Raw genomic sequence first — 115,343 nt, forward strand, 5'->3', positions numbered from 1 at the left:
CGCAGGAGTACCACGTGCACCACTACCGGTACGTGGCGCGCCTGTTGGGCATGGAGGCGGTGGAGCTGTACTCGCCCTTCCTCGTGGCCACGCGCGAGCGCATGGCGAAGCGCTCCAACGAGCCCGCGCCCGAGCCGCTCGTCAACGTGGAGCTGCTCCAGACGCATCCGCCGTGTGTCCGCGTGGGCGGCAAGTACTTCGCGGAGCAGGGCCAGAAGGAGGTGTACTACCTCCTGGGCCGCGCGCTGGCGCTGGCGCGTCCGGAGCTGGCCTTCGCGCAGTACGTGCCGGCGGAGCGACTGGAGGCCATCCTCCAGGCGGCGCTGAACCTCGTGGTGGGAAATGTGCGCGTCGCCGAGTCGCTCCACGGCGTGGAGATGGAGCGGCGGGCCCTGGAGAAGGTCCTCACGGACGTGGACCGCGCGGCGCTCGCCAAGGCGGCCCGGGCCTGGCTCCCCACGGCGACGCCGCAGTCGGTGCGTCAGTTCCTGGAGGGCGCGGAGCTGACGGCCGCGCGCGCGGGCCTCTTCGTCGCCGGGGAGATGGAGCCGGTGCGCCGGCTGGTCCAGGGCGAGACGGGCTCCACCTTCCGCGTCGCTCCTCGCAACAAGCTCAAGGAGTTGCTCGTGTTCGCGACGTCCGAGGAGCTGCACCACCTGCGTGTGGCTGTTGGCACACACGTGGAGGTGCAGGTGCGCAGATAGCGCGGTAGAACCCGGGCAAGGGTTCACGCGTTGATGAGCAGCCGGGCGGTCGAGGTACTGATCCTTGACCGCCTCGGGTGGCCACTTCTACGATTCCGACGGGATTTCTCCCGTCATTTCCGAGGCTTGCGGAAAAGATGCGTTTCGTCTGTGACAGCTGCCGCGCGCAGTACATGATCAGCGACGACAAGGTTGGCCCGAAGGGGGTCAAGGTTCGTTGCAAGAAGTGCGGCCACACCATCACCGTGCGCCCGGCGGGCGCCGCGGCGGGGAAGGATTCCCCGTCCGAGCCCGCGTCCACCTCTTCTCCCGCTCCCGAGAGCGCGAGCACCCAGGGCAAGGAGGCCGATTCGTCCTCCTCCGCCTCGCTGCCCGCGACGCTCGGGACCCCGCCCGAGGGAGGCCTCTTCACCGACGTGGAAGAGGACGAAATCGGCGCGGTCTTCGACCAGGTCCTCAGCTCCGGCACGCACAAGATTCCGGCGGGTGAAGCCGCCGGAGAGGCCGCCGCGCGCGATGCCACCACGGAGTCGGTGCGCAAGCTGGCCGAGGCCGAGGACGAGCCCGACAAGGAGGAGCCGAAGCCCGCGGCCACCTCTCACGAGTGGTACGTGGCCATCGACGAGAAGCAGGTCGGGCCGCTCACCGTGGAGAAGGTGAAGGACGCGTGGGACCGTGGCGAGGTGGGGCCCGACAGCCTGTGCTGGCGTTCGGGTTTCAGCGATTGGATTCCGTTGTCGGAGACGGCGGAGCTGGCGTCGGTGCTGGCGCCGCGTCCGTCGAAGCCGACCATCGTCGCGCCCGAGCCCGTGTCGGGCTCGACGCCCACGGTGCAGCCGGGGCCCGTGCAGTCCGCGTTCAGCGCGGGCAAGCCGAAGGGCGACTCGGTGGTGCTGGCGTCCTCCTCCGAGGAGCCGGTGGGGTGGAAGCCGTCGGCCGCCAGCGTGCTCGCCTCGCTCGTGAAGGAGGAGAACGACGCGCTGTCCAAGCCGCCTCCGACGCCCGCGCCCTCGCTGGGGCGTGAGCCGGTGTCGCAGTCTCGCCTGCTCGACGTGCCGATGCCGCCTCCGGAGCCGGTGTCGTCCCCGTCGCTGATGGGCGCGGGGCCGGCGATGGCCGCTCAGATGGCGCCTCCGCAGGCATCGCATGCCTATCCGCAGCAGCCCTATGGCCAGCCGGCGCAGATGCCGTATGGGCAGCCGCAGGGGCACTACGCGCAGCCTGTCCCGGCGCCGTATGCGCCTCCCGCGGGCTACCCTCCGGCCTATGCACAGGGCGGGGGGGCGCCTTCTGGCGGAGGCAAGGGCCGGGTGGGGTTGATCGTCGGCATCGTCGTGGGCGTGCTGGGGCTCGGTGGTGGAGCCTGGGCGCTGGCGTCGAAGGGCGGCACTCCCGAGGCTCCGCCCACCCAGCAGCCTGTCGCCGCGGCCACGCCGCCGGCGGCTGCTCCGCCCGTGGTGACGCCTCCTCCCGTCGCGGCGGCACCTGTCGCCGCACCGCCGCAGACGCCGCCCGTCGTGGCCACGGCGCCCGGAGCGCCGACGCAGCCTCCTGCTCCTGAGACAGCGGCCGCGGCGAACCCCGCCGTGGCCGCCGCGGGAGCGCCCACGACGCCTCCCACGACCGCGCCCGTGGCGACGCCGCCTCCCGTGGCCGCGCAGCCCGTGGCGGGGCAGGTGCCCGCGACGCCGCCGGCGGATGCGGTGAAGCAGCCGCTGGACAACGCGGTGGCGAAGGTCGAGCGGACGACGACGCCTCGGCGTGCCTCCGGCTCCTCGTCTTCTTCGTCTTCTCGGCGGGAGGACACCGAGGAGCGTCCCGTGGCGCGCGCGGAGAAGCCGTCCTCGAGCGATGGTGATGACGACTTCGACGAGCTGTTCGGCACGAAGAAGTCGAAGCCCGAGCCGAAGGCGTCGGAGAACCGCCCCACGGCCTACATCCCTCCCGAGCCGGGCGGGGGCGGGGTGCGAGACACCCTTCAGCGTTCCGACATCATGGAGGTGGTGCTGAACAACAAGCCCGCCATCGTGAAGTGCGTGAACGAGCAGAAGAAGAAGGACCCGATGCTCAGCGGCAAGCTGGTGATGCGGTGGACCATCCAGACGAGCGGCAAGACGTCGAACGTCACCTGCAAGTCGGATGAGTACCGCAGCACGTACATGGCGACCTGCATCACCGGGCTCATCAAGAGCTGGGCGTTCCCGAAGCACAAGAAGCAGGGCGAGCCCATCGACTTCCCGTTCACCTTCTGAGCGGGAGAGGAAGAATCTGGGTCCTTGGCGACATGTGTGTCACGCCAGGGTCCCATGTGAGTGTTCGCTTTCGTGAGGGCTGAATTTCCGCGGGAGCGACGCGTCCGTGGGCGTGTCGACACTCGTTGACACGTCACGACGGGCGGGACTAAAGCCGAACCGCTTGTATGGACGTCGGGGCCTGACTTCAGTGGCCGGAGGCCCCCCAGCAGACGATTCCAAGCAGATCCACGGAGGGATTCCCAACATGCAGCTTCGTAAGATGATGCTCGTGCTCTCGGCACTCGGCGCGATGAGCGGTTTGATGGCGGGTTGTGGCGACGACGACCCGAGTGGCACGACGTGCTCCGGCAACGACGACTGCGCTGAGAATGAAATCTGTCACCCGGACGCGAGCGTCTGTGTTCTGACGTGTACGACGAGCAACGACTGTCCCGCTTCCGCGAAGACCTGCGCGGAGCTGGGTGGGACGAGCTCCCAGTCCGACACGCTGATCTGCCAGTGCTCCACCGACGCGCTGTGCAATGGCGGCTCGGACGGCACGTCGAGCGACCTGGTCTGCTCGAACCTGGACAACGTCTGCGTCCCGGCGTGCGACTCGAACGATGACTGCGGCTCCGGCCGCGTGTGTGACACGGCCTCCGGTCAGTGCGAGGAGGACGACACGGGTCCGACCACCTGCTCGGGTGAGGGACAGTCCACGTGTCTCTACGGTGATTACTGCTCCAGCAGCACCTGCACCGCAGTTCCGGCGCCTACGTGCGCGAACTTCGACCCTGCGCAGGGTGGCAAGCAGCCCGTGTGGACGATTTCGAGCTCGGGGCCGATCATCTTCAGCATCGCCAAGCAGTCCTGGGCGCCGGACACCAACTCCATGCCCTGGTGTGGCGCTGCGGACACCGTCAAGGTCCAGGTGAAGGCCTACCAGCCGGCCAACAGCAACAACAAGTTCCCGGATCAGCGGTCCGGTCTTCAGAACCTGCTCTACGTCAAGGTCAACGGCACCGAGGAAAATGGCGTCAACCTGATCCGCCCCTCGGAGTACGCCACCAGCCAGAACGGGAAGGTCGCGACCTTCACGATGAACTTCTGCCCGGGCGCCATCAACACGCTGTCCATCGGTCTCTACTTCCGGGACGGCAACGAGATCTGCGGCGTCATCCAGAAGTAGCTCGCAGCCTCGTTGCAGTCAGCTGAAAGCTGTTTGTAGCGCAAGAGCCCCATCCCATGACCCGGGGTGGGGCTCGTTGTTTTGGGCCGGAACGCAGTTGGTGGCGAATGCCGCCATGAATAAGAGAAGATTTCCTGCGTTGAGATAGGTGGTGGCGCTGCTCGTCCGGCGTCCTTCCGCGAAGGAGAGATGAGATGGCTTATCGTCACGTGGTCCTGGCTATTGCAGTGGTTTCCGCGCCTGCCCTTGCGGGAGACGCCTCGGCGGGTCAGGGGGTTCGTCTCGAATGCCCGGCCGGGACCACTCAGAAAGGAAGCAAGCCCACGAAGGACCTGGGGGTTTTCTGCATCAAGACCGGAGGAAGTTCGGACCTGGACAAGGTCGTCCGTCATGGTCCCTACGTCGACTTCTGGGCCAATGGGCAGAAGCAGTCCGAAGGGCAGTTCAAGGACAACCTGCGGACTGGGCGCTGGACGTTCTACGACGCGAATGGTGTCAAGACCGGCGAGACCGAGTTCGAGCGCAATGACTACCATGGCAAGCGCGTCGAATACTTCGCCAACGGCACGAAGAAGCTGGAGCAGGCGTGGGTGAAGGGCCTTCAGGACGGTCTTGAGGTCGTCTACGCGGAGGATGGCCGGACGGTTTCGCAGGCCCGATTCGCGGCCGGCAAGCCGGTTTCCGACCGGTAGTCCCGGAACATCAATCTCCGTCTTGCCCCCTCCCTGTTGGTTGGGGAGGGGGAGGGCCAGCTCCCCTCAGGGCTTTCCCGCGTCGAACGACTCGGATAGGAAGCTCAGTCGTGAAGGCCCCCTTGCTCTCCCTCGTCCTTCCAGAGATCCCCGTCCGCACAGTGGCGGAGATGGGCTTGCGCGAGCTTGAGCGCATTCGTCTCATCCTGCGGGGTGGCTCGGTCATCGATTGGCGTCGGATGCACTTCCAGACGCGAGACGAGGTCGACCGCTTCTTGCGACTTTGCCAACTGGATTTGTCCCAACCTCACGACGAGGCCTGGGCGCGAAGCGTGCTGGCCGAGTCGGTGGTCTATTTGCGGAAGACGTTCAACTACCGTGTTGCCGACGCGGTAGCCCAACCGACAGAAATCCATGACCTGTTCCTTCTGGCCTCAGGGGCCAAAGGTGAGGTTCGGCATCGGCGGATCGCCTGTGTCGTACTCAAGGTGATGCATGTCATTCAGCACATCGAGGGGAGAGATCTGCTGTTCCGGCTCGCCATCTCCGAGGCTGAACTGGCGGAGTTGGTGACTGAGAGAGTCCAGGGGGTCGCACGTGAGATGCAGGCGAAAGGGTTGCCTGTTGTCGAATTCGCGCACTCCATCAAGACCCAAGACTCCTTGGTGACGAAGCTGCTGGCCAAGAAGGAGACGGTTGCGGCACAGGTCTATGATCGGACCCGCTTCCGGATTGTGACCCGTGCACGAGAAGACTTGTTACCGGTCCTCTACTATCTGACGCAGTGGTTGTTCCCGTTTCATCTCGTTGTTCCCGGGCAGACTGAAAACACACTGCTCCCCTTTCGCAGTGTCCTGGAGGAGAATCCTCACTTCGAGCAAGTCACCCATCGACTCCACCTCGATAAAGACTACGAAGCTCGTGAGGACAAGAGTGGCAACTCCTTCTCCGGAAACACCTATCGGGCGCTGAACTTCGTGGTGGACTTGCCAGTGCGTATGGACGCCCATCTCCCTGCTCCACACGAAGATACGCGTTCACGGAAGGGCCGGGTCATCATCTCCTTGGTCGAGTTCCAGATCGTCGACCAAGAGACCGCCCGATTGAATGAGCAGGGAGAGAATGCGCATGATGCCTACAAGCGCCGTCAGAAGAAGCGTGTGCTGAAGCGACTCAGCCAGGGGCTGGTTGTCCCAAAGCGCGACAACAGCTGAGTCGACGGAGGGCTGGGCGCGTTGAACGCCCAGCCCCACTGGCTCATTGGTTCTGCTGCGCGACGTAGACGTGCGTCCCAGTAGCTGTCGTTTCCAGCCAGGCAACCAGCGGACGGTTCTCTTTTCCGAGAGCCAGCACGGGTCGGCTACCCGGAGTGCTTGCGCCTGACTCCGCACTCAGTGCCGGGCCGAGCTGTGTCCAAGAGGACGTGCTTCGCTTGGCGACGAAAATCACTTGCTCCGGCTCGGCGAATCCACTCCAAGCCAGCAGCGGAGAGCCATCATCACCCATCGTGAGCGATGGAGCTTTGTTGTTGGTCGAGTGTGGGGTCACGAGCTCTGGAGATTGCCACGCACTGCCCTGCCACCGCGCGAAGAAGATGTTGGAGGATGCCCCAGCGCCCTTGAATTCGTCCCAGGCTACCAACGGTTCGCCAGCGCCATTGGTGGCAAGTGCTGCTTGGTCAGTGTAGGCGTCGGTAGGACTGGAGATGAGTGCGGTTCCAAATGGCTGTGAGTGGTTTTGGGTGACGGTGATAGCGCGAGTCCCGAGCGAGTCGACATAGCTGCTGTGGGCTGCGAAAATGGTGTTTCCCGCGCTGGTTATTGCCTTGAGATAGTTGTTGAGCCAGTCAGGGCCAAGAAACAGCTGTGCCTGCGTCCAGGTCTGCTGATTGGCTGTGAGGATGTAGGCTTTGGACTCGTAATATGCGGTGACGTAATAGACCTGGGCATAGACAGTGATCGCTCCCGATGCGTCCACCGCGAGCTTGGGGATGGTCGTTTCGGTGCCGGAATCATTCGGGAAGGGAGGAGGCGTGAGGGATTGCCACAACGTTCCCGACCAGGCCATGACTTGAATGGGCGGGACACCTGCTTTCCCAACAGCTTCATCCCAAGCGATGATGATCCTCCCTGAGTTGTCGATCGCAAGGTCCGGACGCTCTGCGTGGGCACCTGGTGCGGAGTGCACTCGAAGAGGTCCTCCGAGTCGTTGCCATTCTTGTCCGGTCCATCGCATCACATGGATGTTCTTGCTCGTCCCATCCGACTCCGACCAGGCAATGACGGGCAGCCCATCCGTTCCCACCTTCATCACCACGTTCTCCGCGGGCGTGTTCCCAGGAGACGCGCTGATGGCGCCTCCCATGGGCAGCCAGAAGGGGACCGCGAAGGACCACGAACCACCCGTGGTGAGGATGTTGCCCGCCTCGTCGGTGATGGGCTGCTCCGCCGTCCCAAGTCGCACGCTCACCGCCGTGGACGCGGCGAGTGACGCAGCCGGGGTCAACGTCAGGGTCCGTCCATCCGCCGACAGCTCCAGGGCGACAGGAATGGGCACGCCGCCATCCCCGATGAGCCCCACGTTCGAAGTGCTCACGGTCGCCGCCTTCACGGCCTCGCTGAACCCCACCTCGACGCGGGTCCGGGCGCTCACCTGGGTCGCCCCGTGCGCCGGCTGCCTGCTCGCGATGCTCGGCGCCGTCCGGTCCACCACCACGGTCCTCGCGACACTCGCGAACGTCGAGCCCGTTCTCGTGGCCTTGGCCACCAGCGTGTACTCCCCCTCGGCCTCGCTCGTCGTATCCCAGGAGTACGTGTAGGGCGGCGCGGTCCACGTGGTCAGCACCGTGTCTCCCTTTACCAGCTCGACCTTCTCGGCTTGTCCCCCCTGCACCGCGACTTCGACCGACAGTCCTCCATTCGTGGCGCTGTACGACGCTGAAGGCGCAACCCAGGAGACCGCCAGGTCCCCCAGGGGAACGATGGTGAGCGAGACGCTCCGGTCTCGATGGAGCGCTCCTGAGATTCCACGCACCGTGAGCGTCACGGGGCCGGGCGCAACCTGCTCGGAAACACTGATGCTCAAGCTCGAGAGCGTGCTCGCGCCGGGAATCGTGACCGAGGGCGCGGTGATGCCTCCCGGTGGACTCACCAACATCACCGAGACACTCCCATTGAAGCCATTCTTGCGGACGAGCGAGACCTGGAAGCTCCTCGTGGCCCCCTGGAGAATCGAGTCCTCCGTGGGCATGACACTGAGCTCGAAGTCCCCAGCGGGCTGCTCGCCTCCGTCCGGGAGACTTCCTGCGTCAGGAGGAGGCTGCCCCGCATCAGGGATGTCCTCCGGCCCCGCGACGTCCGGGACATCGATACAGGCGGACAGCAGGAAGACGGCGAAGAGGGGGACGGACAGGCGAAGTCGGTTCGTCATGAAGGTCTGCTGTGCAGGGAGTGTTCCAGTCCAGACACCTACCATGACACGCCCTCGGCCCGGCCGAGGCCCGCGGTGCCCCGTCCCGCCCCCGGGCTTCCGTCCCAGACCCTGGACCCCAGACAAGCGAAAGCCCGCGCCCCCGGACGTCTGCGGGTGACACGGGCTTCGTGCTCACGGGCCAGCGAGGGCCTGACCGCCTACCGCTTCTTGCGGTTCTTCTTCTTGTTCTCCTTCTCCCGCTTGCGGCGCTCCTTGATGGCATCCCGGTCCTCGCCCTTGGCTCCGGCGGCGGACGGCGGGGCGTAGCCCATCAACCGGGCCTTCGCCATGGCGGCCTGGCCCATGGGGGGCGTGTAGCCCGGAGCCACCTGCGGCAGCTGCATGGGCAACCCCATGCCCGGCATCCCGCCGCTCATCATCTTCTCCATCATCTTCGGGTCCCCACCGAACATGCTGGAGAGGTCCATGTTCCGCATCTGCGACAGCTGACCCAGCTGCTTGAAGCCGGGGATGCGACCCAGGAGCCCCGGGTTCTGGCCAATCGTCCCCATCACCTGCTGCATCATCCCGAACTTCTGCAGCAGCTCCCGCACGTCCTCGGGCTTGCGACCACTGCCCTTCGCGATGCGGTTCACCCGGCTGGCGTTGATGAGGTCCGGACGCAGGCGCTCCTTCACCGTCATCGAGTCGTACATCGACTCGATCTTGGTGAGCTCCTTCTCGTCCGGGTTCAGGTGCTCCGTCATCTCGCCGAAGAGCGGGAACTTCTCCAGCAGGTCCTTGAGCGGACCCATCTTCCGCACCATGCGGATCTGCTCGACGAAGTCCTTCATCGAGAACTGGCCGGACAACAGCTTGCGCGCGTCCTCCTCGGCCTTCTTCTCGTCGACGACCTTCTCGAAGTCCTTCATCAGGCCGACGATGTCGCCGAACCCGAGGATGCGGCCGGCGAGGCCCTCCGGACGGAACTCCTCCAGCTTGTCCATCGACTCGCCCATGCCGAGGAACTTGATGGGCTTGCCGGTGACTTCCTTGATGGACAGCGCCGCGCCACCACGCGCGTCACCGTCCAGCTTGGTCAGGATGAAGCCATCCAAGGTCAGACGCCGGTCGAACTCGGCCGCCGTGCGCACGGCGTCCTGACCAATCATCGCGTCGCACACCAGCAGGATGTTGTCCGGGTGCACGTTCGACTTGATGGACTCCAGCTCCGACATCAGCGCCTCGTCGATGGCGAGACGACCGGCGGTGTCGATGAGCACCACGTCGCACTTCTGCTCGCGGGCGGCGGCATAGCCCCGCTTCGCCAGCTCGGGCGGCTGCACCCCGGGCTCGTGGTAGACGGGCACCTTGAGCCGCTCGCCCAGGACCTTGAGCTGGTCCACGGCGGCCGGACGGTAGATGTCCGCGGCCACGAGCAGCGGCTTGCGGCCCTGCTGGAGCAGCCGGTTGGCGAGCTTGCCCGTGGTCGTCGTCTTACCCGAGCCCTGCAGACCCACCATCATGATGCCGGACAGCTGACCCTTGGGCTTGAGGTTCAGCCCCGTGTCCACCGGCCCCATCAGCGCCTCGAGCTCGTCGTGGCAGATCTTGATGAAGTGGTCCATCGGGCTGACCTTGCGCTTCTGGCCCGAGGCATCGGTGATGGTGGTCTGGACGAGCTCTCCCACGGCCTTCTCGCGGACGCGGGCGACGAACTTCTTCACCACGTCGAAGGCCACGTCGGCCTCGAGGAGCGAGACGCGGATGTCGCGGAGCGACTCGTCGACCAGCTCCGGGGTGAGCTCGCTCTTGCCGGCGAGGCGGTTCTTGGCGGCGCGGAAGCCCTTGGTGACGGTCTCAAGCATGGGGGGCGCTTTATAACAGGGGGGAGGTGGGATGCGACCTTGGAGCGCATCCCAGGCGTCGAAGAGTGAAGAGCCGACCCCCAGGCCCGTCTGGCCCGGGCCGAGGCCCTGGATTCATCAACGCTCCCAAGGGGTTGGCGCATCCCCCAGGGCCCGGAGGGTGGCTTTCGGGCCAACGACCCAGCCTGCCCGGGCTCCGGTCGAGCGGAGGCCCCGGGGCTGTCCTCCGCTCAACGGACCTGTTCGAGGTCCTCGAGGGTCCTTCCCCTGTGCGCGGCATCGGCCATGCCCAGGGCCGCGAGCACGTCCTCGGCGGCGAGGGGCGCACCGCGAGGTCCTCGCCGCGCGGGCGCCGGAAGGTCATCCCCGCGTGGGCCGAGCCTGAAGTCGTTCGCGGACGGCCGGGGACTCGGCTCCACGGGCGACAGGGTGGGCGCGGGCCCCCCTCGGCGGTACGCGGCATACAGCTCCGCGAGCTCCCACAGCAGCACCTCCAGGGGCCGGATGTCGATGAGGCTGGGGTGGAATTCGAGCCGGAGCACGTGCTCGCTCACGTCCAGGACGAACAGCGTCGCCCGGACGAGGGGCGCGCCCTGGCGGTCGACCGGACGCCGGGCCTCGTGGCGCAAGGCCTCGGCCAATTGGGCCTCTCGCACCGCCGAATAGGGCGTTCCATCGAGCAGGCTGATGGTGGGGAGGACGAAGACGCCGGGCACGGGGGGCGTGGACCACGGAGCGCCGTGGCGATGCTGCAGGGTCTCGAGCGCCAGACGCAGCGCGCGCCAGTCGAGCAGACCGGACAGACGGAAGACGCGGGGCAGGTGGCGTGTGCTCGCCGCGTCCAGGTGTCCCGGTCGCTCGAAGTCCCGCCAGAGGTCCACGTGCATCGGGCGGGCTCCCGTCCGTCCCCGAGGCTCGGATGCCGAGTGTCCCACGCTCCCGTTCATGGCGACTCACTCCGATGTCCAACTGGGCGAGGCCACGGGGCCAGGCCCGACGCGGTGGGACGAGACAGCTCAGGCGCGTTGGCGGGCGTCCTCCTGGATTCGGACGCGGTCCTTCTTCCCGGCGGTCGTCTTCGGCAGGGATTCGCAGGTGTCGATGCGAGTGGGGACCATGTAGGGCGGCAGGTAGTCCGCGCAGTGCTGTCGCAGGTCCTGGAGGCTGGCGCTCGCGTTGTCCTTGAGCACCACGAAGGCGCGCAGCTCCCCGCCCGCGAGCTCGTCCGGGAGCGTCAGCACGGCGCTCTCCTCGACCTCCGGGTGGCGCAGCAGCACCTCCTCCACGGCGGTCAGCTCGATGTGGCGGCCCCGGACCTTGACCCGGTCATCGCGGCGGCCCAGGAAGCGCAGCACGCCTCCACCCTCCCGGGTGACCCGATCCCCCGTCCGATAGGCCTTGGGGTGGCCTGGAATGGGGCCGAGCACCTTCCGGGTGTGCTCCTCCTGTCCCCAGTAACCGCTCATCAGCGTGGGGCCCGCCACGCACAGCTCGCCCTCCTCTCCGTCCGCCGCCCGCGCGCCGTCATCCCGGATGACGAAGACCTCGTCTCCGCAGCAGACCTTGCCGATGGGCAGGGGTTCGGGGCTCGCGAGGTCCGCGGGCGTGACGACGTGGTACGTGCAGACGTTCGTCTCGGTGGTGCCGTAGAGGTTGAGGTACCGCGGCCTGGGCAGGGTCAGCACGAGCTTGCGCAGGTACTTGTGTGGGAAGACCTCGCGGGTGAAGAGCACGGTGCGCAGGTGCGGGAAGGCATGCCGTGACAGCTCGCCTCGGACCTCGAGCTGGGTGAGCACCGAGGGCACGGAGTGCCAGATGGCGATCTCCCTCTTCGCGATGAAGTCCGCCAGCTCCCGCGGAATCGCGGACAGCTCGATGGGCACCAGCACCAGCGTGGCGGCACCCTTGGCCGTGGCGAAGAGGTCGAAGACGGACGGGTCGAAGTGGAAGGGCGAGAGGCTGGAGACGCGGTCCGAGGAGCGCACGTTCGCAGTCTGGAAGGCCCACTCGACGAAGGCCTGCGCGGCGCGGTGGCTGTGCATGACCCCCTTGGGGTGTCCGGTGGCGCCGGAGGTGTAGAGGACATACGCCAGGTCCTCTGCCGTGGCGCGCGAGTCCTTCTCCAGGCGCGAGGTGGAGCGGGTGCGCACCTGCTCCCAGGTCAGGGTCGTCGGGCGGTTCTCCCCGGGAGGTGCTGATGTGGTGTTCGGCTGTCGCGTTCCCACCAGGATGATTCCGCGCAGGGTCTGCACCTGCTGGAGCGAGGCCTGCCAGGAAGGGGTGGTGAGGATGGCCGCGAGCGCGCAGTCCCTCGCGATGAACTTCAGGCGCCACTCCGGCGCGGAGGGGTCGATGGGGACGTAGGCCGCGCCGGCCTTGAGGATGCCGAAAAGGCCCACCACGGCCTCGAGCGACTTGGTCAGGTGGAGCCCCACGCGCGCGCCCCGGCCGATGCCGAGCTCCTGGAGCGTGCGGGCCACCTGGTTCGCGTCCGCGTCGAGCTCCTCGTAGGAGATGGCTCGCTCGCCGTCGATGACCGCTGTCCGTCGAGGGGCCGCTCGCGCGCTGTCTTCAAGGTACTGAAACAACATGGATGTGATTCTCCTCAGGGGCCCAAGGCGTGGGTCACGAGTTCTCGGTGGAGCACGGAGCGCGAGTCGGGGGGCTCACGAAAGGCATACACGCCGGGCGCGGGGGCCTGGACGGCGTCCGCTCGGAGGCGCGAACGGGGCGACGTGCTCATGGGCGGCGTTCTCCCCTGTCGTTCCAATGGGACCCGCGCAGAATGCGCGGTGACACCGGAGATGTCGTTCGTCCCGGGGTCGTGCCCGTGAGGCGCCTTCAGGACAGTGAAAGCCGGGCGCCCTCGGAGTCCGAGAGGCGGGCGCGCTGGGGCAGACGAGGCAGGGGGAGGCCCGGGCGTGGGGCCTCGGAATGGTGTTGAGCAGTGGGCAGGGGGATTGGTAGGACAGGGGGCCTGCACGAATGGCGGAACTGGCAGACGCAGCGGACTTAAAATCCGCTGACTCGCAAGGGTCGTCCGGGTTCGATTCCCGGTTCGTGCAATATCGTGAGTCCGTCAGGGAGGATGCTCGCCTCCCTGACGGCGCGCTGCTGCCACGGCGGCACGAGACGGGTTCCGCTCAGTGCCCTGATCATCCCGAGGGTTTACGGATTCGGCGTCCAGCAGCGGAAGCTCTGTTCAACGAAGTTCGAGACGTAGGTGTTGGCGTCGAGGACGCGGAAGCGGATGTACTTGTAGTAATACCGTCCGCCCGGGTAGAGGCCGAACTTGCAAGGCTCGCTGAAGGTGGTGGTGCCATTGCGCCAGGGCCAGTTGCCTGGAGCGGGATCGACGTCGAGGTTGTGCGCCCTTTGCCATTGGTAGGTATAGGGCGGCACTCCGCCGCTCGCGCTCGCTGTGCACTCGATTCGCTCGGTCTCGTCCATCCATTCGCAATTCATGGTCGCCGTGGGAGGAGGAATCTCGAGCGTGGTGTCCGTCCCATCCGCCCGGGCTTCCGGCGCAATGCCAGGACACTCCCCACCGTCAGTTTCGATGAAGTACGGGCTCCTTTGCCCCGTGCGCACGGGTGTCCTTCCACAGATGCACCGCTCCGTGCCGACCGATGTGGTGAGGGTTGCATCGCTGTAATACCTGATGAAGTACTCCGACAGGCAGATGAGGAGCGGGGCCTCCTGTGAAGCCATATCGGGTTGCGCTTCCGTGTCGGCATCATCCACACCACAGCCGAACTGGAAGCCAAGGACTGCAAGGCCCAGGGTCAACAGGGTACGCATGGTTCCTCCCAACGCGATTGACGCTTCGTGTGCTGCCTGTCGATGATGCCACGGCCGTTGCGTGTGCATTCATGGTGGAGAGGCTTTTTCGCGCAGGCCGGTGGAAATGTTCACCGTCACCCGCGTGGCACACGCAATGGGGTTGTCGGAGGCGCTGCTCCTGGTGAAGGCTGCGCCTTCATGGAGAAACTCATCCCGGGACTGCATCACTTCCAGACCGAGGTCTTCCGCTCCAAGCAAGACCTCTATTCGAAGCTCGCGGAGGCGCAGAACCCCGAGGTCCTCTTCATCACCTGCTCCGACTCCCGCGTCCTCCCCAACGAGGTGACGGGCGCCGGGCCCGGCGAGCTGTTCATCATCCGCAACGCCGGCAACATCGTCCCGCCCTACAGCACCGCCAACAACGGCACCGCGGCCACCATCGAGTACGCCGTCGCCGCCCTCAAGGTCCGCCACATCATCGTCTGCGGACACACCCGCTGCGGCGCCATGCACGGTCTGCTCAAGCCCCAGCTCCTCGACAAGCTCCCCCAGATGGCCCAGTGGCTGCGCCACGCGGAGTCCACCCGGCGCATCGTCGAGGCCAGCTACGCCCACCTGAGCGGAGATGCCCTCCTCGATGCGGCCGTCGGTGAGAACGTCCTCGTGCAGCTCGAGAACCTGCGCTCCCATCCCACGGTCGCCGAGGCCCTCGCGAACCGCGCGCTCAACCTCTACGCCTGGGTCTACCAGCTCGAGGACGGCTGCGTGCACGCCTACGAGCCGAGCCAGGGGCAGTTCACCCCCGTCGTCGCCACGGACGGAGACTCCCTCCGCGCCCGGGGCCGCTTCGGCCTTCGTCAGGTGCTCTGACTCGGTCGCGCCCGGCTCAGCCCGTGAGGGGCGCCGCGCGCCTTTGGTGATGCAGCGCCACCACCACCATCCCGGCGAACGTCACCACCAGCACGGCGACCTCCTCCAGGCTGTCCAGCGGCGCCTCGCTCTCGTTGATGAGCGCGAGGCTCAACAGACACAACACCAGATGGGCGCTGAAGACGGGCAGGGACGCGCTGCCCAACAGCTCCAGCACCCTCGGCCGCAGCCAGCGATACACGAGCGGCGCACCCCGGTCCGCGAGCAGCGCCAGCGCCAGGAAGTTCACCAGCCGCAGCGGCGCCAGCGTCCACTTGTCGAGCAGCACGGGCCAGCTCGTGAACAGCTGGAACCCCGGCACCTCGTACCGCGCGAGCAGGAACACGACGACCACTCCCCACGCCAACACCCACTGGAGGCGCGGCGGCGCGGGGCTCCCGGCGGCCCGCGCCCTGAGGCTCCCCCGCCACACGCCGAGCACCCAGAGGAACTGCCAGGCGAACAAGTCGAACGCCCCGGAGTGGTCCACCTTCATCGGCAGCCAGGACACGGACCCCAACGTGCCGTACAGCTCCCGTTTGAGCCCCAGCTGCGCCCACAGCCACACCAGCGCGCTGAGGCACACCACCTTCCCCCAGCCCGCATGGCGCGCCGCGGTCAGCACGAAGGGCGACAGGAACAGCAGCACGACGTAGAGCGGGAGGATGTCCAGCAGCGGCGGGCAGTACAGCAACACCAGGCTGCTCAGCAGCGCCGTGAGCGGCTCCTGGTGGAAGAAGTCGAGCAGGTTGAGCACCGCGGGGCGGTGCGTGAGCCAGCCCACCGCGCCGATGAAGGTGAAGGCGAAGCAGAGCAGCCCGACGTGGTGCGCGTAGACCTTGAGGGCTCTGCGCCGCAGCCCGCGCCACAGCTTCCCCGGCGCGTCCCACGCCTTCACATGCGTGCCCCCCACCAGGAACGCCGACAGGAACACGAACCCCTCGGCCGCGGAGACGAAGCCGAACGGCTGGCTGGTGTACGCGTTGAGCCGCGTGGGCAGGTGCGTCAGCGTCATCAGGACGAGCAGCAACCCCCGCAGGGCATCCAGGTCGGGTCGACGCGGCATGAGGAAGACGGGCTCAGGGCGCGCCCAGCTCCTCCCGCAGATGACGCTGGAGCGCCTCGGGCCGACGACGCGCGCACTCGCGCATCCACTCCACCTCCGCTTGCCACGACTCCACCGAGGCCGGGTAACCCCACCGCGCGACGTGCTCGGCCATCTCGGGTGCGAGTCGCGCCGCGGCCTCGTCGAGCAGGGCCAGCACCCGCTCCGGCGCGAAGGTGTTCTCCAGGTGCCACTGGAAGCGCGAGACGAACAGACCCTTGAAGTCCGGCGACTTCATCAAGCTCCGGAACAGCACGACGAAGGACTCGCCGAGCCGCTCGTCGCGCAGCAGCCGGCCGAGTGAGTTGGCCTCGGGACCTCCGATGAAGGCCGCGTCCAAGTCGTGGAGCAGCCAGCGCCACCGCCCATCCCCGGGCCCCGTGTCGCCGGAGGTCTCCCCACCGCGCAGGCGCCAGAACTTCACGTTGTTGTCCGGCCAGTCCTCGTTGCCGAAGTAGACCTCCGCGATGTGGTAGTCGATGAAGTCCTCCACATCGATGCGCGCCGCGACGTACGCGGAGTGCTCGGGGACGGAGAGGTCGTGCTCGCGCACGTAGGCGAGCAACTCCTGGTAGGGCAGCACGTCCGCGTCCTCGCCCGTGTCGAGGATGCCGTCGGCCTCCAGGATGACGATGTCCTTGCGCTTCAGCCCGTGGTGCGTGGCCAGGTAGTACTCGTCATACCGCTCGCGCAGCTCGTGCAGTCCCCAGTACTCGCCATCCAGGAACACCAGCGTGGGCTGACAGGCCTGCAGCGCCAGGGACGTCTCGCGCAGCAAGCCCTGGAGCGCGCAGTCGCGCAGCTTGGAGCCCACCTGGTCCTGCCCCGACGTGCGCACGATGAGCCGCTTGAACTCGCGCAGCGGATGGTCCGGGAACACGTCCGCCTGGAACAGCTCCGGGCCGTACTCCTCCTTCGCGTACAGCCGGAGGCTCTTCTGCGGCATCGCCGCGCTGCCCGAGCCGTGGATGCGCACGCCCGCGTTCTGCGCGAACACCGTCGCGCCCACGGCGTCGAACCACTCGACGTGGACCGGGCGCTCCCAGTCCTTGCCGTCCTGCATGTAGTTGCCCGTGCCCCAGCCCTCCATGGGCCCCGGCGTCTCGGCGTAGACGCGGCCCGGCACGTAGATGCCCTGCTCGTCACCGAAGAAGTTCGCCGCGTCCGTCGCCAACGACAACACCGGCAACGTGTACGCGCGCGGCTGCCCGATGAGGTACGTGCGCGCCTGTCCCGAGTCCACCGGCGTCTCGCCCGCGAACCGCCGCACGCGCACCACCGTCGCGAGCGTGGAGGGCGCGGTGGGCGGCTTCCAGCGCCAGGGCTCCGGTGACTCGGCGGGATTCGTCGGGATGAGGCTGAGCGGCGCGGGCTGCCCGCGTCGGTTGAGCAGCACCAACGGCGCCGTGTAGACGGGAGACGTCGGGCCCGGCGTGGAGCCGTCCAGCGTGTAGCGCGTCGTCGTGTCCGGGGACGTGGGGAGCGTCAGGAGCGCCTCGGCCGCGTACAGGCTGTCCTGCGTGCCGAAGCCCAGCCGCTGGAACTCCAGGCGCGTGCGCACCTCCGTCCCGCTGTCGTGATAGGCGACGACCTCCAGCGACTCGCTCTCGTGCCCCGGCTGCCACGGGATGCTCCACCGTCCGTCCTCGAGCACCGCCAGCCCGAGCAGGATGGAGCCCTCGTAGACCTCCACGCGCACGACGCCCGCGTCCATCTGGAAGCCGCCACGCAGCACGTGCTGCTCGTTGTCCATGGCGTCGATGGTGACGACCGGTGACGCCGTCTCCTCCTCCACCACGGGCCCGGAGCCCTTGTCGGACGGGGTGCTCTCGCAGGCCGTGAGCGCGATGAACAGCGCGGCGAGTGCCCCGGAGCGCCTCGGCTTCGGGAAGACGAACGGGGCTCGCTCGGAGGCCACGACAGAGCCCCCCGCGACTTCGGGACGAGACGGGTGATTCATGGATGAGACACGAAGGGGAGGACCCTGGGGGACGTGGGCCCCGGGGTCGTCAGCAATCCTCGTGCCTCAAACTATCTCCCTGAATTCAGGGAAGCAGTGTCGGGAGAGCGTGGCAGTGTGCCACGCTGGGGGTTGCGGAATGCCATGGCTGTTGCGCACCCGAGCGAGGGAGCCCACCTGCGATGACCGGACCCCGACTTCGGCACTGCGCGACGTGTGGGCGCGCCCTGAACCCACGCGAGGTGTACTACCGCTTCAAGCTGGTCCTGGAGGGCGAGCAGGACGTGCTGGAGTCCGCCGAGGCGTCGGAGGACGGTGAGCAGGACGCGCTCGCGGCGCTGGTGCGGCGACTGGAAGAGGGGCCCGAGGATGCTCGCGAGCTCGAGGACCAGGTGCACTGGGAGCGGGCGGGCGTGGTGTGCGGCGGATGCCGCGCGGTGGCGGTGCGGATGCTCGACGAGAGCACGGACTCGACGCGCCCCCATTGAGAGACCGCGGCGCGCCGCCGGGTGACGGCGCGCCGGGTCGTGCCCTGCTTCAGCGACGCGAGGGCGCCACGGGGAAGACGAGGTCGTCGTGGTCCGTCCACTCGCTCGCGACGCAGCTTGCCCCGGTGGCGTTGTCACCGATGACGCCGCGAATCGCCTGGAGCCCACCCTCCGGCAGCGTGAAGGTGACGGACAGTTTGTTCTCTCCCGTTACCTCGACCGGGAGCGTGGCCACGTGGGTCCACTGGGGATGGCGTGCGTCGGGCGCGTGGAAGAGGTTCACGCGCTCGAAGAAGGGGAGGAAGCCGATGACGTTCGCGGTGAGCGTCACGGGCCTGCCGGCGGTGAGCGGGCCTCCATCCTGGCTGGCGACGCGCAGGCCCTCCAGCGACGGAGTGACGCCGTAGGTGCCGCCGTTGCCATCGGCGCAGCTCCCGCCGAGCGTGTTGGGGGCATGGAGTTCGGGCCCCACGCTCCCCATGCCGCGAACGAGCACGCCCGTGTCGCACGCGGACGCGAGGGTGGTGCAGCGGGGCGCCAGGAGCGTCGCATCGAAGTCCGCGACGTCCGGGTTGCGCACCGTCACCTTCACCGGCGTGGCGCGCCAGGCTCCGAGCGCGGTGTCGTAGGCGCGGACCTCCAGCGTGGTGGGGCCGTTCAGCTCCTCGCGCGTGTCCCAGTCCAGCTCGAAGGGGAGGGTGGTGTCGCTGGCGCGCAGGAGGCCGTTGACCCAGAGGTCCACGCGGCGCACCGCCACGTCATCCCAGGCGAGCACGCGCACGCGCGAGGTGCCTCGCACGGTGCTCGAGGGGAACGGCGTCATCACCTGCGCCCAGGGACGGTGATGGTCTCCCGTCACGTGTCGGAAGCCCGCCTGGAGCAGCAGGTTGGGGGAGCCTGGGCCGGCCTCATTCACACGCCCCGCCACGGCGGCGCCCGCGAGCGCGTCCATCACCTGCGTCGCCGTGGCGCGGGGATGGGTCTCCAGGTAGAGCGCGGCGGCGCCGGCGACGTGAGGTGTGGCCATGGAGGTGCCGGAGCGGACCTCGGTCGCCGTGTCGTCCGGGAGGTCGGCGGAGAGGATGTCCTCGCCCGGCGCGAACAGGTCGATGCAGCGGCCGTAGTTCGAGAACGACGCCCGCGTGTCCGTCAGCCGGGTGGCGCCCACCGTGAGGGCTTCCGCCGCGCGGCCCGGAGAGTAGTCGCACGCATCGACGCTGCGGTTGCCCGCGGCCACGACGACGGTGACTCCGGCGGCCACGGCGTTGCGGACCGCCTGGTCCAGGGCCTCGGAGACCTCCAGGCTGAGACTCAGGTTGGCGACCGCGGGGGCCTGGTGATGGGCGGTGACCCAGTCGATGCCGGCGATGATGCCCGACACCGTGCCCTCGCCTTCGCAGTCGATGATGCGCACGGAGTGCAGCGTCGCGGCGCGCGCCACGCCCCAGGTGGAGCCTCCGAGGGTTGCCGCCACGTGCGTACCGTGACCGTGGCAGTCCTCCGCACCACCCTCAGGGTCCAGCACGTCGAAGCCCTCGCCCAGGCGTCCCTCGAACTCGGCGTGCGTGGAGCGGATGCCGGTGTCGAGGACATACGCGTGGACGCCCGCGCCGCTCAGCGCGGGACGGTAGTGGCCGTCGAGCGGCAGGTCCTCCTGGTCCACGCGGTCCAGTCCCCACGCCGCCGTCTGCGACGTGGCGAGCGGGCGCACCCGGGCGTCCTGTTCGATGAAGGCCACACGCTCATCGGCGCGCAGCGATTCGAGGCGTGTCGGGTCGAGCTCCGTGGTGAAGCCCTGGAGCGCGTGCTCATAGGCGCGCAGCACCGTCGCACCGTGCGCCTTGGCGAGGTTCGCGACGTACTCGCGAGGCTTCTGTTGCCCGTGGGCCTTCGTGTGGGCCTGGGGGCGGAGGACGACGATGTATCGGTTCGGGATGGGCTGCTGGCGCGAGGCCTCGCGTGAGGTGGGCTCGGTGCAACCGGTGAGGGTGAGGAGACAGAGCAGCGGGATGAAGCGGAGTTTCCACATGGGGTGTGTGGCCTGCGATGTGCCGCCTCTTTCGAGGACAGCGTCTGGGTGAGCCCGCTTGGACGCCGGGGGCTCGGAGGTTGATCAATTCGAGACACCGCGCCCCTCAGGTTTCTGAGTGCGCTCGCGGAAAACACCGGAGACGCTTCGGATTGTCACCGCGGCTTCTCGAATGAGACGCTGCTGGCACCGCCATTGCTGTCGGCAGTGAGGTCGTATCCAGAGAGGAGTGTTGCTTGAACTCGAATCAACTGCGCCGGCTCTTCGCCCGTGCGCTGAGTGCATCCCTGGCGTCGCCCCTGGTGCTCACCGGTTGTGGCGACGGGGGGATTTCCCTGGAGGGGTTTTCGGCGCCCCCCTGTGACAACGGTCGCGTGTCGCTCCAGGGGCTGGCCCCCGCGACCCCGACGGACTTCATCGAGCTGCGAATCGTGACGGACCTGGAGAGCTCGCCGCGGCAGCAGCGTCTGGCGTCCGTCGGGACGGCGTGCGAGGCCGCCACGCAGCCCGCGGTGTGCAACGCGGAGCTGGACGCGCTGGCCTCCGAGGACGGGTTCCGCTCCCGCTGCGAGGTGGGCTGCTATGCGTACTATCTGGTGACGACGCGAGGAGATTCGGTCGAGGCGCACACGTCCCGCAACGCGCTCGCGGCCCTGCTGGGCAGCATCGACACCCCGACGGAGGCGCTGCTCCAGGTCTTCGCGGAGGACTACAACGTGAGCTGCACCGAGCTGAAGCATGGCGCGGTGAAGACGAACGCCGATGGGACCTTCAGCGTCATCGCCACCAAGGGGTTCGCGTGTGGCGAGGGGACGGAGCTGACGCAGTACCTGCTGGTGGTCAAGTCCTCCGGCGAGGTGGTCGAGAAGCGCACGCACGTCCTGGAGCGCGGCGACAAGGGGTGCTCGGTGGGTCGCAGGCCCGCGGGGCTTCGCTCGGATGGAACCGTGGACTGCGTGGATGAGCTGGGACAGCACTTCGCGCTCATCACCCACCTGGAGGAGGCCTCCATCACCGCATTCCTGCGGCTGCGCGAGGAGCTGGCGCTGCATGGCGCGGCCGTCGAGCTGCAACAGGCGGCGCTGCGCAGCGCGCTGGATGAGGTGGCGCACACGCAGGTGTGCGGCAGGCTGGCGCGGCGACATGGGGTGACGCCGGAGCGCGCGGTGGTGGCGCCGCTGGCTCCTCGGCCGCTGTTCGAGGTGGCGCTGGACAACGCGGTGGAGGGCTGCGTGCGCGAGACGTATGGCGCGCTGCTGGCGCATCACCAGGCGCTGCACGCGGAGGACGCGGAGGTGCGCGAGGCGATGGTGCGCATCGCGCAGGACGAGACGCGGCATGCGGACCTGTCGTGGGCCGTGGACCGCTGGGCGGAGGAGAAGCTCTCGCCCGAGGAGCGAGAGACGGTGCGCGCGGCACGTCAGCGGGCCGTGGAGGCGCTGCGCGCCGAGGTCTCCGCGCCGACCGACGACGCGGTCCTGCGCGCGCTGGGATTGCCTCCGCCGGAGGTCGCTCTCGCGATGGTGGAGGTGCTCTCCCGCGAGCTGTGGAACTGAGGCGCGGGGTTGTGCAGGCCCGGACGCCTGGGTTGACGTAAGCATCTCGGTGCTTCGACGGGAGGCGCGGCTCGGGGCCGGCGTGCCTTCCGGCAGAGCCAATGCGTATCGCGCCGCGTAGAACCTCGCTCCGCGGTAATGGCACCTCGGTCGCGCATCCCGCCTGCGGAGGATTCTTGATAGGCTGCCGCGCCCAAGGGTGCGTAGTGGCTGGCGCGGCGGGTCGTTACCCTGCGCCAGTAACGCCCTGAAGACCATCAGTTTGCTGTCGCTCTCCACTTGCGGACAGAAGGGATGCGTCGTGGACATCAACTTGAACGGCAGAATCTACTTCAAGCACGTCTATGCGACGAACATGGAAGACTGGGGCGTCCTCGCCTTCCCACTCTCTCAAAATGCCACGGATGCAGGTCGTCACTATCAGCGTGGCGCTCCGGTCTTGCTAGCCATTCCTCTGAAACCGAAGGCTGTCGCGGGGCCGGTCACCGCGGAAGTCTGCGGCCGGATATTCGCGGTTTGTACTCTCGCGGTGCTTGCTGGCGCCGCCACGCGCGAGATTGCAAATCCGGACATGGTCCGTCAGTACCCAGACGTGGTCGAGCAGTGGAATACGGCGCTCCCCATCGTGAAGCTCTGGCGGCTGCCCGAGCCTCGACCGTACAGCGAGTTCAGTCAGGATCTCGTTGAAATGGCTCGGATACGAAGAGGTCAGTTGATTCAGTTGGGAGAGCCTGCGGCAGAGGTCCGAAACTGGCTCGCGTCGCTCCGGTGCGAAGAAGCAAAGTTGACCCATTCGAGCAGGGTCAAAGCGCTCCTGGACTTCATGGGTCGGTAGGTCCGTCGACTTGGAAGGGCACTGGCAGCTGTTCAGGTCGAGGGCGTGTCCGCGAGCACCTCCCGTAGTCGCTCCTCGAGGAAGCGGCGCTCTGGCTCCGTGCGCACCAGGGCGAGCGCGCGACGGTAGGCCGCCACGGCTTCGTCCCTGCGCCCCAGCCTGCGCAGCAGCTCCGCGCGAGCCGCGGGCAGCAGGTGGTGCTCGGTGAGTCGTCCGGACGACTCCAGGTCGTCGACCAACACCAGCCCCTGTGCCGGGCCCTTCGCCATCGCCACCGCCGCCGCGCGGTTGAGCTCCACCACCGGACCCGGTGTCAGCTTCGCCAGCCGCTCATAGAGCGCGGCGATCTGCTCCCAATCCGTGTCCTCCGGCCGCTTCGCCTGTGCATGCAGCGCCGCGATGGCCGCCTGCACCGTGTACGGACCGAAGGCTCGCAGGGACAACGCGGTGTCGAGCAGGGACAGCCCCTCCGCGATGTTCGCCGCGTCCCATCGCCCGCGGTCCTGCCGGTCCAACAGGACCAGTCCACCATCCTCGGCCACCCGCACGTGGCGCCGGGAATGGTGGAGCAGCATCATCGCCAGCAGCGAGGTGGCCTCGGGATGGCGGGGCAACAGGTCGCACGTCAGCCGGGCCAGCCGCAGCGCCTCCTCGCACAGGTCCACGCGCACCAGCTCCGTGCCCTGCGTCGCGGAGTGCCCCTCCGAGAAGAGCAGGTAGATGGCATGCAGGACGCCCCGGGTGCGCTCCCCCAACGCGTCAGGCTCCGGGATGACATACGGAATGCGCGCGTCTCGAATCTTGCGCTGCGCGCGCACCAGCCGCTGCGCCATCGTCGCTGGAGGCACGAGGAACGCTCTTGCCACCTCCTCCGTCGTCAGCCCACACAACGTGCGCAGGGCCAGCGCGACCTGCACGTCCACGGAGAGGGCAGGGTGGCAGCATGTGAAGAGCAGTCGCAGCGAGTCGTCCGGATGCGCCTCCCAGTCCTCACCACTCGGCGTGGCGGCCAGCTCCTGCTCCAGCCTCGCCACCACCTCCAACGCATCCACCCGGGCGCCGAGGCGCACGCCCCGGCGCATCCGGTCCACCGCCTTGTTGCGCGCGGCCCGCAGGAGCCACGCGCGAGGCTCCCGCGGAATCCCCTCGCGCGGCCACTGCTGGAGCGCCGCCTCGAAGGACTCCTGCACCACCTCCTCCGCCGAGGCGAAGTCTCCCCCCATCGCGCCGATGAGCATGGCCACGATGCGGCCATGCTCGGCGCGATAGGTCTGCTCGACGATGGACCGCACCTCCTCCATGGACGACCCGCTCCGACTCCGGGCCTCAGCCCATGACGTCGGAGTAGTCCATCACCGGGCGTATCTCCACGCAGCCCGACCTCGCGGCGGGGATGCGTGAGGCCAGGGCAATCGCCTCGTCCAAATCCTTCGCCTCCACCAGGAAGAAGCCGCCCAGCTGCTCGCGAGTCTCCGCGAACGGCCCGTCCGTCGTCAGCCGCTTGCCGTCCCGCACACGCACCGTGGTGGCCGTGGACGTCGGCTGAAGCGCCTCGCCCGCGATGTTGTTCCCGCTCTTCTCGATGGACTCACTGAAGGCCGCGTACTCCTCCAGCACCTTCTGGGCCTCCTCCTGCGGCAGCGCGTCCCAGGCCTTCTCGTTCTCGAACAGCATCAGCAGGTACTTCATGGGTCCATCCTCACGATGACGAAGGGGAGTGAAGTCTCCCGCCCCAGGGTCGAACAGGCCGGCGGGAAATCGACCGCCCATTTCCCACGGGATTTTCCGCCCCATTTCCACCCGGCCCCTCAGGAGGGCTCGAGCGGGGAGAAGTGGCTGAAGGGACCATGCCCCTGCCCCAGGGGGAGCGGGTGCTCCAGGGCCGAGGTGACGAAGGTCTTGGCGCGACGGGTGGCCTCGAAGGGCGCCTGCCCCAGCGCCATCCACGCGGCGATGGCCGCGGACAGGGTGCATCCCGTGCCGTGCGTGTTGTGCGTCTTCACCGAGCGCAGGAACAACGTCTCCATCCGCTCCCCGTCGAACCAGACGTCCAGGCCGCGCAGCTCGCCCGACATGCCGCCGCCCTTGACCAGCACCGCCCGCGGGCCGAGCTGGTGGATGCGCCGGGCCGCCTCCTTCATGTCCTCGAGCGTCTGCAGGTCCATCCCGGAGAGCAGCTGCGCCTCGTGCCGGTTGGGCGTGACGACGTCCGCGAGCGGGAGCAGGTGCTCCTTGAGCGCACCGACGGCCGAGTCGTCGATGAGGCGCGCGCCGGCTCGGGACACCATGACGGGGTCCACCACGAGCGGGCCTGGCTTGAGCGCCTTCAGCCGCCACGCGACGACGGAGATGATCTCCGCGTTGACGAGCATGCCCGTCTTCACCGCGCCCACGCCCAGGTCGTCGATGACGGCGTCCACCTGCGCGGCCACGGCGGCGGCGGGGAGCACGTCGACCCTGGTGACGCCCCGGGTGTTCTGCGCGGTGACGGCCGTGAGCGCGGTGGTGCCGTGCACCCGGTGATACGAGAAGGTGTTCAGGTCCGCCTGGATGCCTGCGCCACCGCCACTGTCGGAGCCGGCGATGGTGAGCGCCGTCGGCACTCGCTTGGGAGTCTCCATGGGGCGCATGCTGCGCCGGCCCGCTCCAGGGAGCCACCCCTTTTGGCGGGCGCGGGCCCGCGGAGGTCCGCGAGCCCGCACCCGGAGTCAAGACGATTAGATGGTGATGCCGGCCGTCATGAAGACGACCTCGGCGGCGCGCACATCGCCCAGGCCCGTGAAGCTGGCCGTGTCGATGAGCAGCGTCCACTCGCCCAACAGGCTCCGGTCATAGAAGGAGTTGTTGGCCGGCGTGGAGCCGCCCGGCGCCACGCTGCACGCGTCCGTGAAGGCCGCGCCCTGGAACGGGGTGGAGCACGCCGGGTCGGCGACGTCGCACGCGGGCGGGCCGGAGACGCAGGCGGTGAAGGGCACGTAGTGGAGCACCTGCCGCGTCCCGCCGGAGGTGTACTCGTCCCGGTCCACCAGCTCGAACTCGGCGAAGTAGTTGCCGAGCTTGAACCCGTCCATGGTGTCGCGCACCAGCACCGCCGGCACCGACACGGAGGCGCCCGTGGCCGTGACGACGTTGACGCGCACGTTGCGCACGCGGTGGCCCTTGCGCAGCGACAGCACGGTGGAGGCACTCACGTCCGTGGGCGTCACCTGGAAGCGCGCCGCCCGGTACGTCGTCCCGGCGGTGACCAGATCTCCCAGCGCCTTCATGCGCTCGGACTCGTTGACGGTGAGCGGGTGGAAGTCGGTGGCGGCCAGGCGGCGATAGTACGGCGTCAGGCTCATCACCGTGTGCGTGGGCAGGCTGTCCAGGTGCTGCACCAGTCGCGTCTTCATGTCCGGGTAGTTGGCCAGGTTGAAGTCGTAGTTCTCGCGGAACGTCACGGGGATGGCGCTGTCGCCGGTGGACGCGTCGAAGGGCAGGTACTGGTACTCGGCCACGCGGATGAGCTCCCAGTAGCGGATGGAGAGCTGGTCCAGCGTGCGCAGCGCGCGGGCGTACACCTGCTGACCGATGAGCAGCTGGTCGAACTTGCGCAGCTCCGTGCCGTTGCCGAAGGCCAGGATGTCGTTGAGCGCGTCACGCGCGGCCACCGAGTTGCGCTGGCGCAGCGTCACCAGGTCCCGCTCCATCAGCGCCAGCCGGTACTCCGCCTGGGCCTTGGTGACCTGGGCCTGGAGGTCCATCAGGTCCAGCGTCATCTCCACCTGCGACTGGGAGAGGATCTCCTTCTTCACCTCGTCGGAGATGATGCTGCGCGCGGGCTTCTTCTGGTTGCCGGAGACGATGTCCCACAGCTCGGTGCCGCCGCTCTTGAGCTTGTCCTTGAAGGGCTTGCTCGCGGCGGCGTTGGCGGCGCTCGTCTTGATGGCGTCCCACAGCAGGGTCTGGATGGAGCCGCTCTCGCTGCTGGGCGCGCCCGCGCCGGCCACGGGCGTGCCGCTGGACTCCGACTGGAAGCTCTTCTTCACCTCGCTCCACAGGGACTCGGCCGCCTTGCCCGCCAGGTCCGCCAGGAACTCGCCGCCGTAGGCCGCGGCCACCGTGCCGACCAGGTCCAGCAGGAACTCACCGAAGCCCTTGCTGGTGTTGTAGTGGTCCGTGATTCGCTGGTCCGTGGCCTGGATGTTCTCGGTCATCAGCTGAATCGCCGCCTTGCGGTTGTTCATGGACTGCTGGAGCGCGGACATGGAGGCGTTCGCCACGGTGATGCGCTGGTCGGCCACCACCTTCTCCGCCTCCAGCACGCCGACGTCCGCGTTGAGCGCGGCCTGGTTCTGGGACATCCACGCGGACAGCTGCGTGCCGTTGGCCAGCGTGAGCCACTGGTTCACGGAGCTGTCGAGCACGTCGTAGAGCGAGTCGAACTCCGCGCGCAGCTGCTCGTAGCGCAGGTGGGGGTTGAAGGGCGTGTCCTTGGCCAGGCCGTAGAAGTTGCGCTGGCTCTGCAGGAAGCTCAGGCGCGTGACGTCGTGGGCCATCAGCGGGCACAGCGAGCCGTAGAGGTACAGGTCCGCGAAGGGACGGCCCGCCGCGGGCGTCTCGTCACACACCAGGCCCGCCTGGGCGAGGATGCCGCCCATCTCCATGATGTTCTGCAGGTAGTGGAAGCCCGCGCGCTGCAGCTCGCCCCGCTTGAAGAGGGCGTTGGCGTGGGACTGCGACACGCGCCAGGACTGGGGCGCGAGCAGGGCGCGCAGCATGTCCACGTCGCGGCGCATCGAGCGCAGCACCTTCTGCGTGCCCGCCGTGCCCGCGGCGCCCGCCACGCCGTCATTGGCCTTGGTGCCGACGTAGCAGGTGCGCGTCTCGTCGCGAGGCACGCAGAGGTAGTCGTCGTAGAACTCGCAGCTGCCCGGAGGCGCCTCCTGCACCACCACCTGCACCGTCCGGGACAGGCGCTTGCCGGCGATGCCCTTCTTGCCGGACAGCGGCGCGGTGGTGACGATCTCCGCGCGGGTGTCGACGTAGCGGCCGTTGTAGGAGTCCCCCAGCGTCACGTCGTGCCAGGTCTGGATTTGATTCCGGCACGCCAGGTCCCCGAAGAAGGGGCTGTTGCGGCAGGTGGAGTCGGAGCAGTCCTTGTAGCCGTCGTTGTCGTTGTCCAGGCCGTCCGTGCACTGGGCGAAGGTGTTCTCCTGCGCGCCGCACACGTTGCCGGCCAGCGGGCTGTTGTTGCACTGGAAGTCGGAGCAGTCCGAGTAGTAGTCGCCGTCGTTGTCGATGCCGTCCGAGCAGGTGGCGGCGGTGGCCTCCTGGAGGAACGGGTAGGTGTCCGGCTCGCAGACCTTCACGTAGGGGTTGCCGGCGCAGCCGGGGTCCTGGCAGTCCACCTTGCCGTCACCGTCGTTGTCGAGGCCGTCCGAGCAGTTGAGCACCGTGCGCTCGCTGCCGCAGGCGTTCAGCACGCGGGGGTTGTAGCGGCACTCCTTGTCCGCGCAGTCCACGTCACCGTCGACGTCGTTGTCCGTGCCGTCCGAGCAGGCCGCGTCGTTGGTCTCCTCCAGGCCCGTGGTGAGCAGGAGCACCGGGCCCAGGCCGCAGTACGCGTTGCCGTGGCAGCCCGGGTCCGCGCAGTCACCCAGCCCGTCGCCGTCGTTGTCGATGAGGTCCGTGCACTCCTCGTCGCCGCCCTCGCCCGCGGTGCCGCAGGTGGTCGCGAAGTTCTTGCAGCCGAAGTCGGCGCAGTCGACGAAGCCGTCGCCGTCGTTGTCGTGGCCGTCCTGGCACGTCTCCTCGGAGAACTCGCTGTTGGCCGCGCGGCTCTGCTGACAGAAGCCGCGCTGGCTGCACTCCGGGTCCAGACAGTCCGTCTTGCCGTCGTTGTCGTTGTCCTTGCCGTCGCTGCAGGACTCGGCGGAGGCCTCGCGCTGGATGGGGCCCCAGGACGCGTCCGCGCACACGGTGACGTGCGGGTTCTTGGAGCAGGCGTAGTCCTCGCAGTCGGTGTAGCCGTTGAGGTCGTTGTCCTTGCCGTCGCTGCACTGGGTGTTGTCCGCCTCCGTGCGCGAATCACACAGCGCGATGGCGGGGTTCCAGCGGCACTTCAGGCTGTGGCAGGGGCCGTCCTCGTCCTGGAAGCACTGCTCGGGTGTGATGGGGGAGGCCTTGTGGGGCTCGTTGACGACGCCGGGACCGATGAGCGAGGTGTAGCGGATGACGACGTCGCCGGAGTGGCCGCCCTTGCCGCCGTTGCTGCCGTGGCCGGCTTGCGCGGTGGGGGTGCCGCTGCAGCTCACCTTCGGGTCCGGGCCGTAGTTGCCGGTGATGGTGGTGGTGGGCGGGGAGCCCGTGGCGTCGACGCCCGTCCAGCCATCCTCGCCCTTCTGGCCGGAGGTGGTGACGCGCACGCCGTTGAGGACGTTGGTGTAGAGCACGAAGCTGCCGCCGTTGAGGCCGTCGCGGCCCGGGGGCACGACGCGGTCCATCGGGTCCGCGTCCTGCTGCGGCGTGCGCGCGCCCGGCGTGGTGCGCACGGAGAAGCCGCGCGAGGTGAAGCCGCCGGAGGCGACGACGAGGGTGGCGCCGCCCGTCTGCACCGGGGCGGCCAGCTCCACGAGGGGCGCGACGATGACGATGACCTTGTGGTCCAGGGTGCCCGTGTCCTGCTGCGTGGGCTCGAACAGGTTGGCGCACGCGTGGGTGGAGGAGCAGGCGTTGGAGGCCAGCGTCTGCCAGGTGACGACGGGGCTCTGGGCGGAGATGACGCCATCGGCCTGGGGCAGCAGGGCTTGGTGGCCCTTGAGGAAGACGGGGTAGTCGCGCGCGTAGGACGTCAGCAGGCGCACCTTGTCGGTGGGCTGGTGGCGCGTCTGGAGCACGCCGCGCAGGTCGGCGAAGCGCGGGTCGGGCAGCACCGCGAGCAGCTCGCTCACCGTGGTGTCCATGGAGGCGGGCGCCGCGGGCAGCCCACGCAGCTCCGAGAAGTCCATGGGCGAGGAGAACGCCAGCGGCTGCGCCGTCGTCGCGGTCTCCAACTGCTCGTCTCCGGCCGGACGGGCGGTCTCCGGCAGGCCGTTGTCGCCACAGGCGCCCAGCACCAGCGCGGCCGCCAGACCCCAGACTCTCCGCCGGTCCCGGCGGATGTTTCGCAAGAAGTTCATTGTGATTGGTCCTTTGCTGGGGTGCTGAACGGACCCGGGTGGATTTCTTCCCGCGATTTGTCTGGCGTTATCCTCCGCGCCCATGGTGCGTCCTGAAGGACGAGAAAGAGGAGCACGTCCATGCTCCACCAGACCTGCGGGTGAGAGTCCCGTCCGGGTAGACACCGGAGTGCCCGGTAGCAGGCCCCAGCCGGTCGCCGAGAGGCGGCAGGCCACAGCGGGGCGTCAAAAGCCTCCGACAGGGAGGGAGCAAGAGCACGGGCCGCAACATGAAGTGAAGCCTGCCGCCTCGACAGAGACACAATGGGAGAGCCGAGCCGAGCATGTCACGGTGAAGGCCAGGTCCGCTGCGGACGAGTCCGGGTGTGAAGCAGCGGAACTCCCCGGGGTATGGGGCGCGGCACGTGTTCAAGGAGTGGTGGGGAACAGGAGAGACCCGACTGCGCAGCCGTCGTCGCGGCAGGGCCCCGCGTATAAGCCGAAGGCGAAAGCGAGGGGAGTGCAGCGGGAGTCCGAGGGGGCCGTAGTACCGATGAGGGGCGTGCAGGACAACGCGCCCGGAGGGAAGGGCCCCTGCTTGAGTGGTGCTTGGGTGGGAGGTAAGCGCGAGGGCATGAGCCGCCACGGCGGCTCCAATCTCCCCGGTGGACCAGAGTCCACCGACAAAGTTCGACGACTCCAGCGCAAGCTCTTCGTGGCAGCCAAGCGGTGCAAGGAGCGCCGTTTCCATGCGCTGTATGACCGAGTCCACCGGAGTGACGTCCTGTGGGAAGCGTGGGAGCGGGTTCGACGCAACAAGGGCGCGGCTGGCGTGGATGGAGTCACGCTGGCGGCGGTGGAGCGGTACGGCGCGCAGCGGCTGGTAGAGGAGCTGGGCGAGGTGCTGCGAGCAGGAGCGTACAGGCCGCCCGCGGTACTGAGGCGGTACATCCCCAAGGCGGACGGGAAGCGAAGGCCGCTGGGCATTCCGGCGGTGAAGGACCGCATCGTGCAGATGGCGGTGAAGTTGGTGCTGGAGCCGGTATTCGAGGCGGACTTCCTGCCGTCCTCGTATGGCTTCCGGCCTCGCCGAAGCGCGTTGCAGGCCCTGGAGCGCATCCGGGAGGTAGTCAATGCCGGATGTCGCCACGTGCTCGACGCGGATATCCGCGATTACTTCGGCAGCATCGAGCATGAGCTGCTGATGGAGCGGGTGGAGCGACGGGTGTCGGACCGCAGGGTGCTCAAGCTGCTGAGGCAGTGGCTGAGTGCGGGAGTGGTAGAAGAGGGCCGGTACTCCGAGACGGTCTCGGGGACGCCGCAGGGCGGAGTGGTTTCTCCGTTGCTCTCCAACATCTACCTGCACTTCTTCGACAGCGTGTGGCAGCGGCAGTGCGCGCGGGTAGGCGAGCTGGTGCGCTACGCGGATGACTTCGTGGTGCTGTGCAAAAGCCGCGAAGCTGTCGAGGAGGCTGAACGAAGAGTGCGAATCATCTTCGAGAGGCTGAAGCTACGACTGCATCCGGAGAAGACGCGGCGAGTGGAACTCACCGAGGGCAAGGAAGGCTTCGACTTCCTGGGCTGTCACCTGCATCAACGCATGTCGGGCAAGCTGCTGGAGGAGCGTGGCCTCAAGCGCTACTACCTGCACAGATGGCCGTCAGCGCGGAGCATGAAGCGGGTGAGGGCCCGGGTGAAGGAGCTGACGAGTCGTCAGCGGTACGGGGTGAAGGACGTGCGAGTCATCATCGCCGACCTGAATCCGGTGCTGCGAGGGTGGGGCAACTACTTCCGCAGCGGGAATGCAGCCCGGAAGTTCAATCAGCTCGACTCCTACGTGTGCAGGCGGCTGCACCAGTTCATGGTGAAGCGCAGGGGAAGGAACCTGCGAGCCGGACAGGCTCACGAGTGGAATCGGGAATGGTTCTGGGGACAGGGGCTCCACCGATTGCGTGGGACGATTCGTTACCCGAAACCGTGCATGCTGCACGACAACACTCTCGTTAAGCCGTATGCGGGAAAACCGCACGTACGGTTTGAAAGGAGGCGGGTGGAAACGGGCCGCTGACCGGTACCGCGCCACCCATCTACCAATGGCCCCTACGCTTCGCTGTCCTGGCGTCGTCCTGGTGTGGCTGTTCGCGGTGGTGCTGTCCGTAGGTCCGGTGGCGGAGGCCCGGACCACCCTGGTGAAGGGGGAGGGCGGCTGGAGCTTGCAGGTGGATGGCCGCCCCCATGTCGCCAAGGGGGTGACGTTCAGCGGCAGCGCGGGCTCGGCCGCGTACGAGCAGGACTGCGCGCGGCTCGCGGCGCTCGGCGTCAATACCTTGAGGACCTGGGGAGTGGGGCCGCAGACGCAGCCGCTGCTGGACGCGGCGCACAAGCACGGGCTCAAGGTGCTCGTCGGGCTGTGGATGCGGCATGGCCAGCCCGGCGCGGAGGACGACGACTCGTTCGACTATCTCACCGACACGGCGGGCATGAAGAAGCAGCGCGAGGACACGCTGGAGAGCGTGCGGCGCTACAAGGACCACCCGGCGGTGCTCGCGTGGGGCGTGGGCAACGAGGTCATCCTCAACAGCCCCAACGACGCGGCGAAGGAGGCCTACGCCCGCTTCCTGGAGGGCGTGGTCCGGGACATCAAGAAGGTGGACGACGCGCACCCCGTCATCTCGGTGGATGCGTGGGTGCTCGCGGTGAAGTGGTGGGAGAAGCTCGTCCCGTCGCTGGATGCCTACGGCCTCAATGTCTATGGACGGGGGCTCCAGGCGCTGCCGGAGGCGCTGCGCAAGGAGGGCGCCACCAAGCCCTGGCTCATCACCGAGTTCGGCGCGCAGGGCGAGTGGGACGCGCCCAAGGATGAGCGGGGCGTCCCGCGCGAGCCCGATGACCGGGAGAAGTACGCCGTCATCGTCGACGCGTGGAACACGCTGCTCGCGCCGCACGTGCGCGCCGGTGACTGTCTGGGGCTCTTCGTCTTCAACTTCAGCTCCACGTTCGACCACACCAGCCTGTGGCTCGGCATGCTGTCGGGCAAGTCGACGCGGCCCGCGTGGCACGCCGTGCGAGAGGCGTACACCGGGCAGAAGCCCCAGCCGCCCCTGCCGGAGGTGGGCGCGCTCGTCGTCCAGGGCGTGAAGAAGGAGACCTCGGGCTCCTGGGCGGACGTGGCCTTCGAGGTGAAGGACCCGCAGGGCCGGCCGCTGGACATCTCCTTCGCGTACAACTTTCGGGGCGCGGCCACCCGCTTCGAGCGCGGTGAGGTCATCCGCCTGCGCGCCACGCCGGGTGCCACACCGAACTCATGGCGCGTGAAGCTCCCCTCGGTGAAGGGCCCCATCAAGCTGTACGGGCTGGCGAAGGACGCCTCTGGCAACCTGATGACGGCCACCACCTCCGTGCTCATTTCCTCTGCGCCATGAGCCGTTCCGCCGTGTCGTGGAAAGGCAGAGCGAATTGTATCTTCGAAGGAATACTGTAATTATCTGATTTCTGAGATTTTAAGGTCTGGGTGATTGGAGCACGTAGTAGGGTCGGCGCGGCATGCGTCCCGAATCGTCTTCGCGCTCCACCTCCTCGGGCCGGCTGTCGCGCCATCGCGTGGTCGCCGTGCTCGTGGGTGGGCTGTTGCTGGTGTTGGTCGTGGGGGTGGTGGCCTCCTGGCGTGGGAACTCCGCGCCCTCGACTCCGGTGCCGGCTGTTGGCGTCACGCCCGACGGAGGGGCCCCGCATCGGGGCGCTCGCGCGGGTGGGCGGGCCTTGGCCGCGGCCCAAGAGGAGGAGGCCGTCGAGGCTGCGCCCCGGTACGACGCCACCACCTGCTGGCGGGAGCTGGAGCGCTTCAACGACGGCGTGAGCGTGGAGACGTTCCGCGAGTGGGCGGCGCCGCTGCTCGCGTCGAGAGACCCGCTGGTCCGGATGTACCTCAAGGAGCGGCTGACGGAGCTCATCGGCGGAGACGCGAGCAAGGCGCGCGAGGTGTTGGAGTGGACGCGCGAGGCGGGGCCGAAGGAGTTCAAGGTCTTCGCGATGGCGCTGAAGGACTCGGACGCGGTGCACCTGCCGGAGGTGTCCCGACGCATCCTGGAGCTGGGGCTGGACGTGGAGCTGTCGCCCGAGCGGCGCGCGGGGGTGTTGTCCGCGTTGGACACGCAGAAGCAGCTCTCCCCCGACGCGCTGTCGAAGCTCTCGGACTTCGCCAAGGACCCGGCCTCGGGTGAGGCGGGGTGGGCGGCGGCGCGGACCATCGCCCGGGTGATGAAGAACGACTACGGGCGCACGGCGAACGCGGCGCCCTACCTGGACTCGCTGTTGACCATCGGCACGCAGTCGCTCGACGAGCACGTGCGCTACATGGCGCTCTCCACTCCGATGGAGACGGCGCCGGTGCTGGATGCGCGCGCCACGGACGGCTACGCGAAGGTGCTCACCACCGAGGGCAGCCCCGACGCGCGCGGCGCCGCGGCGCACAACCTGGCCCTGTCCGAGGACCGGACGAAGGTGCTGGACACCTTCACGCGCGCCTTCGAGCCGGAGCAGGACGTGTGCGTGAGATGGGCGCTGTTCCGCTTCTCCGCGCGCGCCGCGGGACAGGAGGCGCTGCCCGTCATGGCGAAGATGGCGCTCATCGACCCGCGCTTCCAGCCGCTGTACCAGGACTTTGAGCGCATCTACGCCAGCGGCGTCGTGGACTTCGAGCGCGTGTGGAACGCGCTGGCGGACCAGGACCCCCTCGGCTGTCTCCACCACGACTGAGCCCTCCATGACGCGCACCTCGTCTTTTCTCCGAGCCCTTCGCCTGCTGGCCCTGTCGTCGCTCCTGCTGTCCGTCCCTTCCTGGTCCGCGCCGCCTCCCGAGCTCCAGCCGGAGACGTGCTCGGTGGAGGGGCTGATGGACTCCATCCGTCGAGGGCTCCAGTCGAAGTCGCCCGCGTACCGGCGCTACCTGCGCGAGCTGTTGAAGGAGTCCGCCGTCACGCTGCCCGAGGCGCAGCTGCGCGCGGCCTTCGAGCGCGAGACGGAGCCCGTCATGGTGGAGCACCTGGCGGCGGCCCTGGCGGCGAAGACGGACCGGGGCGAGAGCCCGGGCACGCTCCAGCTCGTGGCGAAGCGCGCGCTCGGGGACGCGGACCCGGCGGTGCGAGCGGCCGCCACGCGCGCGCTGCGGCGCACGAGCGCGGAGGAGCACACCGGGGACATGTACTCGCGGCTGGTGCGGGACGCCTCGCCCCAGGTCCGCGAGGAGGCCGCGACGAACCTCATCGAGGACAACCAGTTCGTCTACGCGGGCATGCACGGGCCGTCGTCGGACCTGGCGGTGGCGGCCGCCGCGGCGTCCCATGACGCGAAGGTGACGGCGAGAATCCTGGGCAACATCTCCACCGCGGCCATCGGCGCGGGTTCCGCCGGGGCGCTGCACACGCTGCTGGGCAGCGATGACGCGCAGGTGCGCGCGTCGGCGGCGACGGCGCTGGGCGGGGTGCCCGCGTCGGAGATGGCGCGCGCGCGTCAGACGCTCGGCGCGCTGTATCGCGCCGAACAGGACGTGGGTGTGCGGACGGCCATCCTCCAGAGCCTCGCGCGGCTGGGGTTCCAGGGCGCGGTGCCGGAGCTTCGGGCGCTGCGGAGTGTCGACCCCAGGCTGGTGGCCGAGGTCGACGCCTGGATTGGCGCGTTGAGTACCGGTCTTCAGGAGTGGAGCCTGCTCCTGAGGGAGAAGCAGCGGTTGCGTCAGGCTCGCTGAGCAGCAGTCCTTCTGGGGGCCGCACAGTCGGCCCGAAAGGAACAACGATGCGTAGCTCCAAGTCGCGCCTGATGGCGCTGGCGGCCCTGGTCTCCCTTCCCACGGCCGCGCTCGCGTACACCGCCGTGGCGCCGTATCCGAGCACCGTGACGGCCACCACGTACTACTCGAGCGGCACGTACCACGGCGCCGTGGACGTGGCGAACTCGCGCTGCAACTACTGGGGGGCCCAGACGGGCGTGTCCGCCACCGTCTACTGGAACGTGACGGTGCGCACCTCGGGCGTGGTGTGCAACGGCAACGGCAGCGGCAACCAGAACGAGGCGAAGCTCAACCTCGGCAGCGGTTGGTCCTTCCGTCAGTGGCATTGGATCAAGACCAGTGACTCGTATGACCGCACGTGCAACCGCTGCCAGGTCGGAAACCTGGGCGGCACGGGCAACGCCACCGGTCCCCACTCCCACTTCCAGAAGGACCAGTACGGCACCAAGAACACGTCCTGGTACTCCTCGTACACGTCGAAGGGCGAGGCCTTGGACCGTGGTGAGCTGATGGGCTACATCTAACCGAAGCCCCGCACCGGCCAGGGAAGCGGGGCGTCGTGTTCCTCCTCCCTGGCCCGGTGCCCCTGCGTCAACTTGACGCGCTCGCGGACCGGGGGCTTACGGGTTACAAGGAGGCGTGTTCCGCCCGCCCTCCGACTCGCAGGCGGCCCCGCGTGGCTCGCCGGCGTCGAGACAACCTCCGCCTCGCTCCGCGTTCCACCGCTCCGCGCAGGACATGGTGGACCTGCTGTCGTCCAGCGCGATTGCGCTGCGGTGGCTCGCGCGCCTGCGCTGGCACGCGGTGGCGGGCACGGGGCTCACCATCATCGTGGCCGTGCGGGTGCTGATGCTCGACCTGCCGGTGGTACCGCTGCTCGCGCTGGTGGCGACGACGGGTGTGTCCAACCTGCTCTTGACGCTGTGGCTGCGCCGGGGGCCGGTGGTGAAGACGCACCACCTGGGTGGCGTGCTCGCGTTCGACACGATGCTGCTGACGGCGATGCTCGCGCTCTCCGGGGGGCCGGACAACCCGTTCGCCATGCTGTACCTGGTGCACGTGTCGCTGGCGGCGCTCGTGCTGGGGCGGCGCTGGATTGTCTGCCTGTGCATGCTGTCCGTGCTGGGGCCCATGGCGCTGATGCAGTGGCACGTGCCGCTGGTCGAGGTGGCGCATGTGGCCAGTCCCATGCCGCCGCACTCTCGCCATGTGCTGGGGCTGTGGGTCGCCTTCGCGCTGACGGTGATGCTCATCGCGCTGATGGTGGCGCGGGTGTCGGCGGCGCTCCGGGACAGACAGGAGGCGCTGGTGCGCGCCCAGTTGCTCGCGGCGCGGGCGGAGAAGCTGGCCTCGCTGAGCACCCTGGCGGCGGGCGCCGCGCACGAGCTGGGCTCCCCGTTGGGCACCATCGCCATCGCGGCCAACGAGTTGGAGGCGCTCATCCAGGAGGAGCCGAACGAGGCGCTCGAGGACGCCAGGCTCATCCGCGACCAGGTGGAGCGCTGCCGGGACATCCTGGAGCGCATGAGCGCGCGCGCGGGGCAGACCTACGGCGAGGTGCCCGAGCGCACCACGACGGGCGCGGTGCTCGGGCTGCTGCGCGAGCAGCTGTCGGCCGGGGAGCTCTCGCGGCTGCGCTTCACGCAAGGGCCCGACGTGTCGCTGTTCTTCCCCACGCGCGGGCTGGTGCAGGTGCTGGCCAACCTGGTGCGCAACGCGCTGCACGCGAGCGAGGCGTCGCAGGCGCCCGTCACGTTGAGCGTGCACGGCGACGCGGAGGGCACCGCCTTTGTGGTGGAGGACCAGGGCACGGGCATCCCCCGCGAGGTGCTGGAGCGCGTGGGCGAGCCGTTCTTCACCACCAAGCCAGCGGGGCAGGGCATGGGGCTGGGGCTGTTCCTGGGTCAGACGTTCGCGGAGCTGTGCGGCGGACGACTGGAGCTGGATACGGAAGAGGGCCGGGGCACGCGCGCCACGCTCGTGCTGCCGTGCCGGAGGGAGGCTGTCCATGCAGCGGCCTGAGACCTCCGCGGTGGTGCTCGTCATCGACGACGACGAGCCCTATCGCGAGCGATTGGTGCGCGCCTTCGGGCGCAAGGGCTTTACCGCGCACGGCGTGGGCAGCGCGAAGGAGGCGCTCGAGCTGGCGCCGTCGGTGCGCCCCGGCTACGCCGTCATCGACCTGAAGCTGCCGGATGGCTCGGGGCTCGACCTGGTGCGCGAGCTCAAGGCGCTGGATGCGCGCACGACGATGGTGGTCCTCACCGGCTACGGGAGCATCGCCACGGCGGTGGAGGCCGTGCGCCGTGGGGCCACGCACTACCTCTCCAAGCCCGTGGACGTGGACGACATCCTGCTGGCCTTCGCGGGCGCCACGCTGCCCGCCGGAGAGGCCGCGGCCCTGGAGCACCAGGTGCCCTCGCTGGCGCGCGCGGAGTGGGAGCACATCCAGCGGGTGCTCGCGGACTGTGGCGGCAACATCTCCCAGGCCGCCCGTCTGCTGCGCATCCAGCGCCGCAGCCTCCAGCGCAAGCTGTCCAAGCACCCCGTGCGGCAGTGAGACGGAGTGACGCGGGGTGCGTCACCAAGACGCACGATGCGGCCCGCGCCCTTCGTTAGTGTGGCGGCGTGCGAATCGTCTGCCTCGTTGTCCTCGTCCTCCTCGCTCCGGGCTGTGAGCGTCGCTCCTCGCGCGGGGGCGCCGGCTGGAAGGCCGTGGACGGCGGCATCGTCTGCGAGGGCGGAGGGCTGCAGCACGTGGCCTGTACGGGCCTGTACGGCGAGGGTGGCAAGGGCTGGGAGAAGCGCGCGGTGGCCGCCGGGATTCGCGCCTTCGAGCCCGGCCTGCAGCTCTGGAGCGACGGGCTGGAGAAGTCGCGCTTCATCCAGCTGCCACCCGGGACGCGCATCGACACCTCGCGCCCGGACGAGTGGCGTTTTCCTCCCGGCACGAAGCTCTGGAAGGAGTTCCGCTGGAAGGGAAGGCCCATCGAGACGCGGCTCTTGTGGAAGAAGTCCGAGGGCAAGTGGCTGCGGACGACGTACCGCTGGAGCGACGACGGCCAGCAGGCCACCGAGCTCACCGACGGCGAGAAGAACGTGCCGGGGACCCCGGGCCATGAAATCCCGAGCCAGGTGGACTGCCTGACGTGCCACGGAGGGCGCGAGGACGAGGTGCTCGGCTTCGAGGCCGTGGCGCTCGGGCACGAGGCGGCGCGGGGACTGACGCTGGCGAAGCTGGTGGAGGAGGGCCTGCTCACCCATCCCCCCGAGCCTCCGCCGCGAATCCCGGGGAGCGAGGTGGACCGCGCGGCGCTGGGCTACCTGCACATGAACTGCGGCGTGTCCTGTCACAACACCAACCCGCTGGCGTTGGGCGGAAGCGGCGGGCTGCTGTTGCGCCTGGAGGCCGCGGAGCTGGGCTCGGTGCACCTGACGGATGCGTGGAAGACGGCGGTGGGCGTGCGCTCCATCTTCCGCACCACGGGGCTGTTCGGAGATGCCGTGCCTCGCATCGCTCCGGGGGACGTGAAGCGCAGCACCTTGTTCCACCGCATGAGCGCTCGCGGACTTCCCGTCCAGATGCCTCCCCTCGGCACCCACGTGGTGGATGAGCAGGGGCGCGGAGTGGTCCAGCGCTGGATTGAGTCCATGCCCGCCACGGCGGAGAGGTGAGCGTGAGCGCGTACCCGGTGGTGCTCTTCCTTCATTCGTGGGTGCGCTGGGCGGTGGTGCTGCTGGGCGTGCTCGCGCTGGGAAGGGCGCTTCGGGGCTGGAGCGGGGGGCGTGAGTGGACGCGCGGGGACCGGCGGCTCCAGGTGTTCTGCGTGTCCGCCTTCGACACGCAGATGCTGTTGGGGATGGTGCTCTATTCGGGCCTGAGCCCGTTCACGCCCTTCTCGCTGCAAGGCGGTCTGCGCGAGAGCCTGGCCCACCCGACGCTGCGCTTCTTCGGCATCGAACACCCGACGCTGATGCTGCTGGCGTTGGTTGCCGCGCACATGGGGTCCGCGTTGAGCCAGCGCGCGGACGTGCCGGTGACGCGGCACCGCGCCTGGGCCCTGGGGCTGCTCGTCGCGATGGGGCTGGTCGCGTGCGCCATCCCGTGGGCCGGGTTGTCCCAGGGGCGTCCCCTGTTTCGAGGTTTCTGAGGTCCTCGCCCATGTATGACTTCCTCTGGATGATGTTCGTGGTGGCTCCCTCGGTGCCCCGGGCGCCGAGCCTCAAGCGAGCGCCGAGGGCCGCGCTGTCGGAGCGCACCCGGAAGGGGCCTGGCGAGGCGCCTCCCACGCCCCCGGCGAGGCGCGCGCGACGCCCGGTGGGCAAGACGCGTCGTCCTCGCGACCCCTCCGCAAGGTGAAGTGGGAAAGGGGCGTGTGACTCCCACCTCCACGTTCAGTGGCGGGAGTCCGTGGAACATTCGGCTTGAGCAGGGGGGCGACATGCCAGAACCTTGTCGCGATGAAGCTCGCCCTTCCGGTCATGGCCTCCGTGTTCTTCCTCGCGGGCGCCGGAGGATGTCGGCGTCAGCCCGATACCGAGGCTGCGCAGTGGGAGCCGCTTCCGCGGGTCGACGCCCGCGAGCTGCGCTCCCTGGACATGTTCCAGCGCATCGAGGACCCGAAGCAGCGCTCCCGGGCGCTGTTCCTCGAAGCCAGTCGCGTGCTGCTGCATCCGCGCTGCGCGAACTGCCATCCGGATGGGGACAGCCCCTTCCAGGAGATGGGCTTCAAGCCGCATGACCCGCCCGTGACGCGAGGCCCCGAGGGCTTCGGCGTCGTGGGCATGGAGTGCGCGGGCTGTCACCAGGACCGCAACCAGGCGCTGACGCGCGTGCCGGGGGCGCCGAACTGGCACCTGGCGCCGCTGTCCATGGCCTGGGTGGGCAAGAGCCCCCGGCAGGTGTGCGAGCAGCTCAAGGACCCCGCGAGGAACGGAGGCAAGACGTTGGCGCAAATCGTCGAGCACAACGCGCATGACGAGCTGGTGGCGTGGGGTTGGACGCCGGGCTCCGGGCGGGAGCCCGCGCCGGGCACCCAGGAACAGTTCGGCGCGCTGGTGGGCGCGTGGGTGGAGACGGGCGCGGAGTGCCCCAGCGAGGAGGCGCGGCCATGAGCATTCGCGTGAAGGTCAACGGCGTGGACCAGGTGCTGGACGTGGACCCGGAGATGCCGCTGTTGTGGGCGCTGCGCGACGTGCTCGGGCTGACCGGGACGAAGTACGGCTGCGGTGAGGCGCTGTGCGGCGCGTGCAGCGTGCACCTGGACGGGCAGGTGGTGCGCGCGTGCGTGACGCCCATCCGCCGCGCGGACGGGCACAGCGTCACCACCATCGAAGGCCTGTCGCCGGACGGCAGCCATCCGCTCCAGCGCGCGTGGGTGGAGATGGGCGTGCCGCAGTGCGGGTTCTGCCAGTCGGGACAGCTGATGTGCGCGGCGGCGCTGCTGGTGAAGAAGCCGCGGCCGACGGACCAGGACATCGACCAGTCGCTCGCGGGCAACCTCTGCCGCTGTGGGACGTACACGCGCATCCGCGCGGCCGTGAAGAAGGCCGCGGGCACGCCCGACGCGAAGTGACGAGGACGCGATGAGCCAACAGCCTGAGTTGATTTCCCGGCGCTCCTTCCTCGAAGGGCTCAACCTCTCGGTGGGAGGGCTGGCGCTGGGCGTGGTGCCCACCGTGACGCTGGCGGGCGCGGCCCAGGGCGCGAAGGGCAAGCCCGCGGAGCTCAAGCCCAACGTCTTCGTGCACATCGCCTCGGATGGGCAGGTCACCATTGTCTGCCACCGCTCGGAGATGGGGCAGGGCGTCCGCAGCTCGGTGCCGGTGGTGGTGGCGGACGAGTTGGGCGCGGACATGGCGCGGGTGAAGGTGGTGCAGGCCGTGGGTGACGCCGTGTATGGCGACCAGAACACGGATGGCTCCAGCAGCATCCGGGGCGTGTACCAGTCGCTGCGCCGCACGGGCGCCACGGCGCGGGAGATGCTGGTGGCCGCGGCGGCGCGTCGCTGGAAGGTGCCGGCCTCGGACTGCGAGGCGAGGGAGCACGCGGTGTTCCACAAGCGGAGCTCCCGCTCGCTGGGCTTCGGAGAGCTGGTGGCGGACGCGGCGAAGCTGCCGGTGCCGAAGGCGGAGTCCGTGGCGCTGCGGCCCTCGTCGGAGCTGCGCTACGTGGGCAAGGAGCTGCCGCTCTTGGACGGGCCGGCCTATGTCATGGGCACGGCCGTCTTCGGCGCGGACGTGAAGCTACCGGGCATGCTCATCGCGGTGGTGGCTCGGCCTCCCGTCGTCGGTGGGAAGGTGGTGCGCTTCGACGCCGCGAAGGCGCTCGCGATTCCGGGCGTGAAGCAGGTGCTGGAGCTGCCCGTGCCCAAGCGGCCCTATGTCTTCCAGGGCTGGGGTGGGGTGGCGGTGCTGGCGGAGAACACGTGGGCGGCGATGCGGGGCCGCGCGGCGCTGGACATCACCTGGGAGGACGGTCCCAACGCCGAGTACGACTCGGTGAAGTACCGCGAGGCGCTGCTGGAGTCGGTGCGGGTGCCGGGCAAGCCGGCGCGCACGGTGGGGGACGTGGACAAGGCGCTCGCGAGCGCCGCGCGGGTGGTGGAGGCGGAGTACTACGCGCCGCACCTGTCGCACGCGCCCATGGAGCCGCCGGTGGCGCTGGCGCGGGTGGCGAATGGGGTCTGCGAGGTGTGGGCGCCTTCGCAGCATCCGCAGGCGGCGCGCACCGAGGCGGCGCAGGCGTCGGGGCTGCCCGAGGACAAGGTGACGGTGAACGTCACGCTGCTGGGCGGTGGCTTCGGGCGCAAGTCGAAGGCGGACTTCGTCGCGGAGGCGGTGCACCTGGCGAAGATGGCGGGCGTGCCGGTGCGCGTGCAGTGGACGCGCGAGGACGACATCCGTCATGACTACTACCACTCGGCCAGCGCGCAGCGGCTGAGCTGCGGATTGGACGCGGCGGGCAAGCCGACGGCGTGGCTGCACCGCACGTCCTTCCCGGCCATCCGCTCCACGTTCTCCGAGGACGTGACGGGGCCGGTGGCGAGGGATTTGAACCAGGGCGTGCTGGACCTGGCGCTGGCGATTCCGAACGTGCGCGCGGAGATGGGCGAGGCGCTGGCGAAGGTGCGCATCGGCTGGCTGCGCTCGGTGAACAACATCTTCCACGGCTTCGCGGTGGGCTCGTTCATGGACGAGCTGGCGCATGCGCGGGGGATGGACCCGCGGGAGAACCTGCTGGAGGTGATCGGGCCTCCGCGCCTCGTGTCCGTGGCGGAGCTGGGTGTGAGCGCGCTGCCGAACTATGGCGCGCCGGTGGAGGCACATCCGGTGAACGCGGCGCGGCTGCGCGGGGTCATCGAGCGCGTCACGGCGATGTCGGGCTGGAGCGAGCGCGAGAAGAATGGCCGCACGCTGGGGCTCGCCGCGCACCGCAGCTTCCTGAGCTACGTGGGCGTGGTGGTGTCGATGAAGAAGGACGCGGCGGGACGGGCGCGCGTGGACGAGGCGTGGGTGGCGGTGGACGCGGGGCTGGTGGTGAACCCGGACCGCGTCCGCTCGCAGATGGAGGGCTCCGTCATCTTCGGCATGAGCCTGGCGTTCTACGGCGCCATCACGATGAAGGGCGGCGCGACGGAGCAGTCGAACTTCCGCGACTACAAGCTGGTGCGCATGGCCGACGCGCCCCGGGCCATCCACGTGGACATCATCCAGAGTGACGCGCCCCCGGGTGGCGTGGGCGAGCCGGGCGTGCCCCCGGTAGCCCCCGCCATCGCCAATGCGCTCTTCGCCCTGACGGGGACACGCGTGAGGGACTTGCCCATCGTTCGGACGGTTCCCGTCTGACTCCAGGAGGCTCCCGTTCAGCGGGAGCAGGTGCCGTACGTCGCACCCGCGACCTTGCGACAGTAGAGCGAGCAGCAAGAGCTGTTCGCCGTGCAGAGTTTCGAGCCCAAGGGAAGGCAGACCGCGGCCTCGACGGCCGGGTCACCGGCCTCCACCTTGGCGGGCTCGGCGAGGGCGTCCTCCCCTCCACAGCCGAGCAGCGTCAGGGTGACGAGCAGCGACAGTCCTCCGAGAAGTCCTCGCATGCTTCCTCCGATCCGCGTGAAGCCCTCGGTGTAGTTTGTGGAGGCGGGTGAAGGCAGACACTCCCTGATGAAGTGTCGGGTAGTCGATGGTTGCGATGGGACGTTCAGATTGCTCGTCAGGGATTCGCTTGTGCGGGATAGGTTTGGGGGATTGGCGGATGCGTGTTCCCTGGAGGCGGCATGAAGATGTCTGTCATTCGTGGCTTGCTGGCTGTGTCGATGCTCGCGGGGTGTGGCGGTGGCATGGAGCCGGTTGACGAGACCGAGGCGTCGTCGCGTTCCCTGGACCCGCTGCCCGCGTGCGAGGAGGTTCAGGGATTGTCCTGTCGTCTCAACGTGCTGGAGTGTGTGTGGCAGTCGACGGGCCAGTTGGGCATCTGCGCCTGTCGGCAGACCCCCGCAGGCCCCCGGCTCAACTGTCGTTGAAGCGCAAGGCTCGCGCCGTTCAGTGAATCGACGGCGGCGAGGTGGGCTCGGGCCCGGTGAGCGGCAGCTCGACGATGAGCGTGGCGCCGTGGCCCCGCCGGCTCTCCGCGCGGATGGTGCCCTGGTGTGCCTCCACAATCCGGCGGCTGATGAAGAGGCCCAATCCCAGTCCCCCGTAGTTGCGCGCGGGGACTGCGCGGCCGAACTTCTCGAAGATGCGCTCCAGGTCCTCGGACGCGATGCCGATGCCCTCGTCGCTCACCAGGATTCGTCCCCGCCCCGCGCGCTCCTCCACCCGGATGCGCACGGGTCTCCCCGGCCCGTACTTGATGGCGTTGGACACCAGCCCCCGCACCACCTGCTCCAATCTGCGCGCATCCCACCGGCCCACCACCGCCAAGGGCGCCTCGACCTCGAGCACGCTGTCCGCCTGCGCCGCCTGCGCCCGGAGCTGCTCCGCCACCTCGCGCGCCACCGCGGACAGGTCCACCCTCCCCAGCTCCAACGGCAGCGGTGAGCCCGCCAACTGCGTCACGTCCAGCAAATCATTGATGAGCGCGGCCAGCTTGCGCACCTGCAGCGACGTGCTCTCCGCCGCCCGCATCACGCTGTGACGCAGGTGCTCCTCGGACGTGGACGAGCCGGCTTCTCGCGCGAGCCCCTGGAGCTTGATTTGAAGCGGTGTCAGCGGCGTCTTGAGCTCGTGCGAGGCCACCGTGAGGAACTCGTCGCGCAGGCGCACCGCCTCCTGGAGCCGCACCTCCGTGTCCTTCAGTCGCGTCACGTCCTGGAGCGCCAGCACCACCGTCGCCGGATGTCCGTGCATCGCGGGCAACAGCTCGGAGTCCACCAGGATGTCGAGCACCTGTCCGGACGCGACCCGCCAGCGCATCGGCTCCCGCCGCAGTGTCTCACCCCGCGCCGCGCGGGCTCCCGGCATGCGCTCGTTGGGCAGCGCGGCGTCGTGCTCGTCGATGACGTTGTAGACGGTTCCGTAGCGCTCCACCGGCACGCCGAGCGCGAGCTCGCCGCCCGCGAGCTGATGGGCCGCCTGGTTGGCGAAGAGCACCTTCCCCGTCCCCGGCTCCATCATGAGCAAGGCAATCGGAGTCATGTGCAGCAGCGACTCCAGCCACTTCTGCTGGCTCGCCTGGTGCGCGGCCAGCTCCTCGGCCTGATAGCGCGCCCGGACCTGGTCCGTCACGTCCAGCGAGAACGACAGCACCGAGTCCACCTCGCCCCGCGCGTCCCGCAGCGGCTGGTAGACGATGTTGAAGTAGTGCTGCTCCAGCCCCTTGTCGTTCAGGTTCAACAGCTGCGGCATCTCCGTGAGCTTCATCGGACGCCCCGACGCGAAGACCTCGTCGATGGCCTGCGAGTACGCCTGTCCCTGCTCGCTCTCCCGGGCGAGGTCCCTCAGGGACGTGCCCACCAGCTCCGCGTTCTGTGCCTGCCGCTGGAAGTTCGGGTTGACCAGCGTGAAGGTCTGCTCCGGACCGGAGAGGATGGCGATGGACGCGGGCGCGTTCATCAGCACGTCGTAGAGCCGCGCGCGCTGGGCCTCCACCTCGGCCTCCGTGCGCTTGCGGTCCGTGATGTCGTGGAAGAGCACCACGCAGCCCTGGATGCGGCCCCGCGCGTCCTGACTGGGCACGAAGGTGGCCTGGACGTGGAGCTGCCGGCCGTCGCGCAGGCTGAGCGCCGTCTCGTGGGCCACGTGCTCTCCCGACAAGGCGCGGCGCACCCAGGCCTTGAAGAGCGGATAGAGCAGCTCCCCGCCCACCTCGCGCAGCGTCCTGCCCACCACGCTGCTGGGCTTCACGCCGAACCAGGTCTCGAAGGCGCGGTTGCAGAACAGGTAGCGCTCCTCCGGGTCCAGGTAGGCCACCAGCGCGGGCAGCGCATCGGTGATGGTGCGCAGCTGGTGCTCCCGCTGGCGCGCCTGCATCCGGCTCTGCTCCAGCGCCCGCTGCGCCTGGGCCTGCTCCGTCACGTCCCGCTGCGTCCCCCACACCCGCACGAGCCAGCCGTCCTCCACCACACCCACGAAGTTGGACAGCCGCACCCGCTCCAGGCCCTTCCTGTCCCGCTGGCGCGTCTCCAGGTCCTGCACCCGGAAGCCGCGTTGGACGAAGGCTCGGATGGCCTCGGCCGAGCCCCCCGTTCGCTGGATGAGCTCGCGCAGCGACACGCCCTCCAGCTCGCGAGCGGAGTCGAAGCCGCTCATCCGCGCCATCACCTCGTTGCTCTCCGCGATGTGGCCCGTGCGGATGATGGCGTCGACCAGCGCGTCCTCCGGCTGTCGCGTGTCCAGCGGCGCGTCGAACTCCATGCGCCAGATGCCCTCCGTGCTCTGGGCCAGGAAGGTCCGGTAGCGCTCGTCACTCGCCGCGAGCGCGCGCGTCGTCTGCCGCAGCTCCTGCTCCGCCTGCTTGCGCTCGCTGACGTCCTCGGCCGTGGACATCCACTCGCGCACCAGGCCGTCGTCGTCGAACACCGGCACGCCCCGGAGGATGACGTCCCGCCACGTCCCGTCGCGGTGCTGCAGGCGCACCTCCCCGCGGTACGGCTCGCTTGTCTTCAAGGCGGAGCGCCACTCCGCCACGAAGCGCCCGCGGTCCCCGGGGTGGATGGCGTCGAGCCAGCCGAGCCCCAGGTGGGCACCCCGCGACTGTCCGGTGAAGGCCATCCAGCGGGGAGCCGCCTCGGTCAGCTCCCCCTGCGCATCCGTGGTCCACACCGGCTGGGCCGTGGCCTCCACCAGCGAGCGGAAGCGCTCCTGATTCAGCCGGTTGGCCTGCTGCGCGAGCTTGTGCTCAGTCGTCTCCACGACGGTGATGCCCACGCCCTGCATCGCGCCCCCCGCGTCCCGCACGGGGAAGTAGTTGATGACGAAGCTGCGGGGGACGCCGAGCGCCTTGGCCGTGGCGCCGACAATCTCCAGGTTGCGCACCGGCTGCCCGTGCTCCAGCACCTGTCGGTAGTGCGGCTCGATGAAGGGCCACAGGTCCGGCACCACGTCGCGGACCTTGCGGCCCAGGTGCGCGTGGCGCGGCAGGCCGTTCATCTCCGCGAGCGCCTCGTTGATGTGGATGTAGCGCAGCTCCAGGTCGACGAAGGCCAGGCCCACGGGCGCCCCCGCGACCATCGTCTCGAGGAAGAAGCGGGACTGCTCCGGGGAGATACCCTCGATGGCCTCCTCGTCCGTCACGCTGGCGCCTGGTCCCCGCACACGGTGTTCCCCCGGCCGGCTCCACCCAGGATGGGTGGTGGGTAGGTCGTGCCCGCGCGCGCTTCCGGGCACACCCCACCCACCGCGAGTCTGTACATCCTCCCTGTCACCGGGGAGATGCGGGCTCACCAGGAGGCGAGCCCGCGGTCGTCGGGTGACAGTGGAGGACGCATGGCACCTGGGGGCGGGGGACTTGCGCCCGCCGGGCCGTCTGCCCTCACGCGTGTGTCAGAGCTCGTGCCACGTCTGCTCGAAGAGAATGACCTTGTACGACTGGGGGAAGAGCATGATGTAGAGGATGCGGTGGGTGTCTCCGTTGGGGCCGGTGGAGTACTCGCGGAAGTAGCGCTTCACCTGCACCGTCTCCGTCCCGTTGCCGTACGTCTCCAGGATGACGGGCAGCAGCGGGCGGAACTGGAACCACATGGAGCTGCTCGTCTCCGACAGGGAGAGCACCGCCGGCGCGGGGTCGCTGCGGTAGACCTGGTAGCGCCCCTGGGCGAGCACCGCCTGGACGGCCTGGTCCAGCGTGGCCTGCCCGGTGAAGGTCCAGTAGTAGTCGAGCCGACGCAGGGAGCCCGTCTCGTTCTCGAACCAGTCATTGCCCTGGTCGACCACGGACTGGAGGCGCTCGGTGATGGGCTGCTCGAGCCAGCTCAGCGTGAGGCCCGCGGGTGGCGCCGGCGGGTTGACGAGGCAGGTGCCGCCGACGCACGAGGCCGCGAGGCGGAACTGCTTGTTCGCGGCGTTCACGAAGCCGACCACCGCCAGGTACTCGCCCGTCTTCGGCACAGTCACCAGCTCCACCTTGCTGAGCGTGCCGTAGCCCGAGTCGTCGTCCTGCGCGAGCGGCGTCACCCCGAAGCTCCCGTTGGCGTCCTTGGGGCCGTAGAGGAACAGGCCGGTGTCCAGGTACATGGAGCTGCCCAGGTGCGTGACTTCGAGCCGGAGCTGCGCGCCCGCGTTCGCCCGGACGGTGTAGCCGAAGTAGCCGGGCTGAGAGCCCGGGTAGCCGGCCACCGCGCCGCCCACGGGCAGCACACCCTGGTCCACGACGCTGTCCGCGATGTTCCCGCTGGGCGGTGTCGGCGGAGCGGCCACGAGCCCCGCCTGGCCCTGCTCCAGCGGCGCGTCGTCGGAGGCGGGCGCCTGGGGCGCTCCACCACACGCGCTCAACAGGGCCGCCGGCAACGTCCACAGAATGGCTTGCTTCAGATTCCCACGCATCGTCTGGGCCTCCACGGGGTGAGGACGGCGCCACGGCTGGTGTCGCCGCCCTGGGATGGGCCGCCCGTGTGCCATCCCCTCGCGTGGAACTCAAGCGGACGCAGATAAAACACAGCAACGATTGTAGTCGGATGTACCGCGAGGTCCGTGGCGCCTTGCGGCTTGAAGCAGACGCGGGAGGTTGTGAATGCTGCGCGTCATGTCCTCACGTCAGAAGCCCTGGAGCGCGGCGTTGGTGTCGCTGGTCCTCGTGTCGTCGCAGCGGGTGGAGGCCGAGCCTCAGGCTCCTTCGGTGCGCGAGCGGGAGGTGATGTCGCTGACGGGGGCGGTGCTGGGGCCCACGCCGATGGTGGAGGACCTGCGCTCGCTGGTGGACGAGGTGGGTGGGCGGGCCACGGGCTCGGAGGCCAACCGTCGCGCGGTGGAGTGGGCGCTGGAGCGCTTCCGGGAGGCGGGCGTCAGCGCGAAGGCGGAGCCGTTCCGGATGCCGACGCTGTGGCTGGAGCAGGGCGCGAGCGCGACGGTGCAGGGCAAGGGCGTGCGCTTCTCGCCCCGGGTGGCGGCGATGCCCTTCTCGGCCGCGACGTCGAAGAATGGGCTCACCGCGCCGCTCATCGACCTGGGGCGAGGCACGGAGGCGGACCACGCCCGCGTGGGCGCGAAGGTGAAGGGCGCCTTCGTCCTGGTGGAGACGGACGAGCTGCGGGACGTGGACGGGCTGTTCCGCGAGTATGCGGAGGCGGTGGGAATCGAGGCGCGCGCGGTGGCCGCCGGTGCCGCGGGCGTCGTCTACATGGGCAGCCGCCCCGGCAATCAGCTCTACCGCCACAACGTGTCGACGGGCGCGAAGAACACCCGGCCGATGATGGTGATGGAGCGCGATGGCGCCCGGCGCGCGCAGCGGCTGCTCCGCGCTGGCACGTCCCTCACGTTGAGCGCGGCGCTGGATTTGAAGACGGGCGGGCCCTACGAGGCGCGCAACGTCATCGGTGAGATTCGGGGCACCACCAAGCCGGACGAAGTCGTGGTGCTGGGCGCGCACCTGGACAGCTGGGACCTGGGCGGAGGCGCGCTCGACAACGGCGCCAACGTGGCGATGCTCATCGACCTGGCCCGGCAGATTCGACGCCTGGGGCTCAAGCCCGCGCGGACGATTCGCTTCGCGCTCTGGAACGGCGAGGAGCAGGGTCTGTATGGCTCGGCGGGCTACGTGCGCTCGCACGCGGCGGAGCTGGACGGGCACGTCATGGCGCTGTCGGTGGACATCGGCTGCGGGCGCATCAACGGCTTCTTCACCAACGGCCGGCCTCCGCTGGTGCCCCTGGTGGACCGGGCGCTCGCGCCGGTGGCGGGCCTGGGGCCCTTCACCCAGGTCGACGTGCCGGTGGTGGGCACCGACAACCTGGACTTCATGCTCAGCGGCGTGGCGAACCTCATCGCCAACCAGGAGTCCGCGACGTACGGGCCCAACTACCACGCGCGCTCGGACGAGTTCGAGCAGTGCGACGCGCGCACGCTGCGCGGCAACGCGGCGGTGGTGGGCTCGCTGGCGTGGGGCTTCGCCACCATGGAGGAGCGGCTGGGGCGTCAGGGCCGCGCGGAGGTGGAGGCGCTCATGAAGGCGACGGACCTGCCCCAGCAGCTGCGCTCCTTCAACCTCTGGGACGAGTGGCAGGAGGGCAAGCGCGGCAGCCTCGCCGACAAGCAGGCGACGCCCACGCCGCGCTGAAGCGCCCTCAGCGCAGGCGGTGCTCGGCGAGCCAGGTGTCGATGAGCGGCTGGGTCCTCGGGGACGGGTCCTCCGTGAGGGCCATGGCCTTCGCCTCGTTGGCGAGCCGCACGGCGCGCTCGCGGTCCTTGCCGGAGTCCCACAGGGCCTGGGCCAGGAAGAAGCGCACCTCGGTGCGGTGGCCGGGGCCCGGCAGGGCCTTGTCCCAGCCCGCGACGGCGCGCTCCAGCGGCGCCAGCGCCTCGCGGGGCCGGCCGAGCTTGAGGAAGGCGGCGCCCAGGTCCCTCAGGCTGAGCGTCCACTGACTGGCGCTGTCGTCCGCCTGCTGCATCTGGATGTCGACGGCGCGCTGCAGGTGCGGCAGGGCGTCCTCGTACCGGCCCTTCAAGCCAAGCACCCGGGCCACCAGCCGCAGCGGACTGACGAGCCCCGGGTCCGTGAGGCCGCGCGCCTTCTCACGGATGCTCACCGCCGAGAGGAAGCGCTCGAGCGCGAGGTCGTGCTTGCCGCTCTGGAAGTAGAGCACGCCCAGGTTGGCGTTGATGACGGCGGCGCCCAGGCTCACCGCGCCGTCCGTCTTCGCGACGATGGAGAGCGCGCGCTCGTACAGCGGCAGGGCCTCGTCCGTGCGCGACTCGACGACGAGCGTCGAGGCCAGGTCATTGAGCGCGTCGTACACCCGAGGGTGCTCCGGGCCGAGCGTGCGCTCGAAGACGCCCAGCGCCTCGCGCGCGATGCGCTCCGCGACGTCCAGTTCGTTCAAGTCTCGCAGCACGGGGACCATGGCGATGCGCACGCGCGCGACGTCCGGGTGCTCGGGGCCCAGGGCCTGCTGGGTGATGGCGGCGGCGCGCTCCAGGTGGGCCTTCGCCTCCTCCAGCCGGGGGTGCACCCACTGGGTGGAGCCCAGCTCCAGCAGCACGTCCGCGACCTCCAGGCTGTCCGGGCCGAAGGTGCTCTCGGCGAACAGGAGCGCCTGCCGCTGGAGCTCGACGGCCTCCTCGAACCGGCGCTGCTTGCGCAAGAGCGTGCCGGAGTAGGTGAGGAGGTTGACGCGCGTCAACTCGTTGCCGCCGCCCAGTCGCTCGATGGCGGCGGCGGCCCGGTCCTTCCAGCGCGAGGCGAGCTCGTACTCGTCCAGGCCGATGCACGTCACGCGCACCAGCAGCGTCCAGGCCCGCGCGGCCACGGCGTCCTGACGCGTGGCCTCCGCGGCGTTGAGCGCCTCGAAGAGGGCGGCCTCCGCGCCGCGCCAGTCGCCCGCGCCCTCGCGCAGCTCGCCGAGCAGCAGCGAGATTTCGGCGCCGTCATGCCGGTTCGCCGCGCGCCGGGCGGCGAGCGCCGTGGGCTCCACCAGCGCGACGCCCTCCGCATAGCGCCCGGTGGAGAGCAGCGCGCGGCCCCGGGCGAGGGTGGCGCGCAGCGTGGCGTGCTGGGCCCGGGCCTCGGGCCCCTCGGGAATCACGGCCCCGCCCGGCGCGAGCGCCTCCGAGCAGCCCGACAACGCCGGCAGCCCCTTCACCGCGCGGTGCGACTCGTCCACCGTCCGGGCATCCGCCTGGGACAACAGCCGCGCGAGCGCAGAGACGTCCGCCAGCCGGTTGTCGAGACAGCGCATGCGCCACGCCATCACCTCCTCGGGCTGCTCCTGGCGCACGCGCGTCGCCTCGCAGGCGGTGATGCGCGTGGTCGTCCACGCGGCGGTGTACGCGTCCAGCTCGCGGCGCACGCGCTCCCAGGCGGCGGTGGCGTAGGGACGGCCAGTGGCGGCGAAGGCGTTCTGGATGGCGTTGTGCTGCTCGGGCCCCCAGACGGCGGTCATCTCGTCCGGGGCGCTCGCGCAGGCGCGGGCGCCCCGGGTGTGCACCGCGTGCGTCAGGCCCACAGCCGCGCCGAGCATGGCCACGGCGCTGCCGAGCTGGAGCGCGCGCTTCCATCGGGCCGAGGGGTCCTTCTGGAGCGCGTCCAACAACGCCCCCAGATGCGGGAAGCGGTCCTCGGGACGCCGGGCCAGTCCACGCAGCAACACGCGGCGCACCCACGGCGGCACGCGCGTGCCGGCGGGCGCGGTCCGCACCTGCCCCGAGGACACCTGGGTGGAGAGCTCCGCCAGCGTGGCGCCCTCGAAGGGCCGCGCGCCGTAGAGGGCCTCGTGCAGCGCCACGCAGAAGGAGAACTGGTCCCCGGCCGCGCTCGCGCGTGTCTTGTCGAGCAGCTGCTCCGGCGCCATGTAGGCCGGCGTGCCGCCCGTGACGGAGCGCTCCATGCCCGCGGTGGCGGCACCCTCCGTCGTGGTGGCGGCGCCCTGTGTCGCGGTGGCGGCGCCCAGGCGCGCGAGGCCGAAGTCGGTGACATGGACGTTGCCGTCGTCGCCCACCAGGAGGTTGGCGGGCTTGAAGTCGCCGTGCACCACGCCCGCGGCGTGCGCGGCGGCGAGCCCCCGGCCCGCGTCGAGGAAGAGCTCGAGCACCTGTCGCCACGGGCGCGGCGCGGCCTTCAGCCACTCGACGAGCGTCCGGGCCTCCACGCGCTCCATGGCGAGGAAGACGTGCTGGCCGAAGGTGCCCACGTCGTACACGGCCACCACGTTGGGGTGGGAGACGCGGGCCATGGCCTGCGCCTCGCGCAGCAGGTGCGCGCGCTCCTTCTCGACGTTCAGCCCGAGCGCGCCGGTGCGCAGCAGCTTGAGCGCCACGCGGCGGTCCAGCTCCGGGTCATACGCGCCATAGACGACGCCCATGGCCCCGGCGCCGAGCAGCTCCAGCACCAGGTAGCGGCCCACGGCGGTGCCCTTCTCCAGGGCCGCGTCCGGGCGGCCTGAGAACGGCTGCGCGGGCTCGGTGGGGGGCTCCGCGCCGGCGGCGTCCGGGGACTGGGCGCGCAGGCCCTCGGCGACCATGGACCTGCAGGAGGCGCACGTGTCGAGGTGCGCATCCACCTCCGCGGACTCCTGGGGGGACAGCTCCCCCAGGAGCAACTTCATGAAGACGGCCTCGTCGACACAGCGCATGAAGGAGGGGTCTGGCTCCGGGCGGGGAGGGCGTGGGCGACGATAGCAGAGCCCTGTCACGAGGTGATGTCAGGACCGGGGCACCACCTCCAGGCGCTCCTCGCTGCCCAGGCGCAGCTCCACGTGCCGGTGGGGCGCGCCCGCATGGGCGGCGAGCCACTGGGCAAGCGGGACGACGGCGTGCTGCTCCACCGCGCGCTTCAGGGGCCGGGCGCCGTAGCGCGCGTCGAAGCCCGTCCGGGCGAGGAAGTCCACCACGTCCTCGCCGAAGGACACCTTCACGCCCCGCCGTGAGAGGCCCTCGCGTCCCAGGGCGGCATCCAGCGTGCGCCGGGTGAGCGTGCGGATGACGTCCGCGGACAGGGCGCGGTAGGGGACCACCTGGTCCAAGCGGTTGAGCAGCTCCGGCCGGAAGAAGGCCGTGGCCGCGCCCAGGTAGTGGGCCTCCATGTCGCGAGGCCCATCCCCGCCGAAGCCCAGCGAGCGCGCCGCCGACTCCGCGCCCAGGTTGCTGGTGAGCAGCACCACCGTGTTGCGGAAGCTGACGGTGCGGCCCGTGCCGTCCGTGAGCCGCCCCTCGCCGAGCACCTGGAGCAGCAGGTCGTGCACACCGGCGTCCGCCTTCTCCACCTCATCCAGCAGCACCACGCCGAAGGGCTGCTCGCGCACCCGCCGCGCAAGCCCCCCCTGCTGTCCACCCACCTCGCCCACGAGGCGCCCCGCGCTGCCCGGCGCCGCGTACTCGGCCATGTCGAAGCGCGCCAGCCGCGACACGTCCCCGAACAGGTACTCCGCCAGGGCCAGCGCGGACTCCGTCTTGCCCACGCCCGTGGGGCCCAGGAGCAGGAACGCGCCCAGGGGACGCGAGGGGTCGGCGAGGCCCGTCTTCAGCGTGACGACGAGGTTGCGCAACAGCAGCGTGGCCTCGTCCTGGCCGACGATGCGCTCGCGGAAGCGGCGAAGGAGCGCGTCCGGGTCCAGTCGAATCGACGCGTCCACCAGCTCGCGCGGATAGCCCGTGCGCGTGCAGAAGGCGGCCGTCACCGCGCCCGGGCCCACCTCCGCGCCCGAGTCGAGCTGGGACGTGGCGGCGCGCAGCAGCGACACCGCGCCACCGGGCGGCGGCCCCTCGCCGAAGCGCTCCGTCAGCTCGGCCGCGCGCTCCAGGGACTCCGGCGTGAAGCGCACCTTGCGCGTCTTGGCCACGCGCTGCGAGGCCTGCTGCACGGCGGCCCTGGCGGCGGACGCGGGCAGCGGCTCCACCGCGAGGTGTCGCAGGGCCTGGAGGAAGGCGCCATGCGTGCGCTCGGCGCGCGCGACGTCCTCGGGGGTGGCCTCCAGCACCAGCACCACCTCGCCGCCCTCCAGCGCGGGCAGCAGGTGCCGCGCGACGTCCAGGCCGGTGTCGCCGCCGCCCAGCGAGAGCAGCTCCGAGAGGCTGTCCAGGTGCAGCACCGCGCGGCGCACCCGCAGCTCGAGCACCATCTGCTGCACGCGCTTCTGCCACTGCCCCAGGTAGGCCATGCCGGCCATGATGCGGCCCCCCGACGTGCTGTAGACCTCCAGCCCGTGGAGCGGGTTGCCCGCGGGGGCGGACTCGGCGCGGTGCACCAGCTCGTGCACCAGCGCCGTCTTGCCCACGGAGGGCGGCCCCACCAGCAGCACGCTGGCGCGCGCGCGCGCCGTGACGGCCTCGGTGAGCAGCCCCACCTCCTTGTTGCGCTCCCACGCACGCTCCAGCAGGCCCGCGCGGACCTCCTCGTTGAGGCAGCGGCTGGCCTCCGCGAGCGCGGGGGGCGGAGGCGGTCTGCGCTCGGCGCGCCGGGACTCGTCGACCCGGGTCGCGCGGGGTGCCTCGCGGTGCTTCATCGACACGGAGAGGGTTTCGACGGTCTCATCGCCCAGGTAGGCCAGCGAGTGCAGCCGCTCCAGGGGCGCGAGGTAGAGCTCGTGCCGGACGAGCTCCTCCACGTACGCCTCCAGGTCGGAGAGGTCCTGCAGCGAGCCCTGCACGTCCACGCGCGGCACCCAGACGTGCACGGGGTCCTTGCCCGAGCCCGCCTTGCGCTTCGCGCGCTCCGCCTTGCCGCCGCCGCGCCCACCGCGCGTCACCACGGTGAGCTTGAGGGGCACGGGCAACAGCCGCCCGTGCTGTACGGCGCGCACGGTGAGGTTCATCTTCTTGGTGCGCAGGTCCGGCCAGTGCGTGACTTCATCGTGGAGCTGACCGCGCTTGAGCAGCCGCCCCAGCACCTCCGCCACGTCCAGGCGCGCGGTCGCCAGGTCCGGCGCGAACGAGGCGAGGTGCGGATGCGTCAGCACGTGCGCGGCCACACCCACGCCCGGGTAGCTGCGCACGAACAGGTGAAAGTTCTTCTCCATGTCAGTGCCCTCCTCCGGACTGCTCGCGCAGCACTCGCGCCGCCCAGGTGACGGCGTCCGCGGGCGGCCGTCCGCTCGCCAGGTGTTGGATGGGCGGCTGCATTCCTTCCAGGACGACACGGCCCGGGGTGGGCGCGGGGGCCGTGCCCGCGCGGCGTGCCTGCTGCTCGGCGAGCTTCAGTTGGTCTCGCGCGGCCACCCGCTGGGCCACGTCCGCGAGCTGCTCCGGCGAGCCCTCCAGTCGCTCCACGCGCAGCAGCGCGGGCCTGGGGCCGTCATCGCGAGGGATGAGGACCAGCGCGTAGCCCTCCAGCTGGGGGAGGACGTCCGACAGACCGAACGCGGTCAGCGTCACCACCGCGCGCCGGACGCGGGCTCCGACGGGGAGCGCCGTCCCGCTCGACTCCCATGACGTCCTGCCATCCGGCTCCACGCGCTCCTCGAGGACGACGCAGCGGCCGAGCCCCTGGGGCAACGAGCCCGTCACGGCGCTCACCGCGAAGGTGGACGCATCAGCCAGACCCTCGACCAACAGGCTGTGCGTCTCCACGCCGCGCTCGCGTCGGCCAAGCTGGTGCGCGAGCCACTCCACCTCATCCCGCAGCTTCATCACCTTGGGGCGGCAGCGGCGCAGCCGCTCCTCGGGAGACACCGGCAGGGGCTGCGCGGCGTACGCCGGACGGGGCCTCAGTCCACCGCGTCCCTTGTTGTGCCAGCTGGAGTCGTACGCGCGGCGCTCCTCCTTGCCCGCGCGCTCCTCCGTCTCGAGGAAGTCGCGGTCCGCCAGCTCGTTCTCGCGGATGTCCAGGGCCTCGGCCGACAGTCGCTCCAGGCGCTCGCCCAGCTCCAGCGCCTCGGGGCTTGTCGATACGTCTCCCGCCTCCGCGCGCTTCGCCTCCGCCGCCAGCAGCGCGTCCAGCCGCGCGGTGACCTCCTCGAGCGCACGGAAGACCGTGGGCAGCGTCCATGCGCTCGCGGCCTGCTCGGGCGCCCACGCGGGCTCGCGCACGAGCAGCTCCACGGACAGGCCCATGTCGTCACCCTGGCGATACAGCTCCACGCGGGCCAGGTCGTCGCCTCCGCGCCGCACCAGGTGATGCGCCAGGGGCACGGTGAGGCGACGCTCCAGCGCGCGCTTCAGGGGACGCGCGCCATAGCGCGGGTCATAGGCCTGCTCCACGAGCAGGTCGAGCAGCGGGGACTCCACCTCCACCAGCACGTTGCCCCGGCGGATGCCCCGACGCGACAGCAGCGACTCCAGCGCGTGCTCCACGACGAGCCGCAGCGCGGCGGGCGTCAGCGAGCGGAAGGGCACCACGCGGTCCAGCCGGTTGAAGAACTCCGGGCGGAAGAACGCGCGCACCGCGGAGAGGTAGTGCGCCTCCGCGCCCTCGGGAGCCCGGTGGAAGCCCGTGCGGGCGGCGGCCTCGCGCACGCCCAGGTTGGACGTGAGCACCACCACCGCCTGCCTTGCGTCCACGGTGCGTCCGGCGCCGTCCGTCAACCGCCCCTCGCCGAGGAACTGGAGCAGGGCGTCGAACACGCGCGGGTGCGCCTTCTCCACCTCGTCGAAGAGCACGACGCAGAAGGGCTGGGTGCGCAGCGCCGTGGTCAGCTCACCGTCCGGCGCACCAGGCCGCCCGAGCAGGCGGGTGATGCTGGACGCGGAGATGAACTCCGACATGTCGAAGCGCACCAGCCGCTCCTCGCTGCCGAAGAGGGTGCGCGCCAGCGCCTTGGCCGTCTCCGTCTTGCCCACGCCCGTGGGGCCCACGAAGAGGTACGTGGCCAGCGGCTTGTCCGGCGGCTGCAGCGAGCGCTGGAGCGTGAGGATGGCGTCCACCACGGCGCCGACGGCCTCTGGCTGCCCCGCCACCTGCGTAGCCAGGGCCCGCTCCAGCGCCTCGCGGGGGCGGGGCGGCGCGCTGCCCAGCACGAAGTCCGGCAGGCCCGTCTGCTCACGCATCGCGGCGGTGACGTCGACCTCCGTGAAGCGCCGCACGTTCTGCTCCACCGTGCCCGGGCGCGCGAGCACCCGGCGCAAGAGGCGCACCGCCTTGCCCGGGAAGGACTCGTGCGCGACGAAGCGGTGCTGCAGGTCCAGCAGCGTCTCCAGCGCCAGCGGCGACAGCCGCACCGCGGGCCCGCCGTCACCCGAGCCCTCCAGCTCGCGCAGCGTGCCCAGCAGGGCGGGCAGCGTCGTGCGGGGCTCCAGCGCTGGCACGTGCACCACGCGGAAGAGCGAGGCGAGCGTGGGGGCCTCCTCGCGCACGCGCTCGAAGCGCTCCGGCGTGGACTCGGCCAGCACCGTCAGCTCGCCGCGCGCCATGTGTGGCTCCAGGAACTGCGCCACGTTGGTGCGCTCGTTCGCGGTGCGTCCCGCGTAGACGAGCGACGCCAGGTCGTCCACGTAGAGCAGGTCCGCGACCTCCACCAGCTCCTTCACCACGCCCCGGGCCCGCGCCTCCCACTGGCCCACGTAGCTCATGCCCGCGATGAACTGGTTGCCGTCCACGCGCCACACGTCCCGGCGCTGTCCCGCGGCGTCCTGGCGGACGGTGAGCCGGCGCACCACCTCGTGCACCAGCGCCGTCTTGCCCGAGCCCGGCGGGCCCACCAGGACGATGGCCGCGCCCTCGCGGCCTTCCAGTGCGTCCACCACCTCGCGCACGAGCGACTCGCGGCCGTAGCAGTGCTCCAGCCCGTCGTCGCGCGCGGCGTGGCTCAGGTTGCGCGCCACCTCGCGCAGCTCCGTGAGCGTGAGCCGCCTGCGGTTGCGCCGCTTCTCTCGCTGCTCCGGCGTCTCGGGCGGCGTCGCGGTCTGCTTCGATTCCGACGCGGACGCGCGGCGGCGCCGGGGCGGCTTGGGAGGACGGGGCGGCGTGCGCGGGAGGATGGAGGGGGCGTAGGCATCCACCTCCAGCAGCTCCAGCCGCTCACGGCCCTGGGCCCAGCGCGAGTCCAGGTTCTTCAGCCCGTGCTCCAGGCACCACGCGCCCAGCCTGCGCCCCAGCGCCTTGGGCAGGTCCTCGGGCCGGGCGATGGCGAAGCGGGCCTCCGGCATGCGCGTGGGCGTCACCACCCAGAAGTCATCGCGAGGCCACTTCTCCAGCAGCACCGCCATGCGCCCCTCCAGCGCGATGCGCAGGCCCTTCTCCCGATCTCTCGCCTCGGTGTCCACCTTCACGTGCTTGAGCGACAGGTGCGGAGGCAGCTGGTAGCTGGCCACGCGCGACGGGTGCTCCTTCTCGAAGCGCTCCATGATGGCGAGCGCCAGGTCGTCGCGCAGCGCGGACAGGCTGGGGCCCACGCGGTGCAGGGCGGGCCAGAAGGCGGGGACCCAGGCCTCGACGAGGCGGCCACCCATGGGGGCGTAGACGAGGGGCAGTTTGAGATCCATGGGTCAGTCCTCCTCCGTCTCGCCGAACACGCGCCAGTTCATCCACGGCTCCTGCAGCGACTCCATGTCCAGCACGCCGCCGGCGTAGCGCGCGCGCGCGCCGGTGCGCAGGTCCTCCACGGAGCCCCCCGACATCTCCGTCGAGCCGGGGCGAATCCTCCGGACCTCCTCCTTCGGCAGCAGCTTCTCGAGCTTCTCCCACTCCGGCAGCACGTCCCGGCTGTACGGGTTCGTCGTGAAGAGCACGCGGACCAGCGCCGCCTGGCTCCCCTCGACGAAGCGGTGCACGCCGTGCTCGGCGGAGAGGAGGAGGGGGCGCGTCTCGCCCGTCACCTCGATGGCGTAGGCCATGGGCGTCGTCTTCAGCTTCGTCAGGTCGTCGTGCTTCTCGTAGCTCCACGTCGGAGGCGGGGGCTTGCGAGGCGCCTTCTCTCCCTCCGGCTTCTGGTAGGGCCACAGGAGCACGCGCTGGAACGTGAGCTGCTTGCTGTTGCACCAGCGCTCGTAGGAGGCCGCGAGGAAGCACAGCCTGGCCCACGCGCCCCGGCTGGGGACCAGGATGAGGGAGACGCTGCGCGAGTACTGGTAGAGGCTCCCGTAGAGCCGCTCTCGCAGAGGGCGGAACGTGGCGCGCAGCGAGGAGACATCACGCGCGAGCGACTCCGCCTGTCCCACCGAGCGCGACAGGTGCGCCTCGAAGAGCAGGTCCTCGATGGCCTCCGTCTGCTGGGCGCACTCGCGGAAGGCCTTGTCCAGCTCACGTGCCTCGCCGGACTTGCGTGACGACTCCTCCGCCAGCGCGCGCTCCTCCCAGTACGACGTCTGCCGGGACATCTTGTCGAAGACAGCCAGCTCCTGGCGGAGCACGCGCATGGGCGGAGAGCGACCCCAGCGCTGCACCTCCGCGCGCAGGGTGGCGGCCTCCTCCAGCACCTGCTCGATGGCCTGTCGACCCACGCCCTCCGCCGCGCCGCCCACCGCCTCCGCGCGCAGCGTGAGGCCACTGTCGCCGCCTTCCACGTGCAGCGTCACCGGGCCGCTCGTCGGGTGCTCCGCGAGCCAGGCCGCCACCGGCACCACCAGCTCCCGCTCCAGGGCCCGCTTGAGCGGGCGCGCGCCATAGCGCGGGTCGAAGCCACGCGCGGCGAGCCAGTCCAGCGCGGACTCGGAGACCTCCAGGCTCGCGTCGTGGCGGGACAGGCCGGAGCGGCGTCGCACGGCCTCCACCTCGCGCACCACCAACCGGCGCAGCAGCTCCGCGGAGAGGGGGGAGAAGACGATGGTGTCGTCCAGGCGGTTGAACATCTCCGGCCGGAAGAAGCGCTGCACCTCCGCCAGGTAGTGCGTGCGCAGCGCCGCCACGTCGGGGACTCCGCCCAGCGAGTCGAAGCCCACGCGCGCGCGCCACGTGTCCGCGCCCAGGTTGCTGGTGAGCACGAGCACCGCGTTGCGGAAGTCGGTGAAGCGGCCCGACGCGTCGGTGAGCCGGCCTTCGCCCAGCACGCCCAGCAGCGCGTCGTGCACGGCGGGGTGGGCCTTCTCCACCTCGTCCAGCAGCACCACGCAGAAGGGCTGGCGGCGCACGGCCGCGGAGAGGTGGCCGGGCGTCTGCCCGTCACCCAACAGGCGCAGGAGCGCGTCCGGGCCGGCGTACTCGCCCATGTCCAGGCGCACCATGCGCTCGCGCGAGCCGAACAACAGCTCCGCCAGGGCCTTGGACAGCTCCGTCTTGCCCACGCCCGTGGGGCCCACGAACAGGAGCACGCCCAGCGGCCTGCGCGTGTCCGCGAGCCCCGCCTTCAGCACGGACACGACGTTGGCGACGCGCTCCACCGCCGTCGGCTGTCCCAGCACCCGCGTGGAAAGGAACGCGCGCACCTGCTCGGCCTCCAGCGGCACGTCGTCGCGAAGCAGGGACTCGGGGATGCCGGACTCGGAGGCGAACTGGCGGACGGCGTCCAGGCGCGTGACGTGGGCCTGGGCCGCGTGGGTGCAGGTGGCGAGCAGCCGCCGGAGGAAGGCCACCGCGTTGCCCACCTGCGCGCCGTACGGGAGGAAGCGCCGGCACAGGAAGCGGCACTCCTCCAGGGCCTCCGGCTTCACGTCCAGCGACGTGGCGCCCACGGTGTCCTGGGCCACGCGCGTCAGGATGCGGGAGAGCGACTCCAGCGCGGGCTCCTCCACGCGCACCACGGAGAACAGCCGGGCGAAGCTGGCGTTGCGGCGCTCCACCTGGGCCCACGTCTCCGCCGTGGCCTCGGCCACCACGGACACCTCGCGGGTGGACAGCAGCGGCAGGAGCAGCTGCGCCACGTTCTGGTCGCTGTGCGCGCTCTTGCCCGCGTCGAGCAGGTCGACGGCGTGACCCAGCGCGAGGATGGCGCGGGCCTCGGAGGCCTCGCGATAGGACTGGAGCACCTGCTGCTGCCAGCCGCCCCACATGCCCTCGCCCGCGATGAGGCGGCTGCCGTCCAGGAAGAAGAAGGGCCGCGCGCGCTCGTCGTCCGTGGCGGTGGGCGCGCGCAGCGCCTCGGCGAGCGCGTGCAGCAGGGCGGACTTGCCCACGCCGGAGGGGCCCACCAGCACCACGGCCTCCGCGTCCTTCGCGGCCAGTCGGGCGCGCAGCAGGGACACCAGCGCGTCCTGCTCGTAGGCGGGGTCCAGCTGGCCGTCCTCCGCGAGCTTGTGCCAGGGCACCGCGATGCGGTCCAGCACGGGCGTGGGCGGCGGCTTCGCGGTCTTGTCGCCCGGCTCATGGCGCCGCTTGCGCTTGCGGGGCTCCCACGTGTCTTCGTCGAGGACCTCCTCTTCGTCCTCGTCGTCCAGCGGCCCGGTGACGCGAGGCTCATCGGATGTGTCGGGGGCGTCCGGGGGACGCGGCGGTGGGCGGATGTCCAGGTGGAGCTGCCGCGGCGTCAGGGCCGACAGCCGCGTGGGCGTGGCCTCCACCTCCACGTCGATCAACGCCTCGCCGCCGTCCGCGCGCAGGGCCAACAGGCGCGCGTCGCTGAGTCCCTCCAGGCGCTCGCGCAGACGCTCCGGGGCATCTTCGGGGAGTGACTTGCCCTGGAACCACAGCTGCGTCTCCAGGCGCGGCGTGTTCAGCCCCAGGTAGGACTGGTGCGTGGGCGCGGAGACGCCGAAGAGCGACAGCGGCGCGACGGAGTTCTCCTCCTCGCCCCAGACGGGGAGGGCCCGCAGCTCCAGCGCGTGCGGCGTGCCGCCCGTGGCGGAGATGAACTCCGGCACGCGGCGGGGATGGATGCGGGTCAGCTGGTCGTCGAGCGCCAGCGTGAGCTCCTCGGTGGCCTTCTCCAGGGAGTCCGCGTGCACCGCGAGGTGGGGAAGTGACAGCGGCGTGAGCGTCACCCGACCGCTGGCGTGGCGCTGCACCCAGCACTGGAAGCGAAAGTTCATGGAGTGTGTTCACGCTAACATGGGGCGGCGCAGTGACGGTGCGACGCTCGCGTGGCTGACGCGGTCCGTCGGCGCGTGGGGACTGGACAGTCGGCGCGCTTCGGCGGGACGCTGGGCCCCACCACGAGAGGTGCGAGCGATGCACGACGCGCGTACACGGCTGGTCGAGTCGATTCGAGGCGCCATCCTGGGGGAGGGGCGGGTGCTCGACGGACCCTTCGGGGCCCGCCGGCTGACCTATGCGGACCACGCCGCTTCGGGCCGCTCCCTGGGCTTCATCGAGGACTTCATCCGGGACCACGTGCTCCCGTTCTACGCCAACACCCACTCCGAGACGTCCGGCACCGGCGCCCAGACGACGCGCTTTCGCGAGGACGCGCGCGACATCATCCACGCGGCCGTGGGCGGAGGACCCGAGGACGTCGTGCTCTTCTGCGGCTCGGGCGCCACCGCGGCCGTCTGCAAGCTCATCGACATCCTCAACCTGCGCATCCCCGCGGACCTGGACGCGCGCTACGACCTGCGCTCGCGCATCCCCGCCGCCGAGCGCCCCGTGGTGTTCGTGGGGCCCTACGAGCACCACAGCAACGACCTGCCCTGGCGCGAGTCCATCGCGGACGTGGTCACCATCGACGAGGACGCGGACGGGCGCATCGACCCGGCCCACCTGGAGCGGGAGCTGGTGCGCTACCGGGAGCGACCGCTGCGCATCGGCAGCTTCTCCGCCGCGAGCAACGTCACCGGCATCCTCAGTGATTTGGAGGGCATCGGCGCGCTCCTGCGTCGGCACGGCGCGCTCGCGTTCTGGGACTTCGCCGCGGCGGGCCCCTACGTCCACGTGGAGATGAATGGCCGGGAGGACGGCACTTCGCGGCCCCGCGTGGAGAAGGACGCGGCGTTCCTGTCACCGCACAAGTTCATCGGCGGGCCGGGCACGACGGGGGTGCTCGTGGTCAAGCGCAGGCTGCTGGGCAACCGCATCCCCACCGTGCCGGGGGGAGGCACGGTGTCCTATGTGAGCGGCAGCGAGCACGTCTACCAGCGCGACCCCGTGCATCGCGAGGAGGGCGGCACGCCCGCCATCGTGGACTCGATACGCGCCGGGCTGGTGTTCCGGCTGCGCGAGTCCGTGGGCGTGGAGCACATCGACGCCCTGGAGAAGGACTTCGTCGCCAGAGCCCTCACGCGCTGGGGCGCGAACCCCGCGCTGCGAATCCTGGGCAACCCCGCGCTGCCCCGGCTCCCCATCGTGAGCTTCCTCGTCCGCCACGGTGACGCGTACCTCCACCACAACTTCGTCGTCGCCCTGCTCAACGACTTGTTCGGCATCCAGGCGAGGGGAGGGTGCTCCTGCGCGGGCCCCTACGGCCATCGCCTCTTGAGCATCGACCCCGTCACCAGCCACCGCTTCCAGGACGTCATCCTGAGCGGCACCGATGGCGTGAAGCCCGGCTGGGTGCGCCTGGGCTTCAACTACTTCCTGTCCGAGACGACGTTCGGCTTCCTGTTGGACGCGGTGGACTTCGTCGCCGCCGAGGGCTGGAAGCTCTTGCCACGCTACGTGCTGGAGCCCGCCACCGGACAGTGGCGCTATCGGGGACACCAGCGGACGCTGCGACGGCTGGATGCGCTGTCCTATGCGCACGGCGACGCCGAGGCGCCCGCTCCCGGGCGCTCCGTGCCCGAGTCGGAGCTGACCTGCTATGTCGCCCGCGCGCACGAGGCCGTCGAGGAGGCGCTCCAGGACTACGCGCGCCTGAAGACGGACGACGCTCCGCTCCGCGCGGAGGCCGAGCGACTGCGGTGGTTCCCGCTCCCTGGCGAGGTGCTCGAGGTGCTGACCCGCGAGCACTCCACCGGCGAGAAGGGGACGCCCTTCAGGCTCCAGGGGACCTGAGGGGCGCCGGGGCTCAGGGGTTGATCTTCCAGGGCACCGTCACGGCGGGCTGGAAGCAGTGCACCTGCGCGAGGTAACCCAGGCCCAGCTCCTGCACCACGCCGGCGCCATACCCTCGCGCCTGGCACCACCGGCTGACCTCCAGCTTGGAGTCGGTGGTCATGAAGGCGCCGGAGTTGGACACGGGGCCGAGCTGGTCCTTGGCCACGTCCTGGATGAGGCCGGAGTTGAAGCAGCCCACCCAGGGACGTGACGTCACCTCGAAGATCTGTCCCGTCGTCCAGCCCAGCTTGTTGCACCAGCGATGCGCGGCGGCGCCGCAGTCCAGCGTCTGCGCGACGCGCTCATCCGTGCAGAGCCCGTGCAGGCGCGACAGCTCCTCGAAGGTGACGGCCACGCTCTCATGTTGGATGGGGCCGCAGGCCACGTTGACGTCGGTGGCGTTCGCGCCGGCGAGCACGCCCAGGAGCGAGATGGGCGGGCGGTTGCCGATGAGCTGCTGAATCGTCTCCAGGACGTTGGTGCTGTTGGCCAGCGCGTCATGCGCCCCGCGCTGCGCGCAGACGCGGTGCATGGCTGACGAGCAGGCCCGCGTGCCGAGCGCCGCGTAGCTGTTGCACAGGTGGAGCTGCTGGCTCATGCCGAACTGCCCCTCGGTGGGTGTCTCCTGGATGGCGGTGTCCAGGCAGTCCGCGCCCGGCGAGGTCATGCAGATGGAGCGGGCCGAGCGCGCGTGGTTGAAGAAGCGCACCTCGTCGATGGCGCCCTTGAACGAGCCCTCGCCGTTGACGGGGCAGGACTGGGCGTTCATCACGTTGCCCGCGCCGATGCTCAGCACGCCCGTGCCCAGGCGGAAGCTGCCCGGGGCCACCGGGAGGACGCGGCGCGTGGGCACGCCGTTGAGGTACTCGCGGAAGACGCCGGTGACGCCGTCCCAGGAGTAGCCCAGGTGGGTCCACGCGCCGACGGGCAGCGGCGGGCTGCGCCCCAGTCGCACGCGGGTGCCGTTGATGACGAAGGACAGCTGCACCGTGTTGTCGGACTCGTAGATGAGGTCGATGGCCCCCGACTTCTGGAAGAGGTAGCGATAGGGATTGCCGGTGGTGCAGCCCGCGTGGATGTTCGCGTCGGGGCGGACCGCGAGCTGCACGGTGAAGCCTCGCACCAGCGCGCCCACGCCGCGCACGGTGCCGCTGGGGTCCGTGAGATTCACGGTCAGGGCGCCGCCGCCGGGGACGACGAGCGCCTTGCCCTGTCCGTGCGGCTCCCACAGCGAGCCGGACGTGGACTGCGTCACGAAGTTGCCTGCGGAGATGGACGCGGTGCCGGTGAGGGTGCCCGTGTAGAAGTAGCCCGAGTGGTCCGGCGTGCGCGTCAAGTCGTAGGCGCCCGCGCGTGTCACCAGCTCGTTCATGGGCAGGTTGAGCACGTGGAACGGGTCCACCAGCTCGCCCACGTCCACCTCGTTGTAGTCCGACGTGTTGCTGCCGAAGAGGGCGAGCACGTCGTGGGACTTGGTGACGGGCAGGTAGCGGCTGTCGTTGTTGGCGCCGGGAGGGAAGTTCTGCTCCGGGGCGCGCTCCTGCTCGAAGTTCCACATGGGGCCCGAGTAGAAGAGGTGCGCGATGTCGAGCCGGCCCGTGTTGATGGCGCCATCGATGTGGTACGCCGTCCACTGGGTGTCCGCGCCAATCAGGCTCACCGCCTCGCGGCGCGCGCCATCCGTGTAGACGACGCCGGTGTACGTGACGTTGCGCCCCTCGTGGTCCACCCACGGGTACGCGCCGCGCAGCAGCGGGCCGGACGTCGTCTCGCCGAAGAGCTCGCCGGTGGCGGCCTTGAGCTTCTGGCGCGCCAGCGGATAGCGCTGCACACCCGAGGCCGTGTCGGTGTTCATCATCGACAGGGGACGCGGGTTGCTCCAGCCCGAGGCGGCGCACGGCGTGGGGTTGTAGGCGTACATCAGGTGGTCGATGCCACCGTCGTTCAGGGGCCCGCCCTGGAAGATGAGCAGCCGGCCGTCGGAGGTCATCGTCGGCTCGATGCCTCGGATGCTCGCGCCGGTGACGGTGGTCAGCGTCTCCAGGTTGCCGGTGGTGAATGACGAGATGTCCGCCTGCGGCGTGAAGGGCTGGGACACGCGGAGGTCCACCGGACGGCGGCGGAACACGTTGGGGCCGTTGAACATCATCGAATCGAAGAGGTACGGCTGGTACACCGCGAGCCCGTCGACCAGCGTGTAGGGCTGGGCCGGGTGGGTGAAGCAGAACGCCAGCGCGTTCTCTCCGTTCCTCACCGTGGTGGTGCGCCCGGGGGAGAACGCGGCGGCGAAGCTCGGCTTGCCCTCCGCGTCGTACGTCACCGCCTCCGGACGGAACACCCGCGCCACCCAGGTGGTGGTCGTCGTCGCGTGGTCCTCGCGGATGTTGCCCACGAAGACGCGGCCATCAATCGTGGACGAATGCCCGTTCGCGCCGAAGGGCGTGCCGATGCGCGTGTTCACCAGCGAAGGGCGCTCCGCCGCGAGGACTGCTGGCGCCGCCACTCCCGCGAGGAACAGCGTGGCGAGGCGTGGAACCCACCGCGAACGACTGTGTTTCGACATGGGACCTCCTGACTTGGAGTTCCAATTATGCTTGGATTCCAGTCATTGGCCGCGAGGCCCTCGGGGGCGAGTGAGAGGGGGCGGGCAAAGGCTGTCCGGAGTGGAAAGTGCGGCTGCCGGCGGATGGCTGTCGTCAGGGGCCGCGTTGACAAGATGGAGGGTGGCGGGCATCGTGGCGGAACTCGATGCGCCGCTCGACCCACCACGCATGTTGCTGCTGTGACGCACCTGCGGTGGGCGCCTGTCGACCCGTGGCCTGAGAAGCCTGGTTCGAGCTGGTTCGAGGAAGCCCACCATCCGCGAGGAGGTGGGCTTTCGGCTTTCTGGTGTTCGAAACCCCCGTCCATCGCGCCCCTCTCCGCTGTCGAGGTTCCGCCATGGCAGGTCCACCCCCGCATCGATGCACCCCGCTCCTGGCCGTGGCGCTGGGCTGGCTGTGCTCGTCCGTCGCGCTGGCCCAGACACCTCCGCCCGCCGAGCCCGCGCCGCCCGCCCCGGGGAGCGTCAGCGTGAGGGCGACGTCCGAGGGAATCTCCCTCCACTCCGCCGACAACGCCCTGTTGCTGAAGCTGCGCGGCTACGTGCAACTGGATGGTCGCTTCTTCGAGAGCCGCGCGGACCGTCCCGGGGCGACGACGCTGCTCATCCGGCGCGCGCGTCCGCTGCTGGAGGGGACGCTCTTCAGCCTGTTCGACTTCCGCCTGCTGGTGGACTTCGCGGCCAACGTGCCTCCGCTGTGGGATGCCTATCTGGAGTTCCGCCCGCGCAAGGAGGTCCGGGTGCGCGTGGGCAGGTTCCGTCCGCCGGTGGGGCTGGAGCGCAACCAGTCCGGCATCCATACGCTCTTCATCGAGCGGGCGCTGCCCACGGACCTGGTGCCCAACCGGGACGTGGGGGTGATGGTGCACGGGGAGCTGAAGGACGGCGTGGTGAGCTACGCGCTGGGGGCCTTCAACGGCACGGCGGATGGGGCGAGCGCCGACACCAACCTGGATGACAGCTTCGACCTGGCGGCGCGGGTTTTCACCCATCCGTTCCGGGCGCTGGGGCTCTCGTCGCTCTCGGGACTGGGGCTGGGCATCGCGGCGTCGCGCGGGTCGCAGTTCGGCTCGGCGTCCACCACGGGCGAGGCGCCGCTGCGCTCCATGGGGCAGCAGACGTTCTTCATCTTCAGGACGGGCAACGGCCTGGGAGAGACCGTCGTCGCCCACGGCCCGCACGTGCGCTGGTCCCCACAGGGCTATCTCTACCTGGGACCGCTGGGCGCGATGGCCGAGTACGTCTCCTCCACCCAGGAGGTCCACCTGGGGGAGCAGCACGCGAGGCTGCGCTTCGAGTCCTGGCAGGCCAGCGCGTCGTACGTGCTCTTCGGAGGCAAGGCGGCCTACGACGGCGTGAAGCCCACCGAGCCGTTCGGCGCGAGCGCGGACGGCTGGGGCGCGGTGGAGGTGGGGGCTCGCATGTCCGAGCTCCGCGTGGACCCGGACGCGTTCCCCGTCTACGCGGACCCCACGCGCGCGGCGCGCAAGGCCCATGGCTGGGGCGCGGTGGCGAACTGGTACCTCAACAACAACGTCCGGGTGGCCACCTCGTATGACCACACCGAGTACGAGGGAGGCGCCGTCGACGGCGCTCGCCTGCCCGAATCCGTCGTCATGTCCCGCTTCCAGGTGAGCTGGTGAAAGGCCCCTCCATGCATTCGTGGCTCGTGTCGTCCCTGCTCGTCGTGCTCGCCCTCGTCGGGTGCTCCAAGCCCGCCGGTGCCGATGCGGCCTCGGCCAACGTCGTCACGCTGCTCAACGTGTCCTACGACCCCACGCGGGAGCTGTACGTGGACGTCAACGCGGCGTTCGCCAGGGATTGGGAGGCGAAGCGCGGACAGAAGGTGTCCATCAAGCAGTCCCATGGCGGCTCCGGCAAGCAGGCGCGGGCGGTCATCGACGGGCTGGAGGCGGACATCGTCACGCTGGCGCTGGCCTACGACGTGGACATGCTCCACGACAAGGCGTCGCTCATCCCGGAGGGGTGGCAGGCGCGGCTCCCGCACAACAGCGCGCCGTACACCTCCACCATCGTCTTCGTGGTGCGCAAGGGAAACCCCAAGGGCATCCGCGACTGGGAGGACCTGCTGCGCGAGGACGTCGCGGTCATCACGCCCAACCCGAAGACGTCCGGCGGCGCGCGGTGGAACTACCTGGCCGCGTGGGGCTATGCGCTGCGCAAGCCGGGAGGCACCCCCGAGAGCGCGCGCGGCTTCGTGGAGGCGCTGTTCCGTCGGGTGCCGGTGCTCGACTCCGGTGCGCGGGGGGCCACCACCACGTTCGCCGAGCGAGGGCTGGGCGACGTGCTCATCGCCTGGGAGAACGAGGCCTTCCTGCTGACGGACGAGGTGGGACAGGGGCGGTTCGACATCGTCGTGCCCTCGGTGAGCATCCTGGCCGAGCCCCCCGTCGCGGTGGTGGACCGGCACGTGGACAAGCGCGGCACGCGCGCCGTGGCGGAGGCGTATGTCCAGTTCCTCTACTCGGAGGAGGGGCAGCGGCTGGCGGCGAAGCACCACTACCGTCCGCGCTCGGAGGCGGTGGCGAGCAAGGAGGGCGCCCGCTTCCCGAAGCTGACGCTCTTAACCATCGACGAGGTGTTCGGAGGCTGGCGCAAGGCGCAGGCCGCGCACTTCGATGATGGCGGCGTCTTCGACCGCATCTACGTCCCCCAGGCGCGCTGAGCCATGAGCATGCCCGCGCGTCGTCATGTCCTGCCCGGCTTCCGCCTGTCGCTGGGCTTCACCTGGGCCTATGTGGGGTTGTTGGTGCTCATCCCCCTGTCGAGCCTCTTCCTCAAGACGTTCTCCCTGACGTGGCCGCAGTTCTGGGAGACGGTGTCGGCGCCCCGCGCGCTCGCGGCGTACCGGCTGAGCTTCGGCGCGTCGCTGGTGGCGGCGCTGGTCAACGTCGTGTTCGGCCTGCTCGTCGCGTGGGTGCTCGTGCGCTATCGCTTCCCCGGGCGCTCGTTGGTGGAGTCGCTGGTGGACCTGCCCTTCGCGCTGCCCACGGCGGTGGCGGGGCTGACGCTCACCACGCTGTTCTCGTCGAAGGGGTGGTACGGCCAGTATCTGGAGGCGCTGGGGGTGAAGGTGGCCTACACCTCCGTGGGCATCGCGGTGGCGCTGACGTTCATCGGGCTGCCCTTCGTGGTGCGCACGGTGCAGCCGGTGCTGGAGGAGCTGGACGCGGACGTGGAGGAGGCCGCGGCGACGCTGGGCGCCACGCCGTGGCAGACCTTCACGCGGGTGCTGTTCCCGGCCATCTCCCCCGCGCTGCTCAGCGGCTTCACCCTGGCCTTCGCGCGGGCGCTGGGCGAGTACGGCTCCGTCGTCTTCATCTCCGGCAACATGCCGCTGCGCACCGAAATCGTCCCGCTGCTCATCGTCACCAAGCTGGAGCAGTACGACTACGCGGGGGCCACGGCCATCGCGGTGGTGATGCTGGTGACGTCGTTCCTGCTGCTGCTCGTCGTCAACCTGCTCCAGCGCTGGAGCCACCGCCGGTTCGAAGTCCGGCCTGGAGCGTGACGGACATGCTGGCTCCTTCGAGTCTGGTGTCGCACCGCGCGACGCGCCCGCTGGAGGGCTCGCGGTGGGTGCGCTGGACGCTCATCACCCTGTCGCTGGGCTTCCTGGCCGTCTTCCTCGTCGTCCCGCTGGTGGCGGTCTTCACCTTCGCGTTCCAGAAGGGGTGGGCCGCGTATGTGGCCGCCGTCACGGAGCCGGAGGCGCGCTCCGCCATCCTCCTGACGCTGACGGCCGCGGGCATCGCCGTGCCGCTCAACCTGGTCTTCGGGCTTGCGGCCGCGTGGCTGCTGGCGCGCTTCCGGTTCCGGGGGCGCGCGCTGCTGCTGACGCTCATCGACCTGCCGTTCAGCGTGTCGCCCGTCATCGCGGGGCTCATCTTCGTGCTGCTCTTCGGGCGGCAGGGCTGGCTGGGGCCGCTGTTGGCCGAGCACGACGTGCACGTCATCTTCGCGGTGCCGGGCATCGTGCTGGCGACGGTGTTCATCACCTTCCCGTTCGTGGCCCGGGAGGTGCTGCCGGTGATGCAGGCGCAGGGCGGTGACGAGGAGGAGGCGGCGCTGACGCTGGGCGCGAGCGGCTGGCGCACCTTCCTGCGCGTCACGCTGCCGAAGGTGAAGTGGGGCGTGCTCTACGGCGTCATCCTCTGCAACGCGCGGGCGATGGGCGAGTTCGGCGCCGTCTCGGTGGTGTCCGGGCACGTGCGCGGCGTCACCACGACGCTGCCGCTGCACGCGGAGATTCTCTACAACGAATACGACTTCGCCGGAGCGTTCGCCGTGGCCTCGTTGCTCACGGTGCTGGCGCTGGTGACGCTGGTCCTGAAGAAGTACGTGGAGTGGAGGAGTGAGGCGTCATGAGCATCGTCGTCGAGCAGCTCACCCGGCGGTTCTCCGCGGGCGGAAGCCCCGCCGTCTCGTCGGTGTCGTTCCAGGCGCCCGCGGGGGCCATCACCTCGTTGCTGGGCCCGTCGGGCGCGGGGAAGTCCACGCTGCTGCGCCTCATCGCGGGGCTGGAGGTCCCCGACTCGGGGCGCGTCCTCATCGACGGCGCGGACTGCACGGCGCAGCCGGTGCAACAGCGCAACGTGGGCGTCGTGTTCCAGAGCTACGCCTTGTTCCGCCACATGACGGTGCGGCAGAACGTCGCCTTCGGATTGGAGATGCGCAAGCTCCCCCGGGCCGAGGTGGAGACGCGCGTGGACGAGATGCTGCGCCTGGTGCAACTCGAGGCCCTGGGCGCGCGCCATCCGGCGCAGCTCTCCGGAGGCCAGCGTCAGCGTGTGGCCTTCGCGCGGGCGCTCGCCATCCGCCCTCGCGTGCTGCTCCTGGATGAGCCCTTCGGCGCGCTGGACACGCGGGTGCGCGAGGAGCTTCGCGAGTGGCTGCATGGCCTGCACGAGCGCACCGGTTTGACGACGCTCCTGGTGACGCACGACCAGCAGGAGGCGCTCGAAATCTCCCAGCACGTCGTGGTGCTGAGCGAGGGGCGCGTGGCCCAGGCGGGCTCACCGGAGGACATCTACGACCGCCCGGCCTCGCCCTTCGTGGCGTCGTTCATCGGCGGGGCGAGCATCCTGCGAGGCCATGTCCAGCAGGGGCGCGCGGCGCTCGGCTCGCTCGCCCTGGCGATGCCGTCCGCCGCTCGGGAGGGCCAGGCGGTGCATGCCTTCGTGCGTCCGCATGACATCAAGCTGGCGCGCACGGATGAAGCGGCGCGAAGCGCCTCTCCTGTCACCGGGAGGGTGGAGCGCCTCAAGTCCGTGGGCGGCTTCGTCAAGGTGCTCCTGCGACTTCCTTCGGGCGATGAAGTGACGGTGCAGGTGTCCCGCTCCGAGTTCGATGCGCTCGGCGTCTCGGAAGGAGACGCGGTCCACGCGGACGTGCGCTCCGCCTCCGTGTTCGTGGGGGACTACGCCATCTGACTTTGTTGTCGCTCCGAATGAAGTAAATGCTAGAATTCGAGTAAATCGTGTTCTCGCATTATTCCAGGAGGAGCGGATGGCATATCGGAGCGAGTCCAGCTGGGGTGCGTGTTTTGTCTTGGGCGGGTTGTTGTTGGGGGGATGTGGGAACGAGGTTCCGGTGGAGTCCGAGCCGCCGCCGTTGGTCGCGCAGGAGCAGAAGGAGCTGGCCTACGACCCGGGGCCGGGCTGGAACCTGGCGTGGCAGGACGACTTCACGGGCTCGGCGCTGAACTCAGCGAACTGGAACGTGCTGACGAGCAATTACGACCCGGTGACGGGCAACTGCAACTTCGGCACGGGGGAGCTGGAGTCCCCGCGCGCGCAGAACGTGACGGTGAGCGGGGGCAAGCTCATCCTCACCGCCGAGCGCACCAACGACGCGCCCAATGACTCGCGTTGTACCGGCTATGGGCCGCGCTCGTTCTACTCGGGGCGCATCCACACCAAGGGCAAGGTGGAGCGGACCTACGGCAAGCTGGTGGCGAGCATCAAGGTGCCGTCCGGCTACGGCATGTGGCCCGCGTTCTGGACGCTGGGGGCGAACATCTCCAGCGTCGGCTGGCCGGCGGCGGGGGAGATCGACATCCTGGAGTGGCACTCGAACGAGCCGTCGTGGATGAAGGTGGCCACGCACTGGGGCGAGGGCGCGAGGGATTGGGGCTCCGGGGCGAACCGGGGCTACAGCCTGGCGGATGCGTTCCACGTCTACGAGCTGGAGTGGACGGCGGACCGGATGGTGTTCCGCTTGGACAACCAGGTCCGGGCGAACGCGGACTTCGTGCACGCGGCGCAGGCGTTCCGGCAGAACCACTACATCCTGTTGAACCTGGCGCTGGGTGGGAACTGGTATGGCAATACGCCGGCGGGCAACGTGGACCTGCCGCTGGGGCAGCGCAAGACGATGGAGGTGGAGTGGGTGCGTTGGTACCAGGCGGGCAGCACGCCGGGGGGGACGCTGACGAACCCGGGCTTCGAGTCGGACATGGCTGGCTGGGCGACGTGGAGCCCCAACGGCACGGAGGCCGCGGACTTCAGCGAGACGCACAATGGTGGACACTCGGGCAGCTATCACCTGACGCACTGGAACAACGCCGCGCCCTTCGAGGTGTGGACGTATCAGACGGTGTCGGGGCTGGCGTCCGGCAACTACCGGGTCCGCGCGTGGGTGCGAAAGGGCGGCACCTTCGACCTGTCGCGCATCCAGGCGAAGACGTGTGGCTCGTGTGCGCCCGTGTTCACGGAGCTGGGGACGTATGGCGCGTGGACGCTGGTGGAGACGCCGGTCATCTCCGTCACCGGCGGCTATCTGGAGCTGGGCTTCCACACCCGTGCCACCACGGCCAATGGTGCCAACTTCGTGCACATGGATGATGTGCAGTTGGTGAAGCTGTAGCCGCTGCACGCCGCGCCGGAGGCTGAACGTCCCTCCGGCGCGGTGGGAGCCCGCGCTAGGGGGAGGGCACCCGCCTGCGTCGCAGGTTCGCCTGGGCGCTCAGCGTCACCGTCGCCATGAGCGAGGCATACGCCACCAGGGGCCACGCCGTGTCGCCGTCGAGCAGGACGACCATCAGCGTGCCCACGGTGCCGACGATGAGGCTCTGGACGCAGAAGTAGAGCGCGACGGCGGTCCCCGCCACGGCGCCGAAGGCCTGGAGCGCGCCGTTGGCGGTGACGGACGCCGCGAAGACGATGCCCGCCGCGATGACCCACATCGGCGCGACGAACGTCCAGAACGACGGGGCCGCGAACAGCTGCCCCGCCGCGAGCAGGGCCGCGCCGGTGAGCAGCAGGAGCATGCCCCGCGTGAGGCTGCCCGCCAGGCCCCACGCCGCCACGAAGCGCCTGGCGAAGCGCGTCGTCGCAATCATCGCGAGCGCCGCGGTGGCAAAGGCCAGGCTGAACCCGAGCTCGGTGAAGCCCGCCTGTCCGATGAGGACCCGGGGCGCCGTGGAGAAGAACACGAAGAACGCGCCCATGGCCGAGCTGAAGCCCAGCGTGTACGTCCAGAACGCGGCGTCGCGCAGGATGGGACGGAACGCGACGGCGGGACGTGGCCCGTCCGCCGCGTGGGTTTCGTGCCACCGGGGCCACGCATTCACCACGGCCGCCGTCGCCAGGCCGCCGAGCGTGATGAAGATGGCCCGCCAACCGAAGTGTCTCGCGAGCAGCGCCCCGACGATGGGGCCCAGCGCGGGCACGCAGGCCAGCATGGCGCTGAACAGGCTGTAGATGACCGCGCTCTCCGGCCGCTCCGCGTAGACATCACGGACGGTGGCGAACGTGGCGACGAGCGCCGCGGAGGCGCCGACGGCTTGCAGAGTCCGCAGGCCGACGAACGTCATCGCGTCCGAGGTGCCCGCGAGCAGGAACGAGGTGGCCGCGAACAACAGCGCGCCTCCCAACAGCACCCGACGCCGACCGATGCGGTCCGACAAGGGGCCGAACACCACCTGTCCCAGCCCGAGCACCGCCATGTAGAGGCTGAGTGTGAGCTGGATGATGGCGGGAGACGTCTGGAGGATTCCGACCATCGCCGGAACCACGGGCAGGTAGATGTCCATGGCCAGCGAGGCCAGGAGGTCGAAGGGGGCCATCAGCAACAGCGCTGCTGGCACGGAGTACGTCCACGGCAAGGTTTTCGAGTGAGCCACGATGGCATCCGCACAAAAGGGGAACAGCGGGCGGCCATCTGCCTCTCCACGGGAACGTGATGAGCTTTGGACAGAGGGCCGCGGCAACAGGGTCGCCGCGGCTCACTCATCTGCGGATTTGGTCGTTCCCATCCGTTGGCTCCGAGAGGTGCTCCGGACTCTACAACATCCACCGCCAGGACAGGCCGAGCAGGGTGGTGTAGCCCACCACGGAGCGCTCGATGCGCCCCTCGGCGGACAGGAAGAACACGGTGGGGAACATGCTCACCCGCCACGCTTCCTGTATCGAGTCGTCGCCGAGCAGCACCGGGTAGTCCACCGCGTGCTCCTGGGCGAAGCGCTGCACGGCGGCGACGTCTTCATAGGCCAGCGCCACCGACACGACGTGCGCGGAGTCTCCGGCGATGCGGCGCAGCTGGGAGAGGTTGGAGGACTCGGCGCCGCACACGCCGCACCACGGGGCCCAGAAGGCGAGCACCACGGGTTTGCCTCGCAGCGAGGCGAGCGACACCGTCTCTCCGGAGAGCGTCTGCACGGTGAAGTCTGGCGCGGGCGCTCCGGAGCCGGGCAGGTGGCGCGTCTGCCAGGCCGCGACGGCGGTGAACACGAGCGCCAGCAGCACCAGGTCCACGCCCCATCGCACCCACCAGCGCCGCCTCGCGCGGGCCCATGCGGCCCGTCCTCGCGCCAGCACGCCCGGTCCCGCCGTCTGCATCGGAAATCCTCCAGGAAAGGGACGCGCGACGCGCGTCATGGACCCATCCTGACATCGCCGGGGCCCTTCGGGGAGAAGGGCCCTCGGCGGCGCTTCACGTCAGAGCGGGCTGTGCTGCTCCTCGGCCTCCCAGGGACCGGTCCTCACGCTCTCGCTGTCCTGGCGGTGCGAGCGTCCCAGGGCCTTGCCCACCGCGTGGCCGGCGCGCTCCAGGGCCCGGTCCACCGCGCCGGGGAAGGTCGCGTCCATCGCCTCCGACGCGAGCTGTCCGCCGTGCTCCAGGCGCACCGTGACCTTCGCCACCTTGTCCACGCCTCCGCGTGGGCCGTTGATGTCTTCCAAGCGCACCGTCACCTCGCGGACCCGGTCCGACAGTCGCCCCATGGCGAAGCGCGCGCGGCGCTCGACGTGGGTGCGGAGGGTCTCGGTGAGGGTGAAGTGTCGGGCTCGGATTTCGATTCGCATCCTCGGCTCCTTCCGGCCCACCATGGGCCTATCTCCTATCTGCTGGTCCGCGGAGTTTCGCGCCAATAGGAAAAGCTCCCGGGAGGCTTCGAAAAAACGAAGGTCTCCGGGCGGGAATGCGGTGGAGCGTGAGGGTGTTGGACCCAGGCTACGTCCGGGCGGCGATGGGGACCCGTGTGTCTCGCGGCCGCCCGAGCGCCATGAGGATGCCTGACGCGCTGTACCAGCCGAGGACGTGACCGGCGCCCGTGCCCATCACCGGGATAGGGAAGTGGCCGAGTCCCTGTGGCCCGATGCGGCGCGGCATGGTCGCGGGGGCGTGATTTCCGAGGGGCAAAGGCAAGCTCGATGCGCCCGTGTGAGGAGGGAAGCCGCGGTGGCCGCCCCCCGAGTTGCTACGGACGCAGCGGGAGGCAGTGCTGCCGTAGTGCGACTTCCAATCCGTGATCCAGGATCTCGTCTGTCATGGGCAGTTCGCTGAACAGGCTGCCTCTCGATGGATGGTTGCTCAAGTAGAGTCGGTCGTGCAGGGTCGGGTCCTCGCTCGTGCGCTTGGCCAACCGTTGAAAGAACGGATAGAAGCGCATTGTCGAGGTTTTCCTGGCAAAGAGTTCCTTGTTGCCGAGAATCCAGACGTGGGCCCCAGTTATCTGTGCCAGTTGGCCAATGGCCTCAGCCATCGCCAGGAGGGATTCGTCGAGGATTTCCTGCTGCTTCGGGGACAGGTCGTCCAGTTCATCCATGTTGGAGCTGGCAAGGCTTGTTTGATTCAAGGCCAACACGAAGTCCCAACTGGGGACATCATGCCGCAACAGCACATGCATTGGTGCGCCTGACGGTCCCGCTGGGTGCAGGTAGCGACCGTCTCTCGCCTCCAGTTTCCCGGGATTGATCCCCGCCACGATCCATTTGATCTGGTGCGGACCCTCCTTCTCCAGGAGTCGATCCAGTTCCTTGTTCCAGATTGATTCCAGATGACCTTTGACTCCCTCGTGCCACCTGGCGACCTTCTCTTTGAGTGGCCTCAGCACCTGGCGGACCTGCTCCAATTGGTACTTGTTCAAGGCCGGAACGGGGGTCACCAGGACGAGTTGGGTCGTCTGGTCTGGCATCGTGAGCGTTGCCCAGCGGGAGCCCAATAGGGTTTTCGCCCGCACCTGAACCTCCACGTCATTAGCCGGGTGCAAGGGGACGTCTTTGGGGTTGACCTCGACCAGGATCTGCCGCGTGCGCCCTCGCGGGCCGTGCAGCAGCACAACCCGGGTGTCTCCCAGGTGAACAACAGCCAGCGCACCCTGGCTGGCAATCGCGGCAGTTGGGAACCGGGCTCGAAACCACCGGGTTGCCTCCTCGACTATGGGAACCGCGATCACGATGCTTGTGGGGAGGTCGTTCCTATTCGGGGGCTCGAAGTGTGTCAGACGCCGGCAGAAGCTCAATCGCGCGTCACCCGGACGGGGTCGTTTGTGACGGAGTCCTGGGGTGTCGTCGACTCTCATGGACAGTCTATCGCATTCACCTCATAGTTGTGGTTGCCTCATGGGCACCCACTGGAAAGGCATACGGCCAATGAATATCCGTCAGGTTGCGGCGTTCGTGTTCTTCGCGGCGGTTTCAACGGGTTGTGGCGGCGTCTCCGACCCGGAATATCGTATCGAGCATGGTGAGAATGGCTCGATGGTCATTCACAGTGACTCAGGCTCCATGCCGGTGACATCGGGTACGGTCGTGAAGACCGACGGGACTGAGGCGAAGCTCTCTTCGACCGATACTACGCAATCCATTGTCTATGTCGACTGTTGCGAATACTGCGTGTTCTGGTCGGATGGCACCTTCTACTGCGCGGGATGCGACGTCTGCTGAGTCGCCTCGAGACCGCATGAAGCCATTGGCGCGCCCTTGCCTGGGCGGAGAGCCGGGGCGAGCCGTGGTGGTGTCTTGCGCCACGGTCATCCGGACGTCGAATCCCGGAGGCGGCCCGGTCCCAGCGACGGGACCACGCCACAGGCGCTTCGCTGACGGGGACATTGCCGCGAGTCTGTTGGGGGAGCCTGGAGGGGCAGGATTTCCCGCCCGGTCTCCATCAGTTTCCTGAGGAAGACCGGGCGGTTGTCCCTGCGCGCGATGCAGGAGTCGAACCTGCGGCCTTTGGCTCCGGAGGCCAACGCTCTATCCAGCTGAGCTAATCGCGCAGAACCGCTGCGGCGAGGGCACAAGTAGCCGAACTTGCTGGCCGACGCAAGCACACATTCGGCCTGAGGCTGGCGAGAGGACACTGCTGGCTGGCCCGCGGCAGCCTCCGTGCCCTAGGGTCGAGCAGGCACGGAGGCTCCTCCTGTCGGGAGTCCTCCTGGAGGACTCGAATGACGCGGACGACTCGATGGGTGCTCCTGGGCGCCGTGGGAGCCCTGCTGGCCGCGGGGGCCGGGGCCTACCTCTGGGCCCGGGCCTATGTCCGACGGAGCCCCTCCATCATCCACCCGGATGAGCCCCTGCCGACTCCACGGCAGTAGCCTCGAGGCGAGTCGAAGCCGCCCGGACTCCGCCTAGAGAGTGTTGCAGCGCAGGATTCCACTGAGGGTGCAGACGCAGACGCTCTCAGCTCCCGAGGCCGTGCAGCACGGCTCCCTGGAGCCGGGGGCGCAGACGCTTCCCACCAGGTCTCTGCACCGCGGCAGGTCGCCACACGCCGGGGGCGTCGTGGGACACGCGATGAACGTTCCGTTGCACGTCACCCCGGAGTTGTCCTGGGCGGAGCAGACCGTCGTTCCCGACGGACAACTCACCGACCCCGTGGCGCAGGCCGCCGTACAGGTCGACAGCTCCTGCGAAGACTCCTGGATGCCTTCCGTCGTGACGACATCTTCAGCAGACGGCGCTCCACAGCCCATGGCCATGGTCACCAGCAGTCCCAGTGCCGCTCCAATGCAATACCTCGTCGACATGGTTGCCTCCTTGGGGAGGATGCAACGGTATTCGAGGAGCGCCGGGCAGGCCCATCCCAGGAATCTGGGATTGCGGAGTCATTGGGCCGCGGCACCCCGCCCGGGACAGCCCCGGGCGGAGTGCCGCGACCTCAATCCATTACAGCAGCGAGCAGAGCAGCCCGGGGTACGTCGTCCCCGAGGGGCAGCCCTCGCCCTGGCAATACCGGGCCCCCGAGTCGACGGCGGGGTTGCCCAGCAGCGCGGGAACGCGGACCTGACAGGAGCCCACGGACTGGTTGCCCGTGTTGTCCGACACGCCATACACGAACGTGTAGACGCGGCCGTTGCCCAGCAGCGCCGCCTCCGCGCGCACCATCGCGGACTTGCCATCCGCGCTCAGCTTGATGTCGTCGCAGGCCAGCAGCCGCAGCAATGACAGCGCGTCGTTCTGCTCGTCGGAGGTGACGCGCAGCAGCGAGCCCGCCTGCGCCAGGGGCAGCGTGCCGCCACAGTTGTCCGTGGCTGGCAGGGCGCAGTCATCCAGCGACACCAGCACGTAGTCGGAGCCCGCCGAGGGCGTCAGGGTGATGCCCCGGCTCGCGCCCGGCGTGGGCGCCGTGACGTCGACCACCTTCACCGTCGCGGAGCAGGTGCTCGTGCTGGCGCCATCCGTCACATCCAGACGGACAGGCGTCGTCCCCAGGGAGAACGGGCCCGCGGGGGTCTGGCTCACGCTGAACGGCCCCGGGAAGCCATCCGGGTCGAACGAGCCGTGGTCCACGGAGGCCTGCCCCCGGCACGTCGCGTCCGCCTGGATGGTGACATCCTGGCAGCTCGCCACCGGCAGCTGATTCGTCGCACACGGAATCGGGAAGTCGAACGCGGCGCGGTTGTTCGCCTCGTCCCCCTCGTCGAAGACGCCGTCGTCGTCCGCGACCACCACCACCCGCTGCGTCCCCTCCGGCACCGTGAAGGAGAGCTGGAAGGGGAAGCGCTCACCCCCCACCAGGAAGGGAACGCTGACGATTCCCAGGCGCGTGCCGCCCGCGCCCGGCTCGCCTGCGTAGATGGCCGTCGTCGAGCCGGCGATGCCGGTGGCTCCCAGGTTCTGCACCGCCGCGGACAGCGTCAGCGCCGTGGCCTGGCAGGACGCCACCATGTCCACCACCGCCAGGTCCAATTCGCCTACCGCCGCCTCCTGTGTCTGCAAGGAGGATGGCGCGCCCACTTCGGAAGAGCTGCCATCGCAGCCGCCCAAGAGAAACAGCGCCGCGAGCGCGGGGAATCCATATACACGTGTCATGTCTGGCTCCGGTCAATGGCCTCGCAATGAGGCATGCCCACGTTAGGTCATTTGCGTGGGTGTATTGAACTGGGTCAAATCATTCACGCAATGACTCACCGAGGGGTGGTTTCCACCCAACCGAGGCTGTTCGTGTAACCGAGTCCCAGTCAGTAAAGCCCAGATTCCGTGTCCCCTGGGACCCGCTGTGCATCACGGTGTCTGAAACGGCGAGAAAGAGCGGGCGCCCGCCCGGGGTGTCTGGGATTCGCCGCGGAGGCTCGGGCGCCGTCCGGCGCGAGGGCAGGGGCGCGGCCATCGCTGAAGGGGCCCATCCTGTCAGTCCTGACAGGTTTCCCACCCGGGGTGTCTGGCTTTAACTCAGGGGAACCCTTCGCACGGGAGGTCGTCGATGTCCGCCACCGCCGCAGAGCGCCAGTTCGACGAACTGGCGAGCCTCTACGAGGACGTCGCCCCCTGGCCCTTCCGTCGGGACATCGAGGTGCCCTCGGTGCTCCACTCGCTGGGAGACCTGACGCGCAGCGACGTGCTCGACTTCGGCTGTGGCGCGGGGCTGTACTCCCGGCTGCTCGCCGGGCGAGGGGCCCGCCGGGTGGTGGGCCATGACGCGTCCGAGGGGATGCTGAGCGCCGCGCGGCAGCGGGAGGCGAAGGAGCAGCGCGGCATCGAATACGTGTCTCGGCTGACGCCCGAACTGGAGCAGCGGTTCGACCTGGTGTTGGCCGTGTACGTCCTCCCGTATGCCTCCACGCGGAGCGAGCTGCGACAGATGTGCGCGAGCATGGCCCGGGTGCTGCGCCCGGGAGGACGTCTGCTCGCGCTGCCGCTCCATCCCGACCACGCGCCCGACCCGGACTACTACGCTCCCTATGGCCTGCGGCTGGTCTCGGACGCGCCCCATGCGGAAGGAGGCGCGCTGCGAGTCGAGCTGCGCGCCGCGGGCGTGGAGGCAGACGTCACCGCCTGGTACTGGTCCAGGAATTCCATCGAGGAGGCCTTGCGAGACGCGGGCTTCGGGCCCGTGTTCTGGGCCGACCCCTGGCCCCCGGGGCTCGCCCGCGTCGAGGACGCCCCTCCCGCGCTGCACGCCTACCTGCGAAGGCCCCACGCCGCGATGCTCGACTGCCGACGGGCGCGGGTCTCCGGATGAGGCTGCTCCAACAACTCCAGGGAGGCCTCGTGGTGGCCTGCGAGGCCCTGCCCGGCGAGCCGCTCCATGGCAGCGCGTTCATGACCGCCATGGCCGTCGCCGCGGTCCGGGGCGGGGCGCAGGGCCTCCTCGCCAACGGGCCCGCGGAGATCGCCGCGATTCGCGCGAAGGTCCCCCTGCCGCTCCTCGGCGTCCTCCTCCGCGAGTATCCAGGCTCGAGGGTGCGCGTCACCCCGACGCTCGCGGAGGTGGCCGAGGTGGTGGACGCCGGCGCCCAGCTGGTGGGCATCGACGCGACGGAGCGGTGGCGTCCGGAGGGTGAGTCGCTCCCGGACCTGGTCCGCAAGGTCCGCGCCCGCTACCCGGACGTCCCGTTGATGGCGGAGGTGGCCACCGTCCGCGAGGCCGCGCTCGCCCAGGAGCTGGGGTTCGACTGTGTCTCCAGCGGCCTGTATGGCTTCACCCGGGAGACGGCCGGGCGCCACCTCTGCGACGATGACTTCGAGCACCTGAGGGCGCTGCGCGCCGCCGTGGTGCGCTGCCCGCTGGTGGCCGAGGGCGCCATCTCGACGCCGGCGCAGGCCGCGCGGACCTTGCGGCTCGGCTCGGACCTGGTCGTCGTGGGCAGCGCCATCACCCGCCCTCAATTCATCACCGCGACCTTCGCCAAGGCCCTCCGCGCGCGCTGAATGCGCGGTGCGGGCCAGGTGCGCGCCCCATGCGGGGCAAAGACAGCCATCGAGGGTGGTCCGCCGGGGGAGGGCTGTCTATATCATCCACTCATCGTCGGTCTCATCCAGCCTGGCTCCGACGAGGAGGGAGGGCAGATGGCCACGGGGGAGGCGAGCGGACCGCCGTCGCGGCGCGCGGATGAGGCGCAGGCCTTGTTCGAGCGCGTGGACGCCCTGGCCCGCACGCTGGGGTTCGACTTCTTCGGCTACCTGTTGCGCATGCCCTGGACGGGGGAGGGCAAGACGTCCGCGGACATCAGCACCATCCTCGACATCTCCGAGCGCACCGTGAACTTCCACATCGGCAACGCCCTGCTCAAGCTCAACGCCACCAACAAGGTCCAGGCCGTGGTGAAGGCGCTCACCCTGGGGCTGATGGACGCGGGGTGAGCACGGGCCTCAGGCGCTGTCGCCTTCTTCCGGCTGGGGCGGCGGCAGGAAGATGCGCACCGTGCGCACGCGCCGGGGCGAGGCCTCCACCACCTCCAGCTCCAGGCCGTCCTTGGTCTTCAGCTTCGTGCCCGGCTCGGGGATGGCGCCGCCCGCCAGCGCGATGCTCAGCCCCGCCACCGTGGAGTAGTCGCCGTCCTCGGCCAGCTCCAACCCCAGCTCGCGGTTGACGTCGCGGATGGCCGCGCTGCCCTGCACCACCGCCGCCGCGGGGCTCTCGCGCCGCACCAGCTCCTCGGGCGTCTCCGTCTCGCTGAGGATGTCGCCCACCATCTCCTCGACCAGGTCCTCCACCGTCACCAGGCCCACCACGCCGCCGCGCTCGTCCACGATGATGGCCAACTGCATGCGACGGCGCTGCAGCTCCTTCAGCGCGTCCATGGCCCGCATCGTCTCCACCAGGAAGAAGGCCGGCCTGAGCACGTCCTCCAGGACGATGAGGTTCCCCTCCCACGCCACGGCGAGCAGGTCCTTGGCGATGACGTAGCCGACGATGTTGTCCAGTGAACCCTCGAACACCGGCATCCGCGAGTGCCCGCGCTCCAGCAGCATCTGGCGAATCTCGTCCGCGCTCGCGTGGCGACGCAGCGCGACGATCTGCTCGCGCGTCACCATCAGCTCGCCCACCGTCAGCTCGCCCATCTCGAACGCGCGCGAGGCGATTTCGCCCGCCTTCGGGTCCAACGAGCCCTGCTTCGCGGCCTCCTCCACCAGCGCCTGGAGCTCCTCCGCGGACAGCCGGCTCTCGGTGAAGTTCGTCTTGTCGCCGAACAGCCGCAGCACCACGTTGGAGCTGGCCGTGAGGAACCACACCACCGGCCGCATCACCCACGACAGGCCCAGCAGGGGCCGGCCGATGAGCATCCCGTAGCGCTCGGACGCGCGCAGCGCCAGCGACTTGGGCACCAGCTCCCCGAGCACCAGCGACAGGAACGACACGAAGACGACCACCGCGGCCAGGGCCACCTCGTCCGCCGTCGTCTCCGGCAGGCCCAGCTCCATCAGCACCGGGGCCAGGCGGTTGGCGATGCTCGCGCCACCGAAGGCCGCCGCCGTCGCGCCGATGACGGTGATGCCGATCTGCACCGTGGCGAGGAACCGCTCGGGGTTGGCCCGCAGGGCCTCCACCGCCTTGGCGGAGCCACTGCCTTGCTCCATCAGCTCCTTCAGCCGCGTCCTTCGGATGGAAATGATGGCGAGCTCGGCCCCGGCGAACACGCCATTGGCCAGGACGAGCAACAAGATGACGAGCAGCTCCGATGCGATGACGGCCCTCCTCTCAGGAGCCCTCTACCGTATCCCCGGTTGGCCGGCGGCTCACCCACCAAGTGACTGCAAGAGCAGAGACAGTTGGTCCCGGCTGGCGCCCTTGGGCAGGTAGTAGTGGGGGCCGGCCAAGAGGGCCATGCCCACGTCCTGGGCCGCCGCCGAGGTCAGGAACACCACCCGGGGGTGGGGCCCTCGTGGCAGCCGCTCGAGCTTCTCCACGACCTCCAGGCCGCTCATGCCCGGCATGTTCAGGTCCAGCAGCATGACCTCGAAGCGCTCACCGCGCCGGAGGCTGTCCAGGGCCTCCTGGCCGTCGGCCGCCTCCATCGTGTCATACCCCAGTTCCTCCAGGCTGAGCCGCAGGAACTCCCGCCAGTCCGCGTCGTCGTCGACCACCAGCACTCTTCTCGAGCCGTCATCGGTGTCCAGTCGCGCCAAGCATCCTCCCCAACATGGGAAGAACCCCACCGCGCCCCCGGGCCATTCGCTTCCCCCGGTGGAATGGCTTCCGCTCGCAGAGCGGGCGGGCGGACATCAGAAGAGGGCCATGCCCAGCTGGGTGACGAGGTACTGCAGCGCGGGGCGCACGTTGTGGCTGGCCGTGCGCGGACGCTCCGGCTGGGTGGAGTGGCACCACACCGGCTCGCTCAGCAGGCGACCCTCCGAGTGCTGGAGCAGCCGGAAGCGCCCCAGGTCGGTGGAGCTGCCCGCGTTGAAGACGCGCAAGGGGCGGCCATGGGCCGTGTCCACCACCGTCTCGTTGGGGTGGTGGCGGTGGCCGTGGAGGACCAGGTCGCACCTGCCCTGGATGCGCGCCACCAGCTCCGCGCCCAGGGACAGCTCGGACGCGTGGGGCCAGCCCATGCGCGTGGCGAGCCGCTCCGGGAAGCTCTCCTCGGGCAGGGGCAGCACGTGGTGGTGCACCAGCACCGCCACCAGCGCGTCCTTGGGGGCGCGGCCAAGCGCCTTCTCCACCTGCTCCACCGTCTCGAGCGACAGCTCGCCGTGGCTCGCGAAGTAGTTGCGGTTGTGCTCGCCGGTGGAGTCCACGCACACCAGATACAGCCCGGGGCGCTCCACGGTGCGGACCTTCAGGCCGTCCATCCAGCCGCCGCCCACGTCCTCGCCAGGGCGGTCGTGGTTGCCGGGGATGAGCGTGAGCCGTCCGGTGTCCAACAGCGGCGAGAAGATGTCGAGGAAGCGACGGTACTCCTCGTGCGAGCCCTGGTGCGTCAAGTCACCGGTCACCACCACGTGGTCCGCGCGGTTCGCCTGGAGCGCGGCGACGAGCGCCCGGGCCTGGGCGTCACTGGCCGGGCTCAGGTCCAGGTGCAGATCCGAAAGGTGCGCCAACGTCCTTGGGGGCATGCACAGCAACGTAGGCATCGACCGCGTCGGCTTCACGTCCGCCACGTGAATCCGTCGCGAGCGTGATGAAACACCTGTGCATCAGCCGGCGACCCACTCGTCCCGAGGGGCCAGCGCCGCGTCCGCCGTGGACACGCGCGCGCGTGGCGGCAAGAGGCGGGTGCCCGGGCCCACGCGAAGCCGCGTCCCGCGCCAGTCCACCGTGCGGCAGAACACGCCGTGCCACCACGCGGCGAACAGCAGCACGTCCTTGAGCAGCACCGCCGGCGCGGCGCGCCATGACACCGGCTGGGGACGCAGCGCGCGAAACGCGCCCAGGTCCACCAGGACCTTGCCGAGCACGACGAGCGTGGCCAGCGTCACCGACTCCAGGCAGGGGCTCACCAGCGCCCCCGCCACGGCCAGCGGCGCGGGGTTGAGCAGCGACTGCGCGACATACGTGGACGGCGTCACGGCCGTCCGGTGGATGACGCTCCAGCGCAGGTAGCGCTGGAAGAAGGCGCGCACGCTCTTGCCCAGCGACACGTTGTAGACGGGCGCGCGCGCCACCACGACGCGGCGTCCCAACTTGCGCGTCACCCACTGGCCGATGACGAAGTCCTCCGCGAGCACGTCGCGCACCGAGTAGAAGCCGCCCAGCGCGTCGACGTCCGCGCGCTTGAGCGCCATGGACTTGCCCACGACGATGTCCTGGTCCGCCAGGCGCTTGGCGCCAATCATCCCCGCCGCCGCGCTGGACGTCAGGTAGAGGTTGTCCAGGAGCGAACCCAGGCTCCTCTCGCCGATGCCCGAGACGGGGTGCGTCACGCAGCCCACCGTCGGGTCCGCGAAGCCCGCGGCGATCTCCTCCAGGTAGCCGGGCGCCACCCGCGTGTTGCTGTCGCTGATGACGAAGAGGTCGTACCGGGCCCGGTCCGCCAGGGTGATGAGCTGGTTCACCTTCGGATTGAGGCCGGGGGCGCCCTCCTGCAGCGCCAGGCGCATGACGCCGGGCCAGCGGCGCACCGCCTCGCACGCCACGGGGTACGCCGCGTCGCGCGTGTCCTTGACGCCCAGGACGACTTCATAGGTGCCGGGGTAGTCCAGGTGGGCGAAGTGCTTGAGGTTGGTCTCCAGGTCGTCATCCGCGCCGCACAGGGGCTTGAGGATGGAGATGGCGGGCCACGGGGCGCCTGTGGGGAGGGCCCGGGGCGCCTCACGGCGGTGGCGGAGCACGAGCACGTACTGGACGGCGAGCGCGGTGAGGCCGAAAGAGGCGGCGAACAGCAGGAGGGCGGAGGCGAGCGACATGCGCGGGCGGTCCCCGGGGACTGGCGCGCGGTCATCGCGCGACCGGTTGCCACGCTAGGGGGCCCGCGCGTCAGGCGTGGGGAGCGCCCGGGGCGCCCCGGGCAATTCCACGTGACGGCGCGGTGAAGCCGTCCGGCTAGTCGCCCAGGTTGCGGCTGCGCGGATGGCGGATGTCCTTGCCCCGCACCATGTAGACGACCATCTCCGCCACGTTCAGCGCGTGGTCGCCGATGCGCTCCAGGTGCTTGGCGATGAACATCAGCGCGGTGGCCCGCCGGATGTTGCGCGAGTCCTCCATCATGTACGCCAGCAGCTCGTTGAAGATCTTGAGGAACAGCGCGTCCAGCAGGTCATCCCCCTGGAGCACCTCCTCCGCCTTCGCCACGTCGTTGGACACGAAGGCGTCCAACGAGCGCTTCACCTGCTGCTGGGCCAGCTCCGCCAGCCGGGGCGTGTCCACGTAGGGCGCCAGCGGCGGCACCTGGTTCAGGTCCATGGAGCGCTCGGCGATGTTGACCGCCAGGTCTCCGATGCGCTCCAGGTCCGTGACGATCTTCAAGGCCGTGGTGATGAGGCGCAAATCACTGGCGGCCGGCTGGCGCAGCGCGAGGATGCGCCGGCACAGCTCGTCGATCTCCACCTCCAGCCGGTTGACGTCCTTGTCGGCCGCGACGACCTTCTCCGCCAGGGCGCTGTCGCGGTCCGTGAGGGCGCGCATGCTCTGGGCGATGAGGCCCTCCACCTTGGCCCCCATCGCGAGGAGCTTCTCGCGCAAGTCCCTCAGGTCCTGCTCGAACGCCTTGTCCGTGTGGGTCAACGGCATCTGCGACAATCCCTTCTCTGCGCTCACCCGAACTTCCCGGTGACGTAGTCCTCGGTGCGCTTCTCGCGCGGGTTGGTGAAGATCTGCTCGGTGGGCCCGCACTCCACCAGCTCACCCATGTAGAAGAAAGCCGTCCTGTCGCTCACGCGGGCGGCCTGCTGCATGTTGTGGGTGACGATGGCGATGGTGTACGTCGCCTTCAGCTCGTGGATGAGCTCTTCGATCTTGGCCGTGGCGATGGGGTCCAGCGCGCTCGCCGGCTCGTCCATCAGCAGCACCTGCGGCTCCACCGCCATCGCGCGGGCGATGCACAGCCGCTGCTGCTGGCCGCCGGACAGGCCCAGGGCGCTCTCGTGCAGCCGGTCCTTCACCTCGTCCCACAGCGCCGCGCCGCGCAGGGACTTCTCCACGCGCTGGGCCAGGGCCGCCTTGTCCTTCATGCCGCCCACGCGCAGGCCGTAGGCGACGTTCTCGAAGATGCTCTTGGGGAACGGGTTGGACTTCTGGAAGACCATGCCCACGCGGCGGCGCAGGTCCACCACGTCCACGCTGCGGTCATGGATGTCCGTGTCGTCCAGCAGGATGGTGCCGGTGTGGTTGGCGCCCGGAATCAAGTCATTCATCCGGTTGAGCGAGCGCAGGAAGGTGGACTTGCCGCAGCCGGACGGGCCGATGAGGGCGGTGACGCGCCGGTCCTGGATGGCCAGGGAGACCTTCTTGATGGCCTCCTTGGCGCCGTACCGGAGCGTCAGCTCGCGGGCCTCCATCTTCGGGCGGGGAGCGTTGGGCGTGAGGGACATGGAGGGCGTGTACCGTCAGTGGGCGCCCGCGGCCTTGCGGCGCGTGCGGGTCCGGATGATGACCGCGACCAGGTTGAGGGCGAACGTGAGCAGCAGCAGCACCAGCACCGTCGCGTAGAGCAGGGGACGGGTGGCCTCCACGTCCGGCGACTGCGTGGCCATCACGTACGTGTGGTAGCCCAGGTGCATGAACTGCGAGTTGAGGTGCGAGGGCAGGTCCGGCAGGAAGTAGGCCGCGCCCGTGAAGAGGATGGGCGCCACCTCACCCGCGCCGCGGGAGATGGCCAGCACCGCGCCGGTGAGGATGCCCGGCAGCGCGCCCGGCAGCACCACCCGCGCCAGCGTCTGGGACTGGGTGGCGCCCAGGGCGAGGCTCGCGGTGCGGTGGTCCATGGGGACCGCGCGCAGCGCCTCCTCGGTGGAGACGATGACCACGGGCAGCGTGAGCACCGCGAGCGTCAGCGACGCCCAGAGGATGCCGGGCTGGGCCCAGTACATCTCCTCGTGGCCGAGCGCCCGGTCCATGCCCTGGCCCACGAAGAGGATGAAGAAGCCCAGGCCGAACAGGCCGAAGACGATGGAGGGCACGCCCGCCAGGTTCACCACCGCCACGCGGACGATGCGGGCGAAGAGCGAGTTGGGGGGCGCGTACTCGTGCAGGTACACCGCGGTGAGCACGCCCACGGGCATCACCGCGAGCGTCATCAGGAGGGTGAGCGCGGCGGTGCCGAAGATGGCGGGGAAGATGCCGCCCGCCATCATCCCGTCCTCGGGCGGCTGGGTGAGGAAGGTCCAGGTGACGCCCCCGGCGCCGTTCTCCACCACGTTGAAGAGGATGATGGCCAGCACCGCGACGATGACGAACGCGGCGAGTCCGGTGAGCGACGTGAGCGCCAGGCCCACGGCGCGGCGGGTCCCGGGCGTCACGCCGCACCTCCGGTGAGCTTCTTCACCACCCGCTTGGTCCACGTGGAGGCGAGCAGGTTGAGGACGAAGGTGAAGAGGAAGAGCTGCACGCCGATGAAGAACAGGAGCGAGTAGTGGGGGCTGCCCACCACCACCTCGCCCATCTCCGCGGCGATGGTGGCCGACAGGGAGCGCGCCGAGTCCCCCAGGCTCCAGGAGATGACGTCCGCGTTGCCGGAGGCCATGAGGACGATCATCGTCTCACCGATGGCGCGCCCGAAGCCCAGCACGCAGGCGGCGAGGATGCCGGGGGCCGCGGCGGGGAGCACCACCTTCCAGGCCGTCTCCCAGGGCGTGGCCCCCAGCGCGAGCGACGCCTCGCGGTAGCTGCGCGGCACCGCGGTGAGCGCGTCCTCGGACACGGTGAAGATGACGGGGACGATGGCGAGCGCCAGGCCCAGGCCCGCCACCATGGCGTTGAGCGGCCGGTCGAAGGCGAAGACGTCCTTGATGACGGTGGACATCACCATCAGGGCGAAGAAGCCGAGCACGACGGAGGGGATGCCCGCGAGCAGCTCGATGACGGGCTTGAGCAGCTCGCGCAGGCGGCGGGGCGCGAACTCCGCGGCGAACAGCGCGCCGAACACGCCCAGCGGCACCGCGACGAGCATGGAGACCACCGTCGTCTTCAGCGTGCCGACGAACAGCGGAATCATGCTGACCTTGGGAATCTTCGACACCGGCTGCCAGCGGAAGGGCGGGCGGCCGGGCGGGACCTCCTGCGGCAGGAACATCTTCGACAGGCTGGCCTCGTGTCGTGCCTCGGCCTGGGTGAAGAGCGCCAGGGCCTCCTTGGCCACGAAGATGATGATGAGGATGAGCGCCGCGATGCCGGTGAAGGCCATCAGGGTGATGAACCCCGCGATGGCCTTCTCCTTGAGCTGCCGCCGCCGCGCGGCCGGGGACAGTGTGGGCGCGACCAGAGGCTGAGTGAGACCCTGCTCCATGACGGCCTGTCTATCCATGTGGCCTCCAGCCCCGCGTGACATTCGTGTGACGGCCCGGCGTCACTTCACCGGGAAGTAGCCGACCTTCGTCACGACGGCCTGTCCTTCCGGGGACAGCGCGTAGTCGATGAACGCCTTGGCCTCCCCGGCGGGCTTGTTGCGCAGGTAGAAGTACAGGTCGCGCGACAGCGGGTACTTGCCCGTCTTGATGTTCTCCGCCGAGGGGGCGATCTCCTCGTTGCCCTTCTTGATCTTCAGCTCCTTGATGCCCTTGGCGTAGGCGGAGCCGCCGTAGCCGATGCTGTTCTTCTCCTTGGAGACGGCGTTCACCACGGCGGCGGTGCCCGGCAGCGTCTGGGCGGAGGCGGCGTAGTCGTCGCCGTCCAGGACGTGGTCCTTGACGAAGACGTAGGTGCCCGAGGAGTTCTCGCGCGAGTAGATGATGATGGGCGCGTCGGGGCCGCCCACCTGCTTCCAGTTGGTGACATCCCCCACGTAGATGCCGCGCAGCTGCTCCACGGTGAGGGACGTCACGGGGTTGCCCTCGTTGACGTAGAAGGTGACGCCGTCCTTGGCGACGGGAATCTCCTGGCCCGTGGTGTTGTAGCGCGCGCGCAGCTTCTGCTTCTCCGCGTCCTTGATTTCGCGGCTGGACATGGCGATCTCGGTGGTGCCGTTCTGCAGCGCGGCCAGGCCCACGCCGGAGCCTCCGCCGGTGACCTGCACCTTGGTGGCGGGCGTCTTCTTCATGAACTCCTCGGCCCATCGCTGCCCGAGGATGACCATGGTGTCCGAGCCCTTCACGGTGACGTTGCCCGCATGGGCGGAGAGCGGGAGGGCGAGCAGCAGGCCCGCGATGAGTGCGCCAATGAAAGTCTTCATGGTGGTCGGCTCCTTGACGAAGCGTTGTGAGTCGGTGGGAAGGTAGGGCCTAGTAGCGGGCCTGCATCTGAAGCGTGAAGAGGTTGTCGTGCGGGTCCTTCGGGGCGCCGGGCGCGGCCGTCACGGGCATCTCGTAGGCGGCGGTGACCTTGAAGTGCTCGCCGAAGTAGTGGAGGACGGCGATGGCCAGGGTGCCCACCGAGTTGGTGCTGGCCGGGCGTCCGTCCGTCACCGTGTTCTTGCGGCCGTTCTCCGGGTCGAAGAAGTCGTAGCGGACAGCCACCGCGTCCGTCAGGCCGATGTTCTGGACGATGAGCCCGTACCAGCCGCTGGCGGGCACACCCGGCTGTTCAATCTTCACGTCGCCAGAGCTCTTCCAGTACGAGCGCCCGGTGATGTACTCGCCCTTGATGGCCGTGGCCCCGAAGGGCAGCACGTCCAGGTAGAGCTGGGCGTCCAGTGCCAGACGATCCCGCGTGTACGCCTTGCGGTAGGTGTCCGTGGGGCCCTTGGTGATGGTGTGGCCGTACCAGCCGGAGATGCCGCCGGACACCCAGCCCAGGTCGAAGCCCGCGCGGCCGATGGCGTCCTTCTCCTTGTCGTTGTCGGAGCCGACGTAGCCCTGGTTGAAGATGCCGTCGCCGTCGAACACGCCGCCGCTGAAGTGGAGCTTCCCGTCCAGGAAGTTGCCGGCGAACTTCACGCCGCGATCCCGCTCGTCGGGCAGGAAGGCGCGCACCACGCGGGTGCGCTCGGGGATCTCGCGGTCGCTGGAGGACTGCACGGCCTCGTAGCCGAAGGGCCACTTCATCTGGCCCAGCGTCAGGCCCAGCTGCTGGTGGGTGCCCGGGATGTAGAGCGTGGCCTCCGCGTCGCGCACGGTGACGCCCGTGGTGGGCACGCCGTCGAACTGCAACATCAGCTGGGACCAGTCCGTGGTGTACGTCGTCTTGAGGCGGCCTCGGCGCACGGTGAAGCGGCTGAAGCCGCCCGAGCCGCTGTCATCCAGGCTCTGCTGGTACTGGTAGCGCCCCTGGACGTAGCCCGAAATCTTCAGCTTCTTGAGCGCGGACAGGTCCACCTTCGTCTCCGCGTTCTGCTCCTCCAGCGCGGCCACCTTCCCCTCGGCGTTCGTCATCCGCTCGTCCAGGTCCGCGTCCGCCGGCGCGCTGTCGGCGGGGGGCGGCTCGGCGGGCGCCTGGGCGTCGGGGGAGGGCACCTGGGGGGCGGACGCCTCGGCCGGCGGTGACGCGGGCTCCTGGGCCAGGGCCGGGCCGGACGCCACGCAGAGGGTGAGGAAGGTGGTGACGAGACGCATCGAGGAGGGTTTCGGGAGGGTCACGAAACTGGCTTCTAGGTAACGTCCGTGGCTGTTTCGGGTCCCTTGTGTGACATCCGTGTCACGAAGTCAGTGGGCCGGGTCGACGATGCGGTAGCCCACCCCGCGCACCGTCTCCAGCAGGGTGCGCGCCGGGCCCAGCTTGTCGCGCAGGCGCATGACGTGGGTGTCGATGGTGCGCGTCTCCAGGGACGAGGACAGGCCCCACACCTCCTCGAGGAGCTGCTCGCGCGTCTGGACCCGGCCCGTGCGCGTCATGAGGTGGCCGAGCAGCCGGAACTCCAGCGCGGTGAGGGGGACCTCCTTGTCCTCCACGTAGAAGCGGTGGGCGGACAGGTCCAGCTTGAGCGCGCCCAGGGCCAGGGGCGCCGTCTCCGCGGTGGTCTGCGACGTGCCGCCCCGGCGCAGGATGGCCTTGAGGCGGAGGACCAGCTCCCGGACGCTGAAGGGCTTGACGACGTAGTCGTCCGCGCCGACCTCGAAGCCGCGGATGCGGTCCGCCTCCTCGCCCTTGGCGGTGAGCATGACGATGAGGACTTCGCGGGACGGGGACTGGGCGCGCAGCTGCCGGCAGACATCGATGCCGGACATGTCGGGCAGCATCAGGTCCAGCAGCACGAGCTCGGGGGGCTTCTCCCGGGCCGCGACGAGGGCGGCCTCGCCCGTGCCTGCGAGCTGGGTGGAGAAGCCGGAGTCGCGCAGGTTGAAGTCGATGAGCTGGGCGAGATCGGGTTCGTCGTCGACGATGAGGACGTGGGCCATGGCGCCCGGAGTCTGCGCGGCCCGATTTCCATGCACGTGACGCGTTTGCAACGATTGTGTGATGCGGGCGGACGCCAGGGCGGGCGAGCCGCCAGGAATGCGGGCCGGGGCGTCCTGACGAGAATGTGACAATGGCCTGGGACCGAGGGGTCCTTCGTCCGCCGGCCCGACCCCATTACTCAAGACAGGTCCGGTGGGGCCGGAGGTCTTCCTCGCGGCCGTGGCCCGCATGCGCAAGACAGCCCGTACGTGTTTCACGGTGCGGAATCAGCGCGGGCTGCAAGGCTTTGTGAAAGACAGACGGATTGCGTGCGGGCCGGAGTGCGGGCGGGGAGGATGGGGCCCCGGGATAAATGCGGGGCGGTTGCAAATGCTGGATGCAAGGAATCGTCCATGAGACCCGGTCCATCGCTCGGGGGCGGGGTTCCTTGTGCCTGGGTTCAATGTCTCTGTGGGCTGACGAACCGCATGGGGGCGCGGATGTCCGCGGTGCGACAATGGTCCCCGGGGGGTGGTGATGTGTCATATTGCTCGTGGGTTGCGCGTGACTCATTTGAGAGGGATTGTCATGGTGTGAGGTGATTGATGACGGATGAGTTTCTGGATACGCAGGGCGTTCGTGGTGACAGGTCCACCCAGTCCGTATTCGCGGGCTTCCAGCGGTTGTCGCTGGAGGAGCGTCGCGAGCGGGTGGGGGTGGAGCTGGGGTTGGACGCGGAGGCGTTGAGCGGGCTCACCGGGGAGCAGGGCCCCCGGATGCAGACGACCTTGTCGGCGGTGGAGAGCGCGGTGGGGCTGTTCAGCCTGCCCCTGGGCCTGGGGCTCCACCTGAAGGTCAACGGGCGCGCCTACGCGGTGCCCATGGTGGTGGAGGAGCCGTCGGTCATCACGGCCGCCTCCTTCGCGGCGAAGCTGGTGGGAGAGGCGGGTGGGTTCCTCGCGGAGGCGGACCCGTCGCTGATGCTCGGTCAGATCCAGGTCACCCGCTTCGGGCCGCCCAGCTTCGCCATGGCGCGCGTCCTGGAGGCGCGCACGGAGCTGCTCGCGCTGGCGAACAGCCTGCATCCCCAGCTGGCGGAGGAAGGCGGAGGGGCGCGGGAGGTGGAGGTGCGGCTGTTGCCCTCGCCGGAGCCCGGGATGGATCCGCTGCTCGTGGTGCACGTGCACGTCGACACGCGGGAGTCGCAGGGCGCGGTCGTGGTGGACTCGATGATGGAGACGCTCGCGCCGCGCATCGAGCAGCTCACCGGGGGCAAGGTGTACGTGCGCGCCCTGACGCACCTGTCGGCCCAGTGCCTGGCGCGCGCGCGCTGTTCCATCCCCGAGCGGACGCTGGGGGACTTCGGGTTGTCCGGCACCGAGGTGGCGGAGGGCGTGGTCCAGGCCAGCCGCTTCGCCCAGGCGGACCCGTACCGGGCGGCCGCGCACAACAAGGGCATCATGAACGGCATCGACGCGCTCGCGCTCGCCACGGGGCAGGACTGGCGCGCCATCGAGGCGGGCGCGCACGCGTTCGCGGCCCTCCGGGGGCGCTACGGTCCGCTGTCGGTGTGGCGCAGGGAGGCCGGCAACCTGGTGGGCGAGCTCCAGCTGCCGCTGGCGCTGGGCACCGTGGGCGGCACCCTCCAGTCGCACCCCGGCGTCCAGTCGGCGCTCACCCTGCTGGGGCGGCCCAATGCGCGGGAGCTGGCGTGCATCTTCGTCTCGGTGGGGCTGGCGCAGAACCTGGCGGCGCTGCGCGAGCTGGGCGCGGCGGGCGTGCAGCGGGGCCACATGGCGGTGCATGCGCGCACCGTGGCCTCGAGCGTGGGCGCGCCGCCCGAGTGGGTGGAGGCCATCGCCGCGCTGCTCGTGCAGGAGGGCGAGGTGAAGCCGGACCGGGCGCGTCAGGTGCTGGACAGGATGCGCGGCGGAGGGGAGGCGGCCAGCCTGGCGCCGCCGCCACCCACGGGGGACCTGCGGCGTCGCGAGGACCTGGAGTGAGCGCGGGCTGACGCCCGCGCGTTGTCGGTTCCCCAGGCGCGGGGGCTGTGCCACAACGGCGGGGCGAGCACGCCATGACCCCGCCCGAACCGCCTCCCGCGCCACCCTCCACCGCGCCCCTGCGCCACCTGCCGGTGCCCACGCTGACGCCCACGCCGGGGCAGCTGGCGCAGGAGCAGCGGCGGGGGGGCCGCTCGGCGCTCCTGGGGCTGGGCCTGGTGGGCGTGGTGGCGCTGACGAGCCCCGTCCTCGGCTACCTCGAGGATGTGGACAACGCGCGGGAGGAGCTGCTCGGCCACCTGTCCAACCAGGCCCGGGTGCAGGCGGACGCGCTGGGGGTCCACCTGCTGCTGCTGGAGGCGGAGCTGGCGCGCGTCGCGGGCCATCCCATGCTGCTGCCCGAGGACGGCGCGTCCCCGGCGGAGCAGGCGCTGCTCGACAGCGCCTTCTACCACTCGTCGCTCTTCTCGGAGGGCGTGGCGCTGCTGGGCCCCAAGGGGGAGCGCGTGTGGAGCGACCCGCCCGGCATGTCCCTGGGCGCGACACCCATCACCCGCAGGCCCTGGTTCCAGCGCATGGTGGAGAGGAAGGCGCCCACCATCGACCTGCTGGAGGGCGAGGGCGGCCCGCTGGTGGTGGCGGTGCCCATGATGAGCGACGGCCAGCTCAAGGGGGTGCTGCTCGGCGAGGTGCGCACGGAGGCCTTGCCCACGCGCGCCACGGAGGAGACGGCGCTGTTCCTGATGGACGCGCGCGGGCGGCTGCTGCTGCCGTCGGCGACCTTCAGCCACGCGGAGGACTTCTCGCAGTCGCTTCGCGCCCTGGCGAAGGCGCCCGGGCCGCTGATGCTGGAGGGCACCCGGCTGATGGGGGCCGCGGCGTGGGTGGGACGCAGCGAGCTGCTCTTGGTGGTGCTCGAGGAGGAGCAGTCCGCCACCGCGGGCCTGCGCTCGCGCTTCCTGCGCCAGCTCGCCTTCCACATCGCGCTGCTCACCTGCACGCTGGGCCTGTTCCTCGTCCTGCTGCGTCACTCCTACCGCTCGCTGCTCGCGGCGGAGGAGCGGCTGCGTCGTCAGGAGACCATGGCGGCCCTGGGCACGGCGGCCGCGCTCATCGCCCACGAGGTGAAGAACGCGCTCAACGGCATCCAGGCGGCGCTGTCGGTCTTGAGGACCACGCCCGCGGGCAGCGAGCTGCCCGTCATCGGCCTGCGCTCGCAGGTGGAGCGGCTGGGGCACCTGGCGCGCTCGCTCTTGTCGTTCGGCGCGCCGCGTGCCGCGCTGCGCCGCAGCTGCGAGCTGCATCTGTTGGTGGGCGAGGCGCTGCAGTCGGTGCGCATGCTGCCGGAGTCGGAGACGGTGGAGCTGCGCACGTCGCTGGAGGAGCATCTCACGGTGCAGGGGGACGCGGCGCTGCTGGTGTCCGCCGTGGACAACCTGGTGCGCAACGCGGTGGAGGCGGGCGCGGTGGCGAAGGACACGGGCCTGCGCCCCTCGCCGTGGGTGTCGGTGAGCCTGTCGCGCGAGGGCCCGGAGGCGGTGCTGGTGGTGGAGGACAACGCGGGCGGGGTGGACCCCCGGCTGGAGCCCCGGCTGTGGGAGCCCTTCGCCACCGGACGGGCCAAGGGCGTGGGCCTGGGGTTGCCCATGGCGCGCACGTCCGTGGAGGCACATGGTGGAAGCCTGACCTATACCCGCCGTCCACAGGGCAGCCTCTTCACGCTGCGGTTGCCCCTGGAGCGCACCTCATGAGCACCCATCTGTTGCTGGTGGATGACGACCGGACCTTCGCCTCGCTGGCGGCCACCGTGCTGCGTCACGAGGGCTTCCGCGTGACGCTGGCGCACTCGCTCCATGACGCGCGCGCGGCGCTCGCCCGGCAGGCCCCCGAGGTGGTGGTGCTCGACAGGCGCCTGCCGGACGGGGACGGCATCGACTTCCTGCCGGAGCTGCGCGCGCAGTTCCCGGACACGGCGGTGATGATGGTGACGGCGCACGGCGACATCGCCAGCGCGGTGGACGCCATCAAGCAGGGCGCGCGCGACTACCTGTCCAAGCCCGTGGAGCTGGACGACCTGGTGCTGCGCGCGCGCAGGGCCGCGCAGGACCTGCAGCTGCACGAGCGGCTGCGCCAGGCGGAGAGCGAGCTGGGCGGGCGGCGTCGGCTCTTGCGTCCGCGCGCGCCGGCCATGGTGGAGGCGCTGCAGATGATCGAGCGCATCGCCACCGCGCCGCGCAGCCCGGTGCTCATCACCGGCGAGACGGGCGCGGGCAAGGAGGTGCTCGCGCGCCACCTGCACAACGTGCAGGGCGGGCAGGGGCCCTTCGTGCACGTCAACTGCGCGGCGCTGCCGTCGGCGCTGGTGGAGAGCGAGCTGTTCGGCCACGAGCGGGGCGCCTTCACCGACGCGCGCGCGGCCCGGCGCGGGCTGGTGGAGGTGGCCGACGGCGGCATCCTCTTCCTCGACGAGATTGGCGAATTGCCGCTGAGCCTGCAGGCCAAGCTGCTCACGTTCCTGGACCAGGGCGCCTTCCGGCGGCTGGGCGGGACGACGGAGCTGACGAGCAACGCGCGCGTGGTGACGGCCACCAACCGCGACCTCACGCGCGAGGTGGCCGAGGGGCGCTTCCGCGAGGACCTCTACTTCCGGCTCAGCGTCTTCCGCGTGGAGATTCCGCCCCTGCGCGAGCGGCGCGAGGACGTGCTGCCGCTGGCGGAGTCGCTCCTGGTGGAGCTGTGCGCGGAGCTGGGGCGCAGGCCGGTGGACTTCTCCAGCGCGGCGAAGGCCCGCCTGGAGCGCTACCGCTTCCCGGGCAACGTGCGCGAGCTTCGCAACGTGCTCGAGCGCGCGCTGGTGCTCGAGTCCGGCCCCGCGCTGGAGCTCCAGGCGCTGGAGCCCCGCGGCAACCAGGGCCCCGCCGCGGTGGACCCGGACGCCTTCGTCGTCTCCGGCGGCCCCCGCACGCTCGACGAGGTGGAGCGGCTCTACGTGAAGCACGTGCTGGGCAGGCTGGAGGGCCGCCGCATGGAGGCCGCCAAGGCCCTGGGCCTGTCGTATCCCACCTTCCTGCGCAAGCTCGAGGAGTCCTGAGCCGCCGTCCCACGGCGGCCGCCCGGGGCAGGGGACTTCAAGTTCCTTGCTCAAGTTTCTTGAAGTCGGCCCCCGGCCACTGAAGTTTCCTTTCATCGCCCGCCCACCCTTGATGGGGGATTCGCATGTGAATCCAAGGGGTTGGTGCGTGGCACATTCATTGCCATGACGCGCCGCGAGACTCAGCGTGCGCCACCCCCGGTGGCGTCTTCTCGTGGAGGTGTATGGCGATGTCGACGAGTCATGGGAACGCTGGCTCGGCCTGGAAGAACCTGGCCGCTGACCTGCCCGCTTCCTTGGTGGTGTTCCTGGTGGCGTTGCCGTTGTGCATGGGCATCGCCCTGGCCTCCGGTGCGCCGATCGTGTCGGGCCTCATCGCCGGCGTGGTGGGCGGCGTGGTGGTGGGCCTCTTGGGCGGCGCGCCGATGCAGGTGAGCGGCCCCGCCGCCGGCCTGGCGGTGATGGTGTTCGGCTTCATCCAGACCATGGGCCTGGCGATGACGTGCGCCGCGGTGGCCGCCGCGGGCCTGCTGCAGATGGCCTTCGGTGGGCTGAAGGTGGCGCGCGCGGCGCTGGCCATCTCCCCCGCGGTGATTCACGGGATGCTGGCCGGTATCGGCATCCTCATCGTGCTGGGGCAGATCCACATCGTGCTGGGCGGCAGTCCCCAGTCGAGCGCCTGGCAGAACATCAAGGAGCTGCCCGAGCAGCTCATCGGGCTGCACGGCCCGGCCGCGCTGCTGGGCCTGGTCACCATCGGGTTGATGGTGGTGTGGCCGTTCATCGGCAAGGGCAAGCTGAAGCTGGTGCCCGCGCCGCTGGTGGCGGTGGTGGGCGCGACGGCGGTCTCGGTGTTCTGGGGCGCGGACGTGGCGCGCGTGCAGCTGCCGGAGAACGTGTTCAGCAGCATCCAGCTGCCGGCGCTGCCCGCGGCGGGAAGCTGGGGCACGTTCATCGCGGCGGTGCTGTCGCTGGCGCTGGTGGCGAGCGCGGAGTCGCTCCTGTGCGCGGTGGCCACGGACAAGATGCACACGGGCCCCCGGGCCAACCTGGACAAGGAGCTGTTCGCGCAGGGCGTGGCGAACACGGTGTCGGGTCTCATCGGCGGCCTGCCGATCACCGGCGTCATCGTGCGCAGCGCGGCCAACCTCGCCGCGGGCGCGAAGTCGCGCTGGTCGGCCGTCATGCACGGCCTGTGGCTCCTGCTCTTCGTCACCACGCTCGGCTCGGTGGCGGGCCTGGTGCCGCTGACGGTGCTGGCCGGTCTGCTCGTCGTCGTCGGCACCAAGCTGGTCAACCTGCACCACATCCGCGAGCTGCAGAAGCGCGGCGAGGTGCTCGTGTACGCGGTGACGGTGGCGGGCGTCGTCGGCATCAACCTGCTGGCGGGCATCGGCCTGGGATTGCTGGTGGCCATCCTGCGGTTGTTGTGGCGGCTGGGCAGCGTGAAGGTGGACGTGAAGCAGGTGCAGGACGAGTACCTCGTCCAGGTGTCCGGCTCGCTCACCTTCGTGGGTGTCCCCCGTCTGTCCATGGCGCTGGCGCAGGTGCCCGCGGGGAGCAAGGTCCGCGTGGACCTGGCCGTGGATACGCTGGACCACTCGGGCTTCGAGGCCATCGAAAGCTGGAGTGACACGCATCGCAAGACGGGCGGCTCGGTCGTCATGGAGTCGCTCGAGGAGGTCTGGGTCCGCAGCGGGACGTCCAAGACCTCGAGTCCTGTCCTGGGTCACCAGGTTCCCAACAACACTCTCGCCTCAGAAGGTGCCCGATGAAGAAGCTCATTCGTGGTCTCTTGGACTTCCAGCTCAAGAGCCGGCCCGCCTACCGGGACGTGTTCGCCAGGCTGGCGAAGGGTCAGTCTCCGGATTGTCTCTTCATCTCCTGCTCGGACAGCCGGCTGGTGCCCAACCTCATGGTGTCCACGGACCCCGGCGACCTGTTCGTCGTGCGCAACGTGGGCAACATGGTGCCCGCGTCGGACGCGCAGGGCGTCTCCACGGGCGACCAGTCCGAGGCCGCGGCGCTGGAGTTCTCCATCGCCAACCTGGAGGTCCAGGACGTGGTCATCTGCGGCCACTCGAGCTGCGGCGCCATGAAGGCGCTGCTCGCGGGCGGTCAGGTGCCCGGCGCGCCGAACCTGTCGGCGTGGCTTTCGCACGGCAACGAGTCGCTCAAGACGTTCAAGGCCGGCAGCAAGCTGGGGGAGGACCTTCCGGACTACGACCGCCTCTCGCAGCTCAACGTGCTCCAGCAGTTGGAGCACGTGGCCTCCTACCCGCTCGTGAAGGAGCGCGTGGCGGCGGGCAAGCTGCGGCTGCACGGCTGGTGGTTCGACATCGCCAACGCGCAGGTGCACGTGTGGCGTCCGGCGCATGGCCGCTTCATCCCCATGACGGAGCTGGTGGGGGAGGCGCTCCTGCGCGAGCTGGGCGGCGACGCGCCGACTCCGGCCGCGGTGGTGAACCCGTCGAACGGCGTGGGCGCGGTGCACCTGTCGGCCGTGGCCAGCGGCCACTAGCCGTCTCGTAGCAAGCAGGCGAGGGGCACGGCCCGTTTCGGGCCGTGACTCCTGATTGGAATTCGGGCGGAGGAGAGGAAGGATGCGGCCCGGCGCCGCATGACACCCTTCCTCTTCACGTTCGTCGTCCTGGCCTTCTCCGTGGGCGCGGGCCTCTTGGGCTCCCTGCTGGGGATTGGCGGTGGGCTCATCCTCATCCCCGTGCTGACGCTGCTGTTGAAGGTGGACATCCACTACGCGGTGGGTGCGTCCATCGTCTCCGTCATCGCCACGTCCAGCGGCGCCGCGGCTGCGTACGTGCGCGAGCGGATGGCCAACCTGCGCGTGGCCATGTTCCTGGAACTGGCCACCACGGCGGGCGCGCTCACCGGGGCCTTCCTGTCGGGTCGGGTGGGCGGGCGCGGGGTGTACCTGGTCTTCGGCGCCGTCATGGCGTACTCGGCGCTGGTGATGCTGCGCCGGCTGAAGTCGGGCGCGGTGCCCACCGAGGTGCCCGAGGACGCGCTCGCGGACCGGCTGGGGCTGCACGGCAGCTACTTCGACGAGTCGCTGGGGCGCGAGGTGGGCTACCGCGTCACCCGGCCCGTGGCGGGGCTGGGGCTGATGTATGTGGCCGGCACGGTGAGCGGCATGCTGGGCATCGGCTCGGGCGCGCTGAAGGTGCCGGCCATGGACCTGACGATGCGGCTGCCGCTGAAGGTGTCCACGGCGACGAGCAACTTCATGATTGGCGTCACGGCGGCGGCCAGTGCGGGCGTGTACTTCGCGCGAGGCCACATCGACCCGTTCATCGCGGGGCCCGTGTGCGTGGGCGTCACGTTGGGCGCGTGGCTGGGCTCGCGGCACCTGATGGCCCGGGTGAATGCCGCGTGGCTGCGCGCGCTCTTCGTGGGCGTGTTGCTGTGGGTGGCCTTCGAGATGCTGCGCAAGGGGTGGACGTCATGAGCGAGCCTTCGTCGAACGAGCCCCGCGTGGAGGTCCGCGCGGTGGTGGTGCCTCGCGCGGGGGACGCCCCGCTGAGCGCGGAGCTGCTCATCAGTGACCTGCTGCGCTACGGCGTGCTCGCCAGCATGGCGTTGGTGACGCTGGGCACGGTGGTGACGTTCTTGCGCCACCCCGACTACCTGGTGTCGTCGGAGGCGCTGGAGCGGCTCACCGCGCCGCACCCGGTGCCGCATGGGCTGGCGGACGTGGTGGCCGGCGCCCTGGCCGCGCGCGGGCAGTCCTTCGTGATGGCGGGGCTCCTGGTGATGATGGCTGTGCCGGTGATGCGCGTGGCGCTGTCGCTGCTCATCTTCCGGCAGCAGAAGGACAGGCTCTACGTGGCCATCACCACGTGCGTGCTGACGCTGCTGCTGGTGTCCTTCCTGGTGGGCGCGGCGGAGGGCTGACGTCAGCCTTCCGCGTCGTAGCGCTTGAGCGAGCGGCCCGGCGCGGCCCACCACACGAGCTGGTAGCCGCCGTCGTCGGCGAGGGCGCGCAGCGCGACCGCGGTGCCCTTGCGCAGCTTGTCGGGGGCGCGGGTGTCGTCGCCGAGCGCGAGCGCGAGCGCCTTCTCCAGCGAGGGGTTGTGGCCCACCAGCGCGAAGCCCGGGCCCAGCTCGTGGGCGAGCTTCAGGATGCGACGGGCCGCGCCCTTCTTCGGCAGGAGCGCGGGGTGGACGTCCACCTGGGCCAAGCCCAGGGCCTCGGCGAGCAGCTCCGCCGTCTGGACGGCGCGCACCAGGGGGCTGGTGAGGATGCCGCGCAGCGGCGTGAGGCGGGCGAGCTTGCGCGCGTGCTGGCGGAACAGCGCGCGGCCTTCGGGGGTGAGCGCGCGGGCCTCGTCGCCCAGCACGTGGGCCTCCTCGGCTTCGGCGTGGCGGACGAGCAGCAGGGGCAGTTCGCGTGGGGACATGGTGGCCTGCCCTCAACCACCCGGGGCGTCCCGACTCAAGCAACGCCCTGGCGACAAATCTCAGCCGTCCAGGTCGTTCAACACATCCAGCGGCAGCGGCGCCGCGTCCGTGACGGTGCCGTCCATGTCCGTGGGCAGGGAGGTGGGGTCCACCTCCGGGGGCGCCCGGCCCTCCAGCGGCACCGCCGCGTTGCGGATGGGCGCGCCCGGCGGGGGCCGCAGCACGGGGCCCGGGGGCGGCAGGCCGGAGTGGCGGCGCGCGGCCTCCATCAGCGCGTGGTGGTGGCGGTAGCGCGCCTCCACCAGCTTGTGGATGAGCAGCGGCCCGCCCGGCACGCGCCGCGCGGTGAGCGCCTGGGTGGCCTTGCGCACCGGGTAGCGCACGCGGCGGATCTGCACGCGCCAGCCCTTGGGCGTGTACGTGAAGACGCCGTAGGCGGGGCGCAGGTCGCCGTCGCGGGGGATGCCCGCGCTGGCCACGTCCGCGATGAGCATGCGGCCCACGCGGCGGCGGTAGGGGAAGTGCAGGTGGCCGAAGGCGCACGCGGCCGCGTCCAGGTGGGCGAAGTAGCGGCGCACCGCCACGTCATCCAGCGTGGGGTCCAGCGACTCCTCGAGGTTGCGCGGGTTGGCGTGGCACACGAAGAGGTCCTGCCCCTTGCGCGGCGTGTAGCGCACGGAGAAGGGCAGGGCGCCCAGCTTGCGCAGGTGCTCCTCGCCCAGCTGCTCCCGCGTCCAGCGCAACAGCTCCGTCTTCCAGTGGTCCCGCTCCCGGTACGCACCCCCCAGGTAGTTCCCGGCGAGGTAGCAGTCCGTGTTCCCCATCAGCACGGAGTCGCAGCGGTCGAAGATGAGGTCCACCGTCTCGCGAGGGTGCGCGCCGCGCAGCGCCAGGTCTCCGGCCGCGACGATGAAGTCGGGCGCCACCGAGCGCTCGATGTCCTCCAGCACGGCCTCGCAGGCGGGGAGGTTGCCGTGAATGTCCGCGAGGATGGCGACCCGCATGGTCGTGCCATCCTATCCCGTCGCAGACCGCGCGGGGGCCGCCTGGGGCAGAAAAATGGTGAAGGTGCTGCCCTCGTTCGGTTGGCTCTCGACCTTGACCTCGCCGTCCATGGCCTGGAGCAGGTGTTTCACGATGGAGAGCCCCAGCCCGGTGCCGCCCATGTCCCGGCTGCGACCCTTGTCCACCCGGTAGAAGCGCTCGAAGATTCGCGACAGGTGGCGCGGCTCGATGCCCACCCCCGTGTCCCGCACCCGCACGACGCACCGCCCGTCCTCGCACGCTCCGTCCACGTCCACCCGCCCGCCCGCCGGCGTGTACTTCACCGCGTTGTCGAGGAGGTTGAGCAGCACCTGCTCCACCGCGCGCGGGTCTCCCACCGCCCGCAGGCCCGCCGGGACGTGGAGTGAAACCACGTGGCCCTTGCCCTCGGCCTTCAGGCGCACCGTGTCGGCCGCCCGGGCGGCGGCCTCGGCGAGCGAGACTTCCCCGAGTTTCAGGTTCACCTCGCGCGACTCCAGCCGTGACAGCTCCAGCAGGTCCTCCACCAGCTCGGAGAGGCGCTCGGACTGACGGTGGATGATTTCCACCATGCGTGGGGCCATCTTCGCGTCCCCGAGCGCGCCGCCCTGGAGCGTCTCGGCGTAGCCGCGGATGGCGGTGATGGGCGTGCGCAGCTCGTGGGACACGTTGGCGACGAAGTCCTTGCGCACCTTCTCCAGCCGGCGCAGCTCGGTGACGTCGTGGAAGACGGCGGCGCTGCCCGGCAGGTCCTTGCCCAGCGGCGTCACCCGGATGGACAGCGTGCGGGGGAACAGCCCCTCGAGCGACAGCTCCAGGTGACGGGAGGCGCCCTCGCGGCAGGCGCGCATGACGGCGTCATGGAGCTGGTCGTCGCGCAGGATGGCCAGGGGGCGCTGGCCGACGAGGGACGCGCCGGGCTGGAGGATGCCGCGCAAGGCGTCGTTGTGGCGCACCACCGTGCCCTCGGCGTCCGTCACCCAGACGCCCTCGGCCATGCTGTCCAGCACGGCGGTGAGCGTGCGCGTCTCCTGGCTCAGCTCGGTGTTGCGCGCGGACAGGCGCGCGTGCAGCGAGTCGATGGCGCCCTCCAGGCTCGCCACCTCCTCCAGCCGGTCCGGGTCCGGCGTGGGCCCGTTGCCGCCCTCGGCGCGGCCGCGCGTGCTGCGCTCCAGCCGGTCCAGCTGGCGCTGCAGCGCGCCTCGGCTGAGCCCCAGCGCCATGAGCGAGCCGGCCAGGGTGATGAGCGCCACCGGCACCGCGCCGCTCGGCGTCCCGAGCGAGGCCACGAGCAGGCCCACCACCGTGGCGGGCAGGAGCAGGGGGAGCAGCGTGTAGCGCAGGGGCATGGCGCGTGGGGGCTCGTCGGCTACGGAGGGCTGAGCTTGTAGCCCACGCCGCGCACCGTCTCGATGATGTCACCGGCGGGGCCGAGCTTCTCGCGCAGCCGCTTGATGTGCGTGTCCACGGTGCGGGTGTGGATCTCGGCCTGGATGCCCCAGACGTCGGACAGGAGCACCTCGCGCGTCTGCACGCGATCGCTTCGCTCCAAGAGCGTGCGCAGCAGGCGGAACTCCAGCGCGGTGAGGATGACCTCCTCGTTCTTCACGCGCACCTGGTGGCGGGAGGTGTCCAGGAGGATGTCGCCCGCGGCGAGCACCTGCGCGGGCCCCTCGTCGGCGTCGCCCCGGCGCAGCACCGCCTTGACGCGCAGGAGCAGCTCGCGCACGGAGAAGGGCTTCACCACGTAGTCGTCCGCGCCCAGCTCCAGGCCCTGCACGCGGTCGGACTCCTGGCCCTTGGCGCTGACGATGATGACGGACGTCTTGCGCAGCTCCGGGTCCTGCTTGAGCATCCGCAGCACCTCGCCGCCCGCGATGTCCGGCAGCATGAGGTCCAGCAGCAGCAGGTCCGGCGGGTTGGCGCGCGCGCGGGCCAGGCCCCCGGCGCCCGTGTTGGCGGACTCGGTCTCGAAGCCGGCGGCCCGCAGGTTGTATTCGACGAGGCCGGCGAGGTCCTGCTCGTCCTCGATGATCAGGATTCGCGTCATGGCGTCCTCTTAAGGCGGTGGGCGGCGCTGTGCCCGGAGCGTGGGCGCACGGCTGCTCAGGGGGCGATGCTCGGGTCGCAGGACTGCTCGGTCAGCACCAGCGGCGCGGCGAGCACCGGCGCGTTGTTCCCGGAGTTGACCACCTGCAGGTAGTTGCAGGAGCTGCCCAGGAAGCGCGAGGGCGAGCCCACGGCGATGGCCTCGATGACGAGCGCGTAGTCGCGCCCCACCGGCACGTCCACCTCGAGCGCCTGGCTGCCGCCGTTCTCCAGGGCGGCCATGTCCACGGTGAAGCGCAGCGCGCGGCCCTCGTTGCCGCGCGAGTCCTCCAGCATCACGAGGTCCTCGCGCTTCACCTGCGTGTTGAGGCAGGTGCGCTGCAGCTCCGTGCAGCTTCGGCCCGAGCCGTTCTTGAGCACGCTCACCTGGAGCGCGTGGACCTCGTTGGCCACCGCGCGCGACATCGTCACGTCCAGCGGGAAGCGGCCGGCGTGGGAGGAGGGGGCATCACCGCACGCGAAGAGCAGGGCGGCGAGCGGCAGGACGTTCAGGAGGCGCAGGCTCATGGCTGGGAGGGGTCCACGCGGATGGTGATGGGGACGCGGCCGCGATCTTCCGACGAGGTGAGGGCGACGACGCCCGCGGTGCCGCCGATGGCCACCGCGCCCACGGCCACCCAGAGCCAGGGGCTCTTGTACCAGGGGCGGCCCTCGGAGGCCTCGGCGGCCGTGGCCGTGGCCTTCTCGGGGGCGACCTGGAAGAGCAGCGGCTGGAACGAGTCACCGCGGCCGGCGAGCCGGCGCTGCGCCGCGTCCACCACCTCGAAGTAGTACTCGACCTCGTAGGGCTCGGGCTCCACGGGCACGTCGTAGGCGGGGACGACGGCGCGGAAGCGCTCCTTCTCGCCGCGGTCCTTCACGAAGTCGACGGAGTTGTACGCCTGGCCTCCGGCGCGTCGGTAGAACAGCCGCGCGCGGGCGCCGAGCGCCAGCTCCTGGATGGTGGCCTCCACGACGATGGGCTCTCCGCCGCGCGGGTCCGGAATCGGGTCCACGTCCAGGGTGACGGGGCGCACGCGCCGGCTGCGGATGTCCTCCTTGATGCGCGCGTAGAGCGAGCGCAGCTTGGGCGGCGCCGTGCGAGGCAGCTCGTAGTCGGGACGGGCCTGGAGCAGCTTCTCGTAGGCCTCGCGCGCCTGGTGCTCGTCGCCCAGGTAGAGCGCCGTGAGGCCGAGCAGGCGGTAGAGCTCCACCAACTGGTCGTCCGTCACATCCGGCGCGTCCAGCCCTTCCTGGAGCGTGCGTCGGGCCTCCTCGAACTCACCGTCGTCGATCTGCTCGCGCGCGCGGTCGATTTGAGGGCTGGTGGGGCCGAGCTGTGAGAGGACGGGCGCGGGGAAGAGCGGACGGGCCAACCCGGGGGGCGCCAGGAGGCCCACGACGAGAAAGAGCGCCCCCACCCGCGACGGCGAATCATGCCTGTGCATCAAACCGACCCTAGCAAAGCGTTGTCTGGAGGATCCACGAAGGCCACTCCACCGGTGGTGACGGCGGCGTGACATCTTCGCGGTGCTGTGGAACCCGGGCGTGTTGACGCTGGAGGGTCCGCCTTCTATGTTGCCCGCCCCATTTTGACCGGGAAGTCGCGTAAATGCTCGTAAAGGTTGAACAAATTCATGAGTCCGGGCTGAAGCTGGACGAGCCCATCGCGCAGGAGCTGCTGAGCGCCGCGCTGGACGGCGAGTCGTCTGGCCAGGAGACCGGCTTCCGAGCGACGCGGGCCTCCCAGCTCAAGGCGTCGCTGCGCAAGGTGAGCGGCGGCGTGCTGCTGGAGGGGAAGTTCACCGCCCAGCTGACGGCCCCCTGCAAGCGCTGCCTGAAGGACGTGGAGCTGGCCCTGCCCGTGTCCTTCACCCTGAACCTGGTGCCCGAGTCGCTGGCCCGCGGCGACGACTTCAAGGACGACGACGAGAAGTCCATGGAGAAGAAGGAGCGGCAGCAGGGCGAGACGGGCGGCTCGTTCGAGCTGGACGACGCCGACCAGGAGCTCTTCGATGGGAAGACCATCCACCTGGACCCCATCCTCCGCGAGCAGCTGCTGCTGGCGCTGCCGATGAACCTCGTCTGCAAGGAGGACTGCAAGGGCCTGTGCTCGCAGTGCGGCACCAACCTCAACGAGGCGACGTGCCAGTGCGACACCCGGCCGGTGGACCCGCGGCTGGCGAAGCTCAAGGACATCAAGCTCAACAACTGAAGTTTGGATGATTGCTCACGGCCCCGCGCGGTTGGCGGGGTCGTGAAAAGAGCAAGGGCCGCGACCTCCGGAAGCAGGAGGCGCGGCCCTTCGCACTGAAGCGACGCTCCCGGGAGAGGGAGCGTCAGTGAGGCAGACTCAGGCCTCGGCCTGGGGCAGCAGCTCGCGGCCCTTGTACTGGCCACAGGACGTGCAGGCGCGGTGAGGCATCACCGGCTCCTTGCAGTTCGGGCACTTGGTCACCTGCACCGCGGTGCGCAGGTTGTTGTTCGCCGCACGACGGCGGTCACGACGCATCTTGGAAGTACGCTTCTTGGGGACGCCCACGGCTCACCTCTGTCTCACGCGCTGTGCCGGGGTCCCCGGCTCCCTGCGCAACATGTCGGTCCAACGCCGGGCTGGAAGCGGTCGAGATCAACTCGCGTACTCCCCGTCCGGCATGAAAGGCGGCGGACCCTAGCGGCTCACAAGGTCCGAGTCAATGAGCGTGTATGGCTTGGATCCATCATCCAGACCTCGGCGCTCGAAGGCCACCCCGGGGCCAGATATCCCATGGGGCGCGTCGGGACAACGCTCGTGACGCCCAGCCCATTCTGCGCCACCGCGTGGATCATCCCCGGAGCCCTGGAGCCGCGGATCCACGCCGCCCGCCCGGCTGACCTCCACCCCAGGTACGGGACACCGATGCGGAGCGTCTCCCGGGCCGTCGCCCACCTGCTCCCACCCCACGTGGCGGGGCCAGCGATTCGTTGCCCCCCTGGGAGGTTCCTGGTCTCCTGCGCGCCGCCTCGCGCCCGGAAGGCGCGGGCCGGGTGGGACATGACACGCGCACAGACGAGGGGACGGCAGGGATGAGGCTGGTCCTGGACGCGATGGGGGGAGACCATGCCCCGGCCGCTCCGGTGGAGGGTGGCGTGCTCTTCGCCCGCGCCCACCCCGAGCATCAGGTCGTCCTGGTGGGGGACACCGCGCGGGTGACGCCCCACCTGGGCCGAGGGCTGCCGCCGCCGAACCTGCGGGTGCATCACGCCTCGGAGGTGGTGGAGATGGACGACCACGCCTCCACGGCCTTCCGCCGCAAGCGCGACTCGTCGCTGCGCGTGGGCTTCGAGCTGGTGCGTGACGGCCACGCGGACGCGCTCGTATCCGCAGGCAACTCCGGCGCGGTGATGGCGGGGGGCCTGATGACGCTGGGGCGGCTGCAGGGCGTGGAGCGTCCGGCCCTGGCCGCGCTCTTCCCCGCGCTCAAGGGCGGCGGGCGCTGCCTGCTGCTGGACGCCGGCGCCAACGTGGACTGCAAGCCCTCCCACCTGGCCCAGTTCGCCGTGCTGGGCGAGGCCTACGTGCGCCTGCGCATGGGCGTCGCGCGTCCCCGGGTGGCGGTGCTCTCGAATGGAGAAGAGGCCTCCAAGGGGACCCCCCTGACGCGCGAGGCGAGCGACCTCTTGCGCCAGTCGGACCTGAACTTCGCCGGCTACGTCGAGGGCAAGGACCTGTTCTCCGGCGACGTGCAGGTGGTGGTGACGGACGGCTTCACCGGGAATGTCGTCCTCAAGACATCCGAGGGCGTGGGCATGGGCGTCATCGGGCTGTTGCGGCAGGCCATCGAGAAGCGGGGCGGCCTGTCGGAGAAGCTGGGCGCGATGCTGCTCCAGCCCGCCCTGGCGGGCCTGCGCAAGATGGTGGACTACGCCGAGGTGGGCGGGGCTCCACTGCTGGGCCTGAACGGGGTGGGCATCGTGGCCCATGGCCGCTCGTCCCCACGCGCCATCCACAACGCGCTGGGTGCCGCGCTGGCCACCGCCCAGGCCGGACTGCAGGAGGAGTTGACGCGATGCATCGCCCGCGCCGCGTCCTGGCTGCCTGCCCACCCGAGGGGAAAAAAGGGGACAGAGCAATCGGTTTCCGATTAGAGAGCGGACGCCTGGGCATTGGGCTGCGACGGGTCTCCTCGAGGTGACGTCAGGACCGGCTGGAGACAGGACGCGCCCCGCGACCCACGACGTCGGGTGAGTGCTTCCCGGCGGAAGACCGTGGCCCGGGGGATGTCGGCGCGAAGGCGCCCGATGTCACAGGACGGATTTGGACGTATCAGGAGGCAGAGACCGCACATGGCGAAGGTCGCATTCGTGTTTCCCGGGCAGGGCAGCCAGGCCGTCGGGATGGGCAAGGACCTCTTCGAGAAGTTCCCCGAGGCCCGCGCCGTCTTCGAGGCCGCGGACGACGCGCTCGGAGAGTCGCTCTCCAAGCTCTGCTTCGAGGGACCAGAAGACGCGCTGAAGCTCACGGCCAACACCCAGCCGGCCATCCTGACGGTGTCGGTGGCGGCGCACGCGGTGTTCGCGAAGCGCGGGCCCCAGGCGGCCTTCGTGGCCGGCCACTCGCTGGGCGAGTACTCCGCGCTGGTGGCCGCGGGCGCCATGTCGCTGGGCGACGCGGCCCGGGCCGTGCGCGCGCGCGGCAGCTTCATGCAGGAGGCGGTGCCCGCGGGCGTGGGCGCCATGGCGGCGGTGCTGGGGCTGGAGCCCGCCAAGGTGAAGGCGGCCTGTGACGCGGCGGCGGAAGGGCAGGTGGTGTCGCCGGCCAACTACAACTCGCCCGAGCAGACGGTGATTGCCGGCGACGCGGCGGCGGTGGAGCGCGCGGGCGTCAAGTGCAAGGAGGCCGGCGCCAAGCGGGTGATGCCGCTGCCCGTCTCCGCGCCCTTCCACTGCGCGCTGATGGAGCCGGTGAAGCCCCGGCTGGCGGCGGTGGTGGGCGGCGTGAAGCTGTCGGCGCCGGCGGTGCCGGTGGTGACGAACGTGGAGGCGCGGCCCAACCAGGACGTGTCCCGCGTGGTGCCGCTCCTGCTCGAGCAGGTGAGCGCGCCGGTGCGGTGGATTGAATGCGTGGAGGCGCTCAAGGCCGAGGGCGTCACGCGCGTGGTGGAGCTGGGGCCGGGCAAGGTGCTGTGCGGGCTGGTCAAGCGCATCACCAAGGACATCGAAACCTTCAACGTCGAGGACGCCGCGAGCCTGGAGAAGGTGCTCGCGGCGCTGGGGTGAGCGCATGAGCTTCAAGGACAAGGTGGTGCTGGTGACGGGTGGCTCGCGCGGCATCGGCCGGGCGTGCGCGGTGGCGTTCGCCAAGGCGGGCGCCTCCACGGTCATCATCAGCTACGCGGGCAACGAGGCCGCGGCCCAGGAGACGGTGGGGCTGCTCACCGCCGCCGGTGCCAAGGCGGAGTCGGTGCGCTTCGATGTGTCGGACACCGCCGCGTGCGCCGCCGCCATCGAGGGCATCGTCAAGAACCACGGCCGGCTGGACGTGCTCGTCAACAACGCGGGCATGGCCGTGGACGGCCTGGTCATGCGGGTGAAGGACGACGACTGGGACAAGCAGCTCGACGCCAACCTGCGCGGCCCCTTCGCCCTCATCCGGGCCGCCAGCCGGCCCATGATGAAGCAGCGCTCGGGCGCCATCGTCAACGTCACCTCCGTCGTGGGCGACATGGGCAACCCCGGCCAGTCGGCCTATTCGGCGGCCAAGGCGGGCCTCGTGGGCCTGACGAAGACGGTGGCCAAGGAGCTTTCCAGCCGGGGCATCCGGGTCAACGCCGTTTCGCCCGGGTTCATCAGCACGGACATGACGGCCCACCTGAACGACGAGCTGCGCCAGAAGATGGTGGAGGGCATCCCGCTGGGGCGGCTGGGCAACCCGGAGGAGGTGGCCCAGGCCGTCCTCTTCCTCTCAGGTGACGCTTCCTCCTACATCACCGGCGAGGTCCTCAAGGTCAACGGCGGCATGTACATGTAACCCAAGGTTGGATTGCCAGCGGGCGTGGGATATACCGCGCCGGCTTTCGACAGGGCTCGGGAAGCCTTCCGGGCCTACATCTGGTTCCTGGAGGGTTCAGCATTATGTCGACGTCCGCTATTGAGGCCAAGGTCAAGAACATCATCGCCGACCAGCTCGGCGTGGGAGAGGACGAGATCAAGCCCGAGTCGTCCTTCATCGAAGACCTTGGCGCCGACAGCCTCGACATCGTCGAGCTCGTGATGGCGATGGAAGAGGAGTTCGAGGTCGAGATTCCCGACGAGGAGGCCGAGAACATCAAGACCGTTGGCGACGCCATCAAGTACGTCACCGACCACAAGAAGTAGACAGCACACAGCGTGCCGGGGGGCGGGGTGACGCCGCGTTGAAGCGCGGCGTCCCCGGCGTCTCAGGCGCCACCGGAGAGGACCGTGTCACACCGTCGAGTCGTCATCACCGGTACCGGGCTCATCTCGGCACTGGGCACAGGAACCGAGAAGAACTGGCAGGCGCTGCTTGCTGGCACTTCAGGCATTTCCCTCGTCACCCGCTTCGACCCCAAGAAGATCGACACGCGAATCGCCGGCGAGGTCCGGGACTTCGAGCCGGAGAAGTTCATCGACAAGCGCGAAGTGCGCCGCATGGACCTCTACGCGCAGTACGCCATGGCCGCCGCGGCGATGGCGGTGGAGGAGTCTGGGCTGCCGGTGGGCCCGGACGCGCCGCACGGCTATGTGCCGGAGCGCGTGGGCGTCATCGTGGGCTCGGGCATCGGAGGCATCTCCTCCTTGGAGGAGCAGCACCGCAAGGGCCTGGAGAAGGGGTTCGACCGGCTGTCGCCCTTCTTCATCATCCAGATGATCGTCAACATGGCGCCTGGGCTCATCTCCATGCGCTACAACTGCAAGGGGCCCAACTGGGCTCCGGTGTCCGCCTGCGCCACCAGCGCCCACGCCATCGGCGAGGCCTGGAAGTCCATCAAGCTGGGCGAGACGGACGCGGCCATCGCCGGCGGCGCCGAGGCGGCCATCACCCCGCTGGGGCTGGGTGGCTTCTCGGTGATGAAGGCGCTGTCCACGCGCAATGACGACCCGGCGGCGGCCAGCCGTCCGTTCGACAAGGACCGGGACGGGTTCGTCATGGGCGAGGGCGCGGGCATGCTGGTGCTCGAGGAGATGGAGGCCGCGAAGAAGCGCGGCGCGAAGATCCTCGCGGAGCTGGTGGGCTACGGCGCCAACTCGGACGCGTACCACGTGACGCAGCCGGCGCCGGAAGGCGAGGGCGCGGCGCGCTGCATGCGGCTGGCGCTCCAGTCGGCGGGGATGAACCCGGAGGACGTGGGCTACATCAACGCGCACGGCACCTCCACGCCCTTCAACGACGCGAACGAGACCAAGGCCATCAAGGCGGTGTTCGGCGACCACGCCCGCAAGGTGGCGGTGTCGTCGACCAAGTCCATGACGGGCCACATGCTCGGTGCGGCGGGCGGCTACGAGGGCGTGGTGAGCGCGCTGGCCTTGTCGCGCAACATCCTGCCCCCCACCATCAACCAGACGACGCCCGACCCCGAGTGCGACCTGGACTACGTGCCCAACCAGGCGCGCGAGCTCCGGGTGGACGCGGTGATGAGCAACTCGTTCGGCTTCGGCGGCACCAACGCGGTGCTGCTGTTCAAGCGCTTCCAGTAACGGGAAGCGAGGAGACCCCGCGTGAAAGTCATTCTCGCTTCGGACCACGCGGGCCTGGAGCTCCGCCAGGAGTTGGTGGCGGCGCTCCAGGAGCGGAAGGTGGCCCACGAGGACGTGGGGCCCTTCGCCCGGGACTCGGTGGACTACCCGGACTTCGCCGCGCGCGTGGCGAAGGCGGTGACGTCCGGCGAGGCCACGCTGGGCGTGCTGGTGTGTGGCACCGGCATCGGCATGAGCATCGTCGCCAACAAGCACAAGGGCGTGCGAGCGGCCCTGTGCACCACGGAGTTCGAGGCCCGGATGGCGCGGGCCCACAATGACGCCAACGTGCTGTGCCTGGGCCAGCGCGTGGTGGGTGCCGGCGTGGGCCGGGCCATCCTGGAGGCGTTCCTCGGCACGGCGTTCGAGGGCGGTCGCCACGAGCGCCGCGTGCAGAAGATTCGCGAGGCCGAGTCCCAGGGCTAGCGGCCTTCGCAGTACCCGTCGTCGTGAGGAGATCAGCCATGGAGAACACCCGCACTCTGGCCGAGGTGGACCCCGAGATTGCCCAGGCCGTGCGTCATGAGACCGAGCGCCAGGAGCAAGGCCTGGAGCTGATCGCCTCGGAGAACTTCGTCAGCCCCGCGGTGATGGAGGCGGTGGGCTCGGTGCTCACCAACAAGTACGCGGAGGGCTACCCCGGCAAGCGCTACTACGGCGGCTGCGAGGTGGTGGACGTGGTGGAGAACCTCGCCATCGACCGCGCGAAGCAGCTGTTCGGCGCGGACTTCGTCAACGTGCAGGCGCACTCGGGCAGCCAGGCGAACATGGGCGCGTACATGGCGCTGATGAAGCCCGGTGACACCATGCTGTCCCTGGACCTGAACTCCGGCGGCCACCTCACCCACGGCGCCACGTTCAACTTCTCCGGCAAGCTCTACAAGGTCGTCCACTACGGCCTGACGCGCGACACGGAGACCATCGACTTCGCCCAGGTGCGCCAGCTGGCCCTGGAGCACAAGCCGAAGGTCATCGTCGTGGGCGCCAGCGCCTACCCGCGCACGCTCGACTTCGCGAAGTTCCGGGAGATCGCCGACGAGGCGGGCGCCTCCATGATGGTGGACATGGCGCACATCGCGGGCCTGGTCGCCGCGGGCGTGCACCCCTCGCCGGTGCCCTTCGCGGACATCGTCACCACCACCACGCACAAGACGCTGCGCGGTCCGCGCGGCGGCCTGGTGATGGGCAAGGAGCCGTACGCGAAGTCCATCAACAGCCAGATCTTCCCCGGCATCCAGGGCGGCCCGCTGATGCACGTCATCGCCGGCAAGGCCGTGGCCCTGCGCGAGGCGCTGACGCCGGAGTACAAGGCGTACCAGAAGCAGATCGTCGCCAACGCGAGCGCTCTGGCGGAGGCGCTCCTGTCCGCGGGCCTGCGGCTGACGTCCGGCGGCACCGACAACCACCTGATGCTGGTGGACCTGCGGCCCAAGAAGCTGACGGGCAAGGTGGCCGAGGCGGTGCTCGACAAGGCGGGCATCACGGTGAACAAGAACATGATTCCGTTCGACCCGGAGAAGCCGAT

The 115,343-nt window shown here is 69.9% G+C and carries 93 protein-coding genes and 2 tRNA genes (2 of these 95 cut by a window edge); 51 read left to right on the top strand and 44 right to left on the bottom strand.

The window, feature by feature from the left end; genetic code table 11:
* The 5 genes from VZQ01_RS34180 to VZQ01_RS34200 all read left to right on the top strand — a co-directional run.
* Positions 1–704, top strand: the final stretch of a protein-coding gene (locus VZQ01_RS34180) for a tetratricopeptide repeat protein (protein WP_426745717.1). The gene continues 11,572 nt to the left of window position 1, outside the view; the window shows 704 of its 12,276 coding nt (coding positions 11,573–12,276); the start codon falls outside the window, past its left edge; the stop codon is at positions 702–704.
* Between the two features lie 137 nt (positions 705–841).
* The gene (gene gltJ, locus VZQ01_RS34185; RefSeq protein ID WP_426745718.1) at positions 842–2,956 is read left to right on the top strand and encodes an adventurous gliding motility protein GltJ; all 2,115 of its coding nucleotides are present in this window, start codon (positions 842–844) and stop codon (positions 2,954–2,956) included.
* 247 nt (positions 2,957–3,203) lie between these two features.
* Entirely contained in the window at positions 3,204–4,127 is a 924-nt protein-coding gene (locus tag VZQ01_RS34190) for a hypothetical protein (protein WP_426745719.1), read from the top strand.
* 194 nt (positions 4,128–4,321) lie between these two features.
* On the top strand, positions 4,322–4,819 hold the full coding sequence (locus tag VZQ01_RS34195) for a toxin-antitoxin system YwqK family antitoxin (protein WP_223745739.1): 498 nt from the start codon (positions 4,322–4,324) through the stop codon (positions 4,817–4,819).
* A 110-nt stretch (positions 4,820–4,929) separates the two neighbouring features.
* Positions 4,930–6,033: a TIGR04552 family protein gene (locus tag VZQ01_RS34200; RefSeq protein ID WP_223745740.1), complete on the top strand. Its 1,104-nt coding sequence runs from the start codon at positions 4,930–4,932 to the stop codon at positions 6,031–6,033.
* A 43-nt stretch (positions 6,034–6,076) separates the two neighbouring features.
* Here VZQ01_RS34200 and VZQ01_RS34205 read toward each other — a convergent pair whose 3' ends face one another.
* From VZQ01_RS34205 to VZQ01_RS34220, 4 genes are all read right to left on the bottom strand, one after another.
* Entirely contained in the window at positions 6,077–8,248 is a 2,172-nt protein-coding gene (locus VZQ01_RS34205; protein WP_426745720.1) for an Ig-like domain-containing protein, read from the bottom strand.
* Positions 8,249–8,448: 200 nt separating this feature from the next.
* Positions 8,449–10,098, bottom strand: coding sequence for a signal recognition particle protein (gene ffh / locus VZQ01_RS34210; protein WP_223745742.1), 1,650 nt, complete (start codon positions 10,096–10,098; stop codon positions 8,449–8,451).
* Positions 10,099–10,328: 230 nt separating this feature from the next.
* The gene (locus VZQ01_RS34215; protein WP_426745721.1) at positions 10,329–10,985 is read right to left on the bottom strand and encodes a condensation domain-containing protein; all 657 of its coding nucleotides are present in this window, start codon (positions 10,983–10,985) and stop codon (positions 10,329–10,331) included.
* 129 nt (positions 10,986–11,114) lie between these two features.
* A complete protein-coding gene (locus tag VZQ01_RS34220; protein ID WP_426745722.1) occupies positions 11,115–12,689 on the bottom strand; it encodes an amino acid adenylation domain-containing protein in 1,575 nt (524 codons plus the stop codon).
* 388 nt (positions 12,690–13,077) lie between these two features.
* Here VZQ01_RS34220 and VZQ01_RS34225 point away from each other — a divergent pair.
* A tRNA-Leu gene (locus tag VZQ01_RS34225) sits at positions 13,078–13,163 on the top strand.
* A gap of 103 nt (positions 13,164–13,266) precedes the next feature.
* On the opposite strand, the gene VZQ01_RS34230 is transcribed toward VZQ01_RS34225, so the two are convergent.
* Positions 13,267–13,899: a SprB repeat-containing protein gene (locus VZQ01_RS34230; RefSeq protein WP_408889830.1), complete on the bottom strand. Its 633-nt coding sequence runs from the start codon at positions 13,897–13,899 to the stop codon at positions 13,267–13,269.
* A 180-nt stretch (positions 13,900–14,079) separates the two neighbouring features.
* Here VZQ01_RS34230 and VZQ01_RS34235 point away from each other — a divergent pair, with 180 nt between their 5' ends.
* Positions 14,080–14,751, top strand: a complete 672-nt coding sequence (locus tag VZQ01_RS34235; protein ID WP_141323624.1) for a carbonic anhydrase — start codon at positions 14,080–14,082, stop codon at positions 14,749–14,751.
* 16 nt (positions 14,752–14,767) lie between these two features.
* On the opposite strand, the gene opgC is transcribed toward VZQ01_RS34235, so the two are convergent.
* Together opgC and VZQ01_RS34245 are read right to left on the bottom strand one after the other, a co-directional pair.
* Positions 14,768–15,856: an OpgC domain-containing protein gene (gene opgC / locus VZQ01_RS34240; protein WP_426745723.1), complete on the bottom strand. Its 1,089-nt coding sequence runs from the start codon at positions 15,854–15,856 to the stop codon at positions 14,768–14,770.
* Positions 15,857–15,869: 13 nt separating this feature from the next.
* Positions 15,870–17,813: a CotH kinase family protein gene (locus tag VZQ01_RS34245; RefSeq protein ID WP_426745724.1), complete on the bottom strand. Its 1,944-nt coding sequence runs from the start codon at positions 17,811–17,813 to the stop codon at positions 15,870–15,872.
* 224 nt (positions 17,814–18,037) lie between these two features.
* Between VZQ01_RS34245 and VZQ01_RS34250 the strand changes: the two genes are divergently transcribed.
* Positions 18,038–18,343, top strand: a complete 306-nt coding sequence (locus tag VZQ01_RS34250) for a hypothetical protein (RefSeq protein WP_223745748.1) — start codon at positions 18,038–18,040, stop codon at positions 18,341–18,343.
* A 49-nt stretch (positions 18,344–18,392) separates the two neighbouring features.
* Here VZQ01_RS34250 and VZQ01_RS34255 read toward each other — a convergent pair whose 3' ends face one another.
* On the bottom strand, positions 18,393–20,372 hold the full coding sequence (locus VZQ01_RS34255; protein ID WP_426745725.1) for a S8 family serine peptidase: 1,980 nt from the start codon (positions 20,370–20,372) through the stop codon (positions 18,393–18,395).
* Positions 20,373–20,608: 236 nt separating this feature from the next.
* Here VZQ01_RS34255 and VZQ01_RS34260 point away from each other — a divergent pair, with 236 nt between their 5' ends.
* Complete coding sequence (locus tag VZQ01_RS34260; RefSeq protein ID WP_426745726.1) at positions 20,609–21,928, top strand: ferritin-like domain-containing protein; 1,320 nt, start codon at positions 20,609–20,611, stop codon at positions 21,926–21,928.
* 301 nt (positions 21,929–22,229) lie between these two features.
* A complete protein-coding gene (locus VZQ01_RS34265) occupies positions 22,230–22,763 on the top strand; it encodes a hypothetical protein (protein WP_426745728.1) in 534 nt (177 codons plus the stop codon).
* A gap of 32 nt (positions 22,764–22,795) precedes the next feature.
* On the opposite strand, the gene VZQ01_RS34270 is transcribed toward VZQ01_RS34265, so the two are convergent.
* The 4 genes from VZQ01_RS34270 to VZQ01_RS34285 form a co-directional block, all read right to left on the bottom strand.
* Complete coding sequence (locus VZQ01_RS34270) at positions 22,796–24,064, bottom strand: RNA polymerase sigma factor (protein ID WP_426745729.1); 1,269 nt, start codon at positions 24,062–24,064, stop codon at positions 22,796–22,798.
* Positions 24,065–24,089: 25 nt separating this feature from the next.
* Entirely contained in the window at positions 24,090–24,452 is a 363-nt protein-coding gene (locus tag VZQ01_RS34275; protein WP_141323632.1) for a YciI family protein, read from the bottom strand.
* Between the two features lie 119 nt (positions 24,453–24,571).
* A complete protein-coding gene (gene thiD / locus VZQ01_RS34280; protein WP_223784128.1) occupies positions 24,572–25,393 on the bottom strand; it encodes a bifunctional hydroxymethylpyrimidine kinase/phosphomethylpyrimidine kinase in 822 nt (273 codons plus the stop codon).
* 87 nt (positions 25,394–25,480) lie between these two features.
* Positions 25,481–29,923, bottom strand: a complete 4,443-nt coding sequence (locus tag VZQ01_RS34285; RefSeq protein WP_426745731.1) for a hypothetical protein — start codon at positions 29,921–29,923, stop codon at positions 25,481–25,483.
* A gap of 613 nt (positions 29,924–30,536) precedes the next feature.
* Here VZQ01_RS34285 and ltrA point away from each other — a divergent pair.
* The 12 genes from ltrA (at position 30,537) to VZQ01_RS34345 (ending at position 43,535) form a co-directional block, all read left to right on the top strand.
* Entirely contained in the window at positions 30,537–31,970 is a 1,434-nt protein-coding gene (ltrA, locus tag VZQ01_RS34290) for a group II intron reverse transcriptase/maturase (RefSeq protein ID WP_426745732.1), read from the top strand.
* A 61-nt stretch (positions 31,971–32,031) separates the two neighbouring features.
* Complete coding sequence (locus tag VZQ01_RS34295; RefSeq protein WP_426745734.1) at positions 32,032–33,324, top strand: glycoside hydrolase family 2 TIM barrel-domain containing protein; 1,293 nt, start codon at positions 32,032–32,034, stop codon at positions 33,322–33,324.
* Positions 33,325–33,445: 121 nt separating this feature from the next.
* The gene (locus VZQ01_RS34300; RefSeq protein ID WP_426745735.1) at positions 33,446–34,657 is read left to right on the top strand and encodes a hypothetical protein; all 1,212 of its coding nucleotides are present in this window, start codon (positions 33,446–33,448) and stop codon (positions 34,655–34,657) included.
* A gap of 7 nt (positions 34,658–34,664) precedes the next feature.
* Complete coding sequence (locus VZQ01_RS34305; RefSeq protein WP_223745756.1) at positions 34,665–35,645, top strand: HEAT repeat domain-containing protein; 981 nt, start codon at positions 34,665–34,667, stop codon at positions 35,643–35,645.
* Between the two features lie 47 nt (positions 35,646–35,692).
* A complete protein-coding gene (locus tag VZQ01_RS34310) occupies positions 35,693–36,211 on the top strand; it encodes a hypothetical protein (RefSeq protein WP_141323642.1) in 519 nt (172 codons plus the stop codon).
* 115 nt (positions 36,212–36,326) lie between these two features.
* Positions 36,327–37,709 (top strand): ATP-binding protein, encoded by a 1,383-nt coding sequence (locus tag VZQ01_RS34315; protein ID WP_426745736.1) that lies wholly within the window; start codon positions 36,327–36,329, stop codon positions 37,707–37,709.
* Positions 37,696–38,247, top strand: coding sequence for a response regulator transcription factor (locus VZQ01_RS34320; RefSeq protein WP_046714908.1), 552 nt, complete (start codon positions 37,696–37,698; stop codon positions 38,245–38,247). The genes VZQ01_RS34315 and VZQ01_RS34320 overlap by 14 nt, the downstream gene beginning before the upstream one ends.
* A gap of 68 nt (positions 38,248–38,315) precedes the next feature.
* Entirely contained in the window at positions 38,316–39,362 is a 1,047-nt protein-coding gene (locus VZQ01_RS34325; RefSeq protein ID WP_426745738.1) for a hypothetical protein, read from the top strand.
* A 2-nt stretch (positions 39,363–39,364) separates the two neighbouring features.
* Complete coding sequence (locus tag VZQ01_RS34330) at positions 39,365–39,838, top strand: hypothetical protein (RefSeq protein ID WP_408889837.1); 474 nt, start codon at positions 39,365–39,367, stop codon at positions 39,836–39,838.
* Positions 39,839–40,148: 310 nt separating this feature from the next.
* Positions 40,149–40,802: a hypothetical protein gene (locus VZQ01_RS34335; protein ID WP_046714905.1), complete on the top strand. Its 654-nt coding sequence runs from the start codon at positions 40,149–40,151 to the stop codon at positions 40,800–40,802.
* A complete protein-coding gene (locus VZQ01_RS34340; RefSeq protein ID WP_046718233.1) occupies positions 40,799–41,263 on the top strand; it encodes a (2Fe-2S)-binding protein in 465 nt (154 codons plus the stop codon). The genes VZQ01_RS34335 and VZQ01_RS34340 overlap by 4 nt, the downstream gene beginning before the upstream one ends.
* Positions 41,264–41,273: 10 nt before the next feature.
* Positions 41,274–43,535 (top strand): xanthine dehydrogenase family protein molybdopterin-binding subunit, encoded by a 2,262-nt coding sequence (locus tag VZQ01_RS34345; protein WP_426745741.1) that lies wholly within the window; start codon positions 41,274–41,276, stop codon positions 43,533–43,535.
* A 17-nt stretch (positions 43,536–43,552) separates the two neighbouring features.
* Here VZQ01_RS34345 and VZQ01_RS34350 read toward each other — a convergent pair whose 3' ends face one another.
* On the bottom strand, positions 43,553–43,780 hold the full coding sequence (locus tag VZQ01_RS34350; RefSeq protein WP_223745761.1) for a hypothetical protein: 228 nt from the start codon (positions 43,778–43,780) through the stop codon (positions 43,553–43,555).
* Between the two features lie 180 nt (positions 43,781–43,960).
* Between VZQ01_RS34350 and VZQ01_RS34355 the strand changes: the two genes are divergently transcribed.
* The gene (locus VZQ01_RS34355; protein ID WP_223745762.1) at positions 43,961–44,206 is read left to right on the top strand and encodes a hypothetical protein; all 246 of its coding nucleotides are present in this window, start codon (positions 43,961–43,963) and stop codon (positions 44,204–44,206) included.
* A 19-nt stretch (positions 44,207–44,225) separates the two neighbouring features.
* On the opposite strand, the gene VZQ01_RS34360 is transcribed toward VZQ01_RS34355, so the two are convergent.
* Both VZQ01_RS34360 and VZQ01_RS34365 read right to left on the bottom strand, forming a co-directional pair.
* The gene (locus tag VZQ01_RS34360) at positions 44,226–47,417 is read right to left on the bottom strand and encodes a PAS domain-containing protein (protein WP_426745743.1); all 3,192 of its coding nucleotides are present in this window, start codon (positions 47,415–47,417) and stop codon (positions 44,226–44,228) included.
* A gap of 249 nt (positions 47,418–47,666) precedes the next feature.
* Complete coding sequence (locus VZQ01_RS34365; protein ID WP_426745744.1) at positions 47,667–48,665, bottom strand: hypothetical protein; 999 nt, start codon at positions 48,663–48,665, stop codon at positions 47,667–47,669.
* A gap of 187 nt (positions 48,666–48,852) precedes the next feature.
* Here VZQ01_RS34365 and VZQ01_RS34370 point away from each other — a divergent pair, with 187 nt between their 5' ends.
* Positions 48,853–50,394 (top strand): M28 family metallopeptidase, encoded by a 1,542-nt coding sequence (locus VZQ01_RS34370; RefSeq protein WP_426745745.1) that lies wholly within the window; start codon positions 48,853–48,855, stop codon positions 50,392–50,394.
* Between the two features lie 7 nt (positions 50,395–50,401).
* On the opposite strand, the gene VZQ01_RS34375 is transcribed toward VZQ01_RS34370, so the two are convergent.
* From VZQ01_RS34375 to VZQ01_RS34390, 4 genes are all read right to left on the bottom strand, one after another.
* The gene (locus VZQ01_RS34375) at positions 50,402–53,377 is read right to left on the bottom strand and encodes a tetratricopeptide repeat protein (protein WP_408889843.1); all 2,976 of its coding nucleotides are present in this window, start codon (positions 53,375–53,377) and stop codon (positions 50,402–50,404) included.
* A 96-nt stretch (positions 53,378–53,473) separates the two neighbouring features.
* On the bottom strand, positions 53,474–55,786 hold the full coding sequence (locus VZQ01_RS34380) for an AAA family ATPase (RefSeq protein WP_426745746.1): 2,313 nt from the start codon (positions 55,784–55,786) through the stop codon (positions 53,474–53,476).
* A gap of 1 nt (position 55,787) precedes the next feature.
* Positions 55,788–59,186 carry an AAA family ATPase gene (locus VZQ01_RS34385; RefSeq protein ID WP_426745747.1) on the bottom strand — a complete coding sequence of 1,133 codons (3,399 nt, stop codon included), beginning with the start codon at positions 59,184–59,186 and terminating at the stop codon, positions 55,788–55,790.
* Positions 59,187–59,189: 3 nt separating this feature from the next.
* On the bottom strand, positions 59,190–62,603 hold the full coding sequence (locus VZQ01_RS34390; RefSeq protein ID WP_426745749.1) for an AAA family ATPase: 3,414 nt from the start codon (positions 62,601–62,603) through the stop codon (positions 59,190–59,192).
* A 139-nt stretch (positions 62,604–62,742) separates the two neighbouring features.
* On the opposite strand from VZQ01_RS34390, the gene VZQ01_RS34395 reads away from it, so the two are divergent.
* Positions 62,743–64,500: an aminotransferase class V-fold PLP-dependent enzyme gene (locus VZQ01_RS34395; protein ID WP_426745751.1), complete on the top strand. Its 1,758-nt coding sequence runs from the start codon at positions 62,743–62,745 to the stop codon at positions 64,498–64,500.
* Positions 64,501–64,513: 13 nt separating this feature from the next.
* Here VZQ01_RS34395 and VZQ01_RS34400 read toward each other — a convergent pair whose 3' ends face one another.
* Positions 64,514–67,105: a LamG domain-containing protein gene (locus VZQ01_RS34400; protein WP_426745753.1), complete on the bottom strand. Its 2,592-nt coding sequence runs from the start codon at positions 67,103–67,105 to the stop codon at positions 64,514–64,516.
* Between the two features lie 377 nt (positions 67,106–67,482).
* Between VZQ01_RS34400 and VZQ01_RS34405 the strand changes: the two genes are divergently transcribed.
* From VZQ01_RS34405 to VZQ01_RS34430, 6 genes are all read left to right on the top strand, one after another.
* A complete protein-coding gene (locus VZQ01_RS34405) occupies positions 67,483–68,787 on the top strand; it encodes an OprO/OprP family phosphate-selective porin (RefSeq protein WP_426745755.1) in 1,305 nt (434 codons plus the stop codon).
* 11 nt (positions 68,788–68,798) lie between these two features.
* A complete protein-coding gene (locus VZQ01_RS34410; protein WP_426745757.1) occupies positions 68,799–69,830 on the top strand; it encodes a sulfate ABC transporter substrate-binding protein in 1,032 nt (343 codons plus the stop codon).
* 3 nt (positions 69,831–69,833) lie between these two features.
* Positions 69,834–70,676: a sulfate ABC transporter permease subunit CysT gene (gene cysT / locus VZQ01_RS34415; protein ID WP_223745773.1), complete on the top strand. Its 843-nt coding sequence runs from the start codon at positions 69,834–69,836 to the stop codon at positions 70,674–70,676.
* A gap of 5 nt (positions 70,677–70,681) precedes the next feature.
* Positions 70,682–71,533 carry a sulfate ABC transporter permease subunit CysW gene (gene cysW, locus VZQ01_RS34420; RefSeq protein WP_426745758.1) on the top strand — a complete coding sequence of 284 codons (852 nt, stop codon included), beginning with the start codon at positions 70,682–70,684 and terminating at the stop codon, positions 71,531–71,533.
* Positions 71,530–72,597: a sulfate/molybdate ABC transporter ATP-binding protein gene (locus tag VZQ01_RS34425; protein ID WP_223745775.1), complete on the top strand. Its 1,068-nt coding sequence runs from the start codon at positions 71,530–71,532 to the stop codon at positions 72,595–72,597. The genes cysW and VZQ01_RS34425 overlap by 4 nt, the downstream gene beginning before the upstream one ends.
* A gap of 76 nt (positions 72,598–72,673) precedes the next feature.
* Entirely contained in the window at positions 72,674–74,032 is a 1,359-nt protein-coding gene (locus tag VZQ01_RS34430; RefSeq protein ID WP_426745759.1) for a glycoside hydrolase family 16 protein, read from the top strand.
* Positions 74,033–74,087: 55 nt separating this feature from the next.
* On the opposite strand, the gene cml is transcribed toward VZQ01_RS34430, so the two are convergent.
* The 4 genes from cml to VZQ01_RS34450 form a co-directional block, all read right to left on the bottom strand.
* Positions 74,088–75,233, bottom strand: a complete 1,146-nt coding sequence (cml, locus tag VZQ01_RS34435; RefSeq protein ID WP_426749011.1) for a CmlA/FloR family chloramphenicol efflux MFS transporter — start codon at positions 75,231–75,233, stop codon at positions 74,088–74,090.
* Between the two features lie 217 nt (positions 75,234–75,450).
* On the bottom strand, positions 75,451–76,005 hold the full coding sequence (locus tag VZQ01_RS34440) for a TlpA disulfide reductase family protein (RefSeq protein WP_408891837.1): 555 nt from the start codon (positions 76,003–76,005) through the stop codon (positions 75,451–75,453).
* Positions 76,006–76,104: 99 nt separating this feature from the next.
* Positions 76,105–76,470: an HPF/RaiA family ribosome-associated protein gene (locus tag VZQ01_RS34445; protein WP_141324457.1), complete on the bottom strand. Its 366-nt coding sequence runs from the start codon at positions 76,468–76,470 to the stop codon at positions 76,105–76,107.
* Positions 76,471–76,865: 395 nt separating this feature from the next.
* Complete coding sequence (locus VZQ01_RS34450) at positions 76,866–77,843, bottom strand: hypothetical protein (protein WP_426745760.1); 978 nt, start codon at positions 77,841–77,843, stop codon at positions 76,866–76,868.
* Positions 77,844–78,009: 166 nt separating this feature from the next.
* Here VZQ01_RS34450 and VZQ01_RS34455 point away from each other — a divergent pair, with 166 nt between their 5' ends.
* Entirely contained in the window at positions 78,010–78,333 is a 324-nt protein-coding gene (locus VZQ01_RS34455) for a hypothetical protein (RefSeq protein ID WP_223745781.1), read from the top strand.
* Between the two features lie 255 nt (positions 78,334–78,588).
* Here VZQ01_RS34455 and VZQ01_RS34460 read toward each other — a convergent pair.
* Positions 78,589–78,662: transfer RNA gene (locus tag VZQ01_RS34460), tRNA-Arg, on the bottom strand.
* 171 nt (positions 78,663–78,833) lie between these two features.
* Here VZQ01_RS34460 and VZQ01_RS34465 point away from each other — a divergent pair.
* On the top strand, positions 78,834–78,983 hold the full coding sequence (locus VZQ01_RS34465) for a hypothetical protein (protein ID WP_223745782.1): 150 nt from the start codon (positions 78,834–78,836) through the stop codon (positions 78,981–78,983).
* A gap of 571 nt (positions 78,984–79,554) precedes the next feature.
* Here the strand turns inward: VZQ01_RS34465 and VZQ01_RS34470 are convergent.
* On the bottom strand, positions 79,555–80,700 hold the full coding sequence (locus tag VZQ01_RS34470; protein ID WP_426745761.1) for a CARDB domain-containing protein: 1,146 nt from the start codon (positions 80,698–80,700) through the stop codon (positions 79,555–79,557).
* Between the two features lie 391 nt (positions 80,701–81,091).
* Between VZQ01_RS34470 and VZQ01_RS34475 the strand changes: the two genes are divergently transcribed.
* The 3 genes from VZQ01_RS34475 to VZQ01_RS34485 all read left to right on the top strand — a co-directional run bounded on the left by VZQ01_RS34475 (position 81,092) and on the right by VZQ01_RS34485 (position 82,971).
* On the top strand, positions 81,092–81,850 hold the full coding sequence (locus VZQ01_RS34475; protein WP_223785679.1) for a class I SAM-dependent methyltransferase: 759 nt from the start codon (positions 81,092–81,094) through the stop codon (positions 81,848–81,850).
* Entirely contained in the window at positions 81,847–82,539 is a 693-nt protein-coding gene (locus VZQ01_RS34480; protein ID WP_426745762.1) for an N-acetylmannosamine-6-phosphate 2-epimerase, read from the top strand. The genes VZQ01_RS34475 and VZQ01_RS34480 overlap by 4 nt, the downstream gene beginning before the upstream one ends.
* Positions 82,540–82,677: 138 nt before the next feature.
* Entirely contained in the window at positions 82,678–82,971 is a 294-nt protein-coding gene (locus tag VZQ01_RS34485) for a helix-turn-helix domain-containing protein (RefSeq protein ID WP_426745763.1), read from the top strand.
* Positions 82,972–82,980: 9 nt separating this feature from the next.
* Here VZQ01_RS34485 and VZQ01_RS34490 read toward each other — a convergent pair whose 3' ends face one another.
* The 11 genes from VZQ01_RS34490 to VZQ01_RS34540 form a co-directional block, all read right to left on the bottom strand.
* Positions 82,981–84,270, bottom strand: a complete 1,290-nt coding sequence (locus tag VZQ01_RS34490; RefSeq protein WP_426749012.1) for a hemolysin family protein — start codon at positions 84,268–84,270, stop codon at positions 82,981–82,983.
* Between the two features lie 78 nt (positions 84,271–84,348).
* Positions 84,349–84,738, bottom strand: coding sequence for a response regulator (locus VZQ01_RS34495; RefSeq protein ID WP_083560251.1), 390 nt, complete (start codon positions 84,736–84,738; stop codon positions 84,349–84,351).
* A 96-nt stretch (positions 84,739–84,834) separates the two neighbouring features.
* Positions 84,835–85,686, bottom strand: a complete 852-nt coding sequence (locus VZQ01_RS34500) for a metallophosphoesterase family protein (RefSeq protein WP_223745786.1) — start codon at positions 85,684–85,686, stop codon at positions 84,835–84,837.
* 63 nt (positions 85,687–85,749) lie between these two features.
* Positions 85,750–86,958, bottom strand: a complete 1,209-nt coding sequence (locus VZQ01_RS34505) for a ceramide glucosyltransferase (RefSeq protein ID WP_223745787.1) — start codon at positions 86,956–86,958, stop codon at positions 85,750–85,752.
* A 136-nt stretch (positions 86,959–87,094) separates the two neighbouring features.
* On the bottom strand, positions 87,095–87,781 hold the full coding sequence (phoU, locus tag VZQ01_RS34510) for a phosphate signaling complex protein PhoU (RefSeq protein ID WP_223745873.1): 687 nt from the start codon (positions 87,779–87,781) through the stop codon (positions 87,095–87,097).
* Positions 87,782–87,804: 23 nt separating this feature from the next.
* Positions 87,805–88,548, bottom strand: coding sequence for a phosphate ABC transporter ATP-binding protein PstB (gene pstB / locus VZQ01_RS34515; protein ID WP_218035661.1), 744 nt, complete (start codon positions 88,546–88,548; stop codon positions 87,805–87,807).
* 48 nt (positions 88,549–88,596) lie between these two features.
* The gene (pstA, locus tag VZQ01_RS34520) at positions 88,597–89,508 is read right to left on the bottom strand and encodes a phosphate ABC transporter permease PstA (RefSeq protein ID WP_426745765.1); all 912 of its coding nucleotides are present in this window, start codon (positions 89,506–89,508) and stop codon (positions 88,597–88,599) included.
* On the bottom strand, positions 89,505–90,512 hold the full coding sequence (gene pstC / locus VZQ01_RS34525; RefSeq protein WP_426745766.1) for a phosphate ABC transporter permease subunit PstC: 1,008 nt from the start codon (positions 90,510–90,512) through the stop codon (positions 89,505–89,507). Before pstC ends, pstA begins: the two co-directional genes overlap by 4 nt.
* Positions 90,513–90,554: 42 nt before the next feature.
* Positions 90,555–91,376 carry a phosphate ABC transporter substrate-binding protein gene (locus VZQ01_RS34530; protein WP_426745767.1) on the bottom strand — a complete coding sequence of 274 codons (822 nt, stop codon included), beginning with the start codon at positions 91,374–91,376 and terminating at the stop codon, positions 90,555–90,557.
* Positions 91,377–91,425: 49 nt separating this feature from the next.
* Entirely contained in the window at positions 91,426–92,694 is a 1,269-nt protein-coding gene (locus VZQ01_RS34535) for a porin (RefSeq protein ID WP_426745768.1), read from the bottom strand.
* A 90-nt stretch (positions 92,695–92,784) separates the two neighbouring features.
* The gene (locus VZQ01_RS34540) at positions 92,785–93,477 is read right to left on the bottom strand and encodes a response regulator (protein WP_223745792.1); all 693 of its coding nucleotides are present in this window, start codon (positions 93,475–93,477) and stop codon (positions 92,785–92,787) included.
* A 585-nt stretch (positions 93,478–94,062) separates the two neighbouring features.
* Here VZQ01_RS34540 and VZQ01_RS34545 point away from each other — a divergent pair.
* From VZQ01_RS34545 to VZQ01_RS34575, 7 genes are all read left to right on the top strand, one after another.
* The gene (locus VZQ01_RS34545; RefSeq protein ID WP_223785676.1) at positions 94,063–95,460 is read left to right on the top strand and encodes a hydroxymethylglutaryl-CoA reductase, degradative; all 1,398 of its coding nucleotides are present in this window, start codon (positions 94,063–94,065) and stop codon (positions 95,458–95,460) included.
* Between the two features lie 74 nt (positions 95,461–95,534).
* Positions 95,535–97,211 carry a sensor histidine kinase gene (locus VZQ01_RS34550; protein ID WP_223745794.1) on the top strand — a complete coding sequence of 559 codons (1,677 nt, stop codon included), beginning with the start codon at positions 95,535–95,537 and terminating at the stop codon, positions 97,209–97,211.
* Positions 97,208–98,551 carry a sigma-54-dependent transcriptional regulator gene (locus VZQ01_RS34555; protein ID WP_141332964.1) on the top strand — a complete coding sequence of 448 codons (1,344 nt, stop codon included), beginning with the start codon at positions 97,208–97,210 and terminating at the stop codon, positions 98,549–98,551. Before VZQ01_RS34550 ends, VZQ01_RS34555 begins: the two co-directional genes overlap by 4 nt.
* 230 nt (positions 98,552–98,781) lie before the next feature.
* Positions 98,782–100,326 (top strand): SulP family inorganic anion transporter, encoded by a 1,545-nt coding sequence (locus VZQ01_RS34560; protein ID WP_223745795.1) that lies wholly within the window; start codon positions 98,782–98,784, stop codon positions 100,324–100,326.
* A complete protein-coding gene (locus VZQ01_RS34565) occupies positions 100,323–101,072 on the top strand; it encodes a carbonic anhydrase (RefSeq protein ID WP_426745769.1) in 750 nt (249 codons plus the stop codon). The genes VZQ01_RS34560 and VZQ01_RS34565 overlap by 4 nt, the downstream gene beginning before the upstream one ends.
* A 99-nt stretch (positions 101,073–101,171) precedes the next feature.
* Positions 101,172–102,017 carry a sulfite exporter TauE/SafE family protein gene (locus VZQ01_RS34570; RefSeq protein ID WP_046714866.1) on the top strand — a complete coding sequence of 282 codons (846 nt, stop codon included), beginning with the start codon at positions 101,172–101,174 and terminating at the stop codon, positions 102,015–102,017.
* A complete protein-coding gene (locus tag VZQ01_RS34575; protein ID WP_408889857.1) occupies positions 102,014–102,463 on the top strand; it encodes a DUF1634 domain-containing protein in 450 nt (149 codons plus the stop codon). Before VZQ01_RS34570 ends, VZQ01_RS34575 begins: the two co-directional genes overlap by 4 nt.
* A gap of 2 nt (positions 102,464–102,465) precedes the next feature.
* Here the strand turns inward: VZQ01_RS34575 and VZQ01_RS34580 are convergent, their stop codons facing one another.
* The 6 genes from VZQ01_RS34580 to VZQ01_RS34605 are packed head-to-tail and all read right to left on the bottom strand — an operon-like array spanning position 102,466 to position 107,529.
* A complete protein-coding gene (locus VZQ01_RS34580; RefSeq protein WP_408889858.1) occupies positions 102,466–102,969 on the bottom strand; it encodes a SixA phosphatase family protein in 504 nt (167 codons plus the stop codon).
* 60 nt (positions 102,970–103,029) lie between these two features.
* Positions 103,030–103,974, bottom strand: coding sequence for a metallophosphoesterase family protein (locus VZQ01_RS34585; protein WP_408889859.1), 945 nt, complete (start codon positions 103,972–103,974; stop codon positions 103,030–103,032).
* 12 nt (positions 103,975–103,986) lie between these two features.
* Entirely contained in the window at positions 103,987–105,342 is a 1,356-nt protein-coding gene (locus tag VZQ01_RS34590) for a sensor histidine kinase (protein ID WP_141327730.1), read from the bottom strand.
* 20 nt (positions 105,343–105,362) lie between these two features.
* A complete protein-coding gene (locus tag VZQ01_RS34595; protein ID WP_046714861.1) occupies positions 105,363–106,043 on the bottom strand; it encodes a response regulator in 681 nt (226 codons plus the stop codon).
* 56 nt (positions 106,044–106,099) lie between these two features.
* Positions 106,100–106,609 carry a hypothetical protein gene (locus tag VZQ01_RS34600; RefSeq protein WP_223745800.1) on the bottom strand — a complete coding sequence of 170 codons (510 nt, stop codon included), beginning with the start codon at positions 106,607–106,609 and terminating at the stop codon, positions 106,100–106,102.
* Positions 106,606–107,529 (bottom strand): tetratricopeptide repeat protein, encoded by a 924-nt coding sequence (locus VZQ01_RS34605; protein WP_223745801.1) that lies wholly within the window; start codon positions 107,527–107,529, stop codon positions 106,606–106,608. Before VZQ01_RS34605 ends, VZQ01_RS34600 begins: the two co-directional genes overlap by 4 nt.
* A 164-nt stretch (positions 107,530–107,693) precedes the next feature.
* Between VZQ01_RS34605 and VZQ01_RS34610 the strand changes: the two genes are divergently transcribed.
* A complete protein-coding gene (locus tag VZQ01_RS34610) occupies positions 107,694–108,296 on the top strand; it encodes a YceD family protein (protein ID WP_141327738.1) in 603 nt (200 codons plus the stop codon).
* A 138-nt stretch (positions 108,297–108,434) separates the two neighbouring features.
* Here the strand turns inward: VZQ01_RS34610 and rpmF are convergent, their stop codons facing one another.
* A complete protein-coding gene (gene rpmF, locus VZQ01_RS34615) occupies positions 108,435–108,623 on the bottom strand; it encodes a 50S ribosomal protein L32 (RefSeq protein ID WP_046714857.1) in 189 nt (62 codons plus the stop codon).
* A 524-nt stretch (positions 108,624–109,147) separates the two neighbouring features.
* Between rpmF and plsX the strand changes: the two genes are divergently transcribed.
* From plsX to glyA, 7 genes are all read left to right on the top strand, one after another.
* Complete coding sequence (gene plsX, locus VZQ01_RS34620; protein WP_426745770.1) at positions 109,148–110,209, top strand: phosphate acyltransferase PlsX; 1,062 nt, start codon at positions 109,148–109,150, stop codon at positions 110,207–110,209.
* A 198-nt stretch (positions 110,210–110,407) separates the two neighbouring features.
* On the top strand, positions 110,408–111,340 hold the full coding sequence (fabD, locus tag VZQ01_RS34625) for an ACP S-malonyltransferase (protein ID WP_426745771.1): 933 nt from the start codon (positions 110,408–110,410) through the stop codon (positions 111,338–111,340).
* A gap of 4 nt (positions 111,341–111,344) precedes the next feature.
* Positions 111,345–112,091 (top strand): 3-oxoacyl-[acyl-carrier-protein] reductase, encoded by a 747-nt coding sequence (gene fabG / locus VZQ01_RS34630; RefSeq protein ID WP_223745803.1) that lies wholly within the window; start codon positions 111,345–111,347, stop codon positions 112,089–112,091.
* A gap of 104 nt (positions 112,092–112,195) precedes the next feature.
* Positions 112,196–112,438, top strand: a complete 243-nt coding sequence (gene acpP / locus VZQ01_RS34635; protein ID WP_046714853.1) for an acyl carrier protein — start codon at positions 112,196–112,198, stop codon at positions 112,436–112,438.
* Between the two features lie 84 nt (positions 112,439–112,522).
* Positions 112,523–113,779, top strand: a complete 1,257-nt coding sequence (fabF, locus tag VZQ01_RS34640; RefSeq protein ID WP_141327746.1) for a beta-ketoacyl-ACP synthase II — start codon at positions 112,523–112,525, stop codon at positions 113,777–113,779.
* Positions 113,780–113,800: 21 nt separating this feature from the next.
* Positions 113,801–114,244 carry a ribose 5-phosphate isomerase B gene (gene rpiB, locus VZQ01_RS34645; protein ID WP_223745804.1) on the top strand — a complete coding sequence of 148 codons (444 nt, stop codon included), beginning with the start codon at positions 113,801–113,803 and terminating at the stop codon, positions 114,242–114,244.
* A gap of 38 nt (positions 114,245–114,282) precedes the next feature.
* Positions 114,283–115,343, top strand: the 5' portion of a protein-coding gene (gene glyA, locus VZQ01_RS34650; protein WP_267700316.1) for a serine hydroxymethyltransferase. 196 nt of this gene lie beyond the right edge of the window; 1,061 of the gene's 1,257 nt are visible here — the first part of the coding sequence; its start codon is at positions 114,283–114,285; the stop codon falls past the right edge of the window.

The sequence above is a fragment of the Myxococcus faecalis genome (assembly GCF_050039385.1).
Classification (GTDB): domain Bacteria; phylum Myxococcota; class Myxococcia; order Myxococcales; family Myxococcaceae; genus Myxococcus; species Myxococcus fulvus.

Coding starts and splice junctions, on each gene's coding strand:
- gltJ (WP_426745718.1), top strand. CDS start 842: ATGCGTTTCGTCTGTGACAGCTGCCGCGCGCAGTACATGATCAGCGAC.
- VZQ01_RS34190 (WP_426745719.1), top strand. CDS start 3,204: ATGCAGCTTCGTAAGATGATGCTCGTGCTCTCGGCACTCGGCGCGATG.
- VZQ01_RS34195 (WP_223745739.1), top strand. CDS start 4,322: ATGGCTTATCGTCACGTGGTCCTGGCTATTGCAGTGGTTTCCGCGCCT.
- VZQ01_RS34205 (WP_426745720.1), bottom strand. CDS start 8,248: ATGACGAACCGACTTCGCCTGTCCGTCCCCCTCTTCGCCGTCTTCCTG.
- ffh (WP_223745742.1), bottom strand. CDS start 10,098: ATGCTTGAGACCGTCACCAAGGGCTTCCGCGCCGCCAAGAACCGCCTC.
- VZQ01_RS34215 (WP_426745721.1), bottom strand. CDS start 10,985: ATGCACGTGGACCTCTGGCGGGACTTCGAGCGACCGGGACACCTGGAC.
- VZQ01_RS34220 (WP_426745722.1), bottom strand. CDS start 12,689: ATGTTGTTTCAGTACCTTGAAGACAGCGCGCGAGCGGCCCCTCGACGG.
- VZQ01_RS34230 (WP_408889830.1), bottom strand. CDS start 13,899: ATGCGTACCCTGTTGACCCTGGGCCTTGCAGTCCTTGGCTTCCAGTTC.
- VZQ01_RS34235 (WP_141323624.1), top strand. CDS start 14,080: ATGGAGAAACTCATCCCGGGACTGCATCACTTCCAGACCGAGGTCTTC.
- opgC (WP_426745723.1), bottom strand. CDS start 15,856: ATGCCGCGTCGACCCGACCTGGATGCCCTGCGGGGGTTGCTGCTCGTC.
- VZQ01_RS34250 (WP_223745748.1), top strand. CDS start 18,038: ATGACCGGACCCCGACTTCGGCACTGCGCGACGTGTGGGCGCGCCCTG.
- VZQ01_RS34255 (WP_426745725.1), bottom strand. CDS start 20,372: ATGTGGAAACTCCGCTTCATCCCGCTGCTCTGTCTCCTCACCCTCACC.
- VZQ01_RS34270 (WP_426745729.1), bottom strand. CDS start 24,064: ATGGAGGAGGTGCGGTCCATCGTCGAGCAGACCTATCGCGCCGAGCAT.
- VZQ01_RS34275 (WP_141323632.1), bottom strand. CDS start 24,452: ATGAAGTACCTGCTGATGCTGTTCGAGAACGAGAAGGCCTGGGACGCG.
- thiD (WP_223784128.1), bottom strand. CDS start 25,393: ATGCGCCCCATGGAGACTCCCAAGCGAGTGCCGACGGCGCTCACCATC.
- VZQ01_RS34285 (WP_426745731.1), bottom strand. CDS start 29,923: ATGAACTTCTTGCGAAACATCCGCCGGGACCGGCGGAGAGTCTGGGGT.
- ltrA (WP_426745732.1), top strand. CDS start 30,537: ATGAGCCGCCACGGCGGCTCCAATCTCCCCGGTGGACCAGAGTCCACC.
- VZQ01_RS34300 (WP_426745735.1), top strand. CDS start 33,446: ATGCGTCCCGAATCGTCTTCGCGCTCCACCTCCTCGGGCCGGCTGTCG.
- VZQ01_RS34305 (WP_223745756.1), top strand. CDS start 34,665: ATGACGCGCACCTCGTCTTTTCTCCGAGCCCTTCGCCTGCTGGCCCTG.
- VZQ01_RS34310 (WP_141323642.1), top strand. CDS start 35,693: ATGCGTAGCTCCAAGTCGCGCCTGATGGCGCTGGCGGCCCTGGTCTCC.
- VZQ01_RS34320 (WP_046714908.1), top strand. CDS start 37,696: ATGCAGCGGCCTGAGACCTCCGCGGTGGTGCTCGTCATCGACGACGAC.
- VZQ01_RS34335 (WP_046714905.1), top strand. CDS start 40,149: ATGAAGCTCGCCCTTCCGGTCATGGCCTCCGTGTTCTTCCTCGCGGGC.
- VZQ01_RS34340 (WP_046718233.1), top strand. CDS start 40,799: ATGAGCATTCGCGTGAAGGTCAACGGCGTGGACCAGGTGCTGGACGTG.
- VZQ01_RS34345 (WP_426745741.1), top strand. CDS start 41,274: ATGAGCCAACAGCCTGAGTTGATTTCCCGGCGCTCCTTCCTCGAAGGG.
- VZQ01_RS34350 (WP_223745761.1), bottom strand. CDS start 43,780: ATGCGAGGACTTCTCGGAGGACTGTCGCTGCTCGTCACCCTGACGCTG.
- VZQ01_RS34355 (WP_223745762.1), top strand. CDS start 43,961: ATGAAGATGTCTGTCATTCGTGGCTTGCTGGCTGTGTCGATGCTCGCG.
- VZQ01_RS34365 (WP_426745744.1), bottom strand. CDS start 48,665: ATGCGTGGGAATCTGAAGCAAGCCATTCTGTGGACGTTGCCGGCGGCC.
- VZQ01_RS34370 (WP_426745745.1), top strand. CDS start 48,853: ATGCTGCGCGTCATGTCCTCACGTCAGAAGCCCTGGAGCGCGGCGTTG.
- VZQ01_RS34375 (WP_408889843.1), bottom strand. CDS start 53,377: ATGAAGTTGCTCCTGGGGGAGCTGTCCCCCCAGGAGTCCGCGGAGGTG.
- VZQ01_RS34380 (WP_426745746.1), bottom strand. CDS start 55,786: ATGGAGAAGAACTTTCACCTGTTCGTGCGCAGCTACCCGGGCGTGGGT.
- VZQ01_RS34385 (WP_426745747.1), bottom strand. CDS start 59,186: ATGGATCTCAAACTGCCCCTCGTCTACGCCCCCATGGGTGGCCGCCTC.
- VZQ01_RS34390 (WP_426745749.1), bottom strand. CDS start 62,603: ATGAACTTTCGCTTCCAGTGCTGGGTGCAGCGCCACGCCAGCGGTCGG.
- VZQ01_RS34395 (WP_426745751.1), top strand. CDS start 62,743: ATGCACGACGCGCGTACACGGCTGGTCGAGTCGATTCGAGGCGCCATC.
- VZQ01_RS34400 (WP_426745753.1), bottom strand. CDS start 67,105: ATGTCGAAACACAGTCGTTCGCGGTGGGTTCCACGCCTCGCCACGCTG.
- VZQ01_RS34405 (WP_426745755.1), top strand. CDS start 67,483: ATGGCAGGTCCACCCCCGCATCGATGCACCCCGCTCCTGGCCGTGGCG.
- VZQ01_RS34410 (WP_426745757.1), top strand. CDS start 68,799: ATGCATTCGTGGCTCGTGTCGTCCCTGCTCGTCGTGCTCGCCCTCGTC.
- cysT (WP_223745773.1), top strand. CDS start 69,834: ATGAGCATGCCCGCGCGTCGTCATGTCCTGCCCGGCTTCCGCCTGTCG.
- cysW (WP_426745758.1), top strand. CDS start 70,682: ATGCTGGCTCCTTCGAGTCTGGTGTCGCACCGCGCGACGCGCCCGCTG.
- VZQ01_RS34425 (WP_223745775.1), top strand. CDS start 71,530: ATGAGCATCGTCGTCGAGCAGCTCACCCGGCGGTTCTCCGCGGGCGGA.
- VZQ01_RS34430 (WP_426745759.1), top strand. CDS start 72,674: ATGGCATATCGGAGCGAGTCCAGCTGGGGTGCGTGTTTTGTCTTGGGC.
- cml (WP_426749011.1), bottom strand. CDS start 75,233: ATGGCCCCCTTCGACCTCCTGGCCTCGCTGGCCATGGACATCTACCTG.
- VZQ01_RS34440 (WP_408891837.1), bottom strand. CDS start 76,005: ATGCAGACGGCGGGACCGGGCGTGCTGGCGCGAGGACGGGCCGCATGG.
- VZQ01_RS34445 (WP_141324457.1), bottom strand. CDS start 76,470: ATGCGAATCGAAATCCGAGCCCGACACTTCACCCTCACCGAGACCCTC.
- VZQ01_RS34455 (WP_223745781.1), top strand. CDS start 78,010: ATGGGCACCCACTGGAAAGGCATACGGCCAATGAATATCCGTCAGGTT.
- VZQ01_RS34465 (WP_223745782.1), top strand. CDS start 78,834: ATGACGCGGACGACTCGATGGGTGCTCCTGGGCGCCGTGGGAGCCCTG.
- VZQ01_RS34470 (WP_426745761.1), bottom strand. CDS start 80,700: ATGACACGTGTATATGGATTCCCCGCGCTCGCGGCGCTGTTTCTCTTG.
- VZQ01_RS34475 (WP_223785679.1), top strand. CDS start 81,092: ATGTCCGCCACCGCCGCAGAGCGCCAGTTCGACGAACTGGCGAGCCTC.
- VZQ01_RS34480 (WP_426745762.1), top strand. CDS start 81,847: ATGAGGCTGCTCCAACAACTCCAGGGAGGCCTCGTGGTGGCCTGCGAG.
- VZQ01_RS34485 (WP_426745763.1), top strand. CDS start 82,678: ATGGCCACGGGGGAGGCGAGCGGACCGCCGTCGCGGCGCGCGGATGAG.
- VZQ01_RS34500 (WP_223745786.1), bottom strand. CDS start 85,686: ATGCCTACGTTGCTGTGCATGCCCCCAAGGACGTTGGCGCACCTTTCG.
- VZQ01_RS34505 (WP_223745787.1), bottom strand. CDS start 86,958: ATGTCGCTCGCCTCCGCCCTCCTGCTGTTCGCCGCCTCTTTCGGCCTC.
- phoU (WP_223745873.1), bottom strand. CDS start 87,781: ATGCCGTTGACCCACACGGACAAGGCGTTCGAGCAGGACCTGAGGGAC.
- pstB (WP_218035661.1), bottom strand. CDS start 88,548: ATGGAGGCCCGCGAGCTGACGCTCCGGTACGGCGCCAAGGAGGCCATC.
- pstC (WP_426745766.1), bottom strand. CDS start 90,512: ATGGATAGACAGGCCGTCATGGAGCAGGGTCTCACTCAGCCTCTGGTC.
- VZQ01_RS34530 (WP_426745767.1), bottom strand. CDS start 91,376: ATGAAGACTTTCATTGGCGCACTCATCGCGGGCCTGCTGCTCGCCCTC.
- VZQ01_RS34535 (WP_426745768.1), bottom strand. CDS start 92,694: ATGCGTCTCGTCACCACCTTCCTCACCCTCTGCGTGGCGTCCGGCCCG.
- VZQ01_RS34540 (WP_223745792.1), bottom strand. CDS start 93,477: ATGGCCCACGTCCTCATCGTCGACGACGAACCCGATCTCGCCCAGCTC.
- VZQ01_RS34545 (WP_223785676.1), top strand. CDS start 94,063: ATGACGGATGAGTTTCTGGATACGCAGGGCGTTCGTGGTGACAGGTCC.
- VZQ01_RS34550 (WP_223745794.1), top strand. CDS start 95,535: ATGACCCCGCCCGAACCGCCTCCCGCGCCACCCTCCACCGCGCCCCTG.
- VZQ01_RS34555 (WP_141332964.1), top strand. CDS start 97,208: ATGAGCACCCATCTGTTGCTGGTGGATGACGACCGGACCTTCGCCTCG.
- VZQ01_RS34560 (WP_223745795.1), top strand. CDS start 98,782: ATGTCGACGAGTCATGGGAACGCTGGCTCGGCCTGGAAGAACCTGGCC.
- VZQ01_RS34565 (WP_426745769.1), top strand. CDS start 100,323: ATGAAGAAGCTCATTCGTGGTCTCTTGGACTTCCAGCTCAAGAGCCGG.
- VZQ01_RS34570 (WP_046714866.1), top strand. CDS start 101,172: ATGACACCCTTCCTCTTCACGTTCGTCGTCCTGGCCTTCTCCGTGGGC.
- VZQ01_RS34575 (WP_408889857.1), top strand. CDS start 102,014: ATGAGCGAGCCTTCGTCGAACGAGCCCCGCGTGGAGGTCCGCGCGGTG.
- VZQ01_RS34580 (WP_408889858.1), bottom strand. CDS start 102,969: ATGTCCCCACGCGAACTGCCCCTGCTGCTCGTCCGCCACGCCGAAGCC.
- VZQ01_RS34585 (WP_408889859.1), bottom strand. CDS start 103,974: ATGCGGGTCGCCATCCTCGCGGACATTCACGGCAACCTCCCCGCCTGC.
- VZQ01_RS34590 (WP_141327730.1), bottom strand. CDS start 105,342: ATGCCCCTGCGCTACACGCTGCTCCCCCTGCTCCTGCCCGCCACGGTG.
- VZQ01_RS34595 (WP_046714861.1), bottom strand. CDS start 106,043: ATGACGCGAATCCTGATCATCGAGGACGAGCAGGACCTCGCCGGCCTC.
- VZQ01_RS34600 (WP_223745800.1), bottom strand. CDS start 106,609: ATGAGCCTGCGCCTCCTGAACGTCCTGCCGCTCGCCGCCCTGCTCTTC.
- VZQ01_RS34605 (WP_223745801.1), bottom strand. CDS start 107,529: ATGCACAGGCATGATTCGCCGTCGCGGGTGGGGGCGCTCTTTCTCGTC.
- VZQ01_RS34610 (WP_141327738.1), top strand. CDS start 107,694: ATGCTCGTAAAGGTTGAACAAATTCATGAGTCCGGGCTGAAGCTGGAC.
- plsX (WP_426745770.1), top strand. CDS start 109,148: ATGAGGCTGGTCCTGGACGCGATGGGGGGAGACCATGCCCCGGCCGCT.
- fabD (WP_426745771.1), top strand. CDS start 110,408: ATGGCGAAGGTCGCATTCGTGTTTCCCGGGCAGGGCAGCCAGGCCGTC.
- fabG (WP_223745803.1), top strand. CDS start 111,345: ATGAGCTTCAAGGACAAGGTGGTGCTGGTGACGGGTGGCTCGCGCGGC.
- acpP (WP_046714853.1), top strand. CDS start 112,196: ATGTCGACGTCCGCTATTGAGGCCAAGGTCAAGAACATCATCGCCGAC.